Source organism: Variovorax xiamenensis (assembly GCF_050916385.1).
In the GTDB taxonomy this organism is placed as follows: Bacteria; Pseudomonadota; Gammaproteobacteria; order Burkholderiales; family Burkholderiaceae_C; genus Variovorax.
In genome coordinates, this window is record NZ_CP139038.1 from 4893461 (window position 1) to 5008803 (window position 115343).

At 67.2% G+C, this 115343-nt stretch carries 82 protein-coding genes, 4 tRNA genes and 3 pseudogenes (2 of these 89 running past the window's edge); 39 read left to right on the top strand and 50 right to left on the bottom strand.

Going from position 1 to position 115343, the window contains the following annotated elements:
- Positions 1-770: the 3' portion of an FAD-binding oxidoreductase gene (locus SFB74_RS22420; protein ID WP_432726489.1), read on the top strand. It extends 667 nt beyond the left edge of the window; 770 of the gene's 1437 nt are visible here — the last part of the coding sequence; its start codon lies off the left edge, out of view; it ends in the stop codon at positions 768-770.
- Between the two features lie 11 nt (positions 771-781).
- Here the strand turns inward: SFB74_RS22420 and SFB74_RS22425 are convergent, their stop codons facing one another.
- From SFB74_RS22425 to SFB74_RS22435, 3 genes are read right to left on the bottom strand one after another with little or no spacing between them, the layout of a single operon-like run.
- Positions 782-1348, bottom strand: coding sequence for a Fur family transcriptional regulator (locus SFB74_RS22425; RefSeq protein ID WP_432726490.1), 567 nt, complete (start codon positions 1346-1348; stop codon positions 782-784).
- Between the two features lie 51 nt (positions 1349-1399).
- Entirely contained in the window at positions 1400-3079 is a 1680-nt protein-coding gene (locus SFB74_RS22430) for a cyclic peptide export ABC transporter (protein WP_432726492.1), read from the bottom strand.
- A 41-nt stretch (positions 3080-3120) separates the two neighbouring features.
- Positions 3121-3360, bottom strand: a complete 240-nt coding sequence (locus tag SFB74_RS22435; protein WP_432726493.1) for a hypothetical protein — start codon at positions 3358-3360, stop codon at positions 3121-3123.
- A gap of 188 nt (positions 3361-3548) precedes the next feature.
- On the opposite strand from SFB74_RS22435, the gene fhuF reads away from it, so the two are divergent.
- From fhuF to SFB74_RS22470, 7 genes and pseudogenes are all read left to right on the top strand, one after another.
- Positions 3549-4313: a siderophore-iron reductase FhuF gene (gene fhuF, locus SFB74_RS22440; RefSeq protein ID WP_432726494.1), complete on the top strand. Its 765-nt coding sequence runs from the start codon at positions 3549-3551 to the stop codon at positions 4311-4313.
- A gap of 65 nt (positions 4314-4378) precedes the next feature.
- Positions 4379-5320 (top strand): annotated as a pseudogene (locus SFB74_RS22445) (alpha/beta hydrolase); the annotation flags it as partial.
- A 585-nt stretch (positions 5321-5905) separates the two neighbouring features.
- Positions 5906-6451 (top strand): annotated as a pseudogene (locus SFB74_RS22450) (GNAT family N-acetyltransferase); the annotation flags it as partial.
- Entirely contained in the window at positions 6438-7748 is a 1311-nt protein-coding gene (locus tag SFB74_RS22455; RefSeq protein WP_432726495.1) for a lysine N(6)-hydroxylase/L-ornithine N(5)-oxygenase family protein, read from the top strand. The pseudogene SFB74_RS22450 and the gene SFB74_RS22455, both read left to right, overlap by 14 nt.
- Before the next feature lie 189 nt (positions 7749-7937).
- The gene (locus tag SFB74_RS22460) at positions 7938-8558 is read left to right on the top strand and encodes an RNA polymerase sigma factor (RefSeq protein ID WP_432726496.1); all 621 of its coding nucleotides are present in this window, start codon (positions 7938-7940) and stop codon (positions 8556-8558) included.
- Positions 8555-9613 carry a FecR family protein gene (locus tag SFB74_RS22465; protein ID WP_432726497.1) on the top strand — a complete coding sequence of 353 codons (1059 nt, stop codon included), beginning with the start codon at positions 8555-8557 and terminating at the stop codon, positions 9611-9613. The genes SFB74_RS22460 and SFB74_RS22465 overlap by 4 nt, the downstream gene beginning before the upstream one ends.
- Positions 9614-9782: 169 nt before the next feature.
- A complete protein-coding gene (locus SFB74_RS22470) occupies positions 9783-12224 on the top strand; it encodes a TonB-dependent siderophore receptor (RefSeq protein WP_432726498.1) in 2442 nt (813 codons plus the stop codon).
- 106 nt (positions 12225-12330) lie between these two features.
- Here SFB74_RS22470 and SFB74_RS22475 read toward each other — a convergent pair whose 3' ends face one another.
- The 9 genes from SFB74_RS22475 to SFB74_RS22515 all read right to left on the bottom strand — a co-directional run bounded on the left by SFB74_RS22475 (position 12331) and on the right by SFB74_RS22515 (position 51409).
- On the bottom strand, positions 12331-26019 hold the full coding sequence (locus SFB74_RS22475) for a non-ribosomal peptide synthase/polyketide synthase (protein ID WP_432726499.1): 13689 nt from the start codon (positions 26017-26019) through the stop codon (positions 12331-12333).
- On the bottom strand, positions 26020-33777 hold the full coding sequence (locus tag SFB74_RS22480; protein WP_432726500.1) for an amino acid adenylation domain-containing protein: 7758 nt from the start codon (positions 33775-33777) through the stop codon (positions 26020-26022).
- The gene (locus SFB74_RS22485) at positions 33774-36905 is read right to left on the bottom strand and encodes a non-ribosomal peptide synthetase (RefSeq protein WP_432726501.1); all 3132 of its coding nucleotides are present in this window, start codon (positions 36903-36905) and stop codon (positions 33774-33776) included. The genes SFB74_RS22480 and SFB74_RS22485 overlap by 4 nt, the downstream gene beginning before the upstream one ends.
- A complete protein-coding gene (locus SFB74_RS22490; protein WP_432726502.1) occupies positions 36902-44029 on the bottom strand; it encodes an SDR family NAD(P)-dependent oxidoreductase in 7128 nt (2375 codons plus the stop codon). Before SFB74_RS22490 ends, SFB74_RS22485 begins: the two co-directional genes overlap by 4 nt.
- The gene (locus tag SFB74_RS22495; protein ID WP_432731980.1) at positions 44029-49320 is read right to left on the bottom strand and encodes an amino acid adenylation domain-containing protein; all 5292 of its coding nucleotides are present in this window, start codon (positions 49318-49320) and stop codon (positions 44029-44031) included. Before SFB74_RS22495 ends, SFB74_RS22490 begins: the two co-directional genes overlap by 1 nt.
- Positions 49321-49383: 63 nt before the next feature.
- Positions 49384-50127, bottom strand: a complete 744-nt coding sequence (locus tag SFB74_RS22500; protein ID WP_432726503.1) for a thioesterase II family protein — start codon at positions 50125-50127, stop codon at positions 49384-49386.
- A 7-nt stretch (positions 50128-50134) separates the two neighbouring features.
- Complete coding sequence (locus SFB74_RS22505; RefSeq protein WP_432726504.1) at positions 50135-50374, bottom strand: MbtH family protein; 240 nt, start codon at positions 50372-50374, stop codon at positions 50135-50137.
- Positions 50375-50599: 225 nt separating this feature from the next.
- Positions 50600-50845: a FecR/PupR family sigma factor regulator gene (locus SFB74_RS22510; protein ID WP_432726505.1), complete on the bottom strand. Its 246-nt coding sequence runs from the start codon at positions 50843-50845 to the stop codon at positions 50600-50602.
- 33 nt (positions 50846-50878) lie between these two features.
- The gene (locus SFB74_RS22515; RefSeq protein ID WP_432726506.1) at positions 50879-51409 is read right to left on the bottom strand and encodes a sigma-70 family RNA polymerase sigma factor; all 531 of its coding nucleotides are present in this window, start codon (positions 51407-51409) and stop codon (positions 50879-50881) included.
- A gap of 208 nt (positions 51410-51617) precedes the next feature.
- Here SFB74_RS22515 and SFB74_RS22520 point away from each other — a divergent pair, with 208 nt between their 5' ends.
- Positions 51618-52463 carry a plasmid replication/partition related protein gene (locus tag SFB74_RS22520; RefSeq protein ID WP_432726507.1) on the top strand — a complete coding sequence of 282 codons (846 nt, stop codon included), beginning with the start codon at positions 51618-51620 and terminating at the stop codon, positions 52461-52463.
- Between the two features lie 29 nt (positions 52464-52492).
- On the opposite strand, the gene SFB74_RS22525 is transcribed toward SFB74_RS22520, so the two are convergent.
- Positions 52493-53068, bottom strand: coding sequence for a BPSL1445 family SYLF domain-containing lipoprotein (locus tag SFB74_RS22525; protein ID WP_432731981.1), 576 nt, complete (start codon positions 53066-53068; stop codon positions 52493-52495).
- Positions 53069-53355: 287 nt separating this feature from the next.
- Between SFB74_RS22525 and SFB74_RS22530 the strand changes: the two genes are divergently transcribed.
- The gene (locus SFB74_RS22530) at positions 53356-54027 is read left to right on the top strand and encodes a DUF418 domain-containing protein (RefSeq protein ID WP_432726509.1); all 672 of its coding nucleotides are present in this window, start codon (positions 53356-53358) and stop codon (positions 54025-54027) included.
- Between the two features lie 32 nt (positions 54028-54059).
- Here SFB74_RS22530 and SFB74_RS22535 read toward each other — a convergent pair whose 3' ends face one another.
- Together SFB74_RS22535 and SFB74_RS22540 are read right to left on the bottom strand one after the other, a co-directional pair.
- Complete coding sequence (locus SFB74_RS22535; protein ID WP_432726510.1) at positions 54060-55886, bottom strand: bifunctional metallophosphatase/5'-nucleotidase; 1827 nt, start codon at positions 55884-55886, stop codon at positions 54060-54062.
- Positions 55887-55986: 100 nt separating this feature from the next.
- Positions 55987-56463, bottom strand: coding sequence for a hypothetical protein (locus tag SFB74_RS22540; RefSeq protein WP_432726512.1), 477 nt, complete (start codon positions 56461-56463; stop codon positions 55987-55989).
- Between the two features lie 172 nt (positions 56464-56635).
- Between SFB74_RS22540 and SFB74_RS22545 the strand changes: the two genes are divergently transcribed.
- On the top strand, positions 56636-56845 hold the full coding sequence (locus SFB74_RS22545; RefSeq protein WP_432726514.1) for a hypothetical protein: 210 nt from the start codon (positions 56636-56638) through the stop codon (positions 56843-56845).
- 121 nt (positions 56846-56966) lie between these two features.
- Here SFB74_RS22545 and SFB74_RS22550 read toward each other — a convergent pair whose 3' ends face one another.
- Complete coding sequence (locus tag SFB74_RS22550) at positions 56967-57344, bottom strand: HU family DNA-binding protein (protein WP_126025297.1); 378 nt, start codon at positions 57342-57344, stop codon at positions 56967-56969.
- Positions 57345-57471: 127 nt separating this feature from the next.
- Positions 57472-58179 (bottom strand): glutathione transferase GstA, encoded by a 708-nt coding sequence (gene gstA, locus SFB74_RS22555; protein WP_432726515.1) that lies wholly within the window; start codon positions 58177-58179, stop codon positions 57472-57474.
- Between gstA and SFB74_RS22560 the strand changes: the two genes are divergently transcribed.
- Complete coding sequence (locus tag SFB74_RS22560) at positions 58178-59161, top strand: LysR family transcriptional regulator (protein ID WP_432726517.1); 984 nt, start codon at positions 58178-58180, stop codon at positions 59159-59161. The two genes, gstA and SFB74_RS22560, sit on opposite strands and share 2 nt — an antisense overlap.
- 81 nt (positions 59162-59242) lie before the next feature.
- Here SFB74_RS22560 and SFB74_RS22565 read toward each other — a convergent pair.
- From SFB74_RS22565 to folC, 9 genes are all read right to left on the bottom strand, one after another.
- Positions 59243-59319 (bottom strand) — tRNA-Asp (locus tag SFB74_RS22565).
- Between the two features lie 69 nt (positions 59320-59388).
- Positions 59389-59464, bottom strand: a tRNA-Glu gene (locus SFB74_RS22570).
- A 48-nt stretch (positions 59465-59512) separates the two neighbouring features.
- Positions 59513-59588: transfer RNA gene (locus tag SFB74_RS22575), tRNA-Ala, on the bottom strand.
- Positions 59589-59623: 35 nt separating this feature from the next.
- A complete protein-coding gene (gene gltX / locus SFB74_RS22580; protein WP_432726518.1) occupies positions 59624-61012 on the bottom strand; it encodes a glutamate--tRNA ligase in 1389 nt (462 codons plus the stop codon).
- Between the two features lie 4 nt (positions 61013-61016).
- Positions 61017-62243: an O-succinylhomoserine sulfhydrylase gene (locus tag SFB74_RS22585; RefSeq protein WP_432726519.1), complete on the bottom strand. Its 1227-nt coding sequence runs from the start codon at positions 62241-62243 to the stop codon at positions 61017-61019.
- An 11-nt stretch (positions 62244-62254) separates the two neighbouring features.
- Positions 62255-63757: an amidophosphoribosyltransferase gene (gene purF / locus SFB74_RS22590; RefSeq protein WP_093305244.1), complete on the bottom strand. Its 1503-nt coding sequence runs from the start codon at positions 63755-63757 to the stop codon at positions 62255-62257.
- A gap of 12 nt (positions 63758-63769) precedes the next feature.
- Complete coding sequence (locus SFB74_RS22595) at positions 63770-64255, bottom strand: CvpA family protein (protein ID WP_432726520.1); 486 nt, start codon at positions 64253-64255, stop codon at positions 63770-63772.
- A 21-nt stretch (positions 64256-64276) separates the two neighbouring features.
- On the bottom strand, positions 64277-65140 hold the full coding sequence (locus SFB74_RS22600) for an SPOR domain-containing protein (protein WP_432726522.1): 864 nt from the start codon (positions 65138-65140) through the stop codon (positions 64277-64279).
- Between the two features lie 61 nt (positions 65141-65201).
- Entirely contained in the window at positions 65202-66509 is a 1308-nt protein-coding gene (gene folC, locus SFB74_RS22605; protein ID WP_432726523.1) for a bifunctional tetrahydrofolate synthase/dihydrofolate synthase, read from the bottom strand.
- A 36-nt stretch (positions 66510-66545) separates the two neighbouring features.
- Here folC and SFB74_RS22610 point away from each other — a divergent pair, with 36 nt between their 5' ends.
- The 4 genes from SFB74_RS22610 (at position 66546) to argG (ending at position 69394) form a co-directional block, all read left to right on the top strand.
- On the top strand, positions 66546-66899 hold the full coding sequence (locus tag SFB74_RS22610) for an ArsC family reductase (RefSeq protein ID WP_432726525.1): 354 nt from the start codon (positions 66546-66548) through the stop codon (positions 66897-66899).
- A 59-nt stretch (positions 66900-66958) separates the two neighbouring features.
- Positions 66959-67573 carry a hypothetical protein gene (locus SFB74_RS22615; protein WP_432726526.1) on the top strand — a complete coding sequence of 205 codons (615 nt, stop codon included), beginning with the start codon at positions 66959-66961 and terminating at the stop codon, positions 67571-67573.
- Between the two features lie 125 nt (positions 67574-67698).
- Positions 67699-68025: a pyrimidine/purine nucleoside phosphorylase gene (locus SFB74_RS22620; RefSeq protein WP_432726527.1), complete on the top strand. Its 327-nt coding sequence runs from the start codon at positions 67699-67701 to the stop codon at positions 68023-68025.
- 28 nt (positions 68026-68053) lie between these two features.
- On the top strand, positions 68054-69394 hold the full coding sequence (gene argG, locus SFB74_RS22625) for an argininosuccinate synthase (protein WP_432726528.1): 1341 nt from the start codon (positions 68054-68056) through the stop codon (positions 69392-69394).
- A gap of 91 nt (positions 69395-69485) precedes the next feature.
- On the opposite strand, the gene SFB74_RS22630 is transcribed toward argG, so the two are convergent.
- Together SFB74_RS22630 and murB are read right to left on the bottom strand one after the other, a co-directional pair.
- Positions 69486-70319: a glycine-rich domain-containing protein gene (locus SFB74_RS22630; RefSeq protein ID WP_432726530.1), complete on the bottom strand. Its 834-nt coding sequence runs from the start codon at positions 70317-70319 to the stop codon at positions 69486-69488.
- 16 nt (positions 70320-70335) lie between these two features.
- Positions 70336-71388, bottom strand: a complete 1053-nt coding sequence (gene murB / locus SFB74_RS22635; RefSeq protein WP_432726531.1) for a UDP-N-acetylmuramate dehydrogenase — start codon at positions 71386-71388, stop codon at positions 70336-70338.
- Positions 71389-71435: 47 nt separating this feature from the next.
- Here murB and SFB74_RS22640 point away from each other — a divergent pair, with 47 nt between their 5' ends.
- Positions 71436-71921, top strand: coding sequence for a YajQ family cyclic di-GMP-binding protein (locus SFB74_RS22640; protein ID WP_125947346.1), 486 nt, complete (start codon positions 71436-71438; stop codon positions 71919-71921).
- Positions 71922-72062: 141 nt separating this feature from the next.
- Positions 72063-72707, top strand: coding sequence for a retropepsin-like aspartic protease family protein (locus SFB74_RS22645; RefSeq protein ID WP_432726532.1), 645 nt, complete (start codon positions 72063-72065; stop codon positions 72705-72707).
- 115 nt (positions 72708-72822) lie between these two features.
- On the opposite strand, the gene SFB74_RS22650 is transcribed toward SFB74_RS22645, so the two are convergent.
- The 3 genes from SFB74_RS22650 to SFB74_RS22660 form a co-directional block, all read right to left on the bottom strand.
- Positions 72823-73176 (bottom strand): RidA family protein, encoded by a 354-nt coding sequence (locus SFB74_RS22650; protein WP_093200323.1) that lies wholly within the window; start codon positions 73174-73176, stop codon positions 72823-72825.
- A gap of 21 nt (positions 73177-73197) precedes the next feature.
- On the bottom strand, positions 73198-73836 hold the full coding sequence (gene plsY, locus SFB74_RS22655) for a glycerol-3-phosphate 1-O-acyltransferase PlsY (RefSeq protein ID WP_432726533.1): 639 nt from the start codon (positions 73834-73836) through the stop codon (positions 73198-73200).
- A gap of 104 nt (positions 73837-73940) precedes the next feature.
- Complete coding sequence (locus tag SFB74_RS22660) at positions 73941-74435, bottom strand: aminoacyl-tRNA deacylase (RefSeq protein WP_432726534.1); 495 nt, start codon at positions 74433-74435, stop codon at positions 73941-73943.
- A gap of 103 nt (positions 74436-74538) precedes the next feature.
- Here SFB74_RS22660 and SFB74_RS22665 point away from each other — a divergent pair, with 103 nt between their 5' ends.
- The 3 genes from SFB74_RS22665 to SFB74_RS22675 are packed head-to-tail and all read left to right on the top strand — an operon-like array spanning position 74539 to position 75891.
- Positions 74539-75099 carry a DUF2975 domain-containing protein gene (locus SFB74_RS22665; RefSeq protein ID WP_432726535.1) on the top strand — a complete coding sequence of 187 codons (561 nt, stop codon included), beginning with the start codon at positions 74539-74541 and terminating at the stop codon, positions 75097-75099.
- A gap of 7 nt (positions 75100-75106) precedes the next feature.
- The gene (locus SFB74_RS22670; protein ID WP_432726536.1) at positions 75107-75322 is read left to right on the top strand and encodes a helix-turn-helix domain-containing protein; all 216 of its coding nucleotides are present in this window, start codon (positions 75107-75109) and stop codon (positions 75320-75322) included.
- Complete coding sequence (locus SFB74_RS22675) at positions 75298-75891, top strand: hypothetical protein (RefSeq protein WP_432726537.1); 594 nt, start codon at positions 75298-75300, stop codon at positions 75889-75891. The genes SFB74_RS22670 and SFB74_RS22675 overlap by 25 nt, the downstream gene beginning before the upstream one ends.
- 1 nt (position 75892) lies before the next feature.
- On the opposite strand, the gene SFB74_RS22680 is transcribed toward SFB74_RS22675, so the two are convergent.
- Positions 75893-76954, bottom strand: coding sequence for an aldo/keto reductase (locus tag SFB74_RS22680; RefSeq protein ID WP_432726538.1), 1062 nt, complete (start codon positions 76952-76954; stop codon positions 75893-75895).
- A gap of 137 nt (positions 76955-77091) precedes the next feature.
- Here SFB74_RS22680 and SFB74_RS22685 point away from each other — a divergent pair, with 137 nt between their 5' ends.
- Complete coding sequence (locus tag SFB74_RS22685) at positions 77092-78024, top strand: alpha/beta fold hydrolase (protein WP_432726539.1); 933 nt, start codon at positions 77092-77094, stop codon at positions 78022-78024.
- 6 nt (positions 78025-78030) lie between these two features.
- On the opposite strand, the gene SFB74_RS22690 is transcribed toward SFB74_RS22685, so the two are convergent.
- Positions 78031-79041, bottom strand: coding sequence for an aldo/keto reductase (locus tag SFB74_RS22690; RefSeq protein ID WP_432726540.1), 1011 nt, complete (start codon positions 79039-79041; stop codon positions 78031-78033).
- A gap of 127 nt (positions 79042-79168) precedes the next feature.
- Here SFB74_RS22690 and SFB74_RS22695 point away from each other — a divergent pair, with 127 nt between their 5' ends.
- From SFB74_RS22695 to SFB74_RS22705, 3 genes are all read left to right on the top strand, one after another.
- Complete coding sequence (locus SFB74_RS22695; protein ID WP_432726541.1) at positions 79169-80071, top strand: LysR family transcriptional regulator; 903 nt, start codon at positions 79169-79171, stop codon at positions 80069-80071.
- 103 nt (positions 80072-80174) lie between these two features.
- Positions 80175-81008: a MetQ/NlpA family ABC transporter substrate-binding protein gene (locus SFB74_RS22700; RefSeq protein ID WP_432726542.1), complete on the top strand. Its 834-nt coding sequence runs from the start codon at positions 80175-80177 to the stop codon at positions 81006-81008.
- Positions 81005-82357 carry an LLM class flavin-dependent oxidoreductase gene (locus tag SFB74_RS22705; protein WP_432726543.1) on the top strand — a complete coding sequence of 451 codons (1353 nt, stop codon included), beginning with the start codon at positions 81005-81007 and terminating at the stop codon, positions 82355-82357. Before SFB74_RS22700 ends, SFB74_RS22705 begins: the two co-directional genes overlap by 4 nt.
- A 277-nt stretch (positions 82358-82634) precedes the next feature.
- On the opposite strand, the gene SFB74_RS22710 is transcribed toward SFB74_RS22705, so the two are convergent.
- The 4 genes from SFB74_RS22710 to SFB74_RS22725 are packed head-to-tail and all read right to left on the bottom strand — an operon-like array spanning position 82635 to position 85400.
- Positions 82635-82985, bottom strand: a complete 351-nt coding sequence (locus tag SFB74_RS22710; RefSeq protein ID WP_432726544.1) for a hypothetical protein — start codon at positions 82983-82985, stop codon at positions 82635-82637.
- Positions 82986-83010: 25 nt separating this feature from the next.
- On the bottom strand, positions 83011-83838 hold the full coding sequence (locus SFB74_RS22715) for a MetQ/NlpA family ABC transporter substrate-binding protein (protein WP_432726545.1): 828 nt from the start codon (positions 83836-83838) through the stop codon (positions 83011-83013).
- A gap of 34 nt (positions 83839-83872) precedes the next feature.
- Positions 83873-84535, bottom strand: a complete 663-nt coding sequence (locus tag SFB74_RS22720; protein ID WP_093200265.1) for a methionine ABC transporter permease — start codon at positions 84533-84535, stop codon at positions 83873-83875.
- Positions 84528-85400, bottom strand: coding sequence for a methionine ABC transporter ATP-binding protein (locus SFB74_RS22725; RefSeq protein ID WP_432726546.1), 873 nt, complete (start codon positions 85398-85400; stop codon positions 84528-84530). The genes SFB74_RS22720 and SFB74_RS22725 overlap by 8 nt, the downstream gene beginning before the upstream one ends.
- A 239-nt stretch (positions 85401-85639) precedes the next feature.
- Between SFB74_RS22725 and SFB74_RS22730 the strand changes: the two genes are divergently transcribed.
- The 11 genes from SFB74_RS22730 (at position 85640) to SFB74_RS22780 (ending at position 96878) form a co-directional block, all read left to right on the top strand.
- A complete protein-coding gene (locus SFB74_RS22730; protein WP_432726547.1) occupies positions 85640-86455 on the top strand; it encodes a MetQ/NlpA family ABC transporter substrate-binding protein in 816 nt (271 codons plus the stop codon).
- A gap of 125 nt (positions 86456-86580) precedes the next feature.
- A complete protein-coding gene (locus tag SFB74_RS22735) occupies positions 86581-87354 on the top strand; it encodes an SIMPL domain-containing protein (protein ID WP_432726548.1) in 774 nt (257 codons plus the stop codon).
- A gap of 91 nt (positions 87355-87445) precedes the next feature.
- Positions 87446-88550 (top strand): peptide chain release factor 2 gene (gene prfB / locus SFB74_RS22740; protein WP_103893603.1). Its coding sequence is split into 2 segments (ribosomal slippage): positions 87446-87526 and positions 87528-88550, totalling 1104 coding nucleotides; the frame shifts between segments, so codons are not numbered across the junction.
- A gap of 5 nt (positions 88551-88555) precedes the next feature.
- Positions 88556-89251, top strand: a complete 696-nt coding sequence (locus SFB74_RS22745; RefSeq protein ID WP_432726549.1) for an HAD family hydrolase — start codon at positions 88556-88558, stop codon at positions 89249-89251.
- Positions 89238-91949 carry an aminopeptidase N gene (pepN, locus tag SFB74_RS22750; protein WP_432726550.1) on the top strand — a complete coding sequence of 904 codons (2712 nt, stop codon included), beginning with the start codon at positions 89238-89240 and terminating at the stop codon, positions 91947-91949. Before SFB74_RS22745 ends, pepN begins: the two co-directional genes overlap by 14 nt.
- A gap of 26 nt (positions 91950-91975) precedes the next feature.
- On the top strand, positions 91976-92986 hold the full coding sequence (locus SFB74_RS22755) for a class 1 fructose-bisphosphatase (protein WP_019658239.1): 1011 nt from the start codon (positions 91976-91978) through the stop codon (positions 92984-92986).
- A 25-nt stretch (positions 92987-93011) separates the two neighbouring features.
- Positions 93012-93087: transfer RNA gene (locus SFB74_RS22760), tRNA-Thr, on the top strand.
- Between the two features lie 137 nt (positions 93088-93224).
- The gene (locus SFB74_RS22765) at positions 93225-94577 is read left to right on the top strand and encodes an ATP-binding protein (RefSeq protein WP_432726551.1); all 1353 of its coding nucleotides are present in this window, start codon (positions 93225-93227) and stop codon (positions 94575-94577) included.
- Positions 94574-95539: an O-methyltransferase gene (locus tag SFB74_RS22770; protein WP_432726552.1), complete on the top strand. Its 966-nt coding sequence runs from the start codon at positions 94574-94576 to the stop codon at positions 95537-95539. Before SFB74_RS22765 ends, SFB74_RS22770 begins: the two co-directional genes overlap by 4 nt.
- A 74-nt stretch (positions 95540-95613) precedes the next feature.
- Positions 95614-95991 (top strand): very short patch repair endonuclease, encoded by a 378-nt coding sequence (locus SFB74_RS22775; RefSeq protein ID WP_432731982.1) that lies wholly within the window; start codon positions 95614-95616, stop codon positions 95989-95991.
- Positions 95992-96071: 80 nt separating this feature from the next.
- A complete protein-coding gene (locus SFB74_RS22780; protein WP_432726554.1) occupies positions 96072-96878 on the top strand; it encodes a hypothetical protein in 807 nt (268 codons plus the stop codon).
- Here SFB74_RS22780 and SFB74_RS22785 read toward each other — a convergent pair.
- On the bottom strand, positions 96816-98192 hold the full coding sequence (locus SFB74_RS22785) for a DNA cytosine methyltransferase (protein WP_432726555.1): 1377 nt from the start codon (positions 98190-98192) through the stop codon (positions 96816-96818). The two genes, SFB74_RS22780 and SFB74_RS22785, sit on opposite strands and share 63 nt — an antisense overlap.
- Before the next feature lie 255 nt (positions 98193-98447).
- Here SFB74_RS22785 and SFB74_RS22790 point away from each other — a divergent pair, with 255 nt between their 5' ends.
- Positions 98448-98915 carry a DNA/RNA helicase domain-containing protein gene (locus SFB74_RS22790; RefSeq protein ID WP_432726556.1) on the top strand — a complete coding sequence of 156 codons (468 nt, stop codon included), beginning with the start codon at positions 98448-98450 and terminating at the stop codon, positions 98913-98915.
- Positions 98916-98954: 39 nt separating this feature from the next.
- On the opposite strand, the gene SFB74_RS22795 is transcribed toward SFB74_RS22790, so the two are convergent.
- The 9 genes and pseudogenes from SFB74_RS22795 to SFB74_RS22835 all read right to left on the bottom strand — a co-directional run.
- The gene (locus SFB74_RS22795; protein WP_395316610.1) at positions 98955-99128 is read right to left on the bottom strand and encodes a hypothetical protein; all 174 of its coding nucleotides are present in this window, start codon (positions 99126-99128) and stop codon (positions 98955-98957) included.
- Between the two features lie 413 nt (positions 99129-99541).
- A complete protein-coding gene (locus SFB74_RS22800; protein WP_432726557.1) occupies positions 99542-100549 on the bottom strand; it encodes a hypothetical protein in 1008 nt (335 codons plus the stop codon).
- Positions 100550-100574: 25 nt separating this feature from the next.
- Positions 100575-101060 (bottom strand): hypothetical protein, encoded by a 486-nt coding sequence (locus tag SFB74_RS22805; RefSeq protein WP_432726559.1) that lies wholly within the window; start codon positions 101058-101060, stop codon positions 100575-100577.
- A gap of 16 nt (positions 101061-101076) precedes the next feature.
- The gene (locus tag SFB74_RS22810) at positions 101077-102291 is read right to left on the bottom strand and encodes a hypothetical protein (protein ID WP_432726560.1); all 1215 of its coding nucleotides are present in this window, start codon (positions 102289-102291) and stop codon (positions 101077-101079) included.
- 3 nt (positions 102292-102294) lie between these two features.
- A complete protein-coding gene (locus SFB74_RS22815) occupies positions 102295-102651 on the bottom strand; it encodes a DUF4150 domain-containing protein (RefSeq protein WP_432726561.1) in 357 nt (118 codons plus the stop codon).
- On the bottom strand, positions 102648-103991 hold the full coding sequence (locus tag SFB74_RS22820) for a DUF2169 family type VI secretion system accessory protein (RefSeq protein WP_432726562.1): 1344 nt from the start codon (positions 103989-103991) through the stop codon (positions 102648-102650). Before SFB74_RS22820 ends, SFB74_RS22815 begins: the two co-directional genes overlap by 4 nt.
- A gap of 10 nt (positions 103992-104001) precedes the next feature.
- Positions 104002-106209: a type VI secretion system Vgr family protein gene (locus SFB74_RS22825; RefSeq protein WP_432726563.1), complete on the bottom strand. Its 2208-nt coding sequence runs from the start codon at positions 106207-106209 to the stop codon at positions 104002-104004.
- Between the two features lie 164 nt (positions 106210-106373).
- Positions 106374-106856: an Hcp family type VI secretion system effector gene (locus SFB74_RS22830; protein ID WP_093200216.1), complete on the bottom strand. Its 483-nt coding sequence runs from the start codon at positions 106854-106856 to the stop codon at positions 106374-106376.
- A gap of 373 nt (positions 106857-107229) precedes the next feature.
- Positions 107230-107775: pseudogene (locus SFB74_RS22835) on the bottom strand (SIR2 family NAD-dependent protein deacylase); the annotation flags it as partial.
- Positions 107776-108116: 341 nt separating this feature from the next.
- Here SFB74_RS22835 and SFB74_RS22840 point away from each other — a divergent pair.
- Both SFB74_RS22840 and SFB74_RS22845 read left to right on the top strand, forming a co-directional pair.
- Positions 108117-108647 (top strand): ankyrin repeat domain-containing protein, encoded by a 531-nt coding sequence (locus SFB74_RS22840; protein ID WP_432726564.1) that lies wholly within the window; start codon positions 108117-108119, stop codon positions 108645-108647.
- A gap of 119 nt (positions 108648-108766) precedes the next feature.
- On the top strand, positions 108767-109720 hold the full coding sequence (locus SFB74_RS22845) for a phosphate acetyltransferase (RefSeq protein ID WP_432726565.1): 954 nt from the start codon (positions 108767-108769) through the stop codon (positions 109718-109720).
- Between the two features lie 149 nt (positions 109721-109869).
- Here the strand turns inward: SFB74_RS22845 and SFB74_RS22850 are convergent, their stop codons facing one another.
- From SFB74_RS22850 to SFB74_RS22860, 3 genes are all read right to left on the bottom strand, one after another.
- On the bottom strand, positions 109870-110352 hold the full coding sequence (locus SFB74_RS22850; protein WP_432726566.1) for an Hcp family type VI secretion system effector: 483 nt from the start codon (positions 110350-110352) through the stop codon (positions 109870-109872).
- A gap of 256 nt (positions 110353-110608) precedes the next feature.
- Entirely contained in the window at positions 110609-114217 is a 3609-nt protein-coding gene (locus SFB74_RS22855) for an indolepyruvate ferredoxin oxidoreductase family protein (protein WP_432726568.1), read from the bottom strand.
- A 151-nt stretch (positions 114218-114368) separates the two neighbouring features.
- A protein-coding gene (locus SFB74_RS22860; RefSeq protein ID WP_432726569.1) for an ABC transporter permease crosses the window boundary here: on the bottom strand, positions 114369-115343 show its 3' portion. 78 nt of this gene lie beyond the right edge of the window; 975 of the gene's 1053 nt are visible here — the last part of the coding sequence; the start codon falls outside the window, past its right edge — the gene reads right to left on this strand; its stop codon occupies positions 114369-114371.

A 115343-nucleotide genomic window follows, 5' to 3' on the forward strand; every position in this document is an offset into this window, starting at 1 on the left:
CCGCGCAGCTCACGGCCTGGGCCGCGGTGCCTTCGCTCGACCATGCGGTGACGCTGCTGGGCCTCGCGCACAAGCACCTGGGCCCGGGGCTCACAGGCTTCGAGGTGATGGGCAAGTTCGCTCTCAGCCTGGTCGACAAGCACATGCCCCAGCTGCGCGTGCCCTTCATCGGCGACGATGCCGTCCCCTACTGCGTGCTGCTGGAGAACTCCGACAGCGAGTCTGAAGACCATGCCCGCGCGCGCTTCGAGGCGCTGCTCGAAACCGCCTTCGAGGACGGCTGCGTGACCGACGCCGTGGTGGCCGAGAACCTCACGCAGGCGCACCAGCTGTGGCACATCCGCGAAAGCATTCCGCTCGCACAGGCCGAGGAAGGCCTGAACATCAAGCACGACATCTCGATTCCCGTCTCGCGCATCCCGGCCTTCGTGCAGGAAACCGACGCGCTGCTGGCGCGCGAGATCGCCGGCGTGCGGCTGGTCAACTTCGGCCACCTGGGCGACGGCAACCTGCACTACAACGTTCAGGCGCCGGAGAACGTCGATACCAAGGCCTTCCTGAAGAACGAGGAAGAGCGCATCAACACGTTGGTGTACGACGCGGTGGAGAAGTTCGGCGGCTCGTTCTCCGCCGAGCATGGTGTGGGCTCGCTCAAGGTCGACAAGCTCGAAAAGCACAAATCGCCGGTGGCGCTGGAGATGATGCGGGCGATCAAGCGCGGGCTCGACCCCAAGAACATCCTGAACCCCGGACGCGTGATCCGGGTCTAGCCTGACCTGGCCTATCGGACGTGGAGCTTGACGGATGCGGCCCGCGCCGCGTCCGCCCTCTCCCTCTGCATGCTGGTCGCGGCCGGCAGTGCGTCGTCGCAGCGCGCGCAGTCCGACTTCATGCAACCCAGATGCACCGTGACCGGCCCACCGGCGCTCAGGCCATGCGCCTGCGCGGCGCGCATCAGGCCCCGGTGCAGCGCCTCGTCGATCACCTCCACGCTGGCATTGCAGCCGCCGCAGCTCAGCCGGACCGTGCCTTCCGTGGCCTGGGGCCGCCGCAGCCGGTGCACGGCGCGCACGCCGCCCAGGCTGCGCTCCCATTCGCGCTGGATCAGGTCGGCCTTCTCCAGCTCCTTGATCACGCGGTAGACGCTCGCCAGGCCAGTGGCTGTGCCGCGCGCGAGCATGCGCCGGAACACTTCCTCGCCGCCCAGCCACTCGGAGCCGCTCTCGGCCAGCGTCTGCAGCACGCAGAGTCGAATGACCGTGGGCCGTATGCCCATGCTGCGCAGCTGTACCGAGAAGCTCTCGCTCGCGGGCGCCGCCGCGTACTGCATTGCTGCTGAAACTGCCACCGGCTCGTCCGCTCCTGCCTTGTTGCGTGCTTGTTCGGCTGGCGTCCGCGATCAGGCAGCGAGGCCCTGCGCCGGCGTGGCCGTGACCTGCGCGACGCGCCCCGCCTTCATGTGCACGATGCGGTCGGCCACGTGGAAGTAGCGGTCGTCGTGCGAGATGACGACCAGCGAGTGCCCCTTGGCGCGCAGCTCGGGCAGCAGCTCGGTGTAGAAGAGATGGCGGAAGGCCGGGTCCTGGTCGGCGGCCCACTCGTCGAACACCAGCACCGGCCGGCCTTCGAGGTAGGCGTGCACCAGCGCGAGCCGCTTGCGCTGGCCCGTGGAAAGGTCGGTGGTGCTGAAGGCGCCGTCCTTCACCGAGACCTTGTGCGCGATCTCCAGCCGCTGCAGGTAGGGCAGCGCGGTCTCGGGCAAAGCCTGGTGGCCGCCCTCCTCGCCCGCGACCAGGTCCTCGAACAGGTAGAAGTCGGAGAACACAGTGGTGAACAGCTGGCGGTAGTCGTCGCGCGTCTCGGGCGTGACGGGCTTGCCGTCGAGCACGACCTCGCCCTGCTGCGGCGCGTACAGGCCCAGCAGCAGCTTGATGAGCGTGGTCTTGCCCGAGCCGTTGTCGCCGACGACGAAGACGATCTCGCTGCGGCCGATCTGGAGGTCGACCGGCCCCAGCACAAACGGCTCGCTGCCCTCGGGCGCGTCGAATGCGTAGCGCACGCCGCGCAGCTCGATGGCGTCGCGCAGCGGCGGCGAGGTGGGCGGCGAATCGAGATGCAGGTGCGGCTCCGGCGTGGCGAAGCGCGCCGACAGGTCGGCGATGCGTCCGAAAGCCACCTTGGCGCGGCCCAGGTGCGGCAGCGCGCCCACGATCTGGTCGATGGGCCCCTTTATGAACAGCAGCACCAGCACGAAGCCGCTGAGCACCACCGGGTCGGTCGTACGCCACGCGGCCCAGCCGAGGATCAGCGCGATCAGCAAAAAGAACAGCGCCGAGCCGAAGGAGGTGGCGAGCACGAAGGTGTTGATCGCGCGGTGGTTGATGTCGCGGATGGCGTCGACGGTCCGGGCGATCTGGCCCTCGTACACCCTGGCGCGGCGCGCGCGGTGCATGCGCAGCTCCTTGGCGCCCTCGCTGATGCCGCGGTAGGCCTTGTGCAGCAGTTCTTCCTTCTCGCGCGACTGGAAGAAGCCCGCGATGCCGCGCCCGTGCGCCCAGCTCTGGATGGCAACGCCGATCAGCATCGCCACCACCAGCAGGCCGAAGAGCGCCGGAGAGAGCCACGCGAGGTAGCCGAGGCAGCCCAGTGCGATGGCCAGCGAGATCATGGTGGCGGCCAGCATGAAGGCCACGTCGCTGATCATGTCCACGTCCTGCGTGAGAACGGGCATCAGGCGGTGCATGCGGTAGCGCTCCAGCGCATCGATGGGCGCCGCGAGGATCCGCATGGCCAGGTCTTTGCGCACCTGCGCCACCAGGCGCTGGCCCACGACGTTGTTCGACATGTCCGAGAGCGCGCGGCCCACCAGCGCCACCACGCACAGCGCGATGAAGGTCAGCAGCAGGCCGCCGGCCATGCCGCCGGGCCGGCTCAGCACTTCGTTGATGGTCGCCAGCAGCGACACGGTGGCGGCGCCGGCCGCGATGCCGGTGACGGCCGACAGCAGGATCCAGGGAGCGAAGGGTTTCAGCAGCTTCAGCAGATCGGTTGCCTTGGCGCTGGCGGGTTGGGTTTGCATGCCGGTATGACGCTGCGGCGGCCGGAATGTTTAGCGACCGGCTATTGCAGCGTCGGCTCCTGGCACGACTCGTCGCCGGGCGCGGACCCGACCATCGCCGCGCCGGCCAGCGCCCACAGGGTCAGGGCCTCGTCGAGCGCGCGCACATGCCGGGCATCGCGCCCCAGCCACACGACCAGCTTCTCCGCGCTCTGGAGCGACGGCGCGTCGTGCAGCTCGCGAAAGAGCCGCCAGGCCTCGCTGAAAGCCGGATCGGAAGGAACGTGGTGTCGGGAGTTCATCGCATCTGGAGGCATGGACTGCTGTGGATGCGTGGATAGACGCGACCCGCCGGCGGATGTTTAGCGCGTGTCATCTCCGCGTCGCAATTTCGTGAACTATTGCGCCGCACTAAACCTTCGGGCGGCTCATCCGTCTCCTGTTGGATGAGCACGACGACTTGCGCGGCCGCGCCCGGTCTTTTCTTTCGATGATTCCCCTGCTGGCGCCGATCTTCCGTGGCGAATGGGCGGCCTATGGCGAAACGCTGGCCTGCGCGCCGCAGCCGCCCGCGGGCGCCGTGCGGGTGGCCGAGCTGATCGCCAGGCCGGAGCTTCTTGGCTCGCTGCTGCAGCGGCACGCCCGCCACCGCCGCGTTCGCGGGTCCGACCTGCGCCCGGCAGCATCTGCATGGAGCATGCATTACCTCGATGCCTTGCTGCCCCCGGTGGCCGCCGCGGCCAGCCTGCTGCAGCACGAGTTTCCGATGGCGCCCTCGCAGGTGTGGATCAGCTTCGACGACGACGACAGCGCCGTGCCGCGGCGCTTTCACATCACGCACAAGGGCCATGCACGGCCGGGCACCGACACCGCCGTGCGCTACGCGGCGCTGCTGTTCGAGCATCTCGCCCCGCTCTTCGCGCAGCTGACCCGGCTGACGCGCATCGCGCCGAAGATCCTCTGGGGCAATGCCGCGCGCTACCTTCAGCCCGTGCTCGAGCAGGGCCTGCTGCTGAGCGGCCACGCGCCGTCCGTCGCGAAGGACCTGGACCACCTGCTGCACCAGCCGCGCTGGGGCTGCGCCGACAACCCGATGTTCACGATGCAGCGCAAGGTGGTGCGGATGCAGTCCGGCACGCCGGCTTCGGTCACGCTGCACCGGCAGTGCTGCCTCTACTACCTGCTGCCCGAGGAAGGCTACTGCGGCGTGTGCCCGCTGGCACCGGAGTTCCGCAAGGCGCGGGCGCCGGCCTAAACAAACAGCCGTGCCGCGCGTCTTTTGCGGATAAGCATCCATTCACGGATGCAACTGCGACTCCCATGCCACTGCATCCCGACCTAGAAGCTTTTCTCGAACTGGCCGCCATCGCCGAGGAGGATGGACGCCCGCCGATGTGCGACATGTCGCCCGCGCAGGCGCGCGCCAGCTACGACCAGTCGACACTGGCGCTGGACGGCGTCGGCCCCGATCTTCCCGTCGAGGACATCGTCTTTCCGGCACGCGACGGCGCATCGCTTCGCGCCCGGCTGTACCGGGGCGCTTCCACGTCCGCGCCGCTGCCTGCGCTGCTCTACTTTCACGGCGGCGGCTACGTTGTCGGCGGGCTGGACTCTCACGATGCGCTGTGCCGCGCGCTGGCGCAACGCGCGGCGTGCGCGGTGCTCGCGGTCGACTACCGCCTCGCGCCGGAGCACAAGTTCCCGACCGCCTTCCACGACGCCGAAGACGCCGCCCTGTGGCTCGCGGCACACGGCAGCGAGCATGGCCTGGACACCGCGCGCGTCGCCTTCGGCGGCGACAGCGTCGGCGGCACGCTGGCCACGACGCTGGCGCTCGCCGCGCGCGACGCCGGTCGCCCGCAGCCGCTGCTGCAGTTGCTGCTGTATCCCTGCACCAGCATCCGGCAGGACAGCGATTCGCACCGGCGCTACGCGAAGGGGCACCTGCTCGAGCAGCGCACGCTGCAATGGATGTTCGGCCACTACCTGCGCAGCGAGGACGACCGCCACGACTGGCGCTTCGCACCGCTCGCCGCGAAAGATCTCTCGGGCCTCGCGCCCGTGCACATCGTGCTGGCGGAGTACGACCCGCTGGTGGACGAAGGCAAGGCCTACGCCGCACGCCTGCAAGAGGCCGGCGTGCGTACGCACCTGGCCGTGCATGAAGGCATGGTCCACGACTTCGCGCGGCTGAGCCAGGTGGTGGAGGAAACGGACGCGCTGCGCTCCTCGCTCGCACGGGTGCTGGCCGAGGCTTTCCAGCGGCCGGCAGGGGCGACAGCACCGGCACCCTCGGCGATCGGCGCATGGGTGTTCCATGCGCACCCCGACGGCCATCCGCTCGAAGTGCGGCTCGACGCGACGAAGCTCACGGTCGGTCCGCAGGGCGGCAACGAGCGCGCCACCCGCTGGGCCTTGCGCGAGCAGGCCGGCACGTTGCGTCTGGAATGGCCGCAGGACGACGGCGCGGCGCTGGAGGAGACTCATCTGCTGGCGGCCATCGAAGCCGCCTTCGTTCGACATCCGGAGTGCAAGACGCTGGCCTTGCAGGTGCCGCAATCGAGCATCGCGCGCCTGGTGGACGGCGGCGCAGTCGGCCTTTCCAACGGCCAACTGCCGAACGTGTTGCGCGAAACCTTCTGGCAGTTGCCACGCGTGTGGCAGCGCAATCCGCGCGAGCCTTTTGCGCAGCGCCTCGTGATGAGCCAGGGCAAGCGCCATCCGCTGCGGCCGGCCAAGCCTGCGGGTACGGTCTACCAGCGCCACATTCCGTGGCTGTCGCAGACGCTGACGCTCGACACCGTGGACATCGAGCGCGACCTTCCCGCCTTCAACCGCTGGATGAACGACCCTGTGGTCGCGCACTTCTGGGAGGAACAGGGCGACCTCGCGAAGCACCGTGCGTATCTCGACGCCATTGCGGCCGATCCGCGCGTGACGGGGCTGATCGGCCGGCTCGACGGCGAGGCCTTCGGCTACTTCGAGGTGTACTGGGCCAAGGAAGACCGCATCGCGCCCTTCTACGACGCGGGCGACCATGACCGAGGCTGGCACGCGCTGATCGGCGAGGCGCGCTTTCGCGGCAAGCCGTTTCTCACGGCATGGATGCCGTCGGTTTCGCACTACCTCTTTCTCGACGACTGCCGCACGCAGCGCATCGTGATCGAGCCGCGCGCGGACAACCACAAGATGATCAAGAGCCTGGGCCGCTGCGGCTATGCGCACGTGAAGGAGTTCGACTTTCCGCACAAGCGGGCCATGCTGGGCATGCTGCTGCGCGAACGCTTCTTCGGCGAGGCTCTCTGGATTCCCCGAGGGGAGTCCCCCATTTCGCCAACTTCGGCCGAGCGCGCCGAACTTCCCACCGAGGACACCTCATATGCAAATCCATGACCTGATCGGCGTCGGCTTCGGCCCGTCCAACATCGCCCTGGCGATCGCCCTCGACGAGAAGCGCCACCACGGCCAGTTCGTGGACGCGCTGTTCATCGAGAAGCAGCCGGGCTTCGTCTGGCACAAGAACATGCTGCTGGACAACGCGCACATGCAGATCTCCTTCATCAAGGACCTGGCGACGCTGCGCAATCCGGCGAGCCGCTTCACCTTCCTGAACTACCTGCACGAGAAGCAGCGCCTGCAGGACTTCGTCAACCTCAAGACCTTCTTCCCGAGCCGCCACGAGTTCAACGACTACCTGGGCTGGGCCGCGGCGCAGTTCGAGGACCGCTGCGCGTACGGGGAGGCCGTGTTCGAGGTGGTGCCGGAGATGCGCGGCACCGAGGTGCAGATGCTGCGCGTGCGCTCGCGCGAAGCCGACGGCACGGTGCGCGAGCGGCTGGCGCGCAACCTGGTGGTGAGCGTGGGCGGCGTGCCGAACATTCCTGCGCGCTTCCAGCCCTTCAGGGACGATGTGCGCGTGTTCCATTCGAGCAGCTACCTGGAGGCGATAGCGAAGCACCCCGACGCGAAGCGCATCGCCATCGTCGGCGCGGGCCAGAGCGCGGCGGAGATCTTCATGGACCTGCAGAGCCACCCGAACAAGCCGGGGGTCGACCTGATCATGCGGGCGCGTTCGATCAAGCCTTCGGACGACAGCCCCTTCGTCAACGAGATCTTCAACGCCGACTTCACCGACTTCGTGTTCAACCGCTCCGGGCCCGAGCGCGCCGAACTGCTGGAGGAGTTCTGGCACACCAACTACGCGGCGCCCGACCTGGAACTGATCCAGCAGATCTTCAACGTGTTCTACCGCCAGCGCGTGGCGGGCGTGGCGCGCCACAGCTTCCTGCGCCGCCACGAGGTGACGGCGGTGCGCGCTGGCGCGGACGGCATCCACCTGTCGCTGCACGATCTCAACAGCGGGCAGCGCGGCAACCAGGCCTACGACGTGGTGATCCTGGCCACGGGCTACGGTCGCGATGCGCACAGGACGCTGCTCGATCCGCTCGCGCCGTATCTGGGCGACTTCGCCGTCGACCGGCACTACAGGCTGCAGGGCTCGCCTGAGCTCAAGCCGGGCATCTTCCTGCAGGGTGCGTGCGAGACGAGCCACGGGCTGAGCGACACGCTGCTGTCGGTCACGGCGATCCGATCCGACGAGATCGGCCAGGCGCTGCTGAATGCGAATCCGCGTTCGGTGCAGCAGGCACCCGCCGCGGAACGCGCGCCGCGCGCGACCGCGGTGCTCTGACACTGGAAAGACGCAGCTCGGTGATACACTTAATAAGAATAGTTCTTATTAACCCCATCCCCCGGGGTCACCGAAACGCAGAGCCATCGTCGCCATTTCGTTGCCTCCGGAAGGAGGCTGCGATCTCGCGGGCATGACCGGCGGCCGGTTTCCGGGGCCCATCGTCGATGCTTGCGAGAAGGCTGCCGGATGCGTGACCTCGTCCAGGAACTTGTAGCTCACTATGCGGACTTGCGCCGACAGCTCACTCGCGACCTGAGGGACCCTCACTACGCGGCGGACATCGCACAGTCGAGCTTCGAGCGGGTGTACGCGCAGGCCACGAAGTCGCCCGGCGCCGCCCGCATCGACCTGGCGTCCGATGACCCGAAGGACAACGGCGGCGGCATCGAATCGCCCCGCGCACTGCTCTTTCGCGTGGCGCGCAACCTCTGCATCGACGAGGCGCGCCGCCGCAAGGTGGCGCAGGAATGGGTCGGCTCGCACGCCACCATCGGCTCCAGCCTTGTGGCGCCTTCCAGCGAATTCGTCCTGGCGCAGCAGCGCGTGCTGGCGCGGGTGGTCGAGACCATGGAAAAGCTTCCGCCCCGCCGGCGCGAAGTGTTCCTGTTGTTCCGCGCCTACGGACACACGCGCGCCGAGATCGCGCAGCAGCTCGACATCACCGAGATGGCCGTGGCCAAGCACCTGCTGCGCGCCACCATCGACTGCTCGCGGGTGTTCGCCGAGCTGCGCGCCGAGCTGATCGAGCCGCCGCACGTGCAAGGTCACGCGGGCTTCGACGCCGCGCTGGCCGAAGACTTCTCGTGAACGGCGGCATGGCGATGGGCGCACCGCGCGAACGGCTGATCGAGCGCGCGCTCGCGCTGATCGTCGAGGGCGAGATCGCCGCGCCGGCCGAGGCCGCGCAGCGCGCCCGCATCGCCCTGAACCAGTGGCGCAACAGATCGCCAGAGCACGCCGCGGCACTCCTCGAGGCACGCCACCGCTGGGACATGCTCGGCGGCATGGCCGACGACCTGCGCGCGCACTTCGACACGCCAACGGCCGGCATGGCGGCAGCCGCGGCGGCCACGTCCGCCCGCTCGCCCCAGCGCCGCAAGCTGCTGCTGTCGATCGCGGGGCTGGTCGGCGGCGGCCTCGTCGCGGGCCGCGGCGTGCAGTGGTACTGGCAACAGCCCGTCTTTCGCTCCGCCTACAGCACCCGCACCGCGCAAATGCTGAAGGTGACGCTGCCCGACGGCGCGGGAGACGCATCGGGCAGCCATATCGACATCGCGCCGCAGAGCGCCATCGAGGTCACGCTGTACCGCAGGCACCGCGTGGTCGACATGGCGCGCGGCGAAGTGCGCTTCGAAGTGGCGCACGACGCGCAACGCCCCTTCCGGGTGCACACGCGCGGCGCGGTCATCGAGGTGGTCGGCACCGTCTTCACCGTGCGCGACCGCGGCGGGCCGATCACCGTGGGGGTCGAGCAAGGGCACGTTCGCGTGCAGGTGCGCGCCCGCCAGAACGCGGAAGGCTCAACGCCTCCAGCGGAGGTCGTCGACCTGCGCGCCGGCGAGCTCGTGGAGGTGCAGGACGGCCATGCCGACGCCGTGCGGCAGTCCGACACCCGCGCCCTGTCGGCCTGGCGCGACGGCTGGCTGGTGTTCGACAACACGCCGCTGAGCGAAGCCCTGGCGGCGGTCAACAGCTACCGGGCCCGCCCCATCGTCAGCGCCGACGCGCGCATCGACGCCCTGCGCCTGTCCGGCCGCTTCCGCACCAGCGACTCCGTCGGCCTGGTGGAAGTGCTGCCGACGATCCTCCCGGTAACCACCGACACCCGTCCCGACGGCAGCGTGGAACTGCGCAAGCGCTGAAAAAAGAGGCAGTACAAGCGTCGCGGCATGCCTTGGCCGAAACAGGGTGTCTCTGTTTGGCGAGTTCAAACGTCTTACTTTGAGAAGCGCCAGGGCTGCGGTTTTTTCGCGAGCCATGGCGTCCGAAATTAGGAATACGTCGCATTTACTTGACCTGGAGCCCTGACCCATGCGTTCTTCGCCTCGCCATCGCCTTCTGAGCGCCGCGCTCGCCGCTGCCTTCGGAACCACCTTCGTCAGCTGGAGCAGTCTCGCTTCGGCCCAGGCGTCCGAACAGGCGACCGCGCCGACCTTCGACATCAGCGTGCCCGCGCAGCCCCTGGCGGCGGCGCTGAACGAGCTGTCGCGGCAGACCGGCGCCCAGGTGTTCGCCGCCGGCGACATGGTGACCGGCATCAGCGCACCCGCCGTGTCCGGGCGGCTGACGCTGCAGCAGGCGCTGGACCGGCTGCTCGCCAGCAGCGGTCTCGTCGCGGTGCGCAACGGCTCGTCGCAAGTGACGATCCAGCGTGCGTCGACCGCCACCGGCGGTACTTCGCTGCCCCCGGTGACGGTCCAGGCCACCGCCGACGGCACCACCGAGGGCACCGGCTCCTACACCGCCCGCTCGGCATCGACCGCCACGCGCATGGACCTCTCCCTGCGCGAGACGCCCCAGGCCGTGACCGTGATCGGCCGCCAGCAGATGGAAGACCAGAACCTCGTCACACTCGACGACGTGATGCGCCAGACGCCCGGCATCGTCTCCGACCGCCTGGACGAGCGGGTCAACTTCACGTCCCGCGGCTTCGCCCTGGGCACCATGATCGACGGCGTCCCCACGCTGTCCTTCAACTCCGTGGCGGGCGAGGCCAGCATGCTGAGCACCGCCATCTACGACCGCGTCGAAATCATCCGCGGCTCGGCCGGCCTGCTCAATGGCACGGGCTCGCCCGGCGGCGTGGTCAACCTGGTGCGCAAGCGGCCGACTTCGGAGTTCTCGGGCCATGTGACCGGCGGCATCGGCTCGTGGAACCGATACAACGCCGAAGTCGACGTGGGCGGTCCGCTCAATGCCGCCGGCACGCTGCGCGGCAGGTTCGTGGCCTCGCGCACCGCGGGCAACAGCTTCATCGAATCGAAGAAGACCGCCGAGGACGTGCTCTACGGCATCCTCGAGGCCGACCTCTCGCCCACCACGACCCTGTCCGTGGGCATCGAGCACCAGAAGACCGCCACCGACGGCGCCAACTTCGGCCAGGCCCCGCTTTTCTTCAGCGACGGCACGCGCACGAACCTGCCGCGCTCCTTCAACTCCAGCGCGCCCTGGAGCTACTGGAACATGTATTCGGACAAGCTCTTCGCGAGTCTCGACCAACAGCTGGGCAACGGCTGGCGCCTGAAGCTCGACGGCAGCTACACCAAGAGCAAGCGCAAGCGGGCCTCGGGCGACCTCAACACCTTCTATCCCGTCGACGGCGTGACGGGCGACTCCACCATCGACATCCGCGACAACCCCGCGAAGGCGAACAACACCTCGTTCGACGCCTACCTGCGCGGCCCCTTCGAAGCCTTCGGCCGCAAGCACGAGGCAGTCATCGGGATGAGCTACAACGACTACGACTACTCCATCGACACCAACCTGGCGGCCGCCACCGCCTTCGACACCCGGCCGCTGAACTTCTACACGCTGCAGTCCTTCCCCGCGGTCACCTCCTTCCCCTACAAGTCGTACACCCTGTCGGGCCAGGTGACGCAGAAGGCGATCTACGCCTCGACCCGCCTGCGCATTGCCGATCCGCTGTCCGTCATCGTGGGCGCGCGGGGCACCTGGTACAAGGACAACTCCCTGAACCGCAACCAGGTGGCCGGCACGCTGACCCGGAACCCGGGCTCGCACGAGAGCGGCGTCGTCACGCCCTATGCCGGCATCGTGTTCGACCTGAGCAAGGAGTTCTCGCTCTACGGCAGCTACACCGACATCTTCCTTCCGAACACCGAGCGCGACAGCAGCAACAGCCTGATCGCCCCGCAGCGCGGCAAGAACTACGAGATCGGCATCAAGGGCGAGCATTTCGGCGGCAAGCTCAACACCAGCTTCGCGGTCTTCCGCACAAAGCAGACCAACGTGCCGGTGGAAGACACCAGCGCCGGCCTGCTGCCCGACGGCAGCACTCCCTACCGCGCGGTTCCCGGCGCGCGCAGCAAGGGCTTCGAGCTGACCGCCTCGGGCGAGCTGGCTCCCGGCTGGCAGGTGCTGGCGGGCTACACCTACCACGCCAAGCGCGACAACGACGGCGTGCTGCTCGATCCCACCATCCCCAACCGCCTGTTCCGCGTCAGCACCAGCTACCGCCTGCCCGGCGACTGGAGCAAGCTCACCATCGGCGGCAACCTGAGCTACCAGAGCAGCATCTACTACGACGAAGCCTCCGGCCTGGGCCGCGCGACCCAGGGCGGCCTGACGCTCATCGGCCTGATGGCGCGCTACGAGATCAACCCGAAGCTGAGCGCCTCGCTCAACATCGAGAACCTGACCGACAAGCGCTACTACAGCGGCCTCGGCGGCTACAACGGCTACACCTACGGCCGTCCGCGCAACGTCTGGCTGAAGCTGACCTACAAGCTCTGATTGCTGTCACGCGGCGCCGGCACCGGCCGGTGCCGGCAAGCAAGAAGGCCGGCCCCCTTTTCGGGGGCCGGCCTTTTTTGTCGCCTGCCTTTCGCCGGCCTTTTGCCTACCGGACGGCCTGCGCCACCGCGACGCAGTGGTCCACGATCTCCTCCAGCGCCTCGCGGTAGAAGCCGATCAGCTTCTCCACCGTCGCCTGGTCGTACATCGCGCGGCTGAAGATCCAGCTCATCGAGAGCTGCCCCTCGTACACGTTGCCCGCGATCTCCAGCCAGTTGGCCAGCGGCGCTTCCTCGTCGTGGACCGGCCCCGGATGCTCCGCCGCCGGCTTGAACATCGCATCGTCCCCGCCCAGGCTGCGGTCGAACTGGCCCAGGTAGTTGAAGGTGATGCGCGCCTGCGCCGGGCCCAGCGGGGCGGCGTCCGGCCGCAGGTACCTGAGCACGCCGTGGCCGATGCCGCGGCGAGGCACATCCATGCGCTGCTGCCTGGCCGAGAGGATCAGCGCCTCGACCGGCGAGCTGCCCTCGCGCAGCCGCACCGGATAGACGCTGGTGAACCAGCCCAGCGTGCGGCTCAGGTCGAGCCCTGCGGCATCGGCTTCGCGGCCATGGCCTTCGAGCTGGACCAGCGTCTCCGACTCGCCGCTCCAGCGCCAGACCGTTCTCGACAGCGCAGCCAGCAGCAGGTCGTCGATGGACGTGCCGTAAGCCGAGGGCGCCACGCGCAGCAGCTGGGCGGTGCGTTCGCTGTCCAGGCGCATGCGCTGCGTCAGCGCATCGCGATCGACCAGCGCTTCGACCGGCCGGTCCCTCGGAATGTCGGCCACCGGCTGCAGCTGCGTGCGCCAGTAGTCGAGCTCGCCGTCCAGTTCCGTGCCTTGCGCCAGCCCCTGGAGATGCTCGGCCCAGGCCTTGAAGGACGCGGTCTTGCCGGGCAGCTGCACCGCACGGCCTTCGCCGAGCTGGCCGTAGACCGCCTGCAGGTCCTCCAGCAGCACGCGCCACGACACGCCGTCCACCACCAGGTGATGCACCACCAGCAGCAGCCTCGCGCTGCCGTCCGCATGGCGCATGTGCACCACGCGCCACGCCGGTCCCTTCGCCAGGTCCAGGCTGCGCTGCGCCGCGTCCGCCACACGGCCGATTTCTTCGGCATCAACGACCTCGCGGCTCCAGAGCAGGTCGCGCGGCTCGGCCTGCGCGCTGTAGCTCTGCTGCCAGCGCCCGTCGGCCTGCTGCTCGAAGCGCAGCCGCAGCGCGTCGTGATGCGCCGCCAGCGCATCGAGCGCCCGCAGCAGCAGCGATTCGTCCAGCGGCTTCGCCGTCTCCAGCATCAGCGCCTGGTTGAAGTGATGGCGCCGCGGAATGGGCGTGTCGAAGAACCAGGCCTGGATCGGAATGAGCGGCAGTGTGCCCTGCGCCTCTACCGCGGCGGCCTGCGCCGGCTGCGCGGGGGCGGCATCGGCAAGCTGCTCCACCAGCGCCTCGATGGTCGGATGGCGCATCAGGTCGCGCAGGCGCAGCTGGAACCCGAGTTCGGCCTGCCGCACCTTGGAGATCACCTGCAGGCTCAGGATCGAGTCGCCGCCCAGCTCGAAGAAGTTGTCCGAGATGCCCACCGACTCCACGCCCAGCACCTGGGCCCAGATGGCCGCGAGCCGGCGTTCCCTTTCGTTGCGCGGCGCCTTGATCTCGCGCTGCGCATCGACGCCCGGCTCGGGCAGCGCATGGCGGTCCAGCTTGCCGCTGATCAGCCGCGGCAGCGCGTCCATCACGATCAGGTGCGCGGGCACCATGTGCTCGGGCAGGCGCCGGCGCAGCTGCTGCAGGGCCTGCTGCGAAAGCTGCGCGCGCGGTCCGCTCGGCATCGGCACGATGTAGCCGACCAGCTGGCGGCCCGAGGCCCCTTCGTGCAATTGCACCGCGGCCTCCAGCACACCCGGCACCTCGCGCAGCTGCGCCTCGATCTCGCCCAGCTCGATGCGGAAGCCGCGGATCTTCACCTGCTGGTCGGCCCGCCCGATGTAGGCGATGTTGCCGTCCTCGCGCCAACGCACCAGGTCGCCGGTGCGATACAGGCGTCCGCCCGAATCGGTGTTGTCGAACGGATCGGCAATGAAGCGCTCCGCCGTCAGCGCGCTGCGCCCCAGGTAGCCGCGCGCCAGGCCGTAGCCGCCGATGTAGAGCTCGCCGACGCTGCCGCGTGCGACAGGCCTCAGCTCGGCATCGAGCACGTGGACCGTGCGCTCGCCCACCGGCCGGCCGATGGGTGCGTAGGCCTCCTCGAAGCCGCGGTCCGCACTGGTCTTCCAGATCAGCGGCGTGACCACGGTTTCCGTCGGCCCGTAGCCGTTGATGAGCGTGCGCGGCCGCAGCGACTGGCGCACCTTGTCGTAGGCCGCGCGGGGCATCGCCTCGCCGCCGAACACGTACAGCTCCACCGGCGGCGCCTCGCCGAGCGCCTGCGCCCAGTCGGCCAGCTGGCTCAGGTAGGCCGGCGGGAAGGCCGCGTTGGTCACGCCGTAGCGGTACAGCGCGTCGCAGGTCTGCTCGGCCGTCCACAGCTCGTTGTCGCGCAGCGCCAGGCTCGCGCCCACGGTGAGCGCAGTGAGCCAGCGTTCGTGCGCGCCGTCGAACGAGAACGACATGAAGTGCAGCTCGCACGAACGCGCCACCATGCCGTAGATCTCCGCCGTGGCCTGGCAGTGCATGCTGAGCGGCCCGTGCGACACCGCCACGCCCTTGGGCTGGCCGGTCGAGCCCGAGGTATAGATCACGTAGGCCAGCTGGTCCTGGTGGACCGCGACTTCCGGATCGTGGGCGGGCCAGCCGGCCAGCTCCACCTCGTCGAGCACGAGCGTGTCGGCCATCGAAGGCAGGCGCGGCAGCACGGCGCGCTGCGTGAGCATCAGCCGCGCGCCGCTGTCCTTGCACATGAAATGCAGGCGGTCCTGCGGATAGTCCGGGTCGAGCGGCAGATAGGCGGCGCCGGCCTTGAGCACGGCCAGCAGCGCGACGATGGTCTCCAGCGAACGCTGCAGCGACACCGCCACCACCGCGTTGCCGCGCACGCCTCGCCCGATCAGCGCATGCGCCAGCCGGTTCGCGCGCGCGTTGAGCTGCGCGTAGCTCAGCTCGGCATCGCCCATCAGCAGCGCAATCTCCTCGGGCTGCATGCGCGCCTGCTGCTCGATGAGCTGGTGCACCGGCGTGCGCAGGAAGCCGTGGCGCCCGCTGCGGCCCAGGCGCGCGATCTCGGACTGCTGCGCGGAGGTCAGCGTGTCCAGGTCGCGCAGCGCCTGCGAGCCGTCGCGGCTCATCATGTCCATCAGCCCGAAGAGCTGCTGCGAGAGCGCCTGCACGTCGGCCTCCTTGAAGCGCTCGCGCAGGTACTTGAGCTTGATCGTCAGCACCTCGCCCAGGTGGACTTCCACGTCCATCGGATAGTGAGTGACGTCGACCGACTCGGCCTGCTCGAACTTCAGGCCCTGGTCGGCGCGGCCGGCGAGCGTCTGGTCGATCGGGTAGTTCTCGAACACGACGATGCTGTCGAAGAGGCCTTGGCCGCCCTGCCCCGCCCAGCGCTGGATCTCGTGCAGCGGCGTGTACTCGTGCTCGCGCGAGGCCAGGTTCTGCGCCTGCAGATCGCGCAGCCAGTCGCCCAGCCGCTGCGCCGGCGCGGCATCGACGACCACGGGCAGCGTGTTGATGAAAAGGCCCAGCATCCGGTCGGCCCCCACCAGCCCCGCGGGGCGGCCCGCCACCGTGGCGCCGAACACCACCGTCTGCTGCGCGGTGTAGCGCGACAGCAGCAGCGACCATGCGCCCTGCACGAGGGTGTTGAGCGTCACGCGCTCGCGGCGGGCGAAGGCCTGCAGGGCCTGCGTGCCCACCACGTCCAGCGCGTTGCCGACTTCGCCATGGCCCTCTCCCGTGGCCGGCGGCTCCAGTGCCGTGCCGAGCAGCGTCGGCGCGTCGATCTTCTGCAGCCGGCCTCGCCAGTAGGCTTCGCCCTCCTTTGCGGGGCGCGCGGCCAGCCACGCGATGTAGTCGCGGTAGCTGCACGCCGGCTCTTCCGTCGCCACGCCGTCGTAGGCCTGCAGCACCTCGCCGAACAGGCGCGACATGCTCCAGCCGTCCAGCAGCAGGTGATGGCAGCTCCAGATGAAGCGGTGGCGCAGGTCGTCGATGCGGATCGCGGCGAGCCGCATCAGCGGCGGCGCGGCCAGGTCGAAGGCCGCCTGCTGCTCGAGCGCCAATGCCTCGATCGCCTGCGCCTGGTCGGCGCGCCCGCGCCAGTCGTGCACGGCCATCGGCAGCTCCACCGACCTGGCCACCCACTGCAGCGGAGGCTGTGCCATGCTCAGGAAGCCCGTGCGCAGCACGTCGTGACGCTGCACCACCTGCTGCCACGCGCTCCTGAAGCGCTCCACCTCCAGCCCCTGCACGTCGATGCGCAGCTGCGTCACGTACGCCGTGCCGCCACCGTCGTACACGCTGTGGAACAGCATGCCCTGCTGCATCGGCGACAGCGGATACAGGTCCTGCACCTTCTGCGCCTGCAGCGGCAGCGCATCCAGCTGCGCCTGCGTCAGCGCCGCCAGCGCGAAGTCCGAGGGCGTCACGCCCGATGCGCCGCCCGTGCAGTGCGCCACCAGCGCCTGCAGTTCGTCACTCAGCCTGTCGGTCCATGCCCGCACGTCCTCTTCGCGGTGGCGCTCGCGCCCGTAGCTCACAGCCAGGCTCAGCTCGCCCTCGTACACCCGCGCATTGATCGCGAACTCGTGCGCCTGCGGCGCGTCGGCGCCCATGGCCTGTCCGCCGCCTTGCGCCGCCGGGCGCCACAGCGCCTGCTCGTCGAAGCTGCCGTCGAACTGGCCCAGGTAGTTGAAGACCACCTGTGCCCTGGGCAGCGCCTCGATGGCCTGCCGCTGCGCGTCGCTGCCAAGATACTGGAACACGCCGTGGCCCAGTCCCTTGCGAGGCACCTGGCGCAGTTGCTCCTTCACGCGCTTGAGCGCTTCGCCGATCTCGCCCTGAGGCGCCAGCGCCACCGGGTACACGCTGGTGAACCAGCCCACGGTGCGGCTGAGGTCGATCCCCTCGAAGATGTCTTCGCGCCCGTGGCCTTCGAGGTCGACGAGCACGCTGGACTGGCCGCTCCAGCCGCACAGGGCGCGTGCCAGGGCCGTCAGCAGCAGGTCGTTGACCTGGGTGCGGTAGGCGGCGGGGGCGTCCTTGAGCAGGCGCTGGGTGGTGGCCGCATCGAGGGTGATGTTCACGCTGGACTGGTCGCTCGCGCGGCGGCTGCCGTTCGGGTTAGCGCACGGCAGGGAGGCTGCCTTTGCAGTGCCCAGGGCTTGCTGCCAGTAGGTCAGTTCGTCGGCGTTGGCCTGTGCGTAGCCTTGCAGGGCCTGCGCCCAGTCGCCGTAGCTGCTGCTGCGCGGGGGCAGTTCGACGCTGCGGCCCGCGATGCTGGCGCGGTAGGCGCCTTGCAGGTCTTCCAGCAGGATGCGCCAGGACACGCCGTCGATCACCAGGTGGTGGATCGCGAGCAGCAGCATCCAGCGACCGTCGGCGACCTCGATGACCAAGGCTCGGATGAGGGGCCCATGCTCCAGGTCCAGACTGCGCTGGGCTTCGTCGCACAGCGCTTCGATGCCGGCTTCGTCCTTCGCCTTGCGCACCCACAGCAGTTCCTGAAGCTCAGCTTCGGAGGTGGGTTCGTAGCGTTGGGTCCACTGGCCTTGTGCCTGCTGGCGGTAGCGCAGCCTCAAGCCGTCATGGTGTTGCGCCAGCGCAGCCAGCGCCTGGCGCAGCGCCTTCACGTCCAGCGCCTCGCGGCTTTGCAGCAGCACCGACTGGTTCCAGTGATGGCGTGCCGCCATCTCCATGCCGAAGAACTCGGCCTGGATCGGCAGCAGTGGCACGTCACCCTCGGCCGGCCCGCGCACCTGCGCCGCGACCGCCTCCCGGTCGAGCGCCTGCACCACGCCCGCGAGCTGGGCGATGCTCTGGCGCTCGAACATCTGCCTTGGGGTGAGCTGCCAGCCCGCGCGGCGAGCCTGCGCGACGATCTGCAGGCTGAGGATGGAATCGCCTCCGAGTTCGAAGAAGTTGTCGTGGCGACCAACCTGCTGCAGGCCGAGCACCTGCGCCCACACCTGCGCCAGCGCCTGCTCGACCTCGCCCTGAGGGGCCTCGTAGTCGTGCACCGTGGCGTACTCGGGCTCGGGCAGCGCCTTGCGGTCGACCTTGCCGTTGGCGTTCAGCGGCAGTGCGTCGAGCACCACGAGAGCGCCGGGCACCATGTATTCGGGCAGCACCGCGCCGAGCTGTTCGCGCAGCGCAGCAGCCTCCAGCGCCGGCTGGCCTTCGTGGCCGCAGACGTAGCCGACCAGACGGGCTCCGCTCGGGCTTTCCTGTGCAACCACGACCGCTTCACGCACGCCCGGCTGTGCCAGCAGTTGCGCTTCGATCTCGCCGAGCTCGATGCGGAAGCCGCGCACCTTGACCTGGTGGTCCAAGCGTCCGAGGTACTCCAGCTGGCCGTCTTCACGCCAGCGCACCAGGTCGCCCGTGCGGTACAGGCGACCGCCCGCCGAATCGAACGGATCGGCGATGAAGCGCTGGGATGTCAGCCCGCTCCTGTTCAGATACCCGCGCGCAAGACCGGCACCCGACACATACAACTCGCCGGCACATCCCACCGGCACCCGATGCAGATCCGGGTCCAGCACATGCATGCCCAGGTCCGGAATGTTCACGCCGACCGGGCTGCGCGACACCTCGAGGTCGAGCGCCGTGATCGGCCTGTAGGTCACGTGGACGGTGGTCTCCGTGATGCCGTACATGTTGATGAGCCTCGGCTGCGCATCGCCGAAATGCTCGATCCACGGCCGCAGGCTCTGCGGCTCCAGAGCTTCGCCGCCGAAGATCACGTGCTTCAGCGACAGGCCACCGTTCTCGTAGAGTCCGCGCGCGGTCATCAGCTGGCGGAAGGCCGAGGGCGTCTGGTTCAGCACCGTGACGCGCTGCTCGCGCAGCAGGGCCAGGAAGTCGTCGGGCGAGCGGCTGATCCAGAAGGGCACGACCACGAGCTGGCCGCCATGGCACAGGGCGCCGAACATTTCCCAGACCGAGAAGTCGAAGGCATAGGAGTGGAACAGGGTCCACACGTCGTCCGCGCCGAAATGGAGCCACTCCTGCGTCGAACTCAGCAGCCGCACCACCTGGCGATGGCACAGCTGCGCGCCCTTGGGCTTGCCGGTGGAGCCCGAGGTGTAGATGACATAGGCCAACTGGTCCGCATGCTGCGCGACGGCCGGGTCGCGATCGGGCTCGGACTGCAGCTCCAGCGCGTCCAGCGCCAGGACGCGCACGCCCGCGCCGCTGGGCGGCAGGCCGGGCTGCACCTCGCTGTGCGTCAGCAGCAGCGCGATGCCGCTGTCTTCCATCATGTGGGCCAGGCGGTCGGACGGATAGGCCGGGTCCAGCGGCACATAGGCCGCACCGGCCTTCAGGATGGCAAGCAGCGCCACCACCATCTCGATGCCGCGCTCCACCGCCAGGCCGACGCGGGCCTCGGGCCGCACGCCGAGCGCGATGAGCCGGTGCGCCAGCCGGTTTGCGCGCGCATTGAGTTCCGCGTAGCTCAGCCTGTGTTCGCCGAAGACCAGCGCCACGGCCTGCGGACGCGCACGGGCCTGCTGTTCGAAGAGGCCATGCAGCGAAGCATTGCCCGCCACCGCCGGCTGCTCGCGTTCGGCGCCCCACGACCGCAGGGTCTGGCGCGTCGCCGCATCGAGCAGCTCGAGCCCGTCGAGGCACGCGGCCTTCGCATCGACCAGCTGCAGCAGCACCTGCCGCATGCGGTCGGCGATGGCGCCAGCCGTCTGTTCGCCGAAGCTGTCGCGCATGAAGCCGAACTGCAGCGTCAGCGTGTCGGCCTGGCGCACGACCAGGGTTATCGGGTAGTTGCTCTCCTCGCTGTGCGCGATCTCGCCGAAGCTCAGGCCGCCGGGCGAGCTCGCCTTGAGTGCCTGGTCGACCGGGTAGTTCTCGAACACGACGATGCTGTCGAAGAGGCCCTGCCCGCCGCCCTGCCCGGCCCAGCGCTGGATCTCGTGCAGCGGCGTGTGCTCGTGCTCGCGCGAGGCCAGGTTCTGCGCCTGCAGGCCGCGCAGCCAGTCGCCCACGGGCTGGCCGGACTCGATGCCGGCGATCATCGGCAGGGTGTTGATGAACAGGCCCAGCACCTGGTCGGCGCCGCGCAGTTCGGTCGGCCGCCCGGCCACCGTGACGCCGAAGCTCACGGTGCGCTGGCCGGCATGGCGCGACAGCAGCAGCGCCCAGGCCGCCTGCACCAGCGTGTTCACGGTGATGCGCTCGGCCCGTGCGAAGGCCTGCAGCCGCTGGGTTTCCGAAGCGTCGAGAGTGCGGATGCAGCGGCCGTGCCCCTGCAGTGCTTCCGCCGGCCTGGGCAGTACCTGGCTCAGGTGCGTCGGCGTGTCGAGGCGCGCGAGCTGGCCGCGCCAGTAGGACTCGTGGGCCACGGCATCCTGCGACTGCAGCCACTCGATGTAGTCTCGATAGCGGCCGGCCTGCGGCGGCAGTGTTGCTCCCGCGTAGGCGCCCAGCACCTCGCCCATCAGGCGCGACAGGCTCCAGCCGTCGAGCAGCAGGTGGTGGGCGGTCCACACCAGATGATGGCTGTCCTGCCCGGTGCGGATCGCGAGCAGGCGGGCCAGCGGCGGTTGCGCAAGGTCGAAGCCGCGCGCGAGGTCTTCGCTCGCCCAGTCGTCCAGCGACCGGCGCAAGTCCGGCTCGGCCTGCGCATCGCGCTCCGTCCAGGGTGTTTCAACCTGACGCGCCACCCACTGCAGCGGAGGCTGGGCCATGCTCAGGAAGCCCGTGCGCAGCACGTCGTGGCGCTGCACCACCTGCTGCCACGCGCTCCTGAAGCGCTCCACCTCCAGCCCCTGCACGTCGATGCGCAGCTGCGTCACGTACGCCGTGCCGCCCCCGTCGTACACGCTGTGGAACAGCATGCCCTGCTGCATCGGCGACAGCGGATACAGGTCCTGCACCTTCTGCGCCTGCAGCGGCAGCGCATCCAGCTGCGCCTGCGTCAGCGCCGCCAGCGCGAAGTCCGAGGGCGTCACGCCCGATGCGCCGCCGGTGCAGTGCGCCACCAGCGCCTGCAGTTCGTCACTCAGCCTGTCGGTCCATGCCCGCACGTCCTCTTCGCGATGGCGCTCGCGCCCGTAGCTCACAGCCAGGCTCAGCTCGCCCTCGTACACACGCGCGTTGATCGCGAACTCGTGCGCCTGCGGCGCATCGGCGCCCATGGCCTGTCCGCCGCCCTGCGCCGCAGGACGCCACAGTGCCTGCTCGTCGAAGCTGCCGTCGAACTGGCCCAGGTAGTTGAAGACCACCTGCGCCCTGGGCAGCGCCTCGATGGCCTGCCGCTGCGCGTCGCTGCCCAAGTACTGGAACACCCCGTGTCCGAGTCCCTTGCGAGGCACCTGGCGCAGCTGTTCCTTCACGCGCTTGAGCGCATCGCCGATCTCGCCCTGCGACGCCAGCGCCACCGGGTACACGCTGGTGAACCAGCCCACGGTGCGGCTGAGGTCGATCCCCTCGAAGATGTCTTCGCGCCCGTGGCCTTCGAGGTCGACGAGCACGCTGGACTGGCCGCTCCAGCCGCACAGGGCGCGTGCCAGGGCCGTCAGCAGCAGGTCGTTGACCTGGGTGCGGTAGGCGGCGGGGGCGTCCTTGAGCAGGCGCTGGGTGGTGGCCGCATCGAGGGTGATGTTCACGCTGGACTGGTCGCTCGCGCGGCGGCTGCCGTTCGGGTTGGTGCAGGGAAGTCCGGTCTGGACAGTGCCCAAGGCCTGCTGCCAGTAAGCCAGTTCCTCCTCATTAGCTTGGGCGTAGCCTTGCAGGGCCTGCGCCCAGTCGCCGTAGCTGCTGCTGCGCGGGGGCAGTTCGATGCTGCGGCCTGCGATGCTGGCGCGGTAGGCGCCTTGCAGGTCCTCCAGCAGGATGCGCCAGGACACGCCGTCGACCACCAGATGGTGGAGGGCCAGGAGCAGCATCCAGCGCCCATCTTCGACTTCGATGAGCAGTGCCCGCATCAACGGGCCGCGCTCCAGGTCGAGGCTGCGCTGGGCTTCGTCGCACAGCGCTTCGATGCCGGCTTCGTCCTTCGCCTTGCGCACCCACAGCAGTTCCTGAAGCTCAGCTTCGGAGGTGGGTTCGTAGCGTTGGGCCCACTGCCCTTGCTCCCGCTGCTGATAGCGCAGCCGCAGCCCGTCATGGTGTTGCACCAGCGCAGCCAGCGCCCGGCGCAGCGCCTTCACGTCCAGCGCCTCGCGGCTTTGCAGCAGCACCGACTGGTTCCAGTGGTGGCGCGCCGCCATCTCCATGCCGAAGAACTCAGCCTGAATCGGCAGCAGCGGCACGTCGCCCTCGGCCGGCCCGCGCACCTGCGCCGCGACCGCATCCCGGTCGAGCGCCTGCACCACGCCCGCGAGCTGGGCGATGCTCTGGCGCTCGAACATCTGCCTCGGGGTGAGCTGCCAGCCCGCGCGGCGAGCCTGCGCGACGATCTGCAGGCTCAGGATCGAATCGCCTCCGAGTTCGAAGAAGTTGTCGTGCCGGCCTACCTGCTGCAGGCCGAGCACCTGCGCCCACATCTGCGCCAGTGCCTGCTCGACTTCGCCCTGAGGGGCCTCGTAGTCGTGTGCCGTGGCGTACTCGGGCTCGGGCAGCGCCTTGCGGTCGACCTTGCCGTTGGCGTTCAGCGGCAGTGCGTCGAGCACCACCAAGGCGCCGGGCACCATGTATTCCGGCAGCACGACACCGAGCTGTTCGCGCAAGGCCGTAGCCTCCAGTGCCGGCTGGCCTTCGTGGCCGCAGACGTAGCCGACCAGGCGGGCGCCGCTCGGGCCTTCCTGGGCGACCACGACCGCTTCGCGCACACCCGACTGTGCCAGCAGTTGCGCCTCGATCTCGCCGAGCTCGATGCGGAAGCCCCGTACCTTGACCTGGTGGTCCAAGCGACCGAGATACTCCAGCTGGCCGTCTTCGCGCCAACGCACGAGGTCGCCCGTGCGGTACAGGCGACCGCCCGCCGAGTCGAACGGATCGGCGATGAAGCGCTGGGACGTCAGCCCGCTCCTGTTCAGATACCCGCGTGCAAGACCGGTGCCGCCCAGATAGAGCTCCCCCGCCATGCCAGCCGGCACGAGGTTCAGATCACCATCGAGCACCACAGCCCTTCGATCGCCGACCGGCGACCCGATGGGCATGTAGGCCGCATCGAAGCCTTCGCCCGTGTGGGCCTTGGCGATGGTCGGCGTGATCACCGTCTCCGTCGGCCCGTAGCCGTTGATGATCCGGGGCGGCCGCAGGTTCGACATCACCCGGTCGAAGGCGGCGCGCGAAGTCGCTTCGCCGCCCACGGTGTAGGAGCGCAGCGAAGGCACGCGCCCCGCCTCGCCCATGCCCTCGGCCAATTGCTGCAGGTAGCTCGGCGTGAAGCAGGCGATGGTGATGCCGTGGCGTTGCATCTCCGCCTGGCTGCGCTCCACCGACCACAGCTCCTCGTCGCGCGGCATCAGCGCCGAGCCGAAGGCCAGCGGCGTCCAGATGCGCTCGTGCGCGCCGTCGAAATTGATGGACGCGAACTGCAGCTCGCGGTCCTGCGGCGTCATGCCGTAGACCTTGCCGATGGCCAGGATGTGCATGCCCAGCGGCCCGTGCGCGACGGCCACGCCCTTGGGCTGCCCGGTCGAGCCCGAGGTGTAGATCACGTAGGCCAGGTGCTCGCCGCTCAGCGCGACGTCGGGGTTGTCATCACGTCCCGTCTCCAGCACCTGCGCGTCGAGCAGCAGCGTGGGCAGTTCGCGCATCGCTTCGGGCAGGCGCCCGCGCACATGGGCCTGCGTGAGCAGCAGGCAGACTCCGCTGTCGGCGGCCATGAACTCCAGCCGCTGCGCGGGATAGCCGGGGTCGAGCGGCACATAGGCGCCGCCCGCCTTGAGCACGCCGAGCAGCGCCACCACCATCTCGACGGAGCGCTCCACCGCCAGGCCCACGCGGCTTTCCGGCCGCACGCCCAGCGCCATCAGGCGATGGGCCAACCGGTTGGCGCGGGTGTTGAGCTCGGCGTAGCTGAGTTCGGTGTCGCCCATGATCAGAGCCGTCGCCTCGGGACGCACGCGCGCCTGTCTTTCCACCAGCCTGTGCACGAAGGCGTCCTGCCCTTCTTCGGTGGAATTCCACTCGCCCGTTCCCCAGCGCCGCAGCTGCAGGCGCTCGGATTCGTCGAGCAGCTCGACCTCGCGCAGGGTCTTGCCGGGGTTGCTCACCAGCTGCTGCAGCATCGCGACGAAGTGCGTCGCCAGCCGCTCGATAGTCCGCGGCTCGAACACCGCCTTGGCATAGGTGAAGACGAAGCCGAAGCCGCCGCCGGGTTCTTCCAGCGTGTCGAGCGCCAGCTCGAACGGTGCCGTCTGCTCGTCGATCTCGTAGGGCTCCAGCGCAAGGCCGGGCAACTGCCCGAGCGCGCCCAGGTCCTGCTGCTGGTGGTTGAAGATCACCTGGAACAGCGGCGGCTGGCTCAGGCTGCGCTGCGGCGCGAGCGCGTCGACCAGCTGCTCGAAGGGCAGGTCCTGATGGGCCTGCGCATCCAGCGCCGCCTGGCGTGCCTGCGCGAGCAGCCCGGCCAGCGTGGTGTGGCCGGCCACCGCGTTGCGCAGCACCTGCGTGTTGACGAACAGGCCCACCACGCCGGCGACCTCGCTGCGGTCCCGGTTGGCGACGGGCACGCCGAGGCGGATGTCGGTCTGGCCGCTGTAGCGGTGCAGCAGGCCTTGGAACGCGGCCATCAGCAGCATGAAGGGCGTGGCCTTGTGCGCGGTGGCGCTGCGCCGCAGTTCGCGCGCCAGCGCCGCCGGCAACCCGGCGCGATGGCGCGCCACGCGGTACGGCCCCTGCGCGGGACGCGGATGGTCGGCGGGCAGCTGCAGCAGGGGCTGCGCGCCGCCGAGCTGCGCCTTCCAGTAGCCGAGCTGCCGCTCGCGCTCCCCGGCATCGAGCCAGTTGCGCTGCCAGGCGGCGTAGTCGGCATAGCCCAGGGCCGGCGCGGCCAATGCCGGCGCAGTGCCGGTCGCATGCGCCTGGTAGAGCTGGCCGAATTCGTCGATGAGGATCTGCATCGACCAGCCATCGGCCACGATGTGATGCAGCACCAGCACCAGGATCTGCTCGTCCGCGGCGAGCCGGATCAGCCCCACGCGCAGCAGCGGGCCCTCTGCAAGGTCGAAGGCTTCGCCGGCCATGCGGCTCGCCTCTTCCTGCGCCCGCGCGGCACGCTCCTGCGCGGGCACGGCCTGCAGATCGACCTGGCGCAGATCGGACATCGACGCGGCATGCACGACCTGCTCCGCCACGCCTTCGGCGCTGGCGCGGAAGGTGGTCCGCAGCGACTCGTGCCGCGCCACCAGCGCGGCCAGGCTGGCCTCCAGGGCCTGCTGATCGAGCCGGCCCTTCAGCCTCAATGCGGCCGTGATGTGATGCGCCGCGCTGGCGGGCTCCATCTGCCACACGAACCACTGGCGGGCCTGCGCGTACGACAGCGGCAGCACCGCGCCTCTCGGCCGCGGCACGATGGGAAGCCGGCCGAAGTCGATGCCCTGCTGCCGCAACGCCGCGATGAATTCCTTCTGCTTTTCCGGCGGCAGCTCGGCAAAGCGTTGTGCGATCAATGTGCTGCGTGCGTTCACTTAGGCTCCCAGACTTTCCAACAATGCATCCATGCGATCCAGCTCCGAACCATCCTGTCCGGCATGCGCGGCCTGTGCGCGGCCTTCCGCCGCCAGGACTTCCGCACAGGCCGCGAGGCTCGGGCATTCGAAATAACGCTGCAGCGGCAGGTCGACGTCCAGACGCGCCTTGACCAGCTGCCGCAGCTTGAGGGCGGCCAGCGAGTGGCCACCGAGCTCGAAGAAGTTGTCGTGCCGGCCCACCTGCTGCAGGCCCAGCACCTGGGCCCACACCTGCGCCAGCGCCTGCTCGACTTCGCCCTGCGGCGCCTCGTAGTCGTGCGCCGTGGCGTACTCGGGCTCCGGTAGTGCCTTGCGGTCGACCTTGCCGTTGGCGTTCAGCGGCAGTGCGTCGAGCACCACCAAGGCGCCGGGCACCATGTATTCCGGCAGCACCGCGCCGAGCTGTTCGCGCAAGGCCGCAGCCTCCAACGCCGGCTGGCCTTCGTGGCCGCAGATGTAGCCGACCAGACGGGCTCCGCTCGGGCCTTCCTGGGCGACCACGACCGCTTCACGCACGCCCGGCTGTGCCAGCAACTGGGCTTCGATCTCTCCGAGTTCGATGCGGAAGCCCCGCACCTTGACCTGGTGGTCCAAGCGTCCGAGGTACTCCAGTTGACCGTCCTCGCGCCAGCGCACCAGGTCGCCCGTGCGGTAGAGCCGACCGCCTGCCGAATCGAACGGATCGGCGATGAAGCGCTGCGCCGTCATGTCGCTGCGATTCAGGTAGCCGCGCGCAAGCACCTCGGCCCCCACATACAGCTCGCCGATCGCGCCCGGCGGCGCCTTGCGCAGGCTGCCGTCCAGCACCATCAGGCGCGCGCTGGAAGCCGGCCGCCCGATGGGCGGCAGCCCCTCGCCATCGGCGACTTCCACGCCGAACTCGCTGACCACATGGGTCTCGGTCGGGCCGTACTGGTTGAGCAGGCGGCATTGCGGCTCGCGCCGCAACCACGCGATCAGCGCGGGCGTGAGCTTGAGCTGCTCGCCGGCGGTGACGATTTCCTTCAGCGCGGGGAGAGGCATGCCCCCGGCCAGCGAGGCTTCGGCAAGATGCTGCAGCACGGAGAAGGTCAGGAACACGCGCTCCACCGACTGCTCGCGCATCAGCGCCTCGAGCTCGACCATGTCCAGCCGCTGCGCCTCGGAGCTCTGCACGAGGCAGCCGCCCGAAGCCAGCCCGCTGATCATTTCCTGGAACGCGACGTCGAAGCACGGCGACGCGTACAGCAGGGTGCGGCGCGGGCCGGGAATGCACGCGAGCTGCCAGGCGATCAGCCGCGCCACCGCCTCGTGCCGCATCGCCACACCCTTGGGGCGACCGGTGGAGCCCGAGGTGTAGAGCACATACGCCAGGTGCTCTCCGTGGATCGGCCCCCTCGGATCGTCAGTCGCCTCGTTGCTCACATCGTCCGTGTCGAAGGACAGCAGGCGCACGCCGGGCCGCAGCGGAACACGTGCCGCGAGTGCGTCGCGCGTCAGCACCCAGGCCACGCCGCTGTCTTCCACCATGTAGGCGAGGCGATCGGACGGGAACGATGGGTCCAGCGGCACATAGGCCGCGCCGGCCTTCAGCACGGCCAGCAGGCCCACCACCGTCTCGACGGAGCGGTCGACCGCGATCGCCACCCGGTCTTCCGGCCGGACGCCGAGCCGGATCAACCGGTGCGCCCACTGGTTGGCCGCCCGGTTCAGTTCCGCATGGCTGAGCTGCCGTTCGCCGGCGATCAGCGCCGGCGCATCGGGGTTCGTCCGCGCCTGGCGTTCGACCAGCCGATGCACCGGCTCGGGCGAGTTCGCCGCGAAGTCGCCTTGTTCGAATCGCGCCAGTTGCGCCAGCTCGTCCGGCTCGATCAGCGACAGCTGCGCCAGCGGGCGCTCGTCGTTGCCGTCTTCCGCCAGGGCCAGCAGCAGCGTCCGCAGCTGGCTCGCAAGGCGCACGACGGTGGCCTCGTCGCACAGCTCCCGCGCGTAGAGCCAGTCGAGCTGCAGCGTGTCGCCCTGGTGGACCAGCAGGCTCAGCGGATACGAGGTATCGGCCTGCGTGCGCACCGGCCCGAAGAGCAGCCCGCCGGGCGAAGCCTCCTTCAGCACCTGGTCGACGGGGTAGTTCTCGAACACCAGCAGGCTGTCGAACAGCGCCTGCCCCGCGCCGCCCGCCCAGGCCTGGATTTCATGCAGGGGCGTGTGCTCGTGCTCGCGCGCGGCCACCTGGCCGGCCTGCAGTTCGCGCAGCCACTCGCCCACGCGCCCACCGGGCCGCAGCGAGGCGACCACCGGCAGGGTGTTGATGAACAGCCCGAGCATCCGCTCGGCGCCGCGCAGCTCGGCCGGACGGGTGGCGGCGGTGGCGCCGAACACCACGGTCCCCTGCCCCGTATGGCTGCCCAGCAGCAGCGCCCAGGCGGCCTGCACCAGCGTGTTGAAGGTCACGCGCTCGCGCCGCGCGGCCTGCTGCAGGCGCTGCGTGGCCGCGGCATCGAGCAGGCTGCGATGGCGCGCCTTGCCCGTGCCGGCAAGGGCCGGCGGGCGCAGCGCGGACAGCAGCCTCGTCGGCGCATCCAGCGTGCCCATGGTCGCGCGCCAGTAGCGCTCGCCGGCCTGCGGATCGCGCGCGCCCAGCCAGGCGATGTAGTCGCGGTAGCGTCCCGGTGCCTGCGAAGGCGGCTGCCCGCCGTAGCGGTGCAGCACCTCGGCCATCAGCTGCGCGGCGCTCCAGCCGTCCAGCAGGAGGTGATGGTGCGTCCACACCAGGTGATGGCGGCGCTCGCCGGTGCGCGCCAGCAGCAGCCGCATCAGCGGCGGGCGCGAGAGATCGAAGCCCTGCGCCTGCTGCTCGCGGGCGAGCGCCTGCAGCGCCGCATCGGGGTCGGCGTGTTCGCGCAGGTCGTGCTCGGTCCAGGGCATCGCCGCGTTGGCGGCCACCCATTGCAGCGGCGTCTCGCCGTGCACGAGAAAGCCGCTGCGCAGGATCTCGCTGCGCTGCAGGGCGTCCTCCCAGGCGGCGCGCAGGCGTGCCGCGTCGAGGTTCTCCACATCGACGGCAAGCTGGTTGACGTAGCTGCCGTCCTGCGGCTCCAGCAGGCCGTGGAACAGCATGCCCTGCTGCATCGGCGACAGCGGGTACAGGTCTTCCAGTTCCGCGAGCGGCACCGGCAAGGCATCGAGCTGCGACTGGCCGAGACCGGCCAGCGGAAAGTCCGACGGCGTCACGCCGCGCGCCCCCCCGGAGCAATGCGCGATCAGCGCGTCGAGCTCGGCCCTGAAGCGATTCACCCACTCCTGCACCGTCCGTTCGGCGTGGCGCGCGCGGCTGTAGCTCACGGTGAGGCTCAGTTCGCCATCGGACACCTGGCAGTTGACCGTGAATTCGCATGGCAGCGGCGCCGCCTCATCCATCGGCGCGCCCTGGCCTTCGCTGGCGGGCCGCCAGGGCGAGCCGGCATCGAAGCCGCTGTCGATCTGCCCCAGGTAGTTGAAGACCAGTTGCGGCGCCGGCAGCGCCCTCATGGCTTGGCGCTGGCCTTCGCTGCCGAGGTGCTTCAGCGCGCCATGGCCGAGCCCCTTCAGCGGAATGCCCCGCAGGCTTTCCTTCACCCGCTTGAGCGCCTCACCCGGCTCGCCCGAGGTATCGAGCAGCACCGGGAAGAGGCTGGTGAACCAGCCCGTGGTGCGCGACAGGTCGACGCCGCCGGGCAGATCTTCGCGGCCGTGCCCTTCCAGCATGACCTGCAGCCGCTCGTGTCCGCTCCATACGGACAGCGCGCGGCCGAGCGCGGTGAGCAGCACGTCGTTGACCTGCGTGCGGTAGGCGGCAGGAGCCTCTTTCAGCAGTGCATGCGTCCTGGCGCGGTCGAGGCGCAGCTCGATGCTCGCGCGCTCGGCCTGCGTGTTCGCACCCTCCGGATGCTCGCAGGGCAGCTCCACCGGCACGTCGGCCAGTGCACGCCACCAGGCGAGCTCCTCGTCGCCGGACTCGGCTGCATGCGCCTGCAGGGCCAGTGCCCAGTCCCTGACGCTGCCGGTCCTGGCGGGCAGCGCAACGGCCTCGCCTGCGCGCAGCCGGGCATAGGCATGCCCGAGATCCTCGAGCACGATGCGCCACGACACGCCGTCGATGACCAGGTGATGCACCGCGAGCAGCAGCCGCCATGAGCCGTCGCCGAGCCTGATCGCCAGCGGGCGCAGCAGCGGCCCCCGCTCCAGGTCCAGGCTGCGCTGCGCCTCGTCGCACAGGGCCTCCACGCCGGCGGCATCCTTCGCCTCGCGCACCCACAGCAGCTCCTGGTGCCAGCCTGCCGGCAGCGGTTCGTAGGCCTGCCGCCATGCGCCGCCGGCCTGCTCGGTGAAGCGCAGCCGGAAGGCGTCGTGGTGCTCCATCACGGCCACCAGCGCGCCACGCAGCGCGTTCAGGTCCAGCGGCTCGCGGCTGTGCAGCAGCAGCGACTGGTTCCAGTGGTTTCGCCGGGGCATCGCGGTCTCGAAGAACTCGGCCTGGAACGGCAGCAGCGGCAACACGCCGTCGTCCGCGCCGCGCCCGGCTGCGGATGCAGCGCCGTCGTCCACGGCTTCGGCCACCTCCGCGAGTTCCGCGATGGTCTGGCGATCGAACATCTGCCTTGGCGTGAGCTTCCATCCGGCCGTGCGCAGCCGCGACACGATCTGCAGGCTCAGGATGGAATCACCGCCGAGGGCGAAGAAGTTGTCGCGGCGCCCCACCTGCGCCACGCGCAGGAGCTCCGACCAGATCGCGGCCAGTGCCTGCTCCACCCCATCGCAAGGTGCCTCGTAGGCATCGACCGCGAGCGATTCGGGCTCGGGCAGCGCCTTGCGGTCGATCTTGCCGTTGGCGTTCAGCGGCAGCGTTGCCAGCACCAGCAGCGCGCCGGGCACCATGTAGTCCGGCAGCGTGGCGGCCAGGCGCTCGCGCAGCGCCGCGACGTCCAGCGACTGGCCCGGGTGCGCCGAGACATAGCCGACCAGCCGGGTACCGCCGGGGCCCGCGGCCGCGACGACCACCGCCTCGCGCACGCCCGGCTGCGCCAGCAGCTGCGCCTCGATCTCCCCCAGCTCGATGCGGAAGCCCCGGACTTTCACCTGATGGTCGATGCGGCCCAGGTATTCGAGCTCGCCGTCTTCGCGCCAGCGCACGAGGTCGCCCGTGCGGTACAGCCGCTCTCCCGCGTCGCCGAACGGGTCGGCGACGAAGCGCTCCGAGCTGAGGCCCGTCTTGTCCAGGTAGCCGCGCGCCAGCCCGATGCCGCCGAGGTACAGCTCGCCCGGCAGCCCTTGCGCCGCGAGGTTGAGGCCATCGTCGAGCACGTAGGTCTTCGTGCCCGCGATCGGGCGGCCGATGGCGACGTGATTGCGTCCATCCGCCCTGCACGTCCAGTGCGTGACGTCGATGGCCGCCTCGGTGGGGCCGTACAGGTTGTACAGGCCCGCGCCGGGCAGGCGCTCGAACACCTTGGCCTGCGCCTCGGCGGGCAGAGCCTCGCCGCTGCACACGATGCGCTTCAGGCTGGTGCAGGCCTCGATCCCCTCATGGGCCACGAAGGCCTGCAGCATGGAGGGCACGAAGTGGATGGTGCTGACCCGGTGCCGGCGGATCAGCTCCACCAGCTTCGCCGGCTCGCGGTGGTCGCCGGGCCGGGCGACGACGAGGCGCGCGCCCTGCATCAGCGGCCAGAAGAATTCCCACACCGACACGTCGAAGCTGAAGGGAGTCTTCTGCAGCACGGTGTCGGCTTCGCCCAGCGAATAGGCGTCCTGCATCCACGCGAGGCGGTTGTACAGCGACAGGTGGCGGTTGGCCGCGCCCTTGGGCCGGCCGGTGGAGCCCGATGTGTAGATGACGTAGGCGAGGCGTTCGCCGTGCAGGGGCACGCCGGGGTCGACGCTCGGACCCGTCTCCAGGTCGAGCCGGTCCAGCTCGATCGCGTGCACGCCATCGCGAAGCGGAATGCGCGGCACGACGTGGCTCTGCGTGAGCAGCAGCGCAACGCCGCTGTCCTCGAGCATGTAGGCGATGCGGTCCCCGGGGTATTCGGGGTCGATGGGCACATAGGCGCCGCCGGCCTTGAGGATGGCCAGCAGGCCAACCACCATCTCGATGCTGCGTTCGAGCGCGATGCCGACCTTGGCGTCGGGCTTCACGCCCAGTGCGATCAGGCGATGCGCGAGGCGGTTCGCTCTTGCGTCGAGTTGCGCGTAGCTCAGGGAGATGTCGCCGAACACCAGCGCCACCGCGTCGGGCGTGCGTTGCGCCTGCCTGCCGATCAGCTGGTGCACGGGTGCGGTGTAGTCGCGGTGCGGCAGGTTGGCACTGAGGCGCATCAGCTCCACGCGTTCGCTCTCGCCCGTCAGCACGAGGTTGGCGAGCACGCAGTCGGGGTCGGTCGCCAGCGTCCGCAGCACGCGCTGGTAGCTGTCGACCAGCCGCTGCGCGGTGCGTGCCTCGAACAGGTCTGTGTTGTATTCGAGCCGGCCACGCACGCCCTGCGGGTCGATGTAGAAGTCCAGCGAGAGGTCGAACTTGGCGCCGGCGTCGTCGAACTCTTCCAGTTCGGCACGCACGCCCTCGAGATCGAGCGCCACGGCCTCGCCGGACATCTGCACGCCGAACATCACCTGGAACAGCGGGCTGCGCGCCGGGTCGCGGCGGTCCTTGCGGCTCGCGAGCAGCACTTCGAAGGGCAGGTCGGCATTGTCCAGCGCGGCCAGCGCATCGGCGCGCACCTGCCGGCAGACCTCGCGCAGGCTCTGCCGCGGCGACAACCGCGCGCGGAACGCCTGCGTGGTCACGAAGAAGCCCAGCAGCTCGCTCACTTCTTCCTGGTGCCGGCCGGCGTTGGGTACGCCGATGGCGAAATCGCCCTGCCCGCTCCAGCGCGACAGCAGCACCTGCCACGCCGCGAGCAGCGCGACGAAGGGCGTGCACTTCTCGGCGCGGCAGAACTTCTGCACGGCGAGGGCAAGCTCCGGCGGCAGCTCGAAACCCAGCGCGGTGCCGGCGAAGGTCTTCTGCGAAGGACGCGTGCGATCGGTCGGCAGGTCGAGCGAAGGAACCTCGGCGCCAAGATGCCGGTTCCAATGATCGAGCTGGCCCGCCAGCGCCCCGCCCTGCACGCTCGCGCGCTGCCATGCCGCGTAGTCGGCGTACTGCACGGGCAGCGGCGGCAGCTCGACGGCAGCACCGCCGCTGCGCAGCGCCAGCCGGTAGGCCTGGGCCAGGTCGTTCGCCATGATCGGGTTCGACCACGCATCGGACACCACGTGATGCAGGCACACCGCCAGCACGTGGCGCTCACTGCCCAGCCTCACCAGACGCGCGACCAGCGCTGGCGCGGCGCCCAGGTCGAACACATGCGCTGCGATGCGGCGCACGGCCTCGTCCAGCGGCTGCTTCTGCGCCTCAGGCGAAAGCACCGAGATATCGATTCGCTCCAGCGCGAAGGGTGCGGATGCCTGCACGCGCTGCATCGGCACGCCGTCCTGCTCGAAGAAGGCGGTGCGCAGGATGGCGTGGCGCGCGATCAGCGCCTGGAACGCGCGCTCCAGCGCATCGGCGTCGAGCGCGCCGCCCAGGCGGAAGACACGCGGCAGGTTGTAGGCCGTGAGGCCGGGTTCGAGCTTCTGCAGGAAGCACAGCTGCTCCTGCGCATAGGAAAGCGCGACGGCATCGCCATCGCGCACCGTGCTGACGATACCGATGCTCATGCGGCCTCGCCCACTTCTGCCAGCGCTGCCGCATCCTCTTCGGGCTGCCTCAATGCCTGCGCCCGCTGCTCCAGCCCCGCGGCATCGCCGCTGGCCTCGCGCAGCACCGCCGCCAGGGCGGCCGGCGTCGGGTGGTCGAACACCGCGCCCGCCGCGATCTCGACCTGCAGCTGCTTGCGGATGCGCGCCACCAGCTTGATGACCTGCAGCGAATGGCCGCCGAGCTCGAAGAAATCTTCATCCGCGCCGATGGGGCCGTTGCCCAGCAGCGAGGCCATGCCGTCGGCGAGCACGGCTTCGAGCGCAGTGCTCGGTTCGGTGCGCTCGCGGCGTCCGGCTGCGGCGGGTTCCTTCACCGCCAGTGCGGCCAGCGCGAGGCGGTCGATCTTTCCGTTGGGCAGCCGATCGAAGGCCTCCAGTGCCTTGAAGCCCGCCGGCACCATGTGCGCCGGCAGCAGCGCGGCAAGCTGCTCGCGCAGCGCGCGGCCGTCCGCGAGCGCGGCATCGTCCGCGACGAAGAACGCGCTCAGCGTCGTTGCGCCCGCGGCGTCCTGCACCGCCAGCACCACCGCCTGCCGCACGCCCGGCTGCGCCAGCAGCACCGTCTCGATTTCGGCGGGCTCGACGCGAAAGCCGTGGATCTTCACCTGATGGTCCGCGCGCCCCGCAAGGCGGATCCCGCCTTCAGGCAGCACGTGTGCCAGGTCACCAGTCCGGTAGAGCCGCTCGCCCGGGTTGAACGGATCGGCGACGAAGGCCTCGCCCGCCTCGCGGTTCAGGTAGCCGCGGCACAGCTGTGCGCCACCGACGTAGACCTCGCCCATGCCGCCCGCCGGCACGAGGCGCAGCGATCCGTCGAGCACATGCACGCGGTTGTTGGCCAGCACCTGGGTCAAAGGCAGTTGCGCAGGCGAATGTTCACCCGAGGGCACGGCATGCACCAGCACGCCGACCGTGGTCTCGGTCGGGCCGTAGTGGTTGTAGATGGCGCACTGCGGCGCGAGCCGCACGATGCGCTCGACCAGCGCGCGCGACGCGGCCTCACCGCCCAGCACCAGCGTGCGCGGCAGCTTCGGCGCCTCGCATTCGAGCAGCGCTTCCAGATGCGAAGGCACGATCTTGATCGCATCGATCTCGTGCGCGGCCATGAAGCGCGCGAAGGCTTCGGCGTCCTTCGCTTCGTCCTCGCCTGCCACCACGAGACATGCGCCGTTGAAGAAGGCGCCGAAGAGCGCGGTGTTGCCCAGGTCGGCCACCACCGAACTCGTGAGCGCCCAGCGGCGGCAGGCATCGAGCTTCATCGCGGCAGAAGCGGCCGCCACGTAGTTCAGCAACTGGCCCTGCTCGATGGCAACGCCCTTGGGCTTGCCGGTGGAGCCGGAGGTATAGAGCACGTACGCAAGATCCCGCAGCGCGATGCGGTGCGCGGGCGCTTCGCCGGGCAGGCTGTCGAGCGCGGCCGGCATGGCGTCGAGCACCAGCGCGGGCTGCGCATCGGCCAGCACGGCGGCGCGGCGCGCCTCGGGCCAGCCGGGTTCCAGCGGCAGGTAGGCGGCACCGGCGCGCCAGGCGGCGAACATCGCCACCGGCAGGTCGATCGAACGCGGCAGGTTGAGCGCGACGATGGCGCCCGGCTTCACGCCCTGCGCCACGAACCAGTGCGCGAGGCGATCGATGCGGTCGTCGAACTCGCGGTAGCTCAGTCGCTGCTCGCCCGCTTCGAGCGCGGGCGCATCGGGCGTCGTCTTCGCCCAGTGCGCGATGCAGTCGGCCACGGTCTGCGCGCCCACGTCGATGCGCGCGTCGTTCCACGCGAGCAGCAGCGCCTGTTCCTGCGCGCCCACCAGCGGCAGAGTGCCGACCGGCGCATCGGGTTGTTCGACGACGGCGTCGAGCAAGGAGGCGAACTGCATCAGCAGGCGTTCCAGCGTGGCACGGCTGTAGCGCCCGGCATCGGCATGAAGCGACAAGCCGGCGCCTTCGGCGCTCCACGCGACCTGCAGCGCAAGCTCGAAGCACTGCATCGGCCCGGGCAGGCTGGTCAGGGTCCATTGCGTGTCGCGGCCGTGGCGGCGGCCCGCCTCGTGCGAGGCGAAACCCACGGCGGTGTGCGCGGAGAGCGGCGGCGTATCGACGGGCCAGCATTCCTGCACGTCGACGTGCGCGGCCATGGTGCCTTGCAGCCGGCCGATCCAGCTCGCGAAGGATTCTTCTGCGGACACATCCACCACGACTGGCAGCACCTTGTCGAACAGGCCAACTGCGCCCTGCATCGGCTCGTAGTCGCGGCGGCAATCGTGCTGCCAGCCGCCAACGAAGCGGCCCGCGCCGCCGTCCAGCCTTGCGAGCAGCAGCCACCATGCGCCCTGGAGCAGGGTTTCGGCTTCGATGCCGAGCGCATCGGCGCGCCCGGCCACCCGGGCAGAGAGCGCCGCGTCGATGACGCTGCCGGCCTCATGGCGCGCCGACGCTGCTTCGGCACCATCGAGCCGCGCATGCAGGCGCGGCGGCGCGAGCTTCGCGGCATCGGCCGCGAAGCGCTGCCAGTAGGCGCGGCCCTCGGCGGCGTCCTCGCCCTCGACCAGGTCCTGCCGCCATTCGACGAAGCGCGCGTACTGGAAGATGTCTTCCGGATCGGGGCTGCCCTCGCCCAGGTAGGCCGCGGCGATCTGGTCGAACAGGTTCCGCAGGCTCTCGCGGTCGGCCGCCAGCGGGTTCACCGACAGCGCCAGCGTGTGCCGCGCCTCGCCCGTGCGCACGAGGTCGGCGCCGACGAGTTCGCCGCGCTCCATGTTCAGCGGCTCGCGATTGAATGCTTCGAGCCACACGGCCACCGCCTCGCTCGAAGCATCGGGCAGGTCGGCCGACTGCCACTTCAGCGGCGGCATCCCGTCGTGGTGCTGCAGCCGCAGGCCCCGGTAGCCGGGCACCTGCCGGATGGACGCGCACAGGGCGCCGTGCGCGCGCAGCACGCTCTCCACGGCGGTGCGCAGGCGTGCGGTGTCCAGCGCGCCTTCGATGCCGGCAAGCATCAACAGGCGGGGCGCGTCGGCGGGCACGAGGCGCTGCTCGGGGCTGAGCGCGAAAGTGGCTTCGGGGTTGTCGATCGTCACGGTCGTCACGCTCATGCTCCCTGCTCGTCGGCCATGCGGGTGTCCGCCGCTGCGTTCGGGGCGCCCTCGAGCGCCGCGCGGTCGAACATCGCGCCCATTGCCACCACGATCTTGCGCGGCCCTTCGTACGGGTCGCGCGCATGAGCGGCGAGCATGTTGTCGAGCATCACGATGTCGCCCTGCTGCCAGTCGAAGCGCACCGCGCATTCCTCGTAGACGCGGCCGACCACGGCCATGGTCTCGTCGGCGATGGGCGTGCCGTCGCCGTACGTCACGTTGCGCGGCAGGCGGTCGATGCCGCCCATGGCGAGAAGGTCTTCTCGCACCTGCGCCTCGAGGCAGGCCGGGTGGTGCAGCTGGATCTGGTTGAAGAACACCTTCTCGCCGGTCAGCGGATGGCGGATCACCGCCGGGCAGCGCGTGCGCGTCTGCAGCGTGTCGCCGTCGAGCCAGCGCCAGGCGATGCCGGCGGCGGCCAGGCGCGCTTCCACGTCCTCCTTGCGGTCGGTCTTGTAGAAGTCCTGCCAGCTCACGTCCAGGCCCGGCGTGAACGTGCGCACGTACAGCAGTTCCTTGCGCTCGAACCCGGCCACCATGTCGGCCGGCAGGCGGCGCAGCATCTCGCGGCAGTCGACGATGGGCGTGGCGCCGCCCACGGGCGAAGGCAGCTCGCAGAAGAACCACTGCTTGCGCGGCCAGCGGTCGAGGTGCGAGCTCTCGTTGTGATACAGGATCATCTGCCGCTCGGGATACGGCGTGGAGCGGTACGTCTTCTTGCCGCCCTCCTTCTTCGGCAGGTCGCCGTAGCTGCCGTACAGCTCGGGCTCGATGGCCTCGGCGAAGGCCTCGAAGTCCTGCGGCGTCTTCAACCCGAAGTTGCGGAACAGGATGCCGCCGTGCTTCGCGACCAGCATCTCGATGTAGTCGGCCTGGCTCTTCGCCCAGGCCACGGTGTCGAGGTCGGCGGTGGTGGCCTGCAGCACGATGGGGAATTCGGCGCCGGGCTTCAGGAAGGATGTCTGGACCACGGGGCGCGCCGCGGCGCGCGGGGCTTCGGCGCCGGGGGCGGTCTTGGCGAGCTTCCCAAGCTTGTCCAGCTTGCCGAGCTTGTCCATCTTGTTGCTGTTGCTGCTGCCCGCGGCTGCATCGGGTCGGGTGGTGTTCATGGCGATTCGCTCCTGCGATTGCGTGTGGGCCGGTACATCGGTGGCCTGGAGGGCATCGATGGCCTGGCCCGGTGTTGCGACGATCCGCTCCAGCAGCGCGTGCCACGAAGCGGTGAACTTCTCGACGGTTTCCCGTCGGTACAGGTCTGTGGCGTACACCCACTCGACGGTGAGTGCGCCGGCCTGTTCCCTGGCGAACACCGCCAGGTCGAACTTGGATTCGTTCATCTGCTGGGGCAGCACCTCGACCTCGGCGCCTTCGATGGCGAACCGGATCTCCGGTGTGTTCTGGAGGACGAATAGCACCTGCACCAGCGGATTGCGGTCGCGCGCGCGGCGGGCGCCCGCGAGCTCCACGATCTGGTCGAAGGGCACGTCCTGGTGGTCCATGGCGGCGAGCGTCTGCTCCTTCGTCCGCGCGAGCCATTGCCTGAAGTCCGCCGGCCGGTCGTCCATGCGCGAGCGCACCGGCACCACGTTGACGAAGAAGCCCAGCAGCTGCTCGAGGTCCGGATGGCCGCGTCCCGCCACGTCGGTGCCGATGACGATGTCGCCGGCGCCCGAGGCCTGGTGGAAGAACAGGAAGAAGGACGACAGCAGCAGCGTGAAGAGCGAGGTGTCGGATTCGCGCGCGAGCCTGCCCAGCGCCTGCGACAGGGCCGGCGAAAGCTCCAGCACCACCGAGCTGCCCGCGTGCGACGCAGTGGCCGGGCGCTCATGGTCGGCCTTCAGGCTCGACACCTGCGGCGCGGCGCGCAGGTAGTCGCGCCAGAAAGCTGCCTTGGGGCCGAAGGCCGGTGAAGCCAGCGCGCGCCCGTACCACGCCGCGTAGTCCACGTACTGCACCGGCAGAGGCGCAAGCGCCAGCGGCTGGCCGCGCAGCGCGCGCTCGTAGAACTCGCCGAGCTCGCGCGCGAACACCGCGATAGACCAGCCGTCGAACACGATGTGGTGCACCACGAGGATCAGCACATGCTCGCGCTCGCCGAGGCGCGCGACGGTGGCCTTGATCAGCGGGCCCTCGGCCAGCGTGAAGGGCATGCGCACGAGTTCGTCGAAGCGTTCGGCATAGCGGCGCTCGCGCGCGGCCTTGTCGGCACCGTCGATATCGATGACGGGGATGTCCAGGCTCACGCTCTCGCGGATCACCGCGACGGGCTCGCCTTCGCCGTCTTCCGCGAACACGGTGCGCAGCACTTCGTGGCGCGCGACGATGGCGTCGATGGCCGAGCGCAGCGCGCCGATGTCCAGCTCGCCGTGCAGGGCCAGCCCCGCCGACATGTTGTAGGCCGCGCGGCCCGAGACGTTGGCGGCGTCGGTGAGCCGGTCGACCAGCCACAGGCGGCGCTGCATCGGCGACAGGGGCAGCGCACCGGTGCGCGGCACGGGCGCGATCTCCGTCGACGCGGCTGCAGCCGTGCTGGCCACGGCATCCTTCGCCGGCATGCGCGCCATCAGCCCGGCGATGGTCGGCGCCTTGAAGAATTCGCTGGGATGCAGCTCGACCGAATAGGCCTTGCGGATGCGCGACAGCAGCTGGATGGCCACCAGCGAATCGCCGCCGAGCTCGAACAGGTTGTCGTCCATGCCGATGGGCGCGATGCCCAGGCGCTCGGTCCACAGCGCGGCCAGCGCGTTCGCGAGCTCGCCCTGGGGCGCGACGAAAGGCGTCTGCAGCGCGGGGCGCGGATGGCTGCCGCCGCTTGCGGCGGGCTGCGCGCCTTCGGCATCGAGCATATCCAGCATGCCGTTGTCCAGCGGGCCGAGGCGCTCGGCGAGATCGGTGGTCGAGATCACGGTCTGCGGCCGCAGCGGGCCGTTGACGATGCGCTCGAAGGTTCGCGCGCCCTCGGGACCGTCCATGCCGATGCCCTCGGGCACCACCATGTTCTCGGCCATGCCGAGACCGCGCCAGGCGTCCCAGTTGACCGAGAAGACCGGGCAGCCGCCGCCGCGCGCCTGCGCGATGGCCACGGCGTCGAGGTAGGCGTTGGCCGCGGCGTAGTCGCTCATGCCAAGGCCGCCGGCCACGCTCGAGATGGACGAGCAGAACTGGATGAAGTCCAGCGGCTGGCCGCGCACCGCTTCCATCAGCACGTGGGTGCCGCGCACCTTGGTGGAAAACACGGTGTCGACCTGCGCGCGCGTGCGCTGGGCCATCATGCCGCCGCCCGCGTCGCCCGCGGCGTGGACGATGCCGTGCAGCGCACCGAAGCGCGCGTTCGCGAGCGCAAGCGCCGCCTGCAACTGGGCCGGGTCGGACACGTCGGCCGACAGCGTCAGCACCTGTGCGCCCAGCGATTCGAGTTCGAGCAGCTGGCGCAGGCGCGTTCTCTGCGCCTCGGTCTGGCTCTCGTCGCCGGCCAGCGATGCCCATGCGGCGCGTTCGGGCATGGCCGTGCGGCCGAGCAGGACCAGGCTGGCCTGCCAGTGCTGCGCCAGATGCTTCGCGATGGCAAGGCCGACGCCGCCAAGGCCGCCGGTGATGAGGTACACGCCCTCCCGGCGCAGGCGCGGCTGCGCGGCGGCGGTCAGCGGCGCCGGCTCGTAGGCCTTGGCCCAGCGATGCGCGCCCCGGTAGGCCGCCAACGGCTCGCCGGGATCGTCGCGCAGCGCAGCGGCTTCGGCGGCGATCTGTCCGACCAGCAGAGTCTCGGCCTCGCTTTCGGGCGCGGGCAGCATCACGTCGATCACGCGGCAGTGGATGCGCGGGCACTCCTGCCCGATCACCTTGGCGATGCCCGGCAAAGTCGCCTTTTCGGGGCACAGTGCCTCGGTGCCGGTGATGTCCTCGACCTGGTTGGCGACGATGGCGATGGGCAGCCTGGCGGCGCCGGGCGCGGTTGTGCGCGTGTCCAGCGCCTGCACCAGCGCCAGCAGGCTGAAGAAGCTGCGCTCCAGCAGCTCGGACTGCGGCCCGGCGGCGGGCACCTCGTCGAGGCACCAGAGATGGTGAATGGCGGTGACGGCGCCGAAGTCGGCCTCGACTTCGCGCAGCAGCCGCGCGTGGTCGGACTGCTCGCCGGGGCGCAGCGTCCATTCATGGCGACCGTCGCGCGCGAAGGACTCGCCGCGCTGCGCGATGGCCACGGCATGGCCCTGCGAGCGCAGGTGCCGCGCGAGATGGCCGGTGAAGCTGCGGCTGTCGCCGTACACCAGCACGCAGCCCGCGACCGGTTCGCTCGCCGCTGCCGGCATCAGCGCCTCGACGCGCCTCCATGACGGCACGTAGAACGCATCGGAAGACTGCTTGCGCGCCGCCGACGCCGATTTGGCCGACGCCCCATCGGGCAGTTCGACCCAGTAGCGGCGGCGCTGGAACGGATAGGCCGGCAGCGGAACGCGGCGACGCGCCTGCCCGGCATGGCAGGCGGCCCAGTCGATGTCCACGCCCGCAAGCCAGAGACCGGCAAGCGCCTGCGCGATCTGCTGCGCGTTGCGCGAGCGCTGCTGCGGATGCGCCTGGCTGGCGAGCACGCTGGCCGCCGACGCGGCCATCGGATGCTGGCGTGCGAGGCCGGCGAGCGTTTCGCCGGGGCCCACTTCGAGCACCACGCGGCCGGGCACCTCGAACAGCGTGCGCAGGCCGTCCACGAACTGCACCGTGCCGCGCAGGTGCTGCGCCCAGTAGCCGGGGCTCATCGCCTGCTCGGCGGTGATGAGCCGGCCGGTGACGTTGGAGATGAACGGGATCTTCGGCGCCTGCCTCGGCACCGAGGCAATGAGCGCCTCCAGCTGTGCCAGCAGCGGCTGCGTCATCGCCGAATGCGAGGCGATCGACACATGCAGGCGGCGCGGCAGATGGCCTTGCGCGCGCAGCTTTTCTTCGGCCGCCTCGATGGCGCCGATGGGACCGGAGAGCACGCAGAGCTGCTCGCCGTTGGCGGCGGCGAGATCGCAGCCGTCCTTCAGGAAGGGCGCGAGTTCGGCCTGCGAGAGCGGCACGGCCGTCATCGCACCGGGCTGCATCGACTGCAGCAGCCGGCCGCGCAGGGCCGCCACGCGCAGCGCGTCTTCCAGCCGGAACACGCCCGCCAGGCAGGCGGCCACGTATTCGCCGAGGCTGTGGCCCATCATCACGGCGGGGCGCACGCCGCGGCGCATCCACCAATGCGCCATTGCATATTCGACGACGAACAGGGCGGGCTGCGCGAGGTCGATGCCGAAGAGCCGCGCATCCGCGTCGGCCTCGGCGCCCGGCGCGGGGAACAGCAGGTCGCGCAGGTCGAGGCCGAGCTCGGGGCGCAGCAGCTCGCAGCAGCGATCGACATCCTCGCGGAAGGCCACGTCGCTTCGATACAGCTCGAGGCCCATGTTGGCGTGCTGCGTGCCGCCGCCGGGGAACAGGAACGCCACCTCGGGCGGCTGCTCGGGCGCCGGGGCGGAAGCGGTGACGACGCCCTCGCCCGAGGCGAGGATGCGCGCGGTCGCCGATGCTTCGCTGGCCACCACGGCGGCGCGATGTGCAAAGGCGCGGCGGCCCGACTGCAGCGTGTGCGCGATGTCGGTCAGCGCAAGATCCGGATTCGCCTCGATGTGCGCCCCCAGCCGCTGCGCGGCCTGCCGCGTGGCGGCAGCGCTCATTGCCGACAGCGGCAGCACCTGCCAGCCGGCCTCCTGCGGCTGCACGGCCGCGGCCGGCGCCTCTTCGAGCACCACGTGCACGTTGGTGCCGCCGATGCCGAATGAACTGACGCCCGCGCGGCGCGGCGCATCGCCCTTCGGCCAGGGCCTGGCCTCGGTGTTCACGTAGAACGGACTGTTCGCGAAATCGATCTGCGGGTTGGGCTGCTCGAAGTGGAGGCTGGGCGGCAGCGTCCTGTGCCGCAGCGCCATCGCCGCCTTGATGAGGCCGGCCACGCCGGCCGCCGCGTCGAGGTGGCCGATGTTGGTCTTCACCGAGCCGATGGCGCAACGGCCCTTCGCGGTGGCACCGCCGCTCGCGAAAGCCTGCGTCAGCGCAGCCATCTCGATCGGGTCGCCGAGCGTGGTGCCGGTGCCGTGCGCCTCGACGTAGCCGATGGTGCCGGCGGGAACGTCGGCCACCATCTGCGCGGCGCGGATCGCACTGGCCTGCCCCTGCACGCTGGGCGCTGTGAAGCCGATCTTGTCGGAGCCGTCGTTGTTGGACGCGCTGCCCTTGATGACTGCGTGGATGGTGTCGCCGTCGCGCAGCGCCTCGGCCAGCCGCTTGAGCACGACGATGCCCGCGCCGCTGCCGATGACGGTGCCCGCGGCCTTCGCGTCGAAGGCGCGGCAGTGGCCGTCGGGCGAGAGGATGGCGCCGTTCTGGTAGCGGTAGCCGCCCTCCTGCAGCAGGTTGAGCCACACGCCGCCGGCCAGCGCCATGTCGCAGTCATGGCTCAGCAGCGCCTGGCAGGCCATGTGCACCGCCACCAGCGAGGTCGAGCATTCGGTCTGCACGCTGACGGCCGGGCCGCGCAGGTCGAGCTTGTAGGCCACGCGCGTGCACAGCGACCCGGCGGAGTTGCCGCTCATCAGGCCCAGCATGTCGGCGATGCCGGTGCTGGCGTCCACGCCGAAGGCGGGCAGCAGGTGCCGCATGAGGTAGAGATTCGGGCCGTCGCCGGCATACACGCCGACCGACGCGCCGCCGTTGCCCGCCTGCCAGCCGGCGTTTTCCAGCGCCTCCCATGCGCATTCCAGGAAGACGCGCTGCTGCGGATCGAGGTGCTCGGCCTCGCGCGGCGAGTAGCCGAAGAAGCCGGCGTCGAACTGGTCGAAGCCTTCGAACAGCACGCCGGCCTTCACGTAGTCGGGGTCGGCCAGCATGCGCTCGGGCACGCCGCGCGCGCGCAGCTGCTCGTCGCTGAAGACGGTGACCGACTCCACGCCGTCGCGGATGTTGCGCCAGAAGGTGTCGACGTCCGGCGCGCCCGGAAAGCGGCCGGCCATGCCGACGATGGCGATCTCTATGCCCGTGTACTCGGGCGATGGTGCGTTGTCTTGCATCAGAGGCTTCTTTCGGTGGGACGGCGGCGTTGCAGCAGGGCCGCACGCTGGCGCTGGGCGCGAGCCTGTTCGTCGTCGGCGCCTTCGCTCGCGGCGGCCTGCCCCGCGCCGCGCTGTCCCTGTTCGATGCGCCGCGCGAGCGCGCCGACGGTCGGGTACTTGAAGAGATCGACCACCGTGAGGCCCGGCTTCAGCCGGTCTTCCATCAGCCGGTGCATGCGGATCACCAGCAGCGAGTTGCCGCCGAGGTCGAAGAAGTTGTCGTTCATGCCGACCTTCGCGACCTTGAGCAGGTCGGCCCAGATCGCGGCCAGCGTCTCGGCCACGTCGCCCTGCGGGGCTTCGTATCCCTCGCCGCCCTCCCCACCGGCCACGACGGGCTCGGGCAGCGCGCGGCGGTCGATCTTGCCGCCCGTGGTGAGCGGGAAGCTCTCGAGCGCCACGATGGCCGAAGGCACCATGTAGTCGGGCAGCGCGCGGGCCAGCTGCTCCCTGAGCGCGGCGGCATCGATCCGCGCGTCGGGCGCGGGCGAGACATAGGCGGCGAGCGAAGGGCCGGCCGCGCCGTCGTGCACCAGCACCAGTGCCTCGCGCACCGACGGGTGCTCGCGCAGGCGGGCCTCGATCTCGCCGAGCTCGATGCGGAAGCCGCGAATCTTCACCTGGTGGTCGAGCCGGCCGAGGTATTCGAGCTGGCCGTCGTTGCGCCAGCGCACCAGGTCGCCGGTGCGGTAGAGCCTGCCGCCCGCGCCGTCGAACGGATCGGCGACGAAGCGCTCGGCGCTCAGCGCCGCGCGGCCGAGGTAGCCGCGCGCAAGCCCCTCGCCGCCCAGGTACAGCTCGCCGGCGACACCCTGCGGCACGGGCTGCATGTCCGCGTCGAGCACATGGGCGGTGCGATGGCCCACGGGCCGGCCGATGGGTGCGTAGCCCTGCACGTCATCGTGCGCCGCGCCGTTCCAGGCGGTGGGCGTGATGACGGCTTCAGTCGGGCCGTAGGCATTGACGATCTGCTCCGGGCGCAGCACGCGGCGGATCAGCGCCAGGTCTTCGCCGGTCCAGGCCTCGCCGCCGAAGAGCGCGAGGCGCACGGCATGCCCGAACGGCGGCTGGCCCTGCAGCAGCTGGCGGGCATAGGCGGGAGGCAGGTCGACCACGCTCACGCGATGGCGCTGCAGCAGCGCATCGAGCTCGCCCGCGAGCGAGCACCACTGCGACTGCACCACGAGGGCCGCGCCCGTTGCCAGTGGCAACAGGCATTGCTCGATGGCCGCGTCCACATGCGGCAGTGCGAACTGCAGCGAGCGGTCTCCGGCATGCATGCCGCAGGTGCGCGCCATCGCCTGGATGTGCATCGACAGCGCACCGTTCGGCACCGCCACGCCCTTGGGCAGCCCGGTGGTGCCGGAGGTGTAGATGACGTAGGCGAGATGGCCGTCGTGCACGGCCACATCGGGGTTGGTGGTGGCTTCGCTGCGAAGCTGCTCTTCGTCGAACGGTACGGTGGCGATGCCTTGCTGCTGCGCTTCCGCACTGCTCGAAAGAAGCATCGCGGCGCCGCTGTCTTCCAGCAACTGCGCAAGGCGCTGCGCGGGGTGCGAGGGGTCCAGCGGCAGGTAGGTGGCGCCGGCCTTGAGCACGCCGAGCAGGCCCGCCACACGGCCGGCGGCCGAATCGATGGCCACGGCGACGACGGTGCCTAGGACTGCGCCCTGGCGGACCAGCCGGTGCGCGACGCGGTTGGCGCGCTCGTTCAGCGCGGCGTAGCTCCATTGGGCGTCGCCGTCGATCAGCGCGATGGCGTCGGGGTTCGCGCGCGCATGCGCTTCGAACAGGCGGTGCACCGGCTCCGCCCGCAGCGATTGCCGCTCGCCCGCCGACCATTCGCGCAGTTGCCGCTGCTGCGTCGCGTCGAGCCACTGCACGTCGCCGAGGGCCTGCGCGGAATCCGCCGCGAGCGCTTGCAGCAGCGTGCGGTAGTGCGCGGCCATGCGTTCGACGGTGGCGGGCTCGAACAGCTCCGCCGCATAGGTGAAGACGGCGGCGGTGCTGCCGTCGGCGCGCTCGCGGATGTCGAGCACGAGTTCGAACTGCGCGGCGCCCTCCGCCATGCGGCGCTCGCGCGCTTCGAGGCCCGGCAGCGCGCGCAGCGTGTCCGCGTCTTCGCGCAGGTGGTTGAGCATCACCTGGAACAGCGGGCTGTGGCTCAGGCTGCGCTGCGGCTGCAGGGCCTCGACGAGTTGCTCGAAAGGCAGGTCCTGATGGGCCTGCGCGCCGAGCGCGGCTTCACGGACCTGCGCCAGCAGCCGGGCGAGGCTCGTGCGGCCGTTCACCGAGGCGCGCAGCACCTGCGTGTTGACGAAGAAGCCGATCAGCCCGGCGGTCTCGGGGCGGTGGCGATTGGCCACGGGCACGCCGACGCGCACCTCCTGCTGCCCGGTGTAGCGGTGCAGCAGCGCCTGGAAGCCGGCCAGCAGCGCCATGAAGAAGGTCGCGCCCTGCGCCTGCGCCGCGGAGCGCAGCCCTTCGACGAGGCTGGCATCGAATTCGAAGGCATGGCTGGCGGCGCGGTAGCTCGCCACCGGCTGGCGCGGATGGTCGGTGGGCAGGGCCAGCACGGGGTGCTCGTCGCCGAGCTGCGCGCGCCAGTAGGCAAGCTGGCGCGCGGCCTCGCCGGCGGCAAGCCAGTCGCGCTGCCAGAGGGCGTAGTCGGCGTACTGGATCGGCAGCGGCGCGAATTGCGGGGCCTCGCCTTTCGCACGGGCCGCGTAGGCGGCGCCGAGTTCGGCGAGCAGCACCTGCATGGATGCGCCGTCGGACACGATGTGGTGCGCCACGACGGCGAGCAGGTTGCGAGACTCGTCGATGCGGATCAGTGCCGCGCGCAGCAGCGGGCCTTCGCCGAGGTCGAAGGGCTCGGCTTGGAACCGGCCCGCATGCCCGGCCGCCGCGGCCTGGCGCTCTGAAGCAGGCAGATCGCGCAGGTCGACGTGCCGCAGCGCGAACTGCGACAAGGGCTGAAGCGACTGGCTGACGCTTCCGTCCGCCGCCGCGCGGAACACGGTGCGCAGGCTTTCGTGGCGGCCCACGATGTCGTCGAACGCCGCGCCCAACGCCTGCGCATGAAGCGGGCCCGACAGCTCCAGCGCCAGGCCGACGTGGTACGCGGTGCTCTTCGGATCGAGCTGCCACAGGAACCACTGGCGCTCCTGCGCATGCGAAAGCGCGAGCGGCGCGGCGCGGCGTTCCGCCGGCAGCACGGGGATCGCGCTGCGCGGGCTGCGCTGGCCGCTGGCGAGCACGCGGCGCAATTCGGCTGCGAGTTCGCCGAGGCGCGGCTGCTCGAACAGCATGCGCGCGGGAAAGTCGATTTCCCACCGGTCGGCGATGCGAGCCGCGACCTGCGTGGCGGCGAGCGAGTTGCCGCCGCGGATGAAGAAATGGTCGTAGCGTGCCAGCAAGGGCTGCCGGGCATCGCGGCGCAGCACCTCGTTCCAGATGGAGGCGACGGCCTGCTCAAGCTCGTCGAGCTCCGGCTGCGCGGCGGGCGCGTTTGCCGCCGCCGAACCGCCGAGCACGAATTCGCCGTGCGCGTACATCGCATAGGCATCGGCGGTGCGGTCGATCCAGCCCTGCCGGCAGGCGCCGCGCTGCAGCTTGCCGCTGGTGGTCTTGGGCATGCCGCCGGGGTTCAGCAGCATCACGACCGAGAGCGGCTCGCCGAACTGCTCGCTCACCGCCGCGCTCAGCGTTTCGACCAGCGCCTCGGGCTTCACCAGCTTCTGCGTGCTGCGCGAGATCTCGGCCGCGAGGCCGATGCCCTCGCCGTTTGGTCCGTCGACGGCGAAGGCCGCCACGCGGCCCTTGCGCACGATGTCGACCTCGGATTCGATCATGCGCTCGATGTCCTGCGGGTACAGGTTGTGGCCGCGCACGATGATCATGTCCTTGATGCGCCCGGCCACGTAGAGCTGGCCGTCGTGCAGGAAGCCGAGGTCGCCGGTGCGCAGCCACCTGGCACCGTCGTGCTCGACGAAGGTCTTCTTCGAGATCTCGGGCTTGTTCCAGTAGCCGCTTCCGATGCTGGGCCCGGTGGCCCAGATCTCGCCGATGCCGCCGGCACCGCACACCGCGAGCGATGCGGGGTCGACGATGCGCACCGCGTGGCCGGAGACGGTGCGGCCGCAGCCGACGAGCGTGGTGCTTTCGCCAGCCTCCGCCCCTGTCTCGACCACGCCGCGCGCGAGGCTGCGGCTCGAGAAGTCCTGCGCGACCATGCCCACGCCGCGCCGGCCGCCGGTCACGAACAGCGTCGATTCGGCGAGGCCGTAGCACGGGTACACCGCGCCGGAAGCGAAGCCCGCGGGCGCGAACTGCGCCCTGAAGTCGCGCAGCGTGTCGGCACGCACCGGTTCGGCGCCGGAGAAGGCCAGGGTCCAGCTCGACAGGTCGAGCTTCTGCAACTGCGCCTCGGAGACTCTTTCGAGGCACAGCCGGTAGGCGAAGTCGGGGCCGCCGCTGATGGTCGCGCGATGGCGCGAGATGGCCTCGAGCCAGCGCACTGGCCGCTCGAGGAAGTAGCGCGGCGACATCAGCACCACGGGAATGCCGCGATGCAGCGGCTGCAGCAGGCCGCCGATCAGGCCCATGTCGTGGTTCAGCGGCAGCCAGCTCGCGAAGGTGTCGCCCTGCCCGACGGAAAGGCCCTCCTCGATCGCGCACATGTTCGCCATGAGGTTGGCGTGCGTGACCATGACGCCCTTGGGCGCCGAGGTAGAGCCGGAGGTGTATTGCAGGAAGGCGATGTCGGAGGCGGCCGGCACGTGCGGCGCCCAGCGCGCGGCGCCTTCGGCGCCGATCTCGTCGACCGCGATCAGCGGCACGTCGGCGAAGGCCTCGGCAACGCCGGCGATGGATGCCTTGATGGCCGCATGGGTCAGCACGCAGCAGGCGCCGGCATCGGCCGCGATGCCTTCCAGCTTGCCGAGATGCCGCTTGCGCGTGGACTCGGGCGGAAACACCGGCACGGCGATCAGGCCGGCGTAGAGGCAGGCGAAGAAGCTCACGACGTAGTCGTCGCTGTTGTCGAGCATGATCAGCGCGCGCTCGCCGCGGGCATACGACTGCTGCAGCCGCGCCGCGAGGCCGCGCACGCGCTCGTCGAGCAGGCTGTAGCTGATGGGCGTGTCCAGGGGAGCGCCGTCGCGGTCGGTGACGGCGATCAGCGCGGTGTCGCTGGGCCGCCGTGCGGCCATGTCGCGCAGGTGGCTCACGAAGTCCACGGGGTGCATCGGATTCACATCGATTCCTTGAGATGCCGGGCTTGCGCGATGGCGGCGCCCGGCGGCAGCAGTTCAGGCAAGGGCGCGAGGCGCATGGACTTCCGCTCCCGCCGCCGCCCCGCTCAGATGCCGCACCAGCGCGGCGAGCACCGGGGCCTCCTGCTGCCGGATGAAGAAATGGCCGCCGTCGAACCAGTCGAGCGTGAAGCCGGCATGCGAGGTCTCGCCGGACCAGGCCTGCATGCGCCAGGGCTCGATGTCGTCCTGCCGGCCGGAAAAAGCGTGCAGGGAAACCGGCAGCGGCGCGTTGCCGGCGTGCGCGAAGCTCCGGCACACGCGGTAGTCGGCGGCCAGGGTGTCGAGCGTCATGCGCAGCAGCTCGGGGCTTTCGAAAAGCTCCTCGGGCGTGCCGCCCTGCTTGCGCAGGTCGCCGACGAGGGCCTCGTCGTCGTTCATGTCGACGAAGCGATCGGGGTCGCGCTGCGAAGGCGCGGCGCTGCCGGACACGAGCAGCGCGCGCGGCAGCGGCCGGCCGGCGGCGCGCAGCCGCTGCGCGATGCCCCACGCCAGCAGGGCGCCCATGCTGTGGCCGAAGAGCGCGAAGTTGCCGCGCAGCGCGGCGTCATGCTCGGTGCACAGCAGCGAGACCAGCGAATCGAAGTCTTCGACGAAGTCCTCGCCCAGGCGGCTGCCGCGGCCGGGCAGCTCCATCGGCACGACCTCGACCCAGCGCGGCAGCAGCCGCCGCCAGCGCAGGTACATGGTGGCGCTGGCGCCCGCGCAGGGCAGGCACAGGAGGGAAAGGGGAGCCTGCATCCGCTCCTCAGGCTGCGGCAGGGGTGTTTTCCTGTTGCGTCATCCAGTCGCGCAGCGACTTCGGACGCATGTCGGTCCAGTTCTTCTCGACGTAGTCGAGCACGGCCTTCTTGTCGCCCTGGACGCCTTCGACGGCCTTCCAGCCGCCGGGCACGGCCTTCCATTGCGGCCAGATCGAGTATTGCTCTTCGTGGTTGACGAGAACGATGAAGGTCTCGTCCTCACGGTCGAAGCAGCTGGTAGACATGTGCGGTCCTCTTGGGGTTGTTGAAAGCGATCGGCGGGCAAGGAGGCTTCGCGCGGTTCGCTCCGGTCGCGCGGCGAGGCGAAGGCACCTTCCCTTGCGATACATGACGGGTCGGGAGGCCACGTGTTTAGGGTCCGGCAACACTGGTTGCGCAAGGCGCGCACGGGCGCGCGCCGCGGGACCCCGCGGCACGGAAAGGAAGGGAGGAAAGAAGGAAAGCCGCGGCTAACGCGCGGCGGAGTCGTCCCGGTCGTCGGGCGGGGGAACGTCGTTGGCGGGCGGAACGAGGCCTACGAGCAGCCAGAGGCGGGCCGCCTCGTCGTACGACTTGCGGTGGAGAGGATCAGAGGCGAGCCATTGCGCGAACTCCCGGCCCGCCGCCTCGTCGAGGCCGCCGCGCTCGTGCTGGCGGCGCACCCAGGTCCATGCGATCTGCCAGACCGGGTCGTGATCCTTGTCCTGCTTTGTCATCGGCGACATGGTATCGCCGACGGCCAGGCGGCATCAGCCGCCCTGGACCAGGTAGCGGCAGCTTTCGAGGGCGGCGTCGGCGTCCTTGATCATGAAGTTCACGAGCGTGGCCGAGCAGCCCAGGCGCACGCCGATCTCGCGCTGGGTCATGCCGCTGAGGCGGTTGAGCTCGAAGGCCAGGCGGGTGCGGGCGGGCAGCGCCTCGAGCACGCGATCGATCGCGGCGAGCGCCTGGCGGCCGTCGAGCACGCGATCGGGGGCGTCGTTGCTCGGCGGGCTGACGAGTTCGACGTCTTCGCAGTAGGTGCGGTAGCTGGCCTCGACGGAGTTGTGGCGGTGGTAGTCGAAGGCCACGTTGCGCACCACCTGGCAGCAGTAGCCGAGCGGCTTGCTCACGTCGCGCACGGAGGCGCCGTCCGCGAGCTTGAGGTAGGCGTCCTGCAGCACTTCGTCGGCGAGGTCCGCGGTGCGGACGATTTTTTGCGCGACGCGCTGGAGCTGGGCACGGTTTGCGATGAAGACCTCTCCCAGCGTGGGCTCGGCTGGCTGAAGCGACATGTCCATGGGTACTCCTGAAGTATTCAATTCGAGATAACGCAAATAAGAACTATTACCATCTTTGGACAAAAGAAGGCCCGCTTTCGCAGTTGCTCCTCCCCTTATCTCTTACCCCTTAAGACGTTTGAACGGCCGAAAGCGAGACAGCCCCGGCACGCGCCGGGTGGGCTGGCGGCGCCACCTAAAATGCCGCGCCTACCCCGATTCCGCACCCATGAACATCGTCGTCAACGAAGAACTCAAAGCCTATATCGATCCCATGACACCGGAGGAGCACGAGGCGCTGGAGCGGAGCATCCTGGCCGAGGGTTGCCGCGACGCGCTCGTGCTGTGGGGCGACGTGCTGGTGGACGGCCACAACCGCTACGGCATCTGCCAGAAACACGGCCTGCCGTTCAGGACGGTGCAGAACCCGCGCTTCAAGACGATCGAGGACGTGCACCTCTGGATGATCGACCAGCACCTCGGCCGGCGCAGCATCTCGGACTACCTGCGCGGCGTGCTCGCGCTGAGGAAGAAGGACATCGTCGACCTGCAGCGCGGCCGCTCGGCAGTGGCGGGCGAACCGGCCTCTTCACCGGACGACGCCCCGTTCGATGTCGACCCGCCCGCTGACGCGGCGCCTGACGACGGTACGGCAGCAGTCCCCCTGCCGCCGCCCGCGCCGCTCAACAGCCGCGAAGCGATCGCCAGGGCAGCCCGCCTGAGCAGCAGTCAGGTCGGGATGATCGAAAAAATCCAGAAGCAGGCCGCGCCGGAACTTGTGGCCGCCGTGAAGTCGGGCGTGATCTCGATCAACACCGCGGCGGCCGTGGCCACGCTGCCCGCCGAAGAACAGGTCTCGGCCGCGAACGCGGGCAAGGACGAACTCAAGCAGGCCGCAAAGCGTGTGCGCGAGTCGAAGAAGAAGCCGCGCGCGGAGTCCGCCGAAGCATCTTCGGAAGACGAAACCGGTACGGACCCGGTGCAGGCGCTGCAACAGCGCGTGGCCGAACTCACTGCCGAGAACGAATCGCTGCGCAGGCAAGTGGCAGAACTGCAGGCCCAGCTCGGGCACTGAGCCTGCGGCCGGTCAGGCGAAACGCCCTCCTACGGCTGGATCTCGCTGATCTTCGCGCCCGACAGCGAGACGCCCGCCTCCAACCCCACGTTGGTCATCACGAAGCCCACCACGGGCTGGCGCAGCGTGTTCGTGTCGATGCTGCCGTTGGCTCCGATGGTCGCGAGCGCCACCGTGGCGTCGGCACCGGCAGTCCAGCCCTTGCTGTTGCGGAACTTGTCGAGTGCCGCCTGGGTGTTGAACAGATAGATCACGGCCTTCGACTGCGCGCCTGCCTGGAAGCCTACGGACCCGGCGGTGGTGCTGTAGTACGACTGCGTGCGTCCGTTCACGCGAAGCGCGCCCCGCCCGTATTCGGCGCCAACGCCCATGCTGGCGCCCACAACGGCCGGGAACACCAGCACGCCGCTCGACTTGGCGACCAGGTCGCGCGAGCCTTTCACGGAGTCGTACAGCTTGGACAGCGAAGCATCGACCTGGGCGTCGATGGAAGCGCGCGAAGACGTGCTGCTGGCCTGGTCCTGCGGTCGCGTGGTGGTGCACCCGACGAAAGCCAGGCTGCACGCCGCCACGAGAGACGAAAACGCCAGCGTCCGGAAATTCATGGCTTTTTTCATGACGGAATCCTTCCTTGAAAAGAACATGGATCGGCAATGAGATCTCTGCCGTTGGGCAGATTCGTCCATGCTAAGTCCGTCGAAACGGGGCAAATCGAGTTGAAGGCGTCGGCCTACGCGAGGTCACGGCATCGGCGAACCGGATGAGTTCCTGCGGCCCTTGCACCGCGCAATGTTCGTGCAATGCTGGTTCGTAGCATCGCGGCTCTGGTGCGGATGGCTGCGCACGGCCGGCCATCCGCGATCTGGCATCCGAACCGACATCGCGCACTCCCATGACATTCGACCTCGCAGCAAGGCTGCCGCGCCAACCGCGCGCCGGCAGCACCCGCCGACCTGAACTGCCAGACGCGCTGCGTGGCTTTGCGCTGCTCGTCGTACCGATGCTCAGCCTGTTCAACTCTTCGGCGCTCGAATTCGCCGCGTCATCGGCTGTGCAGCTTTCGTTGCTCTTCGGCATGAGCTTCGCGATACGCTCAGATCGGCCTGGATCGAAGCCGACTGCCGTGCGACTGCTCGCCAGGCGAATGCTGCTGGAGTCCGTCGCCTATCGGCACCTGTGGGTTCGGCTGCTGAAGGTGTCGCTCGCCTTCAGCTTCGCCACTGCTGCGTTGCTCCATCAGGCCGCACTGCTTGCGCCGCTTCTGCTCGTCTTCGGCATGGCGGCCTTCGTGCTGCTGTTCCAGCAGCCGCTCTGGCGGCAACGGCTGCGCAAGCTCGCTCCCATGGGACGCATGGCGCTGGCGAACTGGCTTGCGCAAGCGCTGGTTGCAACGGCCCTGTTCTACGCGCTGGAGCCACGCTTCGGGCTCCTGCTGGGCGTCGCCATGCCCTTCGCAGCGTTCCCGGTGCTGCAGGCGGTGTTCAGCTGCCGATGGCTGGCGCGCCCTCGCACAGCCACGGTGGAGCCCGCGTTCGAGGGGCGTCTGGGCGGGCAGGCCGGCTGAACGCGGCCTGCCCTTGCATCACCGTCCGCCGCTCAAGGCAGGACCGTGATGCGGTCCGTTGCCGGCGGGGTCAGCGGACTGTTCGCCTTGATGTAGGCCTCCAGGGCGTCCACGTCCTGGTCGCCGCCCAGCGTGTCTGTGCCCTGGTTGAAGACGGTGAAGTTGTCGCCGCCGGTGGCCAGGAAGCTGTTCATGGTCACGCGGTAGCTGGTGCCATCGGTCATCGCCGTGCCGTTGAGCGACATGTTGCTGATGCGCGATCCGGCCGGCTGCGACAGGTTGTAGCTGTAGCTGAAGCCCTTGGAGGGCAGCAGCACCTTGGGTGCGGCCGTGGTGTTGGAGCCGCTGTTGAACTGCTGCTCCAGCACCGCCTTGATCTGCGCGCCGGTCATGGTCTTCACCACCAGGCTGTTGCCGAAGGGCTGCACGGCGAAAATTTGCCCGTAGGTCACGCTGCCGTCGCCGGCGGGGGCGAGGTCGGCGCGCACGCCTCCCGGGTTCATGAAGACGATCTGCGCGGCGCCCTTGCCAGCCGGGCTGGTCGCTGCGAGTTGCGCATCGGCGATCAGGTTGCCCAGCACGCTTTCCTTCGACGCAGTCTGCGTGCGCGTGGCCGTCGCGGTGAGCGAACCCACCACGCGTTGCACCAGCGGCCCGGCGATGGAAAGGTACTGGCTGATGAGCGCAGCAACTTCCTGGTTCTTGCCGAAGACGGGGTACTGGTCGGTCAGCGCGACGGTGGTGGCACCGCTGGTGTAGGCCTCACCCTGCACGATCACGTTGTCGGCGGCCTTGGCCGTCACCTTGCGCGTCTTCGTGTCGATGGTGAGGTTGATGTCGGTCAGCAGCGTGCCGTACTGGCCGGCGCTGGTCAGCAGGAAAGGCTTGGCCGGGTTGGTCTTGGCGTAGTCGCAGATGTACGAGCGGTGCGTGTGGCCCGAGATCACCACGTCGACCGCCGTGTCGAGCTTGTTGAGGATCGGCAGGATGTCGCCGCTCAGGCCCGCGCAGCTCTTGTCGTTGTAGCCCACGGTGGTGGTGCCGCCTTCGTGAATGACGACGACGATGGCGTCCGCGCCCTGCGACTTCAGCTGGGGGATCAGCGCATTGGCCGTGTCGGCTTCGTCCTTGAAGCTCAGGCCGGCGACACCGGCGGGCGTGACGATGTTCGGCGTGCCCTTCAGCGTCATGCCGATGAAGGCCACCTTCACCGTGGCGCCGTCCTTCGTGAAGCTCTTCATGCCGGTGGCGGGAAACAGCGTGTTGCCGTCGCCCTTGACCGTGTTGGCCGCGAGGAAGCCGAAGTTGGCGCCCGGGAAGCTCTTGTTCACGCGGCAGGGCTCGAGCGCGGTGTTCTTCGCGCAGCCGCCGTTCTTCATGCGCAGCAGTTCGGTCTGGCCCTTGTCGAACTCGTGGTTGCCGACGGCGTTGAAGTCGATCTTCATCGCGTTGACGGCCTCGATGGTCGATTCGTCGAGGAAGAGCGCCGAGACCAGCGGCGAGGCGCCGATCATGTCGCCGGCCGACACGACTGCGTTGTTCGGATTCTTTTCCTTCAGCGAGGCGATGGCCGAAGCCATGTAGGCGGCACCGCCGGCGGGCACCGGCACCGTGCCGCCGGCCTTGGCGGGCGCGGTGATCGACAGCTTCGGCGGCTCGAGGTTGCCGTGCAGGTCGTTGAAGGCGATGAGCTTCACGTCGATGGTGCCCGGCACCGCGGGTGCTGGCGCCGGCGGGTTGCTGGACGTGGGTGGCGGCACGAAAGGAATGAAATTGTTTGAATTGCCGCTGCCGCCACAGGCAGTCAGAGCGGCCATCACGACGCCAGCAAGGGCGAAATGCTTCAACGATGAGTGCATGAGAACCTCTCTCCTTTGTTTTGGAATGCGCGGATGCTGGGCATGGCACATGACGACGCCATGAAGGCCCTACCGCTTCGCCAGGAGATCGGCTGCAGTCTTAGGGCAACTGCACGAGGCGGATCGCAACGCCGGGGCCGAAAGCGGCCTGCAGCAGGGCCTTCGCCTGCGCGCTGCGCTCGTCAGTCAGCGACTGCACGGCGAGCCAGCCTTCGGTCGGCCGGCGCTGCAGGTGCCAGCCCTCCTGCCCAAGAAGGATGAGCTTGGCGAGCGCCGTCGGATCTGCCACTGGCAGCGCGGTGGGCGTGATGTCGAGCCAGTCGGTCACCTGGTCGCTCTCGCCGCCCAGGCGCGCAGCCGCGCCTTCGGCGAGCGTGTGCTGCGTGGCGGCGTCCAGCACCGTGCCTTGAAGCACGATGCCGCCGCCGTGCCAGCGGATCTCCAGCGAAGGGGCTGCCTGAGCCCCGACCGTGCGCACCTGCGCTTCGCCGCCGGCAGTCAGGCGCCACGCGACACCCACCGCCAGGATGGCAAGGCAGGCGATCGACGCGATGAGAATCCTGATGCGCTTCGTCATTCGAGGCGCGAGGGTGCCATGCCGCGCATGACGCCGGTATGACGGCAGTTGTTGGCGACGGACAGCCATTCGACCTACACGGATAAGCGCATGCCGGCGCACCCGCGAAGCATCGGATTCCTATACGCTTGAGTTCCGTCCCCCGCATTCCCCAACACCCCGAGGAACGAACATGGCAGCCAATGCGAAAGTCACAGGAAATGTCGAATACCGGGCCGGCGACGGCCCCCTGATCCTCATTCCCCAGGGCCCCATCGAGATCGAACTGGCGCCCGACAGCGCCGTGCTGAGCTGGGGCGATGCCGGCAGCATGCAGACGACGGCGATCCCGATCGCCGAGTACCAGCGCTACCTGAGCGAGGGCGTGATCCAGCCCGATTGAAGAAGAGAAACAATGCGCCGGCGGCAGTTGCGCCGCCCGACCAATAAAAAAACGGCCCCGAGGGGCCGTTTTTTTATTGAGCATCCTCGGCAGAAGGCCGGGATGCCTGCGTCACCGCGACTTACTTCTTCTTGGCAGCCACGGCCTTCTTGGCGGGAGCGGCGGCCTTCTTGGCTGCGGGCTTTGCAGCCACAGCCTTGCTGTCGGCCTTGCGCTTTGCAGCCTTGGGGTCCACGGCGGCCTTGAAGGCTGCGCCCGGCACGAACTTCGGCACCTTCTGTGCGGCGATCTTGATCTTGGTGCCAGCGCTGGGGTTGAAGCCCGAGCGTGCGGCGCGCGCCACTTGCTTGAAAGTGCCGAAGCCGACGATCTGGACGGGGTCGTCCTTCTTCACGGCGGCGACGATCGAGCTGGTGATGGTCTCGAGAACGCGCGCGGCTTCTGCCTTGCTGAGGTTGTGAGCGGCGGCGATTTTTTCGACGAGTTCGATGCGGTTCAACTGAGTTCCTAGTAGGTTTGATTTCGCCATGTTGCCTATGGCGGCGCAGCACGAATCAAGCTGCAAGCGGGCGGGAGTTTATTCGACTGCGAGAGCCCAGATGTAACGCGGTCGCTTCGAAGCCTCGTCAATGGCCCTCGTGTCGGTCTTCGAGCAGGCCTTCCGCCTGCATCGCGGCACGTACGGAAGGACGTTTTGCGACTTCATCCATGTAGCGAAGCACCGCCGGCCAGTGCGAAAAATCGAGCCCTGCATGCCGGCCGAGGCGCAGGATCGGATAGAGATGCGCGTCAGCGATCGTGAAGTTCTCGCCGAGAACGAAAGGCCCCGGCTGCACCAGCGACGCAACGCGCTCGAATGCCCGGGTATCGGCGATCAGGCCGCGCTTGTAGCTTGCCGGCACCTCGGCGTCGAACATCGGCGCGAAGCCCTTGTGCAGCTCTGTCGCAACGAAGCTCAGGACTTCGGCCAGCCGATAGCGCGCCATGGCGCCCTCCGCCGGCGCGAGCTGCGAAGCCGGTGCGAGGTCGGCAAGGTACTGCAGCACTGCAAGGCCTTCGGTCAGCACCTCGCCGTTGTCGAGTTCGAGCGCGGGCACCTTGCCCATTGGATTGACCGATAGATAGCTCTGCCCGGTGGCGTGCAAGGTCTTGGTCTCGAGATCGACGCGGATCAGCTCCGCAGCAAGACCAGCCTCGTGCAGCACGATATGCGCAGACAATGAAGAAGCGCCGGGGCTGTAGAAGAGTTTCATGATCGAACGGCTCCTGTCGTGGGTGTGTTGGTGATTGATGGCCATGTGCATGCCACGCATGGTGGCCACGAGGGGCTTCATGAAAAAGCAGGTTGAAGGCACAAGACTGATGAGCCGGACTCACGAATTGCCGATCTCGGAAGCCGATGCGCGCGTGTTCGTGACTGTGGCCGACGCAGGCAGCTTCACCGCGGCCGCGGCCTTGCACGAGATGACCCCATCGGCCGTGAGCAAGGCCATCGGCCGGCTCGAAAGCGACCTTGGCGTGCAGTTGCTGAAGCGTACGACACGCGCCTTGCATCTGACGGAAGAAGGCGCGGCGTTTCACGAGCGCTGCGCACGAGCTTTCCACCTGTTGGCCGAGGCAGCAGAAGAAGCTGCTGCGGACACGCGCGCCGTGGCCGGCACTGTGCGCGTGGGGCTGCCGCCGCTCTTCGGGACCTTCGTTGTCGCACCGCTGCTGCCGGCGTTGCTCGCTCGACATCCCGGATTGCGCGTCGAGATGGTGTCGACCATGCGGCCATCCGACATCTTCGATCTTGGGTTGGATGTAGCGATAGCCGTGGGCGCCCTGCCCGATTCGAGTCTCGTCGCGCGATCACTCGGATACGGCAAGTTCCTCACCGTCGCAGCGCCGTCCTGTTTCGCAGCCGCGCCGCAGCCATCACGACCGGAAGATGTTCTTGCGCATCGGTGCCTGGCTTACACGCGTCCTGATGGACGCGAAGAAGCCTGGAGCTTCACGACACAGGAAGGTCCGCTGCAGATCGAGACGCGTGCCGACGTGCGCTCGGATGACATGCATCACCTCGCAGCGATGGCGGTAGCGGGACTGGGCATCGCGCACTTACCGATGTTCGTCGTCAACGAACACATCGCCAGCGGCCGGCTCAAGAGATTGCTGCAGGACTTCGAGCCTGCGCCCAAGCTTGCATCGCTGCTCTATCCAGCAAGCCGTGCCGTGCCACGTCGCGTGCGCACCTTCATCGACTTCCTGCTCTCGAACGAGCAGCAACTCGCAGGCGTGATGCAGCGCGAAGCAAGAAGAGGATCAAGTGATTGAGCAGAGAGTGACGCCAAAGAGGAAGCTCAGCAGCCAGAAAGTGAAAAGCCCCTGCAGCTTTTGACTGCAGGGGCTTCTGACTGGCGGAGTGGACGGGACTCGAACCCGCGACCCCCGGCGTGACAGGCCGGTATTCTAACCAACTGAACTACCACTCCTGGTAGACAACGTTCGCTCCTTGCGGAACCGAGTGTTGACGACTCGTGCCTGCTTCACTGAAGTGAAACTGGCGACCCTACGGGGATTCGAACCCCGGTAGCCACCGTGAAAGGGTGGTGTCCTAGGCCTCTAGACGATAGGGTCAAAACCTTGGACGTGCTGCGATCAGCATCTCTAACCATCTCGACACTCTGGTGGAGGTAAGCGGGATCGAACCGCTGACCTCTTGCATGCCATGCAAGCGCTCTCCCAGCTGAGCTATACCCCCGTGTGGGTGTCGAGCCTCAGATTATAGCCCGAATTTCAGGCCTTTCTCAATCGTTCGATAACTTTTTCGCGGGAAAAAATTTCGAGGACTGAATCCAAGGACGGTGTTTGCGGTGTTCCCATCACAAGCACTCGTACTGGCATCGCTAACACCGGCATCTTCAATGCGTGTGTCGCGAGGACTTCCTTGATCATAACTGCGATCGAGGCCTTATCCCACGCGACCGTCATCATTTTTTCAGCGAGCGTTGCGATTGCGGGCTTCACTGCATCGGTGATGTGTTGCGCACGATCTGCTTCGGTCACGTTGATGTCCGCATAGAACGCAGCAGCCCAGTCTGCGAGCGCAACCGTGGTCTCGCAACGGTCCTTGAACAGCGCGCAAATCGCAGTCAAGCGCTCGTCCGCAACGATGCCTCGCTTCTGCAACTGTGCTGCAACGAGCGATGCGAGCTCATCGCCACTCTTCGCCTTGATGTACTGCGCATTGACCCACGCGAGCTTGGCCGCGTCCCACTGCGCTGGACTCTTCGACAGATGCGAACCATCGAACCAGCTCACCATCTGCTCGCGCGTAAAGAGCTCGTCGTCGCCGTGGCTCCAACCGAGCCGCGCGAGATAGTTGAGCATCGCTTCGGGCAGGTAGCCGTTGTCTTCGTAGGCAGTGACGCTCACTGCGCCACGACGCTTCGAGAGCTTCTGCCCGTCGTCACCCAGGATCACCGGCACGTGACCGAACTCGGGCAGCGATGCACCCAGCGCGCGGAAGATGTTGATCTGCCACGGCGTGTTGTTGATGTGCTCGTCGCCGCGGAAAACATGCGTGATGTTCATGTCCCAGTCGTCGACCACCACCGCGAAGTTGTAGGTCGGCACACCATCGGGCCGCAGGATGATGAGGTCGTCGATCTCGCGGTTGTTGATGGTGATCTCGCCCTTCACGAGGTCGTTCCACGTGACGTCGCCTTCGGGCGGATTGCAGAAGCGCACCACGGGCGGCACGCCTTCGGGCACAGGCGGCAGCACCTTGCCCGGCTCCGGGCGCCAGCGGCGGTCGTACAGCGTCTTCTCGCCGCGCGCGCGTTGTGCCTCGCGCATCTCGTCGAGCTCGGCCGGCGTGCAGTAGCAGTGGTAGGCCGTGCCGGCCGCCAGCATCTGCGCGATGACTTCGCGATAGCGCTCCAGGCGCTGCATCTGATAGATCGGGCCTTCGTCGTATTCGAGGCCGAGCCAGTGCATCGACGCGAGGATCTGATCGGTCGAGTCCTGCGTGGAACGGGCCACGTCGGTGTCCTCGATGCGCAGCACGAACTCGCCGCCGTAGTGGCGCGCATAGGCCCACGAGTAGAGAGCCGTGCGTGCCGTGCCCAGATGAAGAAAGCCCGTGGGGGATGGGGCGATGCGGGTGCGTACTTTGCCGGTCATTTCGTTATCGTGGATTCAGGGTGCTCAGGCCGCGCGTGATGTCGGCCTTGATGTCTTCGGCATGCTCGAGGCCGACGGCGAGGCGGATTAGCCCCTGGCCGATGCCGGCCGCCTGGCGTTGGGCCTCAGTCAGGCGTCCGTGCGAGGTGGTGCCGGGATGCGTGATGATGGTCTTCACATCGCCGAGGTTGGTGGCGAGGCTCACCACGCGCGTGCTGTTCATGACATGGAAGGCATTGGCGCGCGCCGTCTCGGGCGAGTCGCCGACCACGTCGAACGACACCACCGCGCCGCCCTGCCCCGACTGCTGTTGCATCGCCAGTTCGTGCTGCGCGTGCGAAGCGAGCCCGGGGTAGTACACGCGTGCGATGCCGGGCTGCTTCTCGAGCCACTGCGCGATGTCCATCGCGTTCGCGCAATGCGCCTTCATGCGAATGCCGAGCGTCTCGATGCCCTTGAGCACGACCCACGCGTTGAACGGCGCCAGCGCCATGCCGGCGGTACGCACGATGGGCCCGAACACGTCGACGATGAGCTTCGAGGGTCCGCAGATCGCGCCCGCCATCACGCGGCCCTGGCCGTCGAGGTGCTTGGTGCCCGAGTGGATGACGAGGTCGGCGCCCAGCGCCGCCGGACGCTGCAGGATCGGCGTGCAGAAGCAGTTGTCGACCGCCAGCAGCGCGCCTGCCGCATGCGCCACGTCGGCCAGCGCGCGAATGTCGCAGACCTCGGTGAGCGGATTGGTCGGCGTCTCGGCGAACAGCAGCTTGGTGTTGGGCTTGACGGCCGCGCGCCATTCGGCGACATCGGTCTGCGACACGAATGTGGTCTCGACGCCGAACTTGGCGAACTCCTTGCCGAACAGGTTCAGCGTGGAGCCGAACACCGAGCGCGAGCAGACCACATGGTCGCCGGCCTTCAGCAGGCCCATGCACATCATGAGGATCGCGCCCATGCCGGTCGACGCACCGATCGCCGCTTCGGTGCCCTCGAGCGCCGCGATGCGCTGCTCGAAGCTGGTCACGGTCGGGTTCGAGGTGCGCGAGTACGTGAAGCCTGGCTCGGTGCCTGCGAAGCGGCGCATCGATGTCTCGGCATCGGGCTGCACGAAGCCGCTGGTCAGGAAGAGCGCGTCGGAATGCTCGCCGTACTGGCTCGGCGCAAGGCCGGTGCGCAGCGCGAGCGTGTCGGGATGCAGCCCGGACGGCAGTGTTCGTTCGTCGTCGGTCACTTCGTCTGCTCTCACTCGCTGTGATTGGGAAGCGCGAGGCGCGAGGAATCCTCTTCGGTCTCTTCGATGCGGGGACGGTTGCCGTTCATGCGGGAGATGGCGTCGGTATCGATGTCGCCGGTCACGTACACGCCGTCGAAGCACGATGCGTCGAAGCCGTCGAGCTTGGCGTTGAGCGAGCCGATGGCGCGCTTCATGGCGTCGACGTCCTGGTAGATCAGCGCGTCGCAGCCGATCAGTTCGCGGATTTCTTCGACAGTGCGGTCGTGCGCCACCAGCTCGTCCTTGGTCGGCATGTCGATGCCATAGACGTTGGGGTAGCGCACCGGCGGCGCGGCGCTCGCCAGGTAGACCTTGCGGGCGCCGGCATCGCGCGCCATCTGCACGATTTCGCGGCTGGTGGTGCCGCGCACGATCGAGTCGTCGACCAGCAGCACGTTGCGGCCCTTGAACTCGCTGCCGATCACGTTGAGCTTCTGGCGCACCGACTTCTTGCGCACGCCCTGCCCCGGCATGATGAAGGTACGGCCAACGTAGCGGTTCTTCACGAAACCCTCACGGTACGGCACGCCCAGCAGATGCGCAAGCTGCGTGGCGCTCGGACGGCTCGACTCGGGAATCGGGATGATCACGTCGATCTGGTTCGGCGGCACGGTCGACACCACGCGCTTGGCCAGCGTCTCGCCCAGGTTCAGGCGGGCCTGGTAGACCGAAATGCCGTCGAGCACCGAGTCCGGACGGGCCAGATAGACGAATTCGAAAATGCAGGGGTTGAGCGTCGGCGACTCGGCGCACTGCATCGAATGCACATTGCCCTCGAGGTCGATGAACACGGCCTCGCCGGGGTTGATGTTGCGCTCGAAAGTATGGCCCGAGCCTTCCAGCGCGACCGATTCGCTCGCCACCATCACGGTGCCGTCGGCGCTGCGGCCCATGCACAGCGGACGGATGCCGTACGGATCGCGGAAGGCCAGCAGGCCATGACCCGCGATCAGCGACACCACGGCATAAGAGCCGCGCAGGCGCTTGTGCATGCTCTTGACCGCGGCGAACACCTCGGCCGGATGCAGCGGCACACCACGAGACGCGCGCTCGAGTTCGTGGGCCAGCACGTTGAGCAGCACTTCGGAGTCGCTCTCGGTGTTGGTGTGGCGGTGGTCGGTGGAGAACAGCTCCGAACGCAGCGCATGCGCGTTGGTCAGGTTGCCGTTGTGCACGAGCACGATGCCGAAGGGCGCGTTCACGTAGAAGGGCTGGGCCTCTTCCTCGCTGTAGGCGTTGCCGGCGGTCGGATAACGCACCTGGCCCAGGCCCACGCTGCCGGGCAGCGCGCGCATGTTGCGCGTGCGGAACACGTCGCGGACCATGCCCTTGGCCTTGTGCATGAAGAACTTGCGTTCCTGCAGCGTGACGATGCCTGCGGCGTCCTGGCCGCGGTGCTGCAGGAGCAGCAGTGCGTCATAAAGCAGCTGATTGACGGGTGCGTTGCTGACAACGCCGACGATTCCACACATGAACGATTCCCCTTAGGGCAGGTAGCTTGCCAACTTTTCAGGCAGCGAGGGCTTGAGGCCCTGCAATGCCGCATCGAGAACAATGGCGCTGCGCGATTCGTGCCACCAGGCACTGTCGCTCAACACCAGCAAATGGACAACGACGGCGAACACGAGCAGGGCCACCACGCCCCGCGCCGCGCCGAACGCCGCGCCCAGAATCCGGTCCACCGGCCGCAGACCCACGACGGTGATCAACTTGCGCGTGAGCGCGGCCACCAGGCCCACGCCGAACACCACCGCCACGAACACCAGCACGAAGGCCAGCGGATAGCGCCACGCCCCCTGCGGGTCGCCGAACGGCAGCCATGCCGCCACGCCCGAAGCCAGCCACTGCGCGGCGATGAAGGCAGCCACCCATCCGATCAGCGAAATCACTTCGAACACCAGGCCACGCATCAGGCCGAAAAGCATCGACACCCCGATGAGCGCGACGGCGATCCAGTCGAGCAAGGCCACGGCAACAGCAGGCGACGGCTCTTACAACGTGAGGATCGCGGCCGACAAAGACAAGCCCTTGACCTTCTCGGCCGCGCGGTCGGCCTCGGCACGCGAGCTGAAGGGGCCGACACGCACACGCGTGCGCTCGCCGTCGGCCGTCTTGGCCACGTGAACGTAAGTCTTGAGACCGGCCCTCTCGAGCTTCTGGCGCACTTCGCGCGCCTTGTCCGCATCGGCGAAAGCGCCGACCTGCACCACGAAGCGGCCACCCTCGTCGGCAGCGGCGGGCTTGGCCGCGGCTGCAGTGACGGGCTTGCCTTCGAGCAGCGCGCGGGCCCGGGCGCCGTCGTCTGTGGCGGCGGGCTTGGGTTTCGCTTCGGGCTTCGGTTCCGGCTTCGGCTTGGCCTCGGGCTTGGGTTCCGGCTTGTGTTCGGGTTTCGCTTCCGGTTTGGGCTCGGGCTTCGGCTTCGGTTCAGGCTTGGGTTCCACGGCCGCGACGGGCGGCGTGGCTGGCAAGGGCTTGCCGGGGTCGATCACCGTGCCGTCGGCGGTCTCGGTGATCATGCCGCTGGAAGACGACGAAGCGACGCGCGAGCTGCCGCTGTTGTCGGGCGCAGCCGGCGAGGTGGTCGCGGCAGGCGCCGGCGTTGCAGGCACCGGCAGCGGCTTGACCTTGTTGCGGTCGGGAATCTCGATGGGGATGTCGACCGACACGGGCCGCGGCTGGGTATCGAACAGCAGCGGAAAGCCGATCACGCCGAGCAGCACCAGCACCGCCGCGCCGAGCAGCCGGTGGCGCGCACGCCGACGCATGGTTTCGACACTTTCCGCGGGGACGGCTGCCGGGGCGCCTCGTCCTTCGTTGCCTTGCGGGCCGCGCGTGCGGAACTTGAAAAACGCCATGAAGTTCGATCCCTGAAGGAGTGCAGCGAGGTTGCGCCAGAAGGTGTGTACGGCCCGACGGTCAGCCGCCCGGCGACAGGTGTTTGGCTTGCAGCCGGGGGGTGCCGTTTTCGAGGACGCCACCCACGGTGAAGAACGATCCGAAGACCACGATTCTATCAGCGGCCCCTGCCTGCCCGATGGCCGCGCGCAGCGCCTCCATCGGGCTTGCATGCACGCTGCCCGAGGCGTCGGCGCGCGTGTTCTGGGCCTGCCAGGCAGCCAGCAGATCGGCCGCCTTGGCGGCGCGCGGCGTGGGCAGGTCGGTGAAGTACCAGCGGTCGATCAGCGGGCCGATGCGCGCGAGGATCGGGGCAAGGTCCTTGTCCGCCATCACGCCGAAGACACCGTGCGTGGTCGGGTAGAAGCCCATCGCGTCGAGGTTCTCGGCCAGCGCGGCCACGGCGTGCGCGTTGTGCGCCACGTCGAGCACCAGCGCCGGCTCTCCCGGCACGATCTGGAAGCGGCCCGGCAGTTCGACCATGGCCAGCCCGTTGCGCACGGCCTGCGCGGTGATCGGCAATTGCGGGCGCAGCGCCTCGAGCGCCGCCAGTACGCCGGCCGCATTGATGAGCTGGTTGGCGCCACGCAGCGCCGGATAAGCCAGCCCGCTGTAGCGACGCCCGCGTCCCGACCAGCCCCACTGCTGCTTGTCGCCCGAGACATTGAAGTCGGTTCCGAAGCGCCAGAGGTCGGCGCCGATGGCGTTGGCATGGTCGATCACGCTCTGCGGCGGCACCGGATCGCTCACGATGGCGGGCTTGCCCGCGCGCATGATGCCGGCCTTCTCGAAGCCGATGCTCTCGCGGTCGGGACCGAGGTATTCCATGTGGTCGAGGTCGATGCTGGTGATGACCGCGCAGTCGGTGTCGATGATGTTGACCGCGTCGAGCCGGCCGCCCAGGCCCACTTCGAGGATCGCCACGTCGGGCTTCTGCTCGATCATGCAGTGCAGGATGCCGAGCGTGGTGAATTCGAAGTAGGTCAGCGGCATCTCGCCGCGCGCCTTCTCCACCACTTCGAAGCTTGCTATCAGTTTGGAAGCATCGACGGCCTCGCCCAGGAGCCGCAGCCGCTCCTCGAAGCGCACCAGGTGCGGCGAGGTGAACACCGCCGTGCGGTAGCCCGCGTGCGTCAGGATCGATTCGAGCATGGCGCAGGTCGAGCCCTTGCCGTTGGTGCCGGCCACCGTGATGACGGGGCAGCCGAAGCTCAGGCCGAGGCGCTGCGCCATTTCCTTGGCGCGCTCGAGTCCGAGCTCGATGTTCTTGGGATGGAGTCGCTCGGCGCGCTCGAGCCAGTCGTTCAGGGTTTCCATGGAGGCGGGCATTGTCGCCGACCCGTCGGCCGGGGCATCATCGCGGCCATGACAACCCTCTACGGCATTCCGAATTGCGACACCGTCAAGCGCGCCCGCACCTGGCTCGACGAACACGGCATCGAATACACCTTCCACGACTTCAAGAAACAGGGCGTTCCCGAGGCCGAACTCGACCAGTGGCTGAAAAAGCCCGGCTGGGAGGCCCTGGTCAACCGCAAGGGCACCACCTGGCGCAAGCTCGACGACGCCACCCGCGAGGGCGTGGTCGACGCGGCCTCGGCCCGCGCCGTGCTGCTGGCCAACCCCAGCCTGATCAAGCGGCCGGTGGTCAACTGGGACCCGAAAAAGCCCGTTACGACGGGATTCGACGCCGAAGCTTGGGCTGTCAACGCCGTGTAAATCCCGGAACCCCGGCCTGTCGCGCGGCGTCGAACCTCGATCCGCAGGAGAGACACACCATGAATAAACGCACTTTTCGCACTCTCGCAGGCATTTCGGTCGCCGGCATGCTGGCCGCCGGCACCGGCCTCGTTCATGCACAGCAGAACCAGGTGGTCCAGGCCCGGGTGATCTCCGCCACCCCGATCCGCGAAACGACCGGCAGCGACGTCAACTACAACGTCACCTACGAATACAACGGCCGCCAGTACACCACCCGCATGAACACGCGGCCAGGCGCGACGATCCCGATCCAGGCCGGCGCTTACGGCGTGACGGGCGTGACGACCTCCCCGGTGGTGCCCCAATCGCAGCTGCAGGCCTACCCTGTCGAGGCCAACAGCGGCGGCTATGCCCCGCAATCCGGCGGTTCGCCATGGGACAACGTGGTGCCCGAGCCCGGCGTGGTCGTCTCCAGCGCCCCCGCGCCGGTCTACCAGCCGGCTCCGGTGTACGCCGCTCCCGCCCCTGTCTACGTGGAGCCGGCCTACACGTACCCCTATGCCTATCCGTACGCCTACCCACCGGTCGGCATCTCGCTGAACCTGGGCTATTCGCGCGGCTGGGGCGGCGGCTACTACCGCGGCTACGGCTATCGCGGCTGGGGCGGCTACCGCGGCGGCTGGCACCGCTGAGGCACGGGCTGGCGGGCTGCAGCGCCCGAGCCCCTAAAATCGAGGACTTTTCCAACCCTTGACGGGTGCGCCGCTGGTGCGGTGCGTCCTCGATTCGCTGGCCTCCAAGGCGCCGGCGCCACCCAATGACGACGACTACCGACACTCTGAACAGCGCCGCAGTGGCCACCAAGGCCAATGTGTATTTCGACGGCAAGTGCGTGAGCCACAGCCTCACCCTCGCGGACGGCACGAAGAAATCGGTCGGCGTGATCCTGCCGTCCACCCTCACCTTCAATACCGGCGCCCCCGAGATCATGGAAGGCACCGCCGGCAGCTGCGAATACCTGCTGTCGGGCACCAGCGAATGGGTGGCATCGGGCCCCGGCCAGAAGTTCAGCGTGCCGGGCAACTCCAGCTTCCAGATCCGCGTGAGCGGCGAGCCCTACAGCTACATCTGCCATTTCGGCTGAACCGCGAACCGCTAACCGGACCCCTGACATGTCGACCATCCTCCAAAACGTTCCCGCCGGCCAGAAGGTCGGCATCGCCTTCTCCGGCGGCCTGGACACCAGCGCGGCGCTCCACTGGATGCGCAACAAGGGCGCCATTCCCTACGCCTACACCGCCAACCTCGGCCAGCCCGACGAGCCCGACTACGACGAGATCCCGCGCAAGGCGATGCTCTACGGCGCCGAGAACGCCCGCCTGATCGACTGCCGCGCGCAGCTGGCCAACGAAGGCATCGCCGCCCTGCAGGCCGGCGCCTTCCACGTGACCACCGCCGGCGTCACGTACTTCAACACCACGCCGCTGGGCCGCGCCGTCACGGGCACGATGCTGGTGTCGGCCATGAAGGAAGACGACGTCCACATCTGGGGCGACGGCAGCACCTACAAGGGCAACGACATCGAGCGCTTCTACCGCTACGGCCTGCTGACCAACCCCGCACTCAAGATCTACAAGCCCTGGCTCGACCAGGTCTTCATCGACGAGCTGGGCGGCCGCGCCGAGATGTCGGCGTTCATGCAGAAGGCCGGCTTCGCCTACAAGATGTCGGCCGAGAAGGCCTACTCGACCGACTCCAACATGCTCGGCGCGACGCACGAGGCGAAGGACCTGGAGCACCTGAACAGCGGCATCGCCATCGTGCAGCCGATCATGGGCGTGGCCTTCTGGAAGGACGAAGTCGAAGTCAAGCGCGAGACCGTCTCGGTGCGCTTCGAGGAAGGCGTGCCCGTCGCGCTGAACGGCGTGCGCTACTCGAACCTGGTCGACCTGATCCTCGAAGCCAACCGCATCGGCGGCCGCCACGGCCTGGGCATGAGCGACCAGATCGAGAACCGCATCATCGAGGCCAAGAGTCGCGGCATCTACGAAGCCCCCGGCCTCGCGCTGCTGTTCATCGCCTACGAGCGCCTGGTCACCGGCATCCACAACGAGGACACCATCGAGCAGTACCGCGAGAACGGCCGCAAGCTCGGCCGCCTGCTCTACCAGGGCCGCTGGTTCGACCCGCAGGCCATCATGCTGCGCGAAACGGCACAGCGCTGGGTGGCGCGCGCCATCACCGGCGAAGTGACGGTCGAACTGCGCCGCGGCAACGACTACTCGATCATGAACACCGAGTCGGCCAACCTTACGTACAAGCCCGAGCGCCTGAGCATGGAAAAGGTCGAGGGCGCGTTCACGCCGCTGGACCGCATCGGCCAGCTGACGATGCGCAACCTCGACATCGCCGACACGCGCGAGAAGCTGGGCATCTACACGCAGGTGGGCCTGCTGTCGCCGAACGAAGGCGCAGCGCTGCCGAAGCTGGCGAACGACGGCGACGCGAGCTGATCGACCTCCCCTCTGCCTCCCGCGTGAGGCAGAAACGACAACGGGCCCCTCGGGGCCCGTTTTTCATTGCCATTGCAGGCGCACTGCGATGTCAGTCCCCGCCGCCTCCGCCGCAGCCGCCGCCACATCCGCCACCGCCGTCGGACGAACCGCCATCGCTGGAGCCGCCATCGCCACTGCTCGACGACTCGCTGCCGCCAAACCCGCCGGCATCGCCGGCACTGCCGCCGTCCGACGAGGAATCGCTGAAGCTGGTGCCGCAATGGGCGTCGGAGCCTATGTGCCGCTCGACAGCCCGGCAGTCGGGCACGTACTGGAAGCCGCCTTCGATGGCGAACTTGATGTCCAGCGCGAACAGCAGCGGCAGCCGCGCCGGCTTGCGCGGATCGATGCTCTCCTCCTTGCAGGCCCAGTACCAGGTGCGGCGCAGGCCGTCGTTGCGCCGGGCATCCTTGCCCAGCACTTCAGCCGGGCTGTGGTGAAGCATGCCGCCGAAGGCCGCCTTGCACCAGTTCTGGTAGCCCTGCGTGTGCAGGATGAACTCGTGCCAGGCCGTGTCGACCACCTTCGAGGGCATGGCCACGAACTTGCGGTCGCTGCGCAGGTGCGCCATGAAGAACTGGCGCAGGCCGCGCAGCACCAGTTCGGCGTCGCGCCGGCTGAGCTGCGGATGTGCCTGGCACAGCTTGCCGATCAGGAAGGGCGGCAGCCGCGCCTCGCGGATGAACTGGCGCCGCAGGCTGGTCTCGAGGAACTTGAGCACCGCCGAGAACAGCAGCGCAAACACGATCACCGCCACCACCGAGCCCCAGCGGCGCGTGCCCAGGAACAATGCGAGCAACGCAACGAGCGGCACCGCCCGACGGGCCCACACCAGCGCGCCGATGCGGCGGCGGTAGTTCAGCTGCAGGAAGTCGAGATCCATGCCAGCGAACGGTCCGTCAGACCACCACCGGCTCCGGCTCCAGCCGGATGCCGAAACGCTCGTACACGCTGGTCTGGATGGCCTTGGCGAGCGTCATCACCTCGCCGCCCGTCACCGGGTTCTCGCGGCCGCCGCGGTTGACGAGCACCAGCGCCTGCCGCTCGTAGACCCCGGCGTTGCCCACCGACTTGCCCTTCCAGCCGCACGCGTCGATGAGCCAGCCGGCCGCCAGCTTGATGCTGCCGTCGTCCATCGGGTAGTGAACGATCTTCGGGTCGCGCGCGATGATGTCGGCGCACTGCTCCGGCGTGACGGTCGGGTTCTTGAAGAAGCTGCCGGCATTGCCCAGCACGCGCCAGTCGGGCAGCTTGGCGCGGCGGATGGCGCAGATCCAGTCGAAGATGTCCTGGGCGTTCGGCGTGAAGTTGCCGGTTTCTTCCATCTTGCGTTCCAGGTCGAGGTAGCCGACCACCGGCTTCCACGGCTTGGGCAGGCGAAAGCGCACCCGGGTGATCACTGCCCTGCCCGCCAGCCCGAAGTCGTTCGGGCCGCTGCGCACGTGCTTGAACACCGAGTCGCGGTAGCCGAAGGCGCATTGGGCGGCATCGAGGGTGAAGCTGCGGCCGGTTTCGAGGTCGAAGGCGTCGAGCGATTCGAAGCGGTCCTGCAGTTCGACGCCGTAGGCGCCGATGTTCTGCACCGGCGAGCCGCCCACCGTGCCCGGAATGAGCGCCAGGTTTTCCAGCCCCGGGTAGCCGCTGCGCACCATCCACTCGACCGCGTCGTGCCAGGTTTCGCCGGCACCGGCTTCCACGATCCAGGCGCGCGGCGTTTCTTCCAGCAGCCGCAGGCCCTTGATCTCGACCTTGAGCACCAGCGATTTCACGTCGCCCGTCAGCACGATGTTGCTGCCGCCGCCCAGCACGAAACGGGGCGCGTCGCGCCATGCCGGATCGGCATGCAGAGCGACCAGATCGGCTTCGCCGGCAATGCGCGCCAGGTTCTGCGCGCGCGCGACGATGCCGAAGCTGTTGTAGGGCTGCAGCGGGACGTTGGACTCCACGATCATGGGAGAATTGTCTCATCTGCACCCGTGAAGAATTCAGGAGAGAGTCCATGCCGTCCTTCGATACCGTCTGCGAGCCCAACCTTCCCGAGGTGAAGAACGCAGTCGAGAACACCGCCAAGGAAATCGCAACGCGCTTCGATTTCAAGGGCACGGCCGCCGCCGTCGAGCTCAAGGACAAGGAAATCACCATGATCGGCGACGCCGAGTTCCAGCTCGTCCAGGTCGAAGACATCCTGCGCAGCAAGCTCACCAAGCGAAGCGTCGACGTGCGCTTCCTCGACAAGGGCGACGTCCAGAAGATGGGCGGCGACAAGGTCAAGCAGGTCATCAAGGTCAAGAGCGGCATCGAGAGCGACCAGGCCAAGAAGATCACCCGCATCGTCAAGGACAGCAAGCTCAAGGTCCAGGCCGCGATCCAGGGCGACGCGGTGCGCATCACCGGCGCCAAGCGCGACGACCTGCAGGCGGCCATGGCACTGATCAAGAAGGACGTGCCGGACATGCCCCTCACGTTCAACAACTTCAGGGATTGACGCACACCCCCAGGCTTGCCCACTTCGTGTGGCCGCCAACCCCCTCGCCGGGGGCAATACCGGCGGCCCGGCGGAGCCGGTTCCGCGGTATTCCTGGTCTATTCACGCCGAACAACCGGCACTTGGAGTAGCAAGCCTCGTATGAAAAAACTCGTCGTCGCAGCGCAGCTCTTCATTGCCGCTGCCGTGGCGCACGCGGCCGGCTCGGTCACCCTGACCGGCAGCATCGGCAGCCGCGCGATCCTGATCGTGAATGGCAATCCGCCCAAGACGGTGGCGGTCGGCGAGAGCTACCAGGGCGTGAAGCTGGTGTCGCTGCAGGCCGACCAGGCCGTGGTCGAGCTCGAGGGCAAGCGCGTCAACCTGCGCATGGACACGCCGGTGAGCATCGGCGGCGGGGGTGGTGGCGGAGGCGGCGGCAGCCGCATCGTGCTGCCGGCCGACAGCCGCGGCCACTTCATGACACAGGGCGCCATCAACGGCCGTCCGGTCACCTTCATGCTCGACACGGGGGCGACGGCCATCGCGCTGTCGGCCGACGACGCCCAGCGTATCGGCCTCGACTACAGCAAGGGCCAGCGCGTGCTGATGAACACCGCCAACGGCACGGCCACCGGCTACAAGCTGCGCCTGCAGTCGGTGCGCGTGGGCGACGTGGAGGTGTACGACATCGACGCCATCGTCTCGCAGCAGGCGATGCCATTCGTGCTGCTGGGCAACAGCTTCATCAACCGCTTCTCGATGCGCCGCGACGCGGACCAGATGGTCCTCGAGAAGCGGTATTGATTGCTCGCCCCCAGGCTGCGCGCACTGCGTGCGCTTCGCCAACCCCCTACCGGGGGCGGGCCGGCCGCTTCAGGCGGCCGTGCGCGGCGGCACTCGCGAAAAGAACCCTGTCGGATCAGGCCTGGGCGGCCGTCACCACGATCTCGATCTTGTAGGCTGCGTTGGCCATCTTGGCCTGCACGGTGGCGCGCGGTGGCGTGTTGCCGGCCGGGATCCATGCGTCCCACACTTCGTTCATCGCGGTGATGTCGTTAATGTCGGCCAGGAAGATCTGCGTCATGAGAATGCGCGACTTGTCGCTGCCGGCCTCGGCCAGCAGGCGGTCGACCATGCCCAGCACCTGCGTGGTCTGGCCGCGGATGTCCTGCGTGGTGTCGTCGGGCACCTGGCCCGCGAGGTAGATGGTGCCGTTGTGCACGGCCGTCTCCGACAGACGCGGGCCGACGTGATAGCGGGTGATGGAAGCCATGGAGCGTGTTCTTTCTTCGGTTCAGGTTGATTTCTTCTTGGAGCCGAGCTTCGACTCCGTGCCGGCGGCGAGCCGGCGGATGTTTTCGCGGTGCCGCCAGATCAGCAGCAGGCTCATGACGATGATCGCGACCAGCGCCGTGCGGTCCAGCGGCCAGGCGATGCCGCCGCCGATCAGGTAGTAGGCCGGCGCGAAGAAAGCGGCCACCAGCGACGACAGCGACGAGTAGCGAAAGAAGATCGCGATGATCAGCCAGGTGGCACCGGTGGCCAGCCCCAGCCAGGGCGCGACGCCCACCAGCACGCCGGCGGCCGTGGCCACGCCCTTGCCGCCCTGGAAGCCGAAGAACACCGGGTACAGGTGGCCGAGGAATGCCGCCACGCCGGCCACCGCGGCAACGCCCTCGCCCAGCCCCCATTGCGCGCCGAACTGGTGGATGAGGAACACCGGCACCCAGCCCTTGAGCGCATCGAGCAGCAGCGTGGCGAGCGCCGCGCCCTTGTTGCCCGAGCGCAGCACGTTGGTGGCGCCGGGGTTCTTGCTGCCGTAGCTGCGCGGGTCGGCCATGCCGAGCGCCTTGCTGACGATGACCGCGAACGAAAGCGAGCCGATCAAATACGACGCCACGATGGCAATGATGGAAGGCAAGGTGAAGCTCAAGACGGCACTCCGCGGGGGATGGTTGTTTTTCTATTCGGCGACGACCGCCAGGGATGGCGACCGGAGATCGGAATCGGAGGACTGTGGCGTCGCCATGGCGGCGACTATTCTGCCAGCGCGCATTGCACGGGCTTCGCGCCCAGCAGCGCCACGCACACCTGCGGATCGATGCCGATCAGGTAGCCGCGCCGCCCGCCGTTGAGCACGATGCGCGGCAGTTCCAGGATGCTCGACTCCACGTACACCGGCATCTCGCGCCGCGTGCCGAAGGGCGAGGTGCCACCCACCATGTAGCCGCTGTGCCGCTGCGCCACCTCGGGCTTGCAGGGCTCGACCGACTTGGCGCCGATCTGCCGCGCGAGGTTCTTGGTCGACACCGTGCGGTTGCCGTGCATCAGCACGATCAGCGGCTTCGCGTCCTGGTCCTGCATCACCAGCGTCTTGATGACGGTGAACGGGTCCAGCCCGAGCATCTCGGCGCCGCGCTGCGCGCCGCCGTGCTCGACGTATTCGTAGGGGTGCTCGGTGAATTCGATCTTGTGCGCGCGCAGCAACTGCGTGGCGGGTGTCTCGGAGGTGTGGGAGCTTTTCTTGGCCATCTCGGCATCTCTGTGGCAATCCCGATGCTTTTCAGGATCGCTTCAGAAAACTTATTGTTTTACGATAAAAATTTGCCGTATTGCATTGAATAGCAGCTGAGTCATGCAGCATACGCCAGCCCCGGCGGCCACCGCCCCCTCGTTCTACCTGAAGCGCCATGCGCAGGTCGTGCAGGCACTCGTGCTGGCGGGCGCGGCGCTGCTGCTCGCGCAGCCCGTTCTGCTGCTGACGGCCAGCGACTGGCTCGACATCTTCGGCATCGGCAGCTTCCTCGGCCTGCCCAACCTGCCAGCCGACGAGGCCGGCCGCTGGCGCACCGCGCTGGTCAGCCTGTTGCCGGTGGGCGGCGGGCTCTACGCGCTGCGCAAGCTCTGGCAGCTGTTCGGCGAATACGGCCAGGGCCGTGTGTTCGGCACCGCCGCGCAGGAGGCGCTGGTGCGCTTCGCATGGGCCGTGCTGCTGCTGGCGCTGCTCCTGCCATTGGCGCGCGGGCTGATGACCGTCGCGCTCAGCATTGGCTACCCGCCGGGCCAGCGCTTCCTGGCGATCAGCATCGCGTGGTTCGACTGCCTGCACATCCTGTTCGGCGCCGTGCTCGTGGCCATCGCCCGCGTCATGGCCGAGGCACGCCGCCTCGCCGACGACAACGCAGGCTTCGTCTGACGCCGCCATGCCCATCGTCGTGAACCTCGATGTGATGCTCGCCCGCCGCAAGATGCGCTCGCGCGAACTGGCCGAGCGCGTCGGCATCACCGAACAGAATCTCTCGCTGCTCAAGAGCGGCAAGGTGCGCGGCGTGCGCTTCGACACGCTGGAGCGCATCTGCGAGGCGCTGCAGTGCCAGCCCGGCGACCTGCTCGAGTGGCAATCACCGCCCGGCGACTGATGCGCCGCCCCGCATTGCCGGCGCTCGTGCTGGCCGTGGCCGCGACGCACGCGGTCGCGCTATGGCTGCTGGTGATCGCCACCAGACCGAACGCAAGCAGTGCCCCGCGTTCCGCCAAACGCGTCGTGATGGAACTGGTGCAGGTCGCGCCCGAGGTGAAGATCGAGCCACCGGCAGCACGCGCTCCGGCCGCGCCGTCGCTGCGTGCCGGCGCTGTCCGCACGCCCAGGCCCGTGCGCAGCAACGTGATCGCCACGCCCAACGCTTCGTCGGCAGCTCCCGAATCGCCGCAGGCCGCGAGCCCCGCACCGCCCCCACCGCTGATCCTCCACTCGGAAAGCACCCGCCGCGCACTGCGCGACATCGGCCGTGAACGCTCCTTCGCCGACCGGGCCGGCCAGGACCTCAACGGCGACTCGCGCTCAGCCTTCGATTCCAAGCTGAGCGCGGGCGTCTCGGGAGCCGCCCGCGGCGATTGCATGAAGGGCCAGTTCAAGGGCAGCAACATGGGCCTGCTGAGCCTGCCCGCACTCGCCCTGGCCGCGGCGAACGGCGAATGCGCCCGCTGAATCAGGCGGCCGGATCGCGGATTTCCCAGCGGATCTTGTCGATCTCGGCCAGCACTTCCGGCGACAGCGTGGTGCCGTACACGTCCAGGTCTTCTTCCAGCTGCGCCAGCGAGGTCACGCCGATGATGGTGCTCGCCACCTGCCACTTCGTGTAGCAGAAGGCCAGCGCCAGTTGCGTGGGCGTCAGGCCGTTGTCGCGGGCGAGCTGGTTGTAGCGCTTGGCGGCGCGCAGCGAATCGGGGCGGCCCCAGCGCTGCTTGCGCACCGATTCGTAGCTCGAGATGCGCGCGCCCTTCGGTGCGTCCGGGCCCTCGATGCCGCTCTGGTCGTACTTGCCGGTCAGCAGGCCGAAGGCCAGCGGCGAATACGCCAGCAGCGACACGCCCAGGCGGTGCATCGTCTCGTCCAGGCCGTTCTCGTAGCCGCGGCTGATGAGGCTGTAGACGTTCTGCACCGTCGCCACGCGCGGCAGGCCGTGCTGCTCCGCCAGTCGCACGAACTCGTGCACGCCATAAGGCGTTTCGTTCGACAGGCCGATGGCGCGCACCTTGCCCGCCTTCACCAGCTTGCCCAGCGCTACCAGCTGCTCGTGGATCGGCGTCTTCGAGGTTTCCTTGGCCGGGTCGTAGTAGATGTTGCCGAAGAGCGGCACGTGGCGCTCGGGCCAGTGGATCTGGTACAGGTCGATGACGTCGGTGCGCAGCCGCTTCAGGCTGGCGTTGCACGAGGCCTCGATGTCCGCAGCCGTCATGCCGCTGCCTTCACGCACCCAGGGCATGCCGCGCGAGGGGCCGGCCACCTTGGTCGCGACCACCAGCTTCTCGCGCGCGCCGGGGTTGGCGGCGAACCAGTTGCCGATGATGGTCTCGGTGAGGCTGTAGGTTTCCTTGCGCGTGGGCACCGAGTACATCTCGGCGGTGTCGATGAAGTCGACGCCCCGCTCCAGCGAGCGGCTCAGGATGGCGTGGGAGGTGGGCTCGTCGACCTGTTCGCCGAAGGTCATCGTGCCGAGGCAGATCGGGGTGACGTGCAGGTCGCTTTGACCGAGTTGGATCTTTTTCATGCGCGGGATGCTACCGCCCAGCCCCATGGCCCGCTGGCCGCCGCGCCAAAACCCGAGCGCTGCACGGCCGTGCACAGGCCGGCAGCTGTCCTGTGGCGGACTGCGTCAGTACAAAGGCCTCTTTATCATCGACGCCCATGTACCAAGCCCTCCGCCCCTCCCGCAGCGAATTCGTGCCCGTGCGCAACCTCAGCTACCACGTGCGGCTGTGGGGCCAGCCTTCCGACGCGCGCCCGCCGCTGGTGCTGGTGCACGGCTGGATGGACGTGGCGGCGTCGTGGCAGTTCGTGGTCGACGCGATGGAGGAAGACCGCTTCATCATCGCCCCCGACTGGCGCGGCTTCGGCCTCACCGACGGCGGCGGCGTCGACAACTACTGGCTCGCGGACTACCTGGCGGACCTCGAATGGCTGCTCGACCACTACGCGGGCGAGGGCGAGAACAGCCGGCAGGTCGACCTCGTCGGCCACAGCATGGGCGGCAACGTCGCCATGCACTACGCCGGCGTGCGGCCGCAGCGCATCCGCCGCCTCGTCAACCTCGAAGGATTCGGCATGCCCGCGCGCAAGCCCGACGAGGCCCCCGCGCGCTACGGCCAATGGATCGACGAGCTCAAGCGCCTGCACCGCGGCGAGATGGCGCTGGCCGGCTACTCGGCCGTGGACGGCGTGGCCCGCCGCCTCATGAAGACCAACCCGCGCCTCACGCCCGACAAGGCCGGCTGGCTCGCCAGCCACTGGTCGGTGAACCATGCGCAGCCCGACGGCAGCGAGCGCTGGCAGATCCTCGGCGAGGCGGCGCACAAGATCGTCAACGCCCACATCTTCCGTGTCGACGAGACGCTGGCGCTCTATTCGCGCATCACCGCGCCGCTGCTGATGGTCGAAGCCTCCGACGACAGCCTGCACGGCTGGTGGAAGAACCGCTACACGCTCGAGGAATTCCACGAGCGGCTGAAGTCGGTCGACAACGTGCGCATCGAGCGACTCGCGGACGCGGGGCACATGCTGCACCACGACCAGCCGCTGATCGTCGCGCGGATGATCGAGGAGTTTCTGGCTGCGGACTGAAGCAGTTCAGCCGCGGCGCGATTCGCTGTCCAGGCTCGCCATCTGCGCCGCTGCATAGCGGTCGCCGGCGGCGGCGCCCTTCGGCACGGCGCGCTCGATCGCCGCGAAATCATCGGGCCCGAGCTTCACGTTCAACGCGCCGAGCGCTTCGTCGAGCCGCGTGCGCTGCCGCGCGCCGACCAGCGGCACGATGTCCTCGCCCTGCGCCGCCACCCATGCGATGGCGATCTGCGCCACGGTCACGCCCTTCGCGTCGGCGATCCTGCGCAGCGCCTCGACCAGCGCGAGGTTGCGCTCCACGTTCTCGCCCTGGAAGCGCGGACTGTGCGCGCGGAAATCCTTCGCGCCCGCGGCATCCTTCTTCCAGTGCCCGCTGATCAGCCCGCGCGAGAGCACGCCGTATGCGGTGATGCCGATGCCCAGCTCGCGGCAGGTGGCAAGGATGTCGTCCTCGATGCCGCGCGAGATCAGCGAGTACTCGATCTGCAGGTCGCAGATCGGATGCACCGCCGCCGCCTTGCGGATGGTGTTCGAGCCCATTTCCGACAGGCCGATGTGGCGCACGTAGCCCGCCTTCACCAGGTCGGCGATGGCGCCCACGGTGTCCTCGATCGGCACGTTCGGGTCGAGCCGCGCCGGGCGGTAGATGTCGATGTGGTCCACGCCCAGGCGTTGCAGCGAATAGGTCGCGAAGTTCTTCACCGCTGCGGGCCGCGCGTCGTAGCCGACCCAGCCGCCGGCCGGGTCGCGCATGGCGCCGAACTTCACGCTGACCAGCGCCGCGTCGCGCTGCGAGGGCTTCAGGCCCTTCAGGGCCTCGCCGATCAGCATCTCGTTGTGTCCGCTGCCGTAGAAGTCGCCGGTGTCGAGCAGGGTGATGCCCGCGTCCATGGCGGCGTGGATGGTGGCGATGCTTTCCGCGCGGTCGGAGGGGCCGTACATGCCCGACATGCCCATGCAGCCGAGGCCGATGGCCGAGACCTTGGGGCCGGTGGCACCGAGTTGGAGTGTGTTCATTGGAGCTGTCCTTTCAGGGGAGCCGGACGCGATGGCGAGCGGCATGGCGGTAGTCTGGAAGCAAACGTGCCGTTCGATAATCCGTTCGCCATCGCACGGGTTGTACGGAAAAACGCACAATCTCGCGATGACCGAACCCGATCTCTCCGACCTGGGCGCCTTCGTGGCCGTCACCCGAGCGCGTGGCTTCCGGGGCGCGGCCGCCTTGCGGGGCGTATCGCCCTCCTCGCTGAGCGAGGCCATGCGCAGGCTCGAAGCACAGCTGGGCGTGCGGCTGCTCAACCGCACCACGCGCAGCGTAACGCCGACCGAAGCGGGCCAGCGCCTGCTCGACCGCATCTCGCCCGCGCTGGACGACATCGCCGGCGCGCTCGACACGCTCAACAGCTTTCGAGACAGCCCCACCGGCACCTTGCGGCTCAACGTCCCGACCATCGTGGCGCAGCGCGTACTGCCGCCGCTGGCCAGCCGCTTCCTGCACGCGCACCCGGGCATCACGCTGGAGATCACGACCAACGACACCTTCATCGACGTGCTCGCGGCCGGCTTCGACGCGGGAGTGCGCTACGACGAGAGCATCGCCCGCGACATGATCGCCGTGCCCCTGGGCCCGCGCACCCAGCGCTTCGTGGCCGCGGCATCGCCGGCCTACCTCGCCGAGCACGGTGTGCCGAAGCACCCGACCGACCTGCTGCGGCACGCCTGCATCGGCCACCGCTTCCCCAGCGGCGTGCTCGCGGCGTGGGGCTTCGTGCGCAAGGGCAAGACGGTGAAGATCACGCCGAGCGGACCGCTCATCGCATCGATGCTCGACCTCGAGCTGCATGCGGCCGAGTCGGGCCTGGGCGTGATCTACACCTTCGACGAGTACCTGCGACCCTCCATCGAACGGGGCACGCTGGCGCCGGTTCTTGAGGACTGGTGGCAAGGCTTCTCGGGGCCGTTTCTCTACTACCCGAGCCGCACGCACATGCCGGCGCCGCTGCGGGCCTTCGTCGATTTCCTGAAGGCGCAGAGCCAGCCCGACTGATATTTGCCGAGCGGATAACCAAGCGCGTGAATCTTCGTTCGCGCGCCACCTGCCGCGCCCTAGAGTGCCCAACTCCTTTCGCCGTCCCCCTGGAGTTGTCGTCATGTCTTCCTCTTCGCGCGCGCCGTCCTGGCTGCGCCGCTTCGCACCGCTGCTCGGCGGCTTCACCCTGAGCCTGGCTGTGCAGCTTTCCGCCCACGCCGCCGACCTGCGCGTGGGCTTCATGCCCGGCCCGTACCGCGACGCCTTCACCAACGGCATCGAGCCCCAGCTGAAGAAGCTGGGCTACACCGTCAAGTACGTCGAGTTCAGCCAGGGCGTGCAGCCCAACGACGCGGTAGAGCGCGGGCAGATCGACGCCAACATCTTCCAGCACACGCTCTACCTCGAGGCCACCAACAAGCAGCAGGGCTTCGACCTGGTGCCGGTGGTGCACGTGCCGACGCCGCCGATGGGCCTCTACTCGCAGCGCCACAAGTCGCTCGACACGGTGCCCGACGGCGCCACGGTCACGCTGCCTTCGGACCCGGTGAACGCGGCGCGCGCGCTCAACATCCTCGCGGGCATCGGCTGGGTCACGCTCAAGCCGGGCGTGAGCCCGATCTCGGTGTCGGAGCGCGACATCGTGGCCAACCCCAAGCGACTGAAGCTGGTGCCGCTCGAAGCCGCGCAGGCTCCGCGCTCGCTGGCCGACGCCGACATCGCGGCCGTGCAGGGCAACTTCGCGATCGCCTCGGGCCTGAAGCTCACCGAGGCGCTGAAGCTGGAGAACATGACGCTGCCCTACGTGAACGTGGTGGCCGTCAAGCGCAGCAACGAGAAGGCGAAGTTCGCGCAGGACATCGCGGCCGCCTACCAGTCGGCCGAGTTCCAGCGCTTCTTCAAGGCAAACCCGGCATGGGCCGGCTACCGGCTGCCCGACTACTTCTCCCAATGAGCCTTCCGAACAAGACCCGGCCGCGGCAGCTGCACCTCAACGTCAACATCCTGCACTCGGGCTTCGTGCCCTCGGCGTGGCGCCTACCGGAGAGCGATCCGCGGGCCTTCGCCGACATCGCGCACTACATCCGCACGGCGCAGATCGCCGAGGCGGGCAAGCTCGACGCGGTGTTCCTCGCGGACAACGCGGCCATCGTCGACCAGATCCACTTCCGGCCGATCACCGCGCTGGAGCCCACGGTGCTGCTGGCCTGCGTGGCCGCGGCCACCACGCACATCGGGCTGATAGCCACCGCATCGACCAGCTACAACGAGCCCTACAACATCGCCCGCCGCTTCGCCACGCTCGACCACGTGAGCGGCGGCCGCGCAGGCTGGAACGTGGTGACCACGGCCGACCTGCCCTCGGCGCGCAACTTCGGCCTCGACGCCGTGCCCGACCATGCGAAGCGCTACGCACGCGCCTCGGAGTTCACCGACATCGTGAAGGCGCTGTGGGACAGCTGGGAGGACGACGCCTTCGTCGGCGACAAGGCCTCGGGCGGCTTCATCGACACGACGAAAGTGCATGCCATCGCGCATCGCGGCGAGCACTTCGCGGTGCAGGGGCCGCTGAACCTGCCGCGCCCGCCGCAGGGGCACCCGGTGCTGGTGCAGGCCGGAGCATCGGCCGACGGGCGCGAACTGGCATCGCGCCACGCGGAGGCGGTGTTCTCGGCCTCGCAGTCTTTCGAGGAATCGCTGGCCTACGCCCGCGCGCTGAAGACGCGCGCCGCCGAGCTGGGCCGCGGCCCCGACGCGGTGAAGGTGCTCGCGGGCCTGACCACCATCGTCGGTTCCACCGAGGCCGAAGCCATTCGCCGGCGCGACGAGCTGGTCGACCTGATCCCGTGGGACTACAGCCTCACCCGCATCGCCGGTACGCTGGGCATCACGCCCGATCGGCTGAAGCTGGACGAGCGCCTTCCAGACAACCTGCCGCTGCCCGCCAATGGCAACGGCAATCACACCTTCTTCAACGCGGTGGTGGCGGCCGGCCGCACGCACGGCTACACGGTGCGCCAGCTGATCCACGAACTGGCAGGCGGCGGCGGGCACCGCGTGATCGTCGGCACGCCGGAGCAGATCGCGGACGACATCGAGCAATGGTTCAGGGCCGGCGCGGCCGACGGGTTCAACCTGATGCCCGATGCACTGCCGCACGGGCTGCAGGATTTCGTCGACGGGGTGGTGCCGATCCTCCAGAAGCGCGGGATCTTCCGCACGGAGTACGAAGGGCGCACGTTGCGCGATCACCTGGGGCTGGCGCGGCCCGCGGGACGGACGGCGCAGCGGCTGGCGGCCTGAAGAAGGCTTGTTGTTCAGGGAGCGATCACGCCGACGGGGTACCTTGCTCCGCGAATGTCCTCCGGCCTGCGGCCTCCCCCTTTATTTCGCTGCGCAAGGCACCCCATCGTCGTGATCGACGAGCGCAGCGCTCATGCGGCCGGCACAAGCAGAGCGTCCCTGTGCACAGGGCGTCGGGTGCTCCCCGCAGCGAAACAAAGGAGGAGGGCCGCAGGCCCGGGGGACATTCGCGGAGGGGAGTACCCGGCGGCCTGTGCACGCGCCCCGAGCCCCCAGCTCACTCTTCGTCGGCGTCGTTCCCGGTGAGGGACAGGACTTCTTCGACGAAGGCCTCGAACAGCGGCAGCGCAGCAGGCAGGCCGTCGAGCGACTCCGCCTCTCCCGCGTCGAAGAAATGCTGCTTGCCCGCCGGCATGGAAGCCCACTCGCCGGCTTCCAGCAGCAGCCCCAGATAGCCGTCGGCGGTCGGCACATAGAACAGCCCCGCGCTCTCGAGCACGCGCTGCCCCTTCTTCTTGCCGCGCCCCCAGCTCACGCCCTGCCCGGCCAGGTGTTCGGTGATCCAGCCGTCGCACACATGCGTGTCGCGCCAGCTTCCCTGAGCATCGAATACGGCCAGAACGGGCATGGGGCGTCCTTTTCTGAAGGAAGAGTTATTGCAGGAAGCTGGGCTTCGCGTAGCCCTGGAACTTGCTGTCGACCACCGCCTTGAACTCCTTCGAGCGGTAGGCATCGGCGATGTCCTTGGCCCACTGGGTGTTCTTGTCGGCGGTCTTCACGGCGACCACATTCAGGTAGTAGTCGGGCGTCTTCTCGAGCACCACGGCCTCGGTGAGCTTCAGGCCCGAGGAGATCGCGAAGTTGCCGTTGACGATGGCGTACTCGGTGTCGCCGAGCGAACGCGGCAGTTGGGCGGCTTCGAGCGGAATGAACTTCAGCTTCTTCGGGTTCTCGGCCACGTCCTTTTCAGACGCGCGCAGCGGGTCGATGCCGGCCTTGATGGTGATCAGCTTGTTCTGCTCCAGCAGCACCAGCGCGCGGGCCAGGTTGCTCGGGTCGTTCGGCAGCGTCACGCGGTCGCCTTCCTTCACGTCGGCCAGCGTCTTGCGCTTGGTCGAGTACACGCCCATGGGCGCGATCGGGCCCTGCACCAGTTCGGCGAGGTCGAGCTTCTGGTCGGCCGCGAACTTCTTCAGATAGACCTGATGCTGGAAGAAGTTGGCGTCGAGCGAGCCCTGGGCCAGCGCGAGGTTGGGCTGCACGTAGTCGTTGAACTCGACCAGCTTCACCTTGTAGCCCTTCTTTTCGAGGATGGGGACGATGCCGGCCTTGAGCTGGTCGGTGTTGGAGCCGGCGGTGCCGCCGATCACGAGGTTCTTCTTGGCGGGGTCTTGCGCGTGAGCCTGCAGCGAGAGGCCACCCAGGGAAAGGGCTGCCAGCGACAGGGCGAGAACGGAACGGCGCAGGAAAACGGTCTTCATGAGATTGGAGAAACAGTGAGAAGGGAAAGAGGGATCAGCGCTTGTCGAGCCTGCGTGCCGTGGCGTTGCCGGCGAATTGCAGGATCTGTACCAGCACCACGAGCAGCGCCACGGTGAGCACCATCACGTCGGTCTGGAAGCGGTAGTAGCCGTAGCGGATGGCCAGGTCGCCGATGCCGCCGCCGCCCACCACGCCGGCCACGGCCGAGTACGAGAGGAAGCTCACGGCCAGCACCGTCAGCGCCAGCACCAGGCCCGAGCGGGCCTCGACCAGCAGCACGCGCCAGACGATCTGCAGCTCGGTCGCGCCCATGGCATGGGCCGCCTCGATCACGCCGCGCGGCACTTCGCGCAGGCACTGGTCGACCAGCCGCGCCAGGTAGGGAATGGCCGCGAACGACAGCGGCACCGCGGCCGCCAGCGGCCCGATGGAGGTACCCGCGATCACCCGCGTGAACGGCACCAGCGCCACCAGCAGGATGATGAAGGGGAACGAACGCACCGTGTTCACCAGCCAGTTGAGCACCAGGAACGCCGGCTTGTTCTCCAGCGACTGGCCCGGCCCCAGCAGGAACAGCAGGATGCCCAGCGGCCCGCCGATCAGCACGGCGGCCGAGAGGCCGATGGCCAGCATCATGAAAGTCTGGCCGGTGGCGACCCAGAGCTCGGGGAGGATGGGGGCGATGTTCTCAAACATAGGCCAGCTCCTGTGCGCCCACCTGAGCGGACGATTGCGCGGAACGGGATTCGCGCGCCTCGCGCTCGCGACGGCGCACCAGCTCGTCGATCTCGCGGCCCAGCGCGGTCTTGCGCTCGGCGTCGCCCGCGGCGTCGACGGCGAACTGCTCCACCAGCCGGCCCTTCTCGAGGATGGCCACGTTGCGGCACAGCACCTCGACCACCGACAGCTCGTGCGTGACGATCACGATGGTCACGCCGATCTTCTGGTTGATGTCGCGCAGCGTTTCCAGCAGAGAGCGGGTGGTTTCCGAGTCGAGCGCCGAGGTGGGCTCGTCGCACAGCAGCACCTGCGGGCGCGGCGCCAGCGCGCGAGCAATGGCCACGCGCTGCTTCTGGCCGCCGGAGAGCTGGGCCGGGTAGGTGTCGATCTTCTCGGCCAGGCCCACCAGGGCCAGGCACTCGCGCACGCGGGCGTCGATCTCGGCCTTGGAGTGGCGGCCGTGGATCTTCAGCGGGAAGGCCACGTTGTCGAACACCGTGGCGTTCTGCAGCAGGTTGAACTGCTGGAAGATCATGCCGATGTTCTGGCGCGTGTCGCGCAGCTCGCTGCGCGAGAGCGTGGTGAGGTCGCGCCCGCCGACGAAGACGCGGCCCGCGTCCGGCCGCTCCAGCAGGTTGATGAGGCGCAGCAGCGTGGACTTGCCGGCGCCGCTCTTGCCGATCAGGCCGAACACGTCGCCCTGCTGGATGTCGAGCGACAGCGATTGCACGGCGTCGAACACCTCGCCGTTGGGCAAGGCGAATGATTTCTGCACCGATTGGAGACGGATGACTGGCGCCGCGTGATCGCCGCGGCCCTGGTCAGGCGTAGGGTGGGTCATGGAGAAGAAGCGCGGCCCGCGCGGGTGGCGCAGGTCGCGTAGGTTCGCAAAAAGGTGCCGAGTATGAAAAGAAACGCGACGAAAGGGAACGAACAAAAAGGATGCTGTTTATACGCATCCGCACATAAGAACATCCTGTGGCGGCCGCGACACGCCATATCGATATGCGCATTGGTTCGTTCCATTCGCCGCCGGGCAATGCCACATTCGCGCCTTCTTTTTTGATTCGCGCACAAGACATGCAAACCACTTTCCGCCGCCGCAGCCTGTTCATCGCCGCCCTGGCCGCTTCCCTCTTCACCGGCAGCGTCGCGCTTGCCCAGGACAACAAGAACACCGTCAAGGTCGGCATCTCCGTCGGCAGTGCCGAGCAGGTGTTCGAGGTGGTCAAGAAGGTCGCGGCCAAGGACGGCCTGACCGTGCAGGTCGTGGTGTTCAACGACTACCAACTGCCCAACGCCGCTCTCGCCTCTGGCGACCTCGACGCCAACGCCTTCCAGCACCAGCCCTTCCTGGACAACCAGAACAAGGCGCGCGGCTTCGACATCGTGCCCGTGGGCCTGACCATCACCGCGCCGCTGGGCTTCTACTCGCGCAAGATCAAGTCGATCGACCAGCTGCCCGACGGCGCCTCTGTCGGCATCCAGAACGATCCGTCGAACGGCAACCGCGCCCTGCTGCTGCTGCAGTCGGCCGGCCTCATCACGCTCAAGCCCGAGGCGGTGAAGAACAACACCGCCACGCCGCTGGACGTGGTCACCAACCCCAAGAAGCTCAAGCTGGTGGCGCTCGACGCCGCCCAGCTGCCGCGCTCGCTGGACGACCTGAGCATTGCCGCCATCAACAACGACTACGCCGAGAAAGCGGGGCTGTCGCTCAACAAGGACGCGGTCATCAAGGAAGCCGCCAAGAGCCCCTACGCCAACCTGATCGCCGTGCGCCGCGCCGACAAGGACAAGCCCTGGGCCAAGCGCCTCGTGGCAGCCTACCAGTCGCCCGAGGTGAAGAGCTTCATCGAGACCCAGTTCAAGGGCTCGCTGGTTCCGGCGTTCTGACACGCACCCGGTTGTCCCCCTTGCCCCCTGTGCGCTCGCGCTGCGCCCAGGGGGCTTTTCTTTTTTACGCCTGACATGTGTCTGAAGGTATCTTTCGGGCTTCATCAACCCGGAGGGTCCTTTCCATGTTCTCTCGACGCACCTTTTCCGCCGGCCTTGGCGCCCTCGCGCTGTCTGCCGCGACCAACGCCCCGGCGCAGCTCGGCCCCAGGGAAGCCGGCAACCCGGCACCCGGCCAGATCAGCGTGAGCGGCTCTGCCGCCGTGCGCGTGGCGCCGGACGAGGTCTACCTCACGGTCGGCGTCGAGAGCCGGGACAAGAACCTGCAGGTCGCCACGACCGACAACAGGGAGCGCATCGCCAAGGCGCTGGCTGTCATCAAGCGCTACGACATTCCCGAGAAGAGCGTGCAGGTCAACTACATCGACGTCCAGCCCACCTACGACTACCAGACCAGCTATACCGTGCCGAAGGCCTACGTGGCCCACAAGAGCATCGGCATCAAGGTGACGAAGCTCGACACCTTCGAGCCGCTGCTGACCGACCTGTACGCCGTGGGCGTCAACCAGGTCGAGAACATCGAATTCCGCAACACCGACATGCGCAAGCACCGCGACAAGGCCCGCGAGCTGGCGGTGATCGCCGCGCGCGAGAAGGCCGACGCGCTGACCTCCCAACTGGGCGTGAAGCGCGGCCGCGCGATGCGCATCAGCGAAAGCACGGGCTGGAACTGGGGCGGCTGGGCGGGCCGCTACCGAAACGAGGGGCAGCTGATGCAGCAGAACGTGATGCAGGTCGCCCCGCGCTCCGGCGGCCAGGGCGAAGGCGGCGAAGGTGACCTGTCGGTCGGCCAGATCAGCATCACGGCCACGATCAGCGTGGACTTCCAGCTTGAATAACGCTGCTTCCGGGATCATCTGTCACCCGTGAGAAAATGGCGGGTTCCCCCGGGACACCCTCCCCTACACAGCCAGACAGTCAGGACACCCCATGGACGCAGAACAAATCAACCAAATCGGCGCAATGCTTGCGGACCTGAGCGCCCGCACGGTCGATTTACGGAGGTATCTTTGACTACGATGCAAAAGCCGAACGTCTGAGGACGGTCAACGCATCGCTCGAAGATCCCAACGTCTGGAACGACCCGAAGAAGGCCCAGGAGCTGGGCAAGGAAAAGAAGTCGCTCGACGACGTGGTCGTCACGCTCGACCGGCTAACCAGCGGCCTGTCGGACAACACCGAGCTCTACGAGATGTCGAAGGAAGACGGCGACATCGCCGGCCTGCAGGCCATCTCCGATGACGCCGAAGCGCTCGAAGCCGACATCAAGCAGCTCGAATTCCGCCGGATGTTCAGCAATCCGGCCGATCCGCTGAACGCCTTCATCGACATCCAGGCCGGCGCCGGCGGCACCGAGGCCTGCGACTGGGCCAGCATGCTGCTGCGCCAGTACACGAAGTACGCCGAGCGCAAGGGCTTCAAGGCGCAGCTCGAAGACGAAACGCCCGGCGACACCGCCGGCATCAAGAGCGCCACCATCAAGGTGGAGGGCGACTACGCCTTCGGCCTGCTGCGCACCGAAACCGGCGTGCACCGCCTGGTGCGCAAGTCGCCCTTCGACTCCTCGGGTGGCCGCCACACCAGCTTCGCCAGCATCTTCGTGTACCCGGAGATCGACGACTCCATCGAGATCGAGATCAACCCGGCCGACGTGCGCACCGACACCTTCCGCGCCAGCGGCGCCGGCGGCCAGCACATCAACAAGACCGACTCGGCCGTGCGCCTGACGCACATCCCGACCGGCATCGTGGTGCAGTGCCAGGACGGCCGCAGCCAGCACAGCAACCGCGACGTGGCGTGGAAGCGCCTGCGCTCGCGCCTGTACGACCACGAGATGCGCAAGCGCCAGGAAGAACAGCAGAAGCTCGAAGACAGCAAGACCGACGTGGGCTGGGGCCACCAGATCCGCAGCTACGTGCTGGACAACAGCCGCATCAAGGATCTGCGCACCAACGTCGAAGTCTCCGCCACGCAGAAGGTGCTCGACGGCGACCTCGACGTGTTCATCGAAGCCTCTCTCAAGCAGGGCGTGTAAGACCAATGAGCCTGCAAAGCCTGAAGGGTGGCAAGGTCGAAGCCTTCATCTTCGACATGGACGGCACCATGATCGACTCCATGCCCTGGCATGCGCGGTCGTGGGTGGAGTTCGTGGCGCGCCACGGCCTCGAACTCGATGTGAGCGACATCCTCGCGCGCACCACGGGCCGCACCGGCACCGAGTGCATGCGCGAGCTGTTCGAGCGCGAACTCTCCGACGCCGAGTGCCAGGCCATGGTGCACGAGAAGGAAGAGATCTACCGCGCCATGTTCAGCGACAACTTCACCGAAGTTGCGGGCTTCACGGCCTTCGCCAAGGCGGCCGTTGCGCGCGGCCTGAAGGTGGCTGTCGGCACGGCAGGCGACAGGCACAACATCGAGTTCGCCATGTCGCGCCTGAAGATGGACCCGCTGCCGCTGGCCATCGTGGGCGGCGACGAGGGCTTCACCGGCAAGCCCACGCCTGCCATCTTTCTCGAAGCCGCGCGCCGCATCGGCGTTGCGCCCGAGCGCTGCATCGTCTTCGAAGACGCCCCCTTCGGCATCGAGGCCGCTCGCCGCGGCGGCATGCGCGCCGTGGCCGTGTGCAGCACCCATACCGCCGCCGAGCTGGCCGGCCCCCATGTGATCGCCGCGGTTCGCGACTACGACGAACTCGCCCATTCGAACTTTCTGGAGACCCTCGATGCTGCTACGTGACGCACAAGGCCAACCCATCGCCATCCGCCGCGAAGACTACGCCGCCCCGGCGTACTGGATCGACACCGTCGACCTGACCTTCGACCTCGACCCCGCCAAGACCCGTGTGCTCAACCGCATGCAGATGCGCCGCAACCCTGAGGCGCCGGTGCAGCCGCTGCGCCTGGACGGCGACGAGCTGAACCTGGCGCGCGTGCTGGTCAACGGCCAGGGCGCGTCGTTCCGCATGGAGGGCGACCAGCTCGTCATCGACGGCCTGCCCGACAGCTTCGAGCTCGAGATCTTCACCACCTGCTGCCCCATCAAGAACACCAAGCTGATGGGCCTGTTCGTGAGCGAGGACACCTTCTTCACGCAGTGCGAGGCCGAGGGCTTCCGCCGCATCACCTACTTCCTCGACCGTCCGGACGTGATGGCGAGCTACACCGTCACCCTGCGCGCGGCCAAGGCCGCCTATCCGGTGCTGCTGTCGAACGGCAACCTGGTCGAGCAAGGCGAGCTGCCCGAGGGCCGCCATTTCGCCAAGTGGGTCGACCCCTTCAAGAAGCCCAGCTACCTGTTCGCCCTGGTGGCGGGCAAGCTGGTGGCGCGCGAGCAGCGCATCAAGGCGCGCAACGGCAAGGAACACCTGCTGCAGGTGTACGTGCGTGCCGGCGATCTCGACAAGACCGAGCACGCGATGAACTCGCTCATCAACTCGGTGCTGTGGGACGAGGCCCGCTTCGGCCTGCCGCTCGACCTCGACCGCTTCATGATCGTCGCCACCAGCGACTTCAACATGGGCGCCATGGAGAACAAGGGCCTGAACATCTTCAACACGAAGTACGTTCTGGCCAACCAGGCCACCGCCACCGACGCCGACTACAGCAACATCGAGAGCGTGGTCGGCCACGAGTACTTCCACAACTGGAGCGGCGACCGCGTGACCTGCCGCGACTGGTTCCAGCTGTCGCTGAAGGAAGGCCTCACCGTCTTCCGCGACCAGGAATTCAGCCAGGACCTGTGCGCCGACGCCTCGGCCCGCGCCGTGAAGCGCATCGAGGACGTGCGCGTGCTGCGCACCGCACAGTTCCCCGAGGACGCCGGCCCCATGGCCCACCCGGTGCGCCCCGACAGCTACATCGAGATCAGCAACTTCTACACCGTCACCATCTACGAGAAGGGTGCCGAGGTGGTTCGCATGATGCAGACGCTGGTCGGCCGCAAGGGCTTCGAGAAGGGCATCACGCTCTACTTCGAACGCCACGACGGCCAGGCCGTGACCTGCGACGACTTCGCCCAGGCCATTGCCGACGCGAACCCCGAATCGGAACTCGCCCGCCTGCTGCCCCAGTTCAAGCGCTGGTACAGCCAGGCCGGCACGCCGCGCCTTGCCGCCCACGGCGTGTACGACGCGCAGAACCGCAGCTACACCCTGAGCGTGGTGCAGAGCTGCCCGCCCACGCCGGGCCAGCCGACCAAGGAACCCTTCGTCATTCCGCTGAACATCGGCCTGCTCGACGCCAGTGGCCGCGAACTGCCGATGCAGCTCGAAGGCGAAAGCGAAGTGACCCGAGGCGAGCCGGGCACACCCTGCACCCGCACCCTGGTGCTGTCGCGCGCCGGTGAGCAGATCACCTTCGTAGGCCTCGACGCCGAGCCCGTGCCTTCCATATTGCGCGGCTTCAGCGCGCCGGTGATCCTCGACTTCGAGTACACCGACGCCCAGCTGCTCACCCTGCTGGCCAACGACGCCGACCCGTTCAACCGCTGGGAAGCCGGCCAGCGCCTGGGCCTGCGCGCCGCGCTGCAAGGCATTGCCGCGCTGGCCACCGACACCACACCGGTGCTGAACGACGCGTATATCGACGCCATGCGCAGCGTGCTGCGCAACCCGCAGCTCGACGCCGCCTTCAAGGAACTGGTGCTCACGCTGCCGTCGGAAACCTACATCGCCGAGCAGCTCGACGTGGTCGACCCGCAGCGCGTGCACCTCGTGCGCGAAGCCATGCGCGCCCAGCTGGCCACCGCCCTCTTCGCCGACTGGCAGTGGGCCTATGAAGAGAACCACGACACCGGCGCCTACAGCCCCGACCCGACCTCCTCGGGCCGCCGCGCGCTGGCCGGCATGGCGCTCAACTTCCTGTGCCTCGCGGCGCGCGCCTCGGGCGACGTCGTGTGGCCGGGCAAGACGCTGCAGCGCTTCAAGGACGCGGGCAACATGACCGACCGCTTCAACGCCCTCAACGCGCTGGCGGCGTCGGGCCACAGCCTCGCGGCGCAAGCGCTGGCGCGCTTCCACGCCATCTTCAAGGACGAGGCACTGGTCATCGACAAGTGGTTCTCGCTGCAGGCCGGCGCGCCCGACCGCGGCGGCGACATCCTGCCGCTGGTGAAGCAGCTGATGAAGCACCCCGACTTCTCACTGAAGAACCCGAACCGCGCGCGCAGCGTGATCTTCAGCTACTGCAGCGCCAACCCCGGCGCCTTCCACCGCCCCGACGCGGCCGGCTACGTGTTCTGGAGCGAGCGCGTGATCGAGCTCGACGCCATCAACCCGCAGGTTGCCGCCCGCCTCGCGCGCGCGCTCGACCGCTGGAGCAAGCTGGCCGAGCCGTATCGCAGCGCCGCTCGCGAGGCGATTGCCCGCGTGGCGGCCAAGCCCGACCTGAGCAAGGACACCCACGAGGTCGTCACCCGCGCCCTGGCTGGCAACTGAAGAAGCAACCCGAACCCGGAAGACACATGGCTCAAAAGATTTCCCTCACCCGCTACCTCGTCGAACAACAGCGTGCCGACGGCCTCATCCCCGGCCAGCTGCGCCTGCTGCTCGAAGTGGTCGCGCGCGCCTGCAAGAGCATCAGCCAGGCCGTCAACAAGGGCGCGCTGGGCGGCGTGCTCGGCACGGCCGAGAGCGAGAACGTGCAGGGCGAGATCCAGAAGAAGCTGGACATCATCGCCAACGAAGTGCTCATCGAGGCCAACGAATGGGGCGGCCACCTCGCGGCCATGGCCAGCGAGGAAATGGACAGCATCTACGTGGTGCCCAACCGCTACCCGCAGGGCGAATACCTGCTCATGTTCGACCCGCTCGACGGCAGCAGCAACATCGACGTGAACGTCAGCATCGGCACCATCTTCAGCGTGCTGAAGAAGCCCGACGACCACCCCGGCGTGCAGGAAGCCGACTTCCTGCAGGCAGGCACCCAGCAGGTGGCCGCCGGCTACTGCATCTACGGCCCGCAGACCACGCTGGTGCTGACCGTGGGCAACGGCGTGGCCATGTTCACCCTCGACCGCGAACAGGGCAGCTTCGTGCTGACGCAGGAAGACATCCAGATTCCGCCCGACACCAAGGAATTCGCGATCAACATGAGCAACATGCGCCACTGGGACGAGCCCGTGAAGCGCTACATCGACGAATGCCTGGCCGGCAAGGAAGGCCCGCGCGGCAAGGACTTCAACATGCGCTGGATCGCCAGCATGGTGGCCGACGTGCACCGCATCCTGATGCGCGGCGGCGTCTTCATGTACCCGTGGGACAAGCGCGAGCCCGAAAAGGCCGGCAAGCTGCGCCTGATGTACGAGGCCAACCCGATGAGCTGGCTGGTCGAACAGGCCGGCGGCGCGGCCACCAACGGCAAGCAGCGCATCCTGGACCTGCAGCCCACCAAACTGCACGAGCGGGTGAGCGTGATGTTGGGTTCTAGAAACGAAGTTGAGCGTTTGACGCAGTACCACGCCGAGAAGGCATGATTTCTTGGCTATAATCTGAGGCTTCGCCGGTGTAGCTCAGTCGGTAGAGCAGCTCATTCGTAATGAGAAGGTCGGGTGTTCGATTCATCTCTCCGGCACCAAATTAAAGCCGCTGTCCTTTGGACAGCGGCTTTTTTTTGGTCAATTGAGCCCCTCCCTACAAGGGTTTCCCTGTACAACGGCGATGCAGACACAAGATATCTTGTGTTACTTATCCCGTTACAAACCAAGGGTTCCCATGACAGCAGTGCTTGATGAATCGCCAATCAACGCAGAACCAACAAAGACTTTCTTTGTGGAAATGCTGACTCGAGATATTGCCCTAGAGCAAGCACTGCTTGATTTAATTGACAATTCAGTTGATGGCGCGAAATCACTAGGTCGAACCGGCGATACGCCTTTTCTCGGATTGCAGATTCGTATCGAATTTGATAAAACCAAATTCCGCATTATAGATAACTGTGGTGGATTTGATCGAGCAACAGCTCGCGACTACGCATTCAGATTTGGCCGCCCTGCCAATTCACCCCGCACACCGCATTCCATCGGCCAATTCGGCGTTGGCATGAAGCGGGCTCTTTTTAAGTTTGGCCACCATTTTTCAATTCGCTCCGCCACAAAAAACGAGGCCTGGGCGGTGGACGTGGCAGTGCAAGAGTGGGAAAATCAAAAAGATTGGCATTTTCCTTGGTCGCCATTTGTGCCAGACGATCAAATATCTCAAGATACGCCTGGAGTAGAAATTATTGCCAGCGAATTGAGAGGCGAAGTGGGTTGGAAGTTCTCCTCCCCGCAGTTCCAAAACGCAATAATCGGACTAATCAAATCAAAGCACCGCCAGTTTATTGCACAAGGACTCCAAATAATTGTCAATGGAATTTCAGTTGACGCGTTTAGCCTCTATTTACTTGTGAGAGAAGATGGGCGCTTTAGGCCTGGCTTAGACAACTTCCAAATAACAGACACGGGAGAATCCCCCGTTAATGTGCGAATTATTGTAGGCGTCGGGCAAAGCGCACCAAAGGAAGCCGGCTGGAATGTAATTTGCAATGGCCGGGTTATCTTGGAGGCGGATCGACGAGAAGTCACTGGCTGGGGAGTTGTCGAGGATGAGTCAAATTCCATTGCGATACCGACCTTCCACAATCAATTTGCCCGATTCCGTGGGATTGTAAATTTTGACAGCGATGACTCGTCACGTGTTCCATGGAATACAACAAAAACTGACGTCAACCAAGACAGTCCCGTCTGGCAGACCGCATTCGGAAGAATGGTGGAGATGATGAGGCCTGTAATCTCCTTCCTAAACGATTTGGATAACGATATCGAAGAATTCACAAAAAATGAAAGCCCCCTGCTCGACTTTGTTAGCAAATCCGTACCAATGAAGGTCGAAACTCTAAATACGAAAGCGGCGTTTTTAGCACCAGCCAGAGGCAGCATTTCAAAAACAGTGCGTACAATAAAAGTTCAATACTCAAAGCCAGTCGATGATGTTGAATTTTTGATGGCAGAATTAAAAGTGAGCAGCGCAAAGGCGGTTGGCGAAAAAACTTTCGAACTTGCTTTTGAACGGATGGGCGGGAAATGAGCGGAAGTTTTAAAAGAATTGACTACTCAATTCGACCTGCCAAGCATGCGGAGAGACGAATGCTCTGCGACATATTCAGAAGAGTTTGGCCATTCGGTCGAGTCGAAGACTATATCTACGTTGGGTTTGGTTCAGTCTGGTTTGCAGATTTTTCCCTTTTCCATCGCGCGCTAGGCATTAAAGATATGGTTTCAATCGAGTCGGCAAAAGGAAGCCAGGCGCGGATTGAGGAGAATAAACCATTTCGGATTCCAGTAATCTATCAGCACTCTAAGGATGCACTTCCTAAGTTGGATTGGAGCCGAAAGCAATTTCTTTGGCTTGACTACGACGATCCGATTGCGACAGACATGCTTTACGATATGCAGACTGTTGCTCGAAACTGTCCGTCAGGCACCCTTTTGGCAGTATCGGTTCAATGCTCTCTTGCACCTGAAGTACCTCAGGCGGAGCAAGATAAGGCCGCTGATGCCCTTTCGGCATTGGACAGATTCATCGGTAGATTTGGACGGCAGCGGTTCGAGCAAGCGGTATCTCCCGACGATTTGTACGGCTGGCGATTTGGCGCACTAAGTCGAAAAATTCTGCTTGACGAGATTTATGCTGGCATTGCCGCCCGAAACTCATCATCGAATTTGGAGATAAAATTTCGTTTGATTTGCGAAATTGAATACGAAGATGGAGCCAAGATGACCACTTTGGTCGGCATGCTCTATTCTTCCGCGGACGAGAATTTATTGCAAGAATGCCGCTTCGACTCTTTGGATTTTATTCCAACCCCTCTTTCTCCAATTCGCGTTGAAGTTCCCAAGCTCACCATTAGAGAATTCAAGCGACTTGAAAGTCAGCTACCGCTAGGACCCGATCAAGAGCTCCTGTTAGGTTCAATTCCAGAAAAAGAAGCCAAAAATTTCAAACAGATGTACCGATATCTTCCAAGCTTCGCGGTACTCGAAGGGTAGTCAAGCTGCACGTCGTGCAGGTAGCGCTTAACGATATGAGTGACCGATTGACCACCGCCCAACGGACACGTCTTATGAAGAAAGTTCGAGGCAAAAATACAGGCCCCGAGCTTGCGGTGCGGTCGTTGCTGCACAGACTAGGATTTCGATTTCGCCTGCATCGGAAAGATTTACCTGGAACGCCAGATGTGGTGTTTCCTCGCCTTCGCGTCGCCTTATTTGTCCACGGATGCTTTTGGCATGGACACGGTTGCAAATATGGCCAACTACCCAAATCAAAGCTGGACTACTGGGCACCGAAGATCGCTGCCAATCGCGCCCGGGACATCCGTAAAACGACCATGCTGGGGGAATTGGGCTGGCAGGTAGTCGAAGTCTGGCAGTGCGAGCTACGTGACATGCTCTCTCTAGCACATCGACTTGAAGCAGCGCTCAGAGACACCAAGCCATAGACAATCCAAGCAAAATCCAACTAAAGCACCAAAAACTCACATAATCTGGCAACATTCGTTTCCTCACGAATAGGTTGCACATGCTTTGGAAGACCGCCCCCCAGGAACTCAGCGAACTCCCCAAATACGACCGAATCGCAATCTATCTATTCCGCTTTCTCACGGAGGGCATGGAACCCGCTGATGTCCCTGAGGAGTTGGCGTTTGATCAGAATGATGTTCGCGCTGCGATGCATCGAGCCGTGCAAGATGGTGTTATCGATAGGGAAGTCGCCAACGTACCCGACATCAAGTACACATACGACGCGAGGAGAGAACTACCCAGAGAGGTCGAACAAGTTGGGCCGATGACTTGGTTGCAAAGTGGAAAGGGGCGCTATCGACTCCGTCGTACCAAGCGCAAAAACATCATCGATCTCCCTGACGCGCTCAGTGTTGAGCCTAGCATCGAGACTGAGTTGGATCAGACACCGCCGTTTATCAAGGCGCTACTCGGGAATGATGAGCAGGCTGTGTTCACCAGAGTAAGAAATGTCGGCCTGCTCTCAAAGGTGCTGGGTTTTATGGCGTGGCCCATCCAGGGGCACCATCGCACTACTGTTACCTATGGGCAGATTGAAATCGACGAAGTACAGGCCGGGCTGGACGGAGGGATCGGCACGCTTGTTCCCATTTCCGGGAAAGGCGGCCAAGACAAACTATCTTGGTCGCAGGTATTGAACCTGAACACTTATGCTGCAGAGAAGCCGCCTGTCGCAGGTTTAAAAGTCAGAAGCATTGGCCTGTGGCGGGACGCAGCAAACACCGTCTGGATTGTGGAGTTCTCACCCCACACGACGATTGACGATATCGAAATCGTTAACGTTCGCCGCTTCCGTTTTCAGTAGAAGTCGTGCTGCTTCAACTTCCTGCTGAGACCGCTTTTTCACACCACTTTTCATGTTGCGCTTGCCGATCGGCGCGTCGATGCCGAAATACTGAGAGGTCGCGGCCATTCCCATTCGTACCAGCAACACATCGCCGAGTTGAATCTTTGCCTTTGGCATCGTCGGCCGCACTCCAAGCGCACGCATTACCTCGCTCGCAACTGCTCTAGCCAGCGGTGGGGGAACAGCGTTACCAATCTGCCGAGCACCATGCCATTTGGTCTCGTTGAATCGAAACCAATCGGGAAAACCATGCAACCGCGCCATCTCTCGCACCGTGATGCAACGGTTGTATTTGTAGTGAATGGGGCGGGGACTGGTAAACGCGCCTCTTGCTGAATCTGTACCGGCACGAAGAGTGTTCGAAACACCAGTCGTGGGAAGCTTGAAGAATCGGGATACAGGCTCGACTTTGCCCGGAAGGGTCTCGGCAAAGCGGCGACGGGAAATCTCAGAATGATCCGTTCGCATGCTGGCAGTCAGCACCGTCGGGCTCCAAACTCGTTCGTAGCCGTAGCCCCAACCCTCGCGAACTTCGCACCTCATCAGCTGAGCATAGGCGCTGGGCCGCCCCCACTTTTTGGTATCCACTTCGTCGGTATCGAGCAGTTTCTTGAACTGCTCAGCATCTGGCAGGTCGCTCAATGCTTCAAAGCATGTGGGAGCGGACGGCAGCAGGTGTTCTGCATTCTTTGAATCGCCCGGCTTTACCGTCGTAGCATTTGGATAAACAGGGACCTTAAGCCCCTTCTTTGCACCTAGCAAGAATAGGCGCTGCCGATCTTGGGGCACCCCGTAGTGGCAAGCGTTCAATACTCGCCAGTCTTTTCGGACGTCGTAGCCTATACGCTCAAATTCCGAGATCAACTCCTCCAAAAACTGACGATGCTTTCCTATAGTCAAGCCCTTGACGTTTTCGAACACGAAGTAGTTCGCATCGAGTTCGTGGACGATGCGAACGAACTCCTTTACAAGTAGATTGCGCGAGTCGTCGAGAGCTCGCTGGCCAATCATCGAAAAGCCCTGGCACGGGGCTCCACCGAACACGACATCGACCGGGTTGCGGCCAAGCCCAGCGGACTGCCGAATGCTCTCACCAGTAAGCTCCGTCACAGACCGAGCTATCACTTTGCAATGAGGGAAATTGAACTCGTGAACTGCCGCATGAATCGGGTCAATCTCAACGGCAGCGACCACATCAAATCCTGCTTGTTCGAACCCTAGACTGAGCCCTCCCGCACCGGAGAAGAGGTCGATTCCGATAGGCCTTGGCATTTGTCTCACACACTCCACTAAAGGGGATTGAGGATACCCTACGGAATCCTTCGGTTCCGCGCGAACTACCTCGCTGCCCCCTTGCGAATGACCATTTTTCCTCCCCCTCAGACGTTCTTGAAGGCATCCTGATAGAGCCGCACGGCTTCACTTGCAAATCAGCGGACAAGATGATCTTGCTCAGCCCTAGTCTCCAGTCACGTGAAGCTGCTTATGCAACTGCCACATGCGTAGAACACGACTGGCATCGCATGCTTGGTCGCCGGCTATTGCTTGCCATGGACCAGCAAGAAAGACCCAAAGGCCTTCGACATCGTCATCGGTGACTACCGCAAGCGCTGGAACCTCGACGTCGACGGCAGTTTGTGGATCATTGCGCCGAACTCGATCAACGAGGTGGGCTGCATTCACACCTGCCAGGGCCTGGAGGTGGACTACATCGGGGTCATCATCGGCCCGGATTTGATCGTTCGCGACGGGCGCGTCGTGACGGTACCAAAGGCACGAGACCGATTCGACAAGACATTGCGCGGCTACAAGTCTCGATTCAAGACCAACCCCAAAAGCGCCGCTGCAGAGGCGGATCTCATCATCAAGAACACCTACCGCACGTTGATGACGCGCGGCATGAAGGGGTGTTACGTCTACTGCAGCGACGAAGAGACCGCGAGCTACTTTCGCAACCGGCTGTCACCCGGTGCGCTCGCTGCGGTCCAGCCATGACGATCAGCGACGGGCGGCAACGTCCGCCGGCTGATGGCATCAGGCTTGTTGCTGATCCATCGCGTTGAGCCTTTTCAGAAGCTCCTGGACAAGGCGGGCAATGTCGTCCGCCAGATCGGAGGCAAGCCACATCAGGTTGTCCCGATGCCGTTCCCCGATTTCCTGGAACCATTCACTCCAGTCCCCATGACAGCAACTCAGCAGAGATTGCATTTGGGTCAACTTGTTCTCAAGAACGTCTAGCGAGTCTGGCCTCCCGGCGGTGTCGTCAGATGAGGGCGAGTCTTGCCCGGCGATAATTTGATCAGCCATTTGATGTGCGCCTTCCTAGGTAATGCACGTTGATTGGTCAGACGGCCATGGTGTTAGCGCACCTTGGCCGTCGCCTTTTGTGCCTCACATCGACATCGCTGCGGTGTGCATCGATGTCCCGCCGTGAGGCGCGGCGGTCGTTCAAATGTATGGGAGAACCGCGCTGGCCGGCGACTCCATGCAGTGAACAAATTGGGGATCGCATCGACTTTGCGTGCGTGACCGCGATCATTGCGGTGTTAGCGCTCAAACCTTGATCTGCTCATCCTTCGCACGAACGAGCGAACGTCGGTTCGCAGCAGGCCTGCTGGGCCCTACTCGTAGCACCCACGCGCCAGCAACGTGACCCGGTAAATGCGATCTTCAAGAAAGCTGTAGAGCACATGAACATCGCAGAGGTCCGTGCGCCACAGCTGATAGCCATCGTCGCGATCCAGTGCTTCCTTGAATGGGCGCGCCGCGGCTTTGGACATCGTCACGTCGATGGTGTCGCTCATCTGCAAGCCCCATGGCAAGGGGCCTGCGTAGCCGCTGCTCTGGAAATCCAGATCCGCCCGGTAGCGCACGCCGCTCAGGCAGGGTTCGCTGCTTCGTGATGCTCCCGGCACGGCATCCGCCATCTCTGCGCCTGGCCTGAAGTAGAGCTCGACACCGAACTCCCGGGAGTAGTCGGCTTCGCCGTACTCGGCAATCTCGCGGGCCTTCGCGCCCAGGGAGAAGGGGGCGAACTGGGCGTCCTCCTGCAACTCGGCCAACGGTCGGCCGAATTGCCGTGCGAACTGTTCGGGTGTGGGCATCGCGCTTGCTGATACCGGAGCCACCCGCGGCGGCGTCATCGTCACCAGCTTGAGTCGCCCCGTGTCGCGCTCGAAGCTCACGTCCACTTCGGCATCGGGCGTGGACCATCGCGCCTTGGAGACATTCAGGCCTACCCGCCACAGTTCCGCCGGTGGGCCCAGCCGCCGGAGTACGTCACCGACCATGTCGTCCGCGCGCAGCCCGAGCGGCAAGGTGCCCGCATAGGGCGTCCATTGCGGATCGAAATGAAGGAGCAGCGACACGCGGCTCAATATGAGGCTGCCCTTGGTGCAAGGCTCGCCGTATCGCGCCAGATGGCTGTCGGCATCGGTGAAGAACAGATAGATGCCTTGCCCAGGGTCCATCGCCGAAAGACGATGATCCGCGCGGGACTTCTTCAGTGCCTCGCGGTCCAGCCATTCGAGCTGCTCCCAGCCTTCGACCAACGCTTGCACGCGCGCGCCCTCCCAGGCATGGCCCAGCAGGTAGTTGCGCGCCTCGAAGGCGTCAGTCCGACTGTTCATTTGCAGGGCCTGGGCGCACCGCCCGTCACTTCTTGAAAGGGACGGTGAACGAAAGAACCTTCACTGACCCATCGTCGCGGTACGTCGCACGCATCTGCACGCCGTCCTTGAGCCATTGATCCCACTCGACCACGTCGTCCTCTTCCTCGGTGCGCAGGGGGGTGCCGAACTCGCGAAGCGCGTCTTGCCGGTTGGCGATCGGCCCCTTGCTGAAAGGAATCGGGCCCTGGTAGGGCTTGAAAGCCTTGCTGCCCGCACCGTAGGCAAACACGGCGACCAGGATCGCCTCGCCTTTGTCCTTGGGCTCGGCATAGGTGCGGATGTAGTCCTCGCGCTCGTTGAACGTCAGGGCCAGGCCCTCAGCATGAAGCTCCATGCCTTCCACGCCCTGCGAACGGAGCTTTTTCATCGAGAGAGAGGCGATGTTCGCGCCGGCGGACTTCAGGAGCTGGCCGAGCCCCGCATTCAGTTCGGAGCAGCCGATGAAGGGCAATAGTTCGTTCAGTGTCATGGTGTGCTTCCTGGTTTCATTCATCGACGGATTTCATGATCTTCTTCAACCACTTCTTCCATTCGCTGTGGGTCATTTTCGTGATCTCGTCGGCGGCTTTCTTGTAGGCCCCCTTGCATCCGGGGTCGTACTTGTCGATGGACTCCAGGATCTTGTCGGTGTTTTCCTTGGCTGCGCGTTGCAGATCCATCGCGTCCCTGTCGGGACGCTTCAGGCCATCGATCGTCTGGTGCTGCCGGCCACCGTATGTTTCGCTGTGCTTCTGATGGAGCTCGCCGGGAATCGCGATTGTCGGGGCGTTCTCGACGATTGCCTTGATCTCCCCCGGCGACAAGGCCTCGCCCTTGACGTCTCGAGCCGCCCTGAGCAGCGCCTCCTTCGAGGGCACATGGTCCCAGTTCACGCCCGCATTGTCATGGTCGAGGCGGTCCTTGTAGGGGCCTTTCTGTCCGCACTTCGGCTTGGGCTTGGGCTTCTTCTTGACCTCGGTGTCCTTCTTCTTCGATCCGCCGCCTGCCGCCTCGGCCTCGGCCTTTTCGGCGGCCTCCTTCTCGGCCTTCCTGGCAGCCGCCTCGGCAGCCTCCTTCTCCAGCTTCTCCTTCGCGAGCCGCTCCGCGAGCAGTTTCTCTGCCTCCTTGATGCCAAGCCGCTCCCCGCCCTTCAGCGCACCCTTGATCGCTACCTTGCCCGCCTTGGCCGCGATACCGCCACCGGGAACCAGGTTGGCGGCAGCCGAGGCACCGGAGATGGCGGCGTTGACGTAGTCGCCCTCGGCCGCATAGATCGCCGCGTTGGCGCCGTCGGCGAAGATGCCCACCACGGGAATGACTCCGCCGACGTCCAGCACCGTGTGTGTGATCGAGCTGCCCCAGCTGCTCCACCAGCTCTCTTCCTTCGGCGTCTCGGGCTTGACCTCGGGATTCGCCTGCTTGGCCGACCCTTGCGTGGATGGTGTCTCGCCGACGACGGGACCGAGCGTGTTGCCGTTGGCGTTGGTACCGGGCTTTCTGGGCTTGAAATCGGGAAGACTGACGTTCGGCGTGTCCCGCTGGAGCTTCTCGTACTCCTCCTGGCTGAGCTGAATGAACGAGGTCGGCTCGCCCTGCGGCGGGTACGTGGGGTACCGCATGATCACCACCGGCTTCGGAACATCGGCCGGAATGAAGGCAATGCCGATCGATCCGCCGTCCCCTGTCGGGACAAAGGTCGCGGAGGTCGTGAGTTCCGTCATGCCCTATTGCCCGTTCATCCAGAACAGGTCGTCATGCCGCACCACAAGCTTGCCCTCGGCGCGCACGGTGCCGCTGTGCTCCTTGGGATAGCACTTGCCTTGCACGGTCCCGCTCTTCACGCCCTTGGCGGCACCCGCCGCGTCGCCAATGGTGGTGGGCACGACGCTCATGTCGTACACCACCACCGGATGTCCGTTGGCGCGCACGCTGAGGGCTACCGACGTGGTGCTGTCCAGCTGGGCCGTCACGGGATACGGCACGGGCGGGATCGAACTGCCCATGGGTGTCTTGCAGACATCGGGGGCGAGGCTCACGACCTTCCAGCCCCCTTCCTTGCGTGCGGCGACGTTGGCGCTCATGGCGTGGGCTCCGCAACGGCCGCCTGCCCGCGCTGCGGCGCGGCGCGAACCAGTGGCGCATGCGGGTCCGTCTCGAAGCGCGCTTCGATCACGCGCACAGGCGCATCCGAAGGAATCCACACGCGGTGCACGAGCGAGAGCGTCAGGGCCTCGGCGTCCACCAGCACGGTGTCCGTGACCATGGGCAGCGGCAGCAGCGCGCCGTTGTCGAGCCGCAGCAGCACCAGGGCACGATGGCCGGGCAGCGTGACGGACAGGCGGCCGTCCGGCGTCGATGTCGGGTCGGTGAGGTTCCACAACTCGATTCGCGCATCGGGCGGCAGATACGGAATCTGCTGGTCGGCGGGCGCCGCGTTCCAGTAGCCGAAGTCGAAGTCGCGCGGTGGCCAGGGGTGGCGCTGCGCGAGCCATGCGTCATCGTAGGTGCCTGCGAGCGCCAGCCTGGGTGCCCAGGCCCGGCCCACGACGCCAAGCCCGGCCGGTTCGCGGCCATAGCCCTTCGCGACTTCGGCCATGGCCCGCGCATCCAGGTTCACCCCGGCGTGCTTCGCCAGCACCGGCTGTTGCATGCGCTCGTGCGCTGCTTCGATCTGGGGTGCGGGCATCCGCTCGACGGCGGGCAGCCCGGCCTGGCGCGCCAGATCACCGGCACGCCGATCGACCCAGCCCTGGCCCAGCGGATTGGAGAAGCAGACTTCGTTCAGCAATGGCGGCTCATCGTCGGGCGCGTCGGGCCGGCGCGAGAGGCTTCGCCCGCCGAAGGCATGCTCCCAGCGCATGGGCACGCTCTCGACGGGCTGCGAAACAATGCGCGCCCATTCGCGGCCATTGCTCAGATAGAGCAGCGAGGGGCCGCTGACGAGCAGCCGCTTGTCGAGCACCGTGCGTGGCGCGGCCAGGGCCTCGGCCCGGCGCTTCTCGTCTTCCCATGCGGCGTGCTGCCGCGGTGTCAGCCGGGCTCCGGGGTGCAGCGGCTTGGGCGGCTCCGGTGGTTGCGCCCACTGCTGGCCGGCCGTCACTTTCACGCGCACTTCCCATTCGGGTGCGGGAATCCCGTCCGGCGCATGAGCCGTGGCATTCACGATCACGTCGCAGCGCGGCTTGTAGGGCGCCAGGTCGCTTTCCTCGCGCGGACTCGATGCGCCCTCCTCGCCCCAGTATTCGTCGGCCAGTGTCAGCGGCACCGGGTCATCGTCGTTGACCCGCGCCTCCCACCGGCCATGCTTTCCGCGCACGAGCCGGTAGCCGACCTTCATCGCGACGACCCTGTACTCGCGGTCGCCCGGCGTGGCCGCGCGAAAGCACAGCGCGTCGAAGGGCGTGAGGTTGCGAAACTCCACAGCAAGGCGCTCAGTTGAGGTCGATGTCCTTGCCGCTGATCTGCACCGGCCCGCTCGCGGAAAAGTCGAAGGTCGACCCGCTGATGGTGACCGCGCCATCCGAGGTCATGACCAGCGAGCTCTTGCCGCACACCAGCTCGATGCGGTCGCCGGCATGCAGGGTCAACGACTTGCCCACGTCCACGCGCTTGGACTGCCCCACCTGCTCGGTCTGCATCAGCGCGACGGTGGTGTTCATGGCCGCGCCCACCGTGATCTGGTAGCCGAGGCCGATGGTCAGCGCCTTCGCGAGCCCGATGGTCTCGGCTTTGGCCAGCGCGATGGTCTCCATCTTCGCGCCGCCGATGGTCACGGTCCGGTGCTCGCCGATGTTGATCGTCTCGTTCAGGCCGACCTTCTCGGTACGGTTCATGCCGATGCCGATGGTCTCGTTGAGGTCGACGGTTTCGGTACGGTTCTTGTGCACCGTGATGGTCTCGTCGAGGTCCACCGTTTCCGTGCGGTTCTTGTGGATGGTGATGGTCTCGTTGCCATCGACCGTCTCGGTGCGGTCGTTGTGCACCGTGATGGTTTCGTCATGGTCCACGGTCTCGGTGCGGTCGTGCTTCACGTGCACGGTCTCGTCGTGGTCGATGGTCTTCGTGCGGTCGTGGCCGACCCAGTGGGTTTCGTCCTTCTCGACCTCGATGTCCTGGTTGCGCTCGGCGTGCAGCCATACCTGTTCCGCGCCCTTCTTGTCCTCGAAGCGCAGCGCGTTGGCGTTGGCGTCGGTCGCGCCTTCGGAACTGCGCGTGAGCAGGCCGCTTTGCGTGGCGTTGTCGGGCAGCACCCACGGCGGCATGTTGTCGGCGTTGTAGACGCGGCCCGTCACGATGGGCCGGTCTGGATCGCCGTTCTCGAAATCGACGATCACCTCCTGCCCGATGCGCGGGATCTGGATGCCGCCGAAGTTGGTGCCGGCCCAGGGGGAAGACACGCGCACCCAGCAAGAGCTGTTCTCGTCCTTCGTGCAGTAGCGGTTCCAGTGAAAGCTGAGCTTCACGCGGCCGTACTCGTCAGTCCAGATCTCGCGGCCCGACGGGCCCGTGACGATTGCGGTTTGAGGGCCCGTGGTGCGCGGCCTGGGTGCCTCCGGCTCCTGTGCGCGAAACACCTTGCTGCTGGGAAGCACCTCGAAATCCACCCGGCACTCGAACTCCTGCTGCGCACTGGCATCGCCGATGTCCTGCAGCCGCAGATGCGCATCGGTCACGAGGTACTCGCGGTTGGAGTCGTTCTGCGGATGCCGCTCCAGGGTCATCAGGCAGCCCGGCACCACGGCGCGCAGGTTGCCCGAGCCGCTGGCGCGTTCGCCCTGGCTGCCGGTTTCTTCCATGCGGGTGCGCACCAGCTGCTCGCCCTCGGACTCGACCACGTAGTCGCCGGGCCAGCCATAGCGCTCCTGGCTGCCTTGCGCCGTCTTGCGCGGCATGGCGCTCACCTGCTGCAGCCGCGCCTTGGGCCGCTTGAAATCGAAATCGTCGGTGACCCAGCGGCCGCTTTGCAGCGTCTCGCAAGCGTTGAAGCGGTCGCAGTGTTCTTCGCGCACGGTGTCGTCGGCGCCATGGAACGGGATCTTCTGGTAGCCAGCGCTGGCGTACGGCTGGTGCGCCGACATGTCGTCCACGATCACCAGCTTGTGGCTGCCCTCGGCATGCTCGAAGAAGTAGTAGAGCCCCCATTCGTGCATGAGGCGCGCGACGAAGTCGAAATCGCTCTCGCCGTACTGCACCTGGAACTCGCGCGCCGGATAGCTACGGGTGGCCTTCACTTCGTGGGCGAACTCGTAGTCGGACAGGACCTCGCCGAGGATGTCGAGCACGGTCTTGTTCTGGAAGATGCGGTAGTCACTCGTTCGCGTGGCCAGCGTGAGCCAGGGCTCGATCACCGCTTCGTACAGCGCGCGGCGGTTTTCCAAGCGCAGGAAGCGCACGCGTGTCACGAGGCCCGAGATGTGGCGCTTGTCTTCGCCCGCGCCGGGGCGCCCATCGAGCACGATGTGCACCGTGAGCGTCTCGCCCACGAGCTGCTTGATGTTCACGTTGGCGGCTTGGCGCTCGTTGTAGCCCGCCTGCTCGGGCGTGCTGAACGTGATGGTGTAGCCGAACAGCTTGCTCAGGCCCTCGTCGCCTTCGATGGCGATGGGCTCCAGTGCGGGTTGCCCGCCGAGCGTGGGCATGGCGGCACAAGAAGCGGTCAGAACGCGGATTGCCCGCGCTGCGCCTGTTGGCATGACACTCTCCCCTGAATTCGGACCGACACGTGAAAGTCAGGACATCGGGCCGATCCTCGCGGCCCGGTGAAACGGAAGCGGCCCGCTTCCGCCTCACGCACAAGGAAGGATCAAGCCTCCTTGTTTTCCTTGATGTTCCAGGCCAGAACCGTCTCGGCGCCCTTGCCGCCCTTGTCGGTCTGCTCCCAGTACTGCTGCTTCACCTTCGCAGCCTGGAAGGAGTACTGCACGAACACGGCATCCGATCCCTGTTCGGCCGTGTACTGCACCGACGTCACCAGCACTTCTTCGAGCGTGACTCGCGTGTATTCGATCTGCGAACCACCGGCCTTGCACACCGACACTTCCACCTTGCTCAGGTGCTTGCCGCTCGCGCAGTTCTTCATGACGGACGGTGCCGCCTTGTCGATGCGCGCCAGAACCTGCAGGTCGTTGAAGCTGGCCTTGCCGACGCCGCCACCACCGCCACTGACCATGTTGCCGGGCTGCGTTGCGCCCCATGCAAACGACTTGATATCCGTCCACTCCTTGTGGTTCGAGTCCTTCGATTCGCCGTTCGCGCCTTCGACGCGCATGAACATGTCTACTGCCATGATTGATCGTTCCCTGGTTGTGGCGCCCCCTCCGGGCGCCTTGAACATTTGCCGCCATTGCGGCGGGGCAATATTGAAATCCGGTTGTGGCAACACGGTTGTCGTGCGCCTCCGGGGCTGGGTGAATGCGATGTTCGGATCTGACTGTGACAAATCGATTGAATTCGGATGAATTCCTTTCCTCTTCGAGTCATTTCTCACAATTCATTTTTCGAGCACCGGAAACATGAAGACCAAAGGAGTTAATCAAAATTAGCCAAGGCCCAGACTCTGAGAACCAAACAATTCATCGACCTCGTTTTTTCGCCGAATGCAAAAAGGGCCCGCCATCGACACGATGGCGGGCCCTTTGATTTGCAGGCATCGAAAGCAGCTACGAAGCCTCCTGCGCCTCGCTCAACCACTTCGCGGCCAGCACAGGCACGAGCTCCGCCGCCCTGCCCTGCAGGAAGGTGAAGCCCCGCGGCACCTCTTCCATGTCGAGCGCGACGAGCACCTTCTGCGCACTGCGGTCTGCATATCGCACGAGCGATGCCGCCGGATAGACGCTGAGCGAAGTTCCCACCACCAGCACGCGCGCCGCGGTGGCCACATGCTCCTCGGCCTCCTCGAAGTGCTGCACTGCCTCGCCGAACCACACGATGTCGGGCCGCAGCTGCGTGCCGTCTTCACAGAGCTGCCCCATCGCAATGGGGTTGCCATCGATGCGGTAGCGCTTCGGCTCGGGCTCCGACGTGCCCCGCGCATAGGCGAGTTGCCCGTGCAGGTGCACCACGTTGCGCGAGCCGGCGCGCTCGTGCAGCGCATCGACGTTCTGCGTGACGATCACGACCTCGTATGCAGCCTCGAGCAACGCGATGGCGATGTGCGCGGCGTTCGGCTGTGCCTGCCACGCCTTCTCCCGCCGCTCGTTGTAGAAGGCCTGAACGGCTTCGGGGTGTCGCTGCCAGCCGTCCGGGCTTGCGAGCTCCTGCCACGAATAGCTGTTCTACAAGCCCTTGGCGTCGCGGAACGTGGGCAGGCCGCTTTCGGCGCTCACGCCGGAGCCCGAGAGCACGACGATCTTGTTCGGCTGAGTTTCGATATTCATTCTCCCAAGATAGTCTGAATCGAAAAGTTCTAACAGCTCATACGAGCAATTCAAGGGTGGGATTTTTTGCGCAATTGAAAACAATCGCTTCGCTATATTCGCAGGGGTCAGTACTCGCCATCTGCCGCGATGCCGACGAATCCAATCAATAGCAAAGGAGGACTGGATCCATGAAATACCCCCAACACCGACACCGTGCACAGCAAGCCGTGAGAGTAATCGCTGCCGTTGTGCTGACTATCGCCGCCGGCAGCACGTTCGCTGCGGAGCAGCTCAAGAAGCCTAGTGCCGCCGAATGCAAGAAGCTTGCGCCGTCGGCTAAGGACATCGGTGGCGACACCAATTTTTCTCGCGCGGTGGCCGACAAAAAGATCGATCTCGTGAAGAAGATGCTGGCCTGCGGCGCCAACATCAATCTGAAGACAGACGAAGGCTGGTATCCCATTCACACTGCCGCCTACGACGGCTCCGCAGAGCTGATCGACCTGCTAGCGAAGCAAGGTGCCGACATCAACGCCAAGGGTGACTTCCAGGGCTGGACGCCCTTGCACATGGCAGTGGAAGGCCGGAACCTCATTGGCGTCAGGACGTTGCTGGCACTAGGCGCGAGACGTGACGCGAAGGACGCCAGCGGCAAGACCGCTTACGAGACTGCAACGAGCAGCAGCGACAGAAAGGACATCGCCGCACTGCTCAAGTAAGCGGACAGGCGAAACGGCGGGAGACGCAGGCGCGCTCAAGGATTCGAAGCTTGGTTCTCGGGAGCAAACCCGGTACCGTCTGCATCCACAGATATTGCCTCATTCCTTCAGGAGCCCGCATGGCGTCTTCGTCACTCGCAACACACCCGCACTACGACCGCCTCATCGCAGCCGCACGCGGCCTTCCTCCATTGCGTGTTGCGGTGGTGCATCCGGCCAACGCGGTGTCGCTCGAAGCGGCGCTTGCCTCAGCAGCGCTGGGCCTCATCGCGCCGACGCTGGTCGGCCCGCGCGCGAAGATCGAAGCCGCCGCGCACGAGATCGGCATCGATCTCTCCGGCATCGCCATCGTCGATGCGCCTCACAGCCACGCCGCGGCCGATGCCACAGTCGCGATGGCCCTGCGCGGCGAGGTCGACGCATTGATGAAGGGCAGCCTGCACACCGACGAGCTCATGGGCGCCGTCGTGCGTCGCGAAGGCGGCCTGCGCACATCGCGCCGCATCAGCCACTGCTTCGTGATGGACATCCCCGGCCACGCGCAGCCGCTGATCATTTCCGACGCAGCCATCAACATCGCGCCCACGCTCGAGGAGAAGGTCGACATCGTGCAGAACGCCATCGACCTCGCGCATGCGCTGCTGATGCCCGCCGTGCGCGTGGCGGTGCTCTCGGCAACGGAGACGGTCAACGCCAAGGTGCCTTCCACGCTCGATGCAGCCGTGCTCTGCAAGATGGCTGACCGTGGCCAGATCACCGGCGCGGTGCTTGACGGCCCCTTGGCAATGGACAACGCCATCGACGCCGAGGCCGCGCGCATCAAGGGCATCAACTCGCCGGTGGCGGGCCGCGCCAACGTGCTCATCGTGCCCGATCTCGACGCGGGCAACATGCTCGCGAAGAGCCTGACTTTCCTCGGCGGCGCCTATGCGGCAGGCATCGTCCTGGGCACGAAGGTGCCGGTGATCCTCACGAGCCGGGCCGACTCGGAATCGGCACGGCTCGCCTCATGCGCCGTGGCCTCCATGCTCGCGAAGGCCGGGCGCGACAAGCTCATCAAGGCGGTGGGCTGATACCGCAGGGCCTTCAATCGCCGAAGGCGGTCAGTCCCAGGGCTCTGCTTGCCGCGCTTTTTAGAACGCCGCACACCGTATCGAACGCGGCAAGCGCCTGCCGATTGGCGATGAAACTGCGAGTCGCCCGGCAGCCAGGCCGAGGGAAATCAGCTTTCCTTGTTTTCCTTGATGTTCCAGGCCAGAACCGTCTCGGCGCCCTTGCCGCCCTTGTCGGTCTGTTCCCAGTACTGCTGCTTCACCTTCGCAGCCTGGAAGGCGTACTGCACGAACACGGCATCCGAGCCCTGCTCCGCCGTGTACTGCACCGACGTCACCAACACTTCTTCGAGCGTGACTCGCGTGTATTCGATCTGCGAGCCCCCCGCCTTGCACACCGACACTTCGACCTTGCTCAGGTGCTTGCCGCTGGCGCAATTCTTCAGCACCGAAGGCGCCGCCTTGTCGATGCGCGCCAGAACCTGCAGGTCGTTGAAGCTGGCCTTGCCGACGCCGCCGCCACCACCGCTGACCATGTTGCCGGGCTGCGTTGCACCCCAAGCGAACGACTTGATGTCCGACCACTCCTTGTGGTTCGAGTCCTTCGATTCGCCGTTCGCGCCTTCGACGCGCATGAACATGTCTACTGCCATGATTGATCTCTCCCTGGGTTGCGGCGCCCCCGCGGGCACCTTGAACATCTGCCGCCGCCACTGCGAAGTGGATTCACCTTCGCGAACCGGCCAGCCGAGGCCCAACGATAGTCAAGCGGCGGCGAGTTCACCAGAGTCTTTAGTCATTGGAAAAAAGCATTAGTACGGCGGCCGCCCCGTCCGACGCACGAACGAAAAAAGCCCGCCGTCGATGCGACGGCGGGCCTTTCGCTTCAATTGAAGCTGTCCGCGCGGACTACCGTGCGCCAGCCACGATCGCGATGCCCCGGATCTGACCTGCGGCAGCCGCACGCTCCGGCTTCGGATAGCGCGACGGCGAGAAGCGGTGCAGCAGCTCCGCCTCCTGCAGCTTCGCGGCCTCGAAGTTCGCGAGCTTGACGTGGCCGAAGCCGCGGATCGACAGCGGCAGCGCCGCGATACGCGCGGCCGTCGCCTGGTTGCCGGCCGAAAGCTCACCCGACATGGATTCGAGCAGTCCATCGAAATGCGCGATCAGCTCGCGCTCCATGCGCCGCTCGCCGGTACGCCCGAACGGATCGAAGGCCGTGCCGCGCAGCCGCTTGCCATGCGCCAGCCAGCGCATCGCAGGCAGCATCCAGCTTCCGATGCGGATCTTGGCGGGCGCCTTCCCGTGTGCGCCACGCGAAAGCACCGGCGGCGCCATGTGGAATTCGAGCTTCAGGTCGCCCTCGAACTGATCGTTGAGCTTCTGCAGGAACGCGCCGTCGGTGTAGAGCCGCGCCACCTCGTATTCGTCCTTGTAGCTCATGAGCTTGAGCAGGCTGCGCGCCGCATTCCGCGTGAACGGCAGGCTCGCGTCACCGCCCTGCAGTGCCGCCTCGCGCGCACGCAGGCTGCGGATGCGCGTCTCGAAGCGATCCGCCCAAGCAGCGTTCTGGTAGCCCGTCAGGTGACGGCGCGCATCGGCGATCAGCACGTCGAGCGGACGTTCGTCAGCGGAAGAAGCTTGAGCATCGACAGGCGCGGCGCGCAGCGCGTCGAGCGCCTCGGGGTTGCCGGCCGCAAGCCGCCCCAGCGAGAAGGCCGACTGGTTCGCGGCAACCGCCACGCCGTTGAGTTCGATGGCATGCATCAGCGCTTCCAGGCTCAGTGGCACAAGTCCGCGCTGCCACGCGTAGCCGGCCGCAACGATGTTCGCGGCCAGCGTGTCGCCCAGGAACTCCTCGGCCAGGCTCTGCGCGTCGAAGGTCTCGACCTGCTCGTCGCCGGCCACGAAGCGCATCTTCTCCAGCAGCAGGTCGACATGCAGGTCCGCATCGGGGTTGCGCAGCGCCTCGGCCACCGGAATCTCGTGAATGTTCGCGAGCACGCGCGTACGCCCGTGCCGCACGGTCTGCAGCGCGTCGGCCGATGCGCCCACCACCACGTCGCAGGCGAGGATCGCGTCGGCCTGCTGGGTGTCGATGCGCACCTGGTGCAGCCGCTCGCGCGAATCGGCCAGCCGCACGAAGCTCAGCACCGAGCCGCCCTTCTGCGCGAAGCCCATGAAGTCGAGCACGCTCGCGGCCTTGCCCTCGAGGTGCGCGGCCATGGCGATCACCGCGCCCACCGTCACCACGCCGGTACCGCCCACGCCGGTCACAAGCAGGTCGTAGGGGGCGGCCCAGGCGTGCTCCGCCGGGTACGGCAACGCGGCCACGCGATGCAGGAAGGCATCGCGCCCCGCCGCCAGCGCGCCGCTCTTGCGGCGCAGCTTGCCGCCCGTCACGCCCACGAAGCTGGGGCAGAAGCCCTTGGCACAGGAGTAGTCCTTGTTGCAGCTGGTCTGGTCGATCTTGCGCTTGCGGCCCATCGGTGTTTCGTGCGGCAGCACGGCCACGCAGTTGCTCTGCACGGTGCAGTCGCCGCAGCCCTCGCACACGGCCTCGTTGATGAAGAGGCGCTTGGGTGGATCGGCCAACTCGCCCTTCTTGCGGCGGCGGCGCTTCTCGGCCGCGCAGGTCTGCTCGTAGATGAGCACCGTCACGCCCGCCATCTCGCGCAGGCGGCGCTGCACGTCGTCGAGCGCGGCACGGTCGTGGAACTCGGTGCCGTGCGGAAAGCGGTTCCGGATGTCGTCGTACTTGCCGATCGCATCGCTCACCACCACCACCTTGCTCACGCCTTCGGACTCCACCTGCCGAGCGATGGCGTCCACGCTGATGACGCCGTCGACGGGCTGCCCGCCCGTCATCGCCACCGCGTCGTTGAACAGGATCTTGTAGGTGAGCGTCGCCTTGGCCGCCACGGCCTGGCGGATCGCGAGGTAACCCGAGTGGTAGTAGGTGCCGTCGCCCAGGTTCTGGAAGACGTGCGGCGTCTTCGTGAACATGGCGTGCGAGATCCAGTCGACGCCTTCGCCGCCCATCTGAATGAGGCCCGCGGTGCTGCGGTCCATCCAGTTCGCCATGAAGTGGCAGCCGATGCCCGCGCGCGCGGTCGAGCCCTCGGGCACCTTGGTGCTGGTGTTGTGCGGGCAGCCGGCGCAAAAGTACGGCAGGCGCTTCACGGCATCGCTCGCGTTGGCCAGCAGCTCGGGCGGCGTGAAGTCGCGCACGTGCTGCAGGTGGTCGCCCAGGTCGTGGTTGTCGGGGAAGTGAACGGCCAGCCAGTGGGCGACCAGCTCGATGAGCCGCGAGGGCCGCAGCTCGCCCAGCGCTGACACCAGCGGCTGTCCCTCGCGGTCATGCTTGCCGACGAGCACGGGGCGCGCATCGGCAGGCGCGTTGTAGAAGATGTCGCGCAGCTGCGTCTCGACGACCGCGCCCTTCTCCTCGACGATGAGGATCTCTTCCAGCCCCTGTGCGAAGGCCTTGATGCGCGTCTGCTCCACCGGAAAACTAAGGCCGATCTTGTAGAGCCGCACGCCGGCGCGCGCCAGCTGCTCCGGCGAAAGCTCGAGCCGGCGCAGCACTTCCATCAGGTCGTGATGCGCCTTGCCGCAGGTGACGATACCGACCTTGGCGTGATCGCTCACGATCACGTGACGGTCGATGCTGTTGCGCCTGGTGAACGCGGCCACGGCCGCGAGCTTGTCTTCGAGCCGCGACTCGATGCGCAGCGAAGGCAGGTCGGGCCAGCGGTAATGCAGGCCGTCAGGCGGCGCACGATGACCGGTGGCGGCGCTCACCGCCTCGGCGTCTTCCCAGGCATCGACGCGGGTGTTGATCGCGTCCAGGTCGACGGTGCCCGCGCTCTCCACCACTTCGGACAGCGCCGCCATGCCGACCCATGCGCCCGAGTAGCGCGAGAGCTCGTAGCCGTACAGGCCGAACTCCAGGTACTCGGCCACGCTCGAGGGCTGCATGATGGGCATGCGCCACGCCATGAAGGCGTGGTCGCTCTGGTGCGGCATCGACGACGACACGCAGCCGTGGTCGTCTCCCGCCACCACCAGCACGCCGCCGTGCGGCGACGAACCATACGCATTGCCGTGCTTGAGCGCGTCGCCCGCGCGGTCCACGCCGGGGCCCTTGCCGTACCACATGGAGAACACGCCATCGACGGTGCGCTCGGGGTCCGATTCCACGCGCTGGGTGCCCAGCACCTGCGTGGCGGCCAGTTCCTCGTTGACGGCCGGCACGAAGCGGATGCCCGTCTCCTTGAAGCGCGCGCCGGCCTTCCAGATCGCCTGGTCGACCATGCCCAGCGGCGAGCCGCGATAGCCGCTGACGAAACCCTGCGTGTGCAGGCCGCGTTGCGCATCGCGCCGGCCCTGCATCACGAGCACGCGAATCAGCGCCTGCGTGCCGGTCAGGAAAACCGAGCCGGATTCGGCCCAGATGTTGTCGGAGAGTTGGTAGCCGGGCCGTCTTATCGCGGTGGCATTGAGTGGGGCATTCATGCCCGGAATTGTTCTGCCGCCCTCCGGGGAAGTGCTTCCTCAATACGCTAGGGCAGACCCTTGTTTCGAGAAAAATCCTCTTCAATCAATCGGAAAAACACGATTTTATTTTCCGATTGTCGAAATTCCGAGAAAACAAGCGCCGCCAATCTCAGTCCTGCCTGCGCATCGCGAAGAAGCCGCCCGCCACCAGGATGAACGCCCCGATGATCACCTTCTGCCAGGTGCTGGGCACGCCGGCCAGGATCAGCACGTTGTTGATCAGCGTGACCAGCACCACGCCCAGCAGCGTGCCGCCCACGGTGCCGCTGCCGCCGGTGATGCGCGCGCCGCCGAGGATCACGGCAGCGATCACGTCCAGCTCGTTGCCCACCAGGTCGAAGGGGTTCGCCAGCCGCGTGCTCGACACGTGCACGATGCCCGCCAGCCCCGAGAGAAAGCCCGCATACGCGAACACGAAGACGTGCACCGTGCGCAGGTTGTAGCCCAGCCGCTCCGCGATCGCGAGGCTGCCGCCGATGGCGTACACCGCGCGGCCGATCAGCGTGCGGTTCAGCAGCCACCAGGTCAGCGCCGCCGCGAAGACCAGCACCAGCACGGTGGCGGGCAGCACCACGTGCAGGCCCTGCGGGGTGTCGAAGCGCCACAGCGCCAGCTTGCCGAAGGCGTCCATCGGCGCGGGCACGTTCATGAAGAACACGGTGCCCACGAAGGTCAGCAGGATGCCCCGGTACAGGTACTGCGTGCCGATGGTCACGATCAGCGACGGCGCCTTCAGCCAATGCACCAGCAGCCCGTTGAGCACGCCCAGCAGCGCGCCGCTCGCCGCGCCGGCGATCAGCAGCAGCGCGATGGGGGCTTCGGGAAAGTAGTTCAGCACCAGCTTGGTGATGCTGTACATGGTGAGCGCCGCAATGGCCGCGAACGACACGTCGATGCCGCCGGCGGCCAGCACGATCAGCACGCCCAGCGCGAACAGGCCCAGCACCGTGCAGGCGCGCACGATGTCGAAAAGCACCGGCAGCTGGAAGAAGCTCGGGTTGATGGCACCCACCGCCAGGCTCGCCAGCACGATCAGCGCGAGCGTGAAGACCGAGGGACGCTGCGCGAGCCAGCCGCGCAGCGA

Bases quoted from the DNA above. Each gene is read 5' to 3' on its own strand.
- SFB74_RS22430 (WP_432726492.1), bottom strand. From the start codon at position 3,079: ATGCAAACCCAACCCGCCAGCGCCAAGGCAACCGATCTGCTGAAGCTG.
- SFB74_RS22435 (WP_432726493.1), bottom strand. From the start codon at position 3,360: ATGAACTCCCGACACCACGTTCCTTCCGATCCGGCTTTCAGCGAGGCC.
- fhuF (WP_432726494.1), top strand. From the start codon at position 3,549: ATGATTCCCCTGCTGGCGCCGATCTTCCGTGGCGAATGGGCGGCCTAT.
- SFB74_RS22455 (WP_432726495.1), top strand. From the start codon at position 6,438: ATGCAAATCCATGACCTGATCGGCGTCGGCTTCGGCCCGTCCAACATC.
- SFB74_RS22460 (WP_432726496.1), top strand. From the start codon at position 7,938: ATGCGTGACCTCGTCCAGGAACTTGTAGCTCACTATGCGGACTTGCGC.
- SFB74_RS22470 (WP_432726498.1), top strand. From the start codon at position 9,783: ATGCGTTCTTCGCCTCGCCATCGCCTTCTGAGCGCCGCGCTCGCCGCT.
- SFB74_RS22480 (WP_432726500.1), bottom strand. From the start codon at position 33,777: ATGAGCATCGGTATCGTCAGCACGGTGCGCGATGGCGATGCCGTCGCG.
- SFB74_RS22485 (WP_432726501.1), bottom strand. From the start codon at position 36,905: ATGAGCGTGACGACCGTGACGATCGACAACCCCGAAGCCACTTTCGCG.
- SFB74_RS22490 (WP_432726502.1), bottom strand. From the start codon at position 44,029: ATGCAAGACAACGCACCATCGCCCGAGTACACGGGCATAGAGATCGCC.
- SFB74_RS22495 (WP_432731980.1), bottom strand. From the start codon at position 49,320: ATGCACCCCGTGGACTTCGTGAGCCACCTGCGCGACATGGCCGCACGG.
- SFB74_RS22500 (WP_432726503.1), bottom strand. From the start codon at position 50,127: ATGCAGGCTCCCCTTTCCCTCCTGTGCCTGCCCTGCGCGGGCGCCAGC.
- SFB74_RS22505 (WP_432726504.1), bottom strand. From the start codon at position 50,374: ATGTCTACCAGCTGCTTCGACCGTGAGGACGAGACCTTCATCGTTCTC.
- SFB74_RS22510 (WP_432726505.1), bottom strand. From the start codon at position 50,845: ATGACAAAGCAGGACAAGGATCACGACCCGGTCTGGCAGATCGCATGG.
- SFB74_RS22515 (WP_432726506.1), bottom strand. From the start codon at position 51,409: ATGGACATGTCGCTTCAGCCAGCCGAGCCCACGCTGGGAGAGGTCTTC.
- SFB74_RS22520 (WP_432726507.1), top strand. From the start codon at position 51,618: ATGAACATCGTCGTCAACGAAGAACTCAAAGCCTATATCGATCCCATG.
- SFB74_RS22525 (WP_432731981.1), bottom strand. From the start codon at position 53,068: ATGAATTTCCGGACGCTGGCGTTTTCGTCTCTCGTGGCGGCGTGCAGC.
- SFB74_RS22530 (WP_432726509.1), top strand. From the start codon at position 53,356: ATGACATTCGACCTCGCAGCAAGGCTGCCGCGCCAACCGCGCGCCGGC.
- SFB74_RS22535 (WP_432726510.1), bottom strand. From the start codon at position 55,886: ATGCACTCATCGTTGAAGCATTTCGCCCTTGCTGGCGTCGTGATGGCC.
- SFB74_RS22540 (WP_432726512.1), bottom strand. From the start codon at position 56,463: ATGACGAAGCGCATCAGGATTCTCATCGCGTCGATCGCCTGCCTTGCC.
- SFB74_RS22545 (WP_432726514.1), top strand. From the start codon at position 56,636: ATGGCAGCCAATGCGAAAGTCACAGGAAATGTCGAATACCGGGCCGGC.
- SFB74_RS22560 (WP_432726517.1), top strand. From the start codon at position 58,178: ATGAAAAAGCAGGTTGAAGGCACAAGACTGATGAGCCGGACTCACGAA.
- gstA (WP_432726515.1), bottom strand. From the start codon at position 58,179: ATGAAGCCCCTCGTGGCCACCATGCGTGGCATGCACATGGCCATCAAT.
- gltX (WP_432726518.1), bottom strand. From the start codon at position 61,012: ATGACCGGCAAAGTACGCACCCGCATCGCCCCATCCCCCACGGGCTTT.
- purF (WP_093305244.1), bottom strand. From the start codon at position 63,757: ATGTGTGGAATCGTCGGCGTTGTCAGCAACGCACCCGTCAATCAGCTG.
- SFB74_RS22600 (WP_432726522.1), bottom strand. From the start codon at position 65,140: ATGGCGTTTTTCAAGTTCCGCACGCGCGGCCCGCAAGGCAACGAAGGA.
- folC (WP_432726523.1), bottom strand. From the start codon at position 66,509: ATGCCCGCCTCCATGGAAACCCTGAACGACTGGCTCGAGCGCGCCGAG.
- SFB74_RS22610 (WP_432726525.1), top strand. From the start codon at position 66,546: ATGACAACCCTCTACGGCATTCCGAATTGCGACACCGTCAAGCGCGCC.
- SFB74_RS22615 (WP_432726526.1), top strand. From the start codon at position 66,959: ATGAATAAACGCACTTTTCGCACTCTCGCAGGCATTTCGGTCGCCGGC.
- SFB74_RS22620 (WP_432726527.1), top strand. From the start codon at position 67,699: ATGACGACGACTACCGACACTCTGAACAGCGCCGCAGTGGCCACCAAG.
- argG (WP_432726528.1), top strand. From the start codon at position 68,054: ATGTCGACCATCCTCCAAAACGTTCCCGCCGGCCAGAAGGTCGGCATC.
- SFB74_RS22630 (WP_432726530.1), bottom strand. From the start codon at position 70,319: ATGGATCTCGACTTCCTGCAGCTGAACTACCGCCGCCGCATCGGCGCG.
- murB (WP_432726531.1), bottom strand. From the start codon at position 71,388: ATGATCGTGGAGTCCAACGTCCCGCTGCAGCCCTACAACAGCTTCGGC.
- SFB74_RS22640 (WP_125947346.1), top strand. From the start codon at position 71,436: ATGCCGTCCTTCGATACCGTCTGCGAGCCCAACCTTCCCGAGGTGAAG.
- SFB74_RS22645 (WP_432726532.1), top strand. From the start codon at position 72,063: ATGAAAAAACTCGTCGTCGCAGCGCAGCTCTTCATTGCCGCTGCCGTG.
- SFB74_RS22650 (WP_093200323.1), bottom strand. From the start codon at position 73,176: ATGGCTTCCATCACCCGCTATCACGTCGGCCCGCGTCTGTCGGAGACG.
- SFB74_RS22660 (WP_432726534.1), bottom strand. From the start codon at position 74,435: ATGGCCAAGAAAAGCTCCCACACCTCCGAGACACCCGCCACGCAGTTG.
- SFB74_RS22665 (WP_432726535.1), top strand. From the start codon at position 74,539: ATGCAGCATACGCCAGCCCCGGCGGCCACCGCCCCCTCGTTCTACCTG.
- SFB74_RS22670 (WP_432726536.1), top strand. From the start codon at position 75,107: ATGCCCATCGTCGTGAACCTCGATGTGATGCTCGCCCGCCGCAAGATG.
- SFB74_RS22680 (WP_432726538.1), bottom strand. From the start codon at position 76,954: ATGAAAAAGATCCAACTCGGTCAAAGCGACCTGCACGTCACCCCGATC.
- SFB74_RS22685 (WP_432726539.1), top strand. From the start codon at position 77,092: ATGTACCAAGCCCTCCGCCCCTCCCGCAGCGAATTCGTGCCCGTGCGC.
- SFB74_RS22690 (WP_432726540.1), bottom strand. From the start codon at position 79,041: ATGAACACACTCCAACTCGGTGCCACCGGCCCCAAGGTCTCGGCCATC.
- SFB74_RS22695 (WP_432726541.1), top strand. From the start codon at position 79,169: ATGACCGAACCCGATCTCTCCGACCTGGGCGCCTTCGTGGCCGTCACC.
- SFB74_RS22700 (WP_432726542.1), top strand. From the start codon at position 80,175: ATGTCTTCCTCTTCGCGCGCGCCGTCCTGGCTGCGCCGCTTCGCACCG.
- SFB74_RS22705 (WP_432726543.1), top strand. From the start codon at position 81,005: ATGAGCCTTCCGAACAAGACCCGGCCGCGGCAGCTGCACCTCAACGTC.
- SFB74_RS22710 (WP_432726544.1), bottom strand. From the start codon at position 82,985: ATGCCCGTTCTGGCCGTATTCGATGCTCAGGGAAGCTGGCGCGACACG.
- SFB74_RS22715 (WP_432726545.1), bottom strand. From the start codon at position 83,838: ATGAAGACCGTTTTCCTGCGCCGTTCCGTTCTCGCCCTGTCGCTGGCA.
- SFB74_RS22720 (WP_093200265.1), bottom strand. From the start codon at position 84,535: ATGTTTGAGAACATCGCCCCCATCCTCCCCGAGCTCTGGGTCGCCACC.
- SFB74_RS22725 (WP_432726546.1), bottom strand. From the start codon at position 85,400: ATGACCCACCCTACGCCTGACCAGGGCCGCGGCGATCACGCGGCGCCA.
- SFB74_RS22730 (WP_432726547.1), top strand. From the start codon at position 85,640: ATGCAAACCACTTTCCGCCGCCGCAGCCTGTTCATCGCCGCCCTGGCC.
- SFB74_RS22735 (WP_432726548.1), top strand. From the start codon at position 86,581: ATGTTCTCTCGACGCACCTTTTCCGCCGGCCTTGGCGCCCTCGCGCTG.
- SFB74_RS22745 (WP_432726549.1), top strand. From the start codon at position 88,556: ATGAGCCTGCAAAGCCTGAAGGGTGGCAAGGTCGAAGCCTTCATCTTC.
- pepN (WP_432726550.1), top strand. From the start codon at position 89,238: ATGCTGCTACGTGACGCACAAGGCCAACCCATCGCCATCCGCCGCGAA.
- SFB74_RS22755 (WP_019658239.1), top strand. From the start codon at position 91,976: ATGGCTCAAAAGATTTCCCTCACCCGCTACCTCGTCGAACAACAGCGT.
- SFB74_RS22765 (WP_432726551.1), top strand. From the start codon at position 93,225: ATGACAGCAGTGCTTGATGAATCGCCAATCAACGCAGAACCAACAAAG.
- SFB74_RS22770 (WP_432726552.1), top strand. From the start codon at position 94,574: ATGAGCGGAAGTTTTAAAAGAATTGACTACTCAATTCGACCTGCCAAG.
- SFB74_RS22775 (WP_432731982.1), top strand. From the start codon at position 95,614: ATGAAGAAAGTTCGAGGCAAAAATACAGGCCCCGAGCTTGCGGTGCGG.
- SFB74_RS22780 (WP_432726554.1), top strand. From the start codon at position 96,072: ATGCTTTGGAAGACCGCCCCCCAGGAACTCAGCGAACTCCCCAAATAC.
- SFB74_RS22785 (WP_432726555.1), bottom strand. From the start codon at position 98,192: ATGCCAAGGCCTATCGGAATCGACCTCTTCTCCGGTGCGGGAGGGCTC.
- SFB74_RS22795 (WP_395316610.1), bottom strand. From the start codon at position 99,128: ATGCAATCTCTGCTGAGTTGCTGTCATGGGGACTGGAGTGAATGGTTC.
- SFB74_RS22800 (WP_432726557.1), bottom strand. From the start codon at position 100,549: ATGAACAGTCGGACTGACGCCTTCGAGGCGCGCAACTACCTGCTGGGC.
- SFB74_RS22805 (WP_432726559.1), bottom strand. From the start codon at position 101,060: ATGACACTGAACGAACTATTGCCCTTCATCGGCTGCTCCGAACTGAAT.
- SFB74_RS22810 (WP_432726560.1), bottom strand. From the start codon at position 102,291: ATGACGGAACTCACGACCTCCGCGACCTTTGTCCCGACAGGGGACGGC.
- SFB74_RS22815 (WP_432726561.1), bottom strand. From the start codon at position 102,651: ATGAGCGCCAACGTCGCCGCACGCAAGGAAGGGGGCTGGAAGGTCGTG.
- SFB74_RS22825 (WP_432726563.1), bottom strand. From the start codon at position 106,209: ATGCCCACGCTCGGCGGGCAACCCGCACTGGAGCCCATCGCCATCGAA.
- SFB74_RS22830 (WP_093200216.1), bottom strand. From the start codon at position 106,856: ATGGCAGTAGACATGTTCATGCGCGTCGAAGGCGCGAACGGCGAATCG.
- SFB74_RS22840 (WP_432726564.1), top strand. From the start codon at position 108,117: ATGAAATACCCCCAACACCGACACCGTGCACAGCAAGCCGTGAGAGTA.
- SFB74_RS22845 (WP_432726565.1), top strand. From the start codon at position 108,767: ATGGCGTCTTCGTCACTCGCAACACACCCGCACTACGACCGCCTCATC.
- SFB74_RS22850 (WP_432726566.1), bottom strand. From the start codon at position 110,352: ATGGCAGTAGACATGTTCATGCGCGTCGAAGGCGCGAACGGCGAATCG.
- SFB74_RS22855 (WP_432726568.1), bottom strand. From the start codon at position 114,217: ATGAATGCCCCACTCAATGCCACCGCGATAAGACGGCCCGGCTACCAA.